Raw genomic sequence first — 113,546 nt, forward strand, 5'->3', positions numbered from 1 at the left:
ATGCCCACGCGGCAGATGGATCTGTTCGCGTGTGGCGGTCAGGTTCACGATCAGGTCGCCGGTGACCTGTCGGCCGTGGGAGCACTTCGCGACGATCTCGTACGTCCCCGGCTGGGCGCTCGGCGGCACCTTGAACTGGCCGATCGCGTCCTGTTCGTGGGCGCTGGCGGCGAGTATGAAGATGCCCGCGCCGACCGCGCTGGCGTCACCGGTGGCGGTGCCGTCCGCCCCGCACGCCGCCGTGTTGACGGTGACGTCGGCCCCCGGGACGACGGTGGAGGGGAACACCTCCAGACTCTCCGTGGACCCGCCGTACGCGGGCGCGGTGGCGAGGCCCACCGCGGCGACGGCGAGCGCGGTACCGGTCAGCAGACGGGCTGTGCGTCGCATGGCTGTGCTCCTCCGAGGGGGCGCGGCCGGCGGCACCCCCAAGTGCCGCTGTGTCGGTCGTGCCCCTGCCCTTCCGAGGTAAGTGGCAGTCGGCCGGGTCCGCTTCCTGACAGAGCGTCACAAATGTGGGGAAAGGGTGCCGGACGGGGGTGACCGAGGGGCCGGAACGATGGCGTTCCAGCAGGTCACCGGCGTACGGCTGGTGTGTCGCGGCAAAGAGCCCGAAGAGCGCAGGGAGGGGGTGCGAACGGGTGACGGGGGCGGGTGGGAGGCGCCTTGACCTCAAGGATGGTTGAGGTGACCGTCTGTGCGCCATGAAGGCAACCGCGAGGGCCGTTTCGGTCCCGTCGTCGCCGACCGGCCGCTGCGGGCACCGCACCCGGCGTCCCGGACCGCACAGCCACGCCGCCCCGGATGGCCCGGGGGGCCGCGAGCCGACCGCTCCGGCCGCCCCTGATGGCCCGGGGGGCCGCGAGCCGACCGTTACGGCCGCCCCGGCACGAGCGCGTGCCGTACGAGCCTGCCGCCCCGGCACGAGCGCGTGTCGCACGTGCCGGGGCGGCCGGTCGAGGCCCTGCCGGGCGCCTGACGTTCAGCTCACGGACACCGCGGACCAGGCCGCCGCCACCGCGTTGTACTCCGTGCTTCCGGCCCCGTACAGGTCCTTCGCCGCGTTCAGCGTGGCCGTCCGTGCGCCCGCGTAGTTCGTCGAGGACGTCATGTAGACCGTCAGCGCGCGGTACCAGATCGCGCCGAGCTTGTCCCGGCCGATGCCGGTGACCGTAGAGTTGTTGCAGGTGGGGGAGTTGTAGCTGACTCCGTTGATGGTCTTCGCGCCGCTGCCCTCGGCGAGCAGGTACGCGAAGTGGTTCGCGACGCCGGACGAGTAGTGGACGTCGAGATTGCCGACCGAGGAGCTCCAGCAGTTCGCCGAGTTGCCGTCCTTGGAGGGCTGGTCCATGAACCGCAGGGCCGCCTTGCCGAAACCGGAGCGGACGATCTTCTCGCCGATCAGATAGTCCCCGGGGTCGGTGGAGTTGTGCGCGTAGAACTCCACCAGCGTGCCGAAGATGTCGGAGGTCGCCTCGTTCAGGCCGCCGGACTCGCCCGAGTACGTCAGCGCCGCCGTCTTCGACGTGACACCGTGGGACATCTCGTGACCGGCCACGTCGAGCGCGACCAGCGGCCCGAGCGTCGTCCCGTCACCGTCCCCGTACGTCATGCAGAAGCAACTGTCGTCCCAGAAGGCGTTGTTGTAGTTGCTGCCGTAGTGGACGCGGTTGTACGAGCCCTTGCCGTCGCCCGCGATGCCGGTGCGGCCGTGGACGTTCTTGTAGTAGTCCCAGGTCTCGTTCGTGCCGTACTGGGCGTCGACCGCGGCCGAGGAACGGTCCGAAGCCGCCCCGGTTCCCCAGTGGTTGTCGGCGTCCGTGAAGAGGGTCGCAGGAGCGCGGCTGACGCAGATCCCGAAGACGCACAGGTCCGTCTTGTTCGCCGCGTCGCCCGTGTACGTGTTCCCGCGCGTCGGGTCCTTGAGCTGGTACGTCGATCCGGAGAGCGTGGTCTCCAGCGGGACCGTGCCGCTGTAGAGGGACTGGCCGTCACCCGTCGCCGTCTCGATGCTGTCCCATGCGTCGATCTGCCGTCCGGTGCGGGCGTCGGTCAGCACCGTGCGGGCGACCGGGTTGCCCAGCGAGTCCTGACCCACCACGTTGGTGCGCCAGGCGAGCCGGGACGCGCCGTGCAGGGCGTCCACGACGAGTTGGGGCTTGGCCGTCACCTTCTTCAGCGTCTCGCCGAGGTGCGCGGCGCGCAGCGCGGCGGTGGCCAGGTCGGAGGCCTCGGGGGCGGCGAGCGCGGGCGTGGTGGTGGGGACGGAGAGGTCGCGGGAGGTGGCCCGGTTCGCGCCGCGGTAGGAGCCGTCGGGGGCGAGGTGGACCACGAAGTCGCCGCCCAGGACCGGCAGTCCCCGGTACGTGCGGTCGTAGCGCACATGCTGGCCGCCGTTCGCGTCGACGACCACGTCACGGACGCTGGTGCCCTCGGCGGAGGTCAGGCCCAGCCGGGCGGCCTCCTTCACCAGGGCCGCGGCGGCGTTGTCGATCGCGGTGGCGCGGCTGGGCCGGTCGGCGGCCCCCGCGGTGGGGGTCAGTGCGGCCGCCAGCAGGGCGGTGGCTGCCGCGGCCACACCGGCCGCGGCCAGGCGGGAGCCTCGGGTGTGCGGTGGGGTACCTCGGGTCTGCCGTATCCGGATCCGACTCATCGGTCTCCTCGGGGAGGGGCGCTCAGACGCGTGGGGGCGCTGATGTCGACTCAGAGTTAAAGGTCCATGACATGTCATGTCCATAGCGCGTGCGTGATGTGCGCGAGGTGCGGCGAGAATCGTTTCTGCACCCTCACGAAAGGAGACGATCATGGAGATGGCCGCCGGGGCGGGCACCGGAACGGCCGCTGGGACGAGGGCCTGGCTGACCGTGCTGACCACGACCGACGACCCCGGGAAGGCGGAGACGCTCGCACGCGGCGCGGTCGAGGCGCGGGTCGCGGCCTGTGCCCAGATCACCGGGCCGGTGACGTCCGTCTATCGGTGGAAGGGGGCGGTGGAGACGGCGAGCGAGTGGCAGGTGTTGTTCAAGACGACGGGTGCGCGGTACGACGCGCTGGAGGCGTATCTCCTCGCGGCGCACGACTACGACACCCCCGAGATCATCGCGACGCCCGTCGTCCGGGGGAGCGCGGACTATCTGCGCTGGGTCGAGGAGGAGGCCGTGGAGGAGGAGAGCGTGGAGGAGGGGACCGCCGAGTGACCGTCCCCTTCTTCGTCTACGGCACCCTGCGCCCCGGCGGGCACAACCACGACCTGTTCCTCCGCGGCCGTACGGAGTCGGAGGAGCCCGGCCGGATGCGGGGAGCCGTGCTGTACGAAGGGCCCGGATATCCGTACGCCGTCGAGGAGCCCGGAGGTGTCGTGCGCGGGGAGTTGGTCACCGCGCTCCCGGAGGCGTACGGGCAGTTGCTCGGCGCGCTGGACCGGCTGGAGGAGTACGTGCCGGGCGACCCCCGCAACCTGTACGAGCGGGTGGCGCGGGAGGTGACCCGCGCGGACGGCACGGCCGTACGGGCCTGGGTGTACGTGGCCGCCCCCGCCGTCGCCGCGCGGCTGCGGGCCGGCGGCACGCTCGTCGAGGGCGGGGACTGGCACGTCCGTCGTTGAGGGCGCGGGCGCACCTGTCATCGAGGAGCCCACTCGTGCGGGTGGCGGGTCCGCGTGACTCCGCGCGCCCCCACGGCCGCGCCCCGGCCCGCCCCTAGGGTCCCGCCATGACCGACAGCGACATCACCCGGCGCCGTCTCCTCGCACTGGGCGGCGCGGGTGCGGGGGCCGCTCTGGGGCTCGGGATCAACTCGTGCTCGTCGAGTCCCTCGAACACCTCGAAACCCCCGAAGCCCTCGTCCCCGGTGAACCCCGACTCCTCGTCCGCCCCGCACGCGTCCCCGGAGGCAGGAGGAGCGCCCTCGCCCAGGTGACCGCTATACGGTGAGCCGCGTCAGCAGCACCGACGGAGCCTCCGGCAACGTCACCCGCAGCGCCGACCCGTCCCACACCAGCGGTCCCGCCGACCCGTGCAGTACGTCGACCCGCACCTCTCGCCCCGCCAAGTGCGCCACGGGCAGGGCGACTTCGGGATCATCGCCCGCCCTGCGCCACACCAGCACATACGTGGTGTCGAGGAACGGCACCCGCATCCCCAGCGCCACCCACGCGTCCCGCCACCCGGGCAGCCCCAGCGGCCAGAACGGCACCGACCGGCCCAGATCGCCCCGGACGGCCTTGTACGTCACCAACGCCTCCTGAACGAGGCCGAGTTGGTGAGGTGTCATGCGGTCCAGATGCCCGGAGAGATGAACCCGCCCCAGCAGCGCCGAGCCGAGGGTGAAGGCGATCTCCTCGTCCGTGAACCCCGGTTGCGGGTACGCCCACACGGCCCCCTGCTCGGGCGGCACCGCGGTCGGCGCGCTGGCCGCGATGGGCGGGTAGCGCAGAGGGTCCTGCTGGTCGGAGGTGGACTGGAGCTGGGCCACGGCCAGCGACGCGCCGTCCATGCGCAGCCCGCCCGAACCGCAGTTCTCGACGACCAGACCGGGGTGGCGGTCCAGGACGGCCGACAGCCAGGACAGCCAGGCGCGCGTGTGGTCGAGGAGACCGGGCGCGGAGGTGGTGATGTTGTAGTCGAGCTTGAGATAGCCCACGTCCCACTCGCCGACGAGCCGGTCGACCGTCCGGTCGAGGTGCGCGCGGGCGGCCGGATGCGTCAGGTCCAGCTGGTGGCGGCCCTGTTCGGTGACACGCACACCGCCTTCGTGGCGCAGGAAGGCCTCGTCCGGCAGCTCGGTGGCGAGCGGACTGCGGACGCCGACCACCTCCGGTTCCAGCCACAGCCCCGGCACCATGCCGCGCTCCCGGATCCGGCCGAGCACGGCGTGGAGGCCGCCAGGGCCGGGGAAGCGCCGCGCCGACGGCAGCCAGGCGCCGACACTGTCCCACCAGCCTCCGCCGCCGTCCCCGCCCCCGCCCGTGTCTCCATCCCCGTCCTCGTCCCCGCCCGTGTCCCCATCCGCATCCCCGCCCTCGTCGTCGTACCACCCGGCGTCGACGCAGAAGTACTCCGCGCCCGCCTCGGCCGCCGCGTCGATCAGCGGCAGCAGTTTCTCGGTGGTCGGGTCGCCCATGAGGGTGTTCATGTAGTCGTTGAAGACGACGGGGAGCCGGTCGTGGTCGGGGTGCGGGCGGCGGATCCGACGGCGGTAGTCGGTCAGCGCGGTGAGCGCCCCGTCGAAGCCGTCGCCGAGCGCGAGGGCCGCGTACTCGGAGACGAACTCCCCGCCGGGGGACAGGACCTGACGCCATTGGTGGTCGTCCGCGGTGGGACCGCTCAGGGAGAGGTACGTGTGGTGGTCCGCCTCGCCCGCCTCCCACAGCCAGCTCGCGGCGGACTCGATCTGCCAGAGCCAGCAGCGCCCGTCGGTGCGGTCGGTGAGGGCGCCCATCGCCAGATGCCCGTCGGTGGGCCAACTCCCGCGCCCGGCGAGCCGCACCCCGGCCCGCCCGTCGTGCCCGTGGAACGCCCGGCCGACGTCGGGCACGGACTCCCGCAACTCCTCGGTGTACCAACGGCATTCGGCGAGCCAGTCGTTGCGTGCCCGGTGCACGTCGAGCACGTCGGGTGAGGGCAGCGCGCCCAGCAGCAGACTGCTCACCGAGCGCAGCGTGACGGGTGTGTCGCCGTCGTTGCGGATCCGCACGCGGGCGCGCAGCACCGGTACCGCGTCCGGCGAGGAGTACTCGACGAAGACGGTCAGACCGCCCCGCCTGTCCTGGAGTTGGACGGTGAGGTGGTGCCAGCCGTCGCCGTACGCCGCGTGGTGGGCGCGGTGGGTCAGGCGCTGCCCGAGCGCCGTACCGGTGAAGCGCGGCCCGGACCAGCCGGTGCCCTGTCCGAGGAGGGTCACGTCGACGAGCGGCAGCGCGGCCCCAGCGGCGTTCTTGGGCTCCGGTTCACCGGGCACGGTCAGCCGGACCAGGCGGGGTGTGCGGCCGTCCAGATCGAAATCGGCGGTGAGTGCGGAATGGCCCCAGCGGTAGCTGAACTCCTGCGTCACGCGATCCCCCGCCGCCGAGTCGATCCCGCACCGGTCCCAAGCCCCGGCGCGGTATTGGCAGGGGCTCATGCTAGTGCCGGGGGCACCCGTCAACGGCCTATTCACGGGAGCCGTTCACCGCATGGAGGCCGGGCCGGAGACTACTGGCGGTTCAGGGAGCGGGTGACGCCCGCCGCGATCGTCGTGGCCAGGATCCAGCCGACGGCGATCAGCAGATACGAGAGCCACTGGTACCAGCCGCGCGGCGCGAAGGCCGTCTCCTGACCGAAGTCGACGAGGGGCAGCAGAAGGTCGAGGGTGTAGAAGACCGGGTTGAAGCCGGGCGCCTCGGCGGGCTTCAGGGCGGGCGGATGGTGCAGCGTGAAGGCGGTGGCACCGGTGCACAGCAGCAACAGCAGCCAGCCCGCCGCGCGCATCGGCCGGTAGCCGTAGCCGACGGCCACGTCCTGCAGCCGGCCCCAGAACCTGGCGTAGCGGGGGAGGGTGCGGCGGTGCCGGCGGAGTTTGGCCAGTTGGACGGTGCGCGCGGCGGCGTCGTCGCCCGCCGTGCGGTACGCGGCGGCCAACTGCTCGTAGGCGTAGGGAAGATAGCCGCCCTCCTCGCGTTCCAGCAGCGGCAGCCGCTGCTCGGCGGGCAGATGCGGGGCGAGGGTGCGGTAGCCGAGTCCGTCGATCCGGACGCGGTCGGGCCACACCCCCGGAGGCACGTGCAGAAGGTCCAGCTGGGAGCGGCGCAGGTTCACGGTGCCCACGATCGGCGCGGCCTCGCGCAGCCACAGCTCGCCGATGACACAGCTGCTGGCGCGCAGGGCCGGACCGCCGGGGTTGGACAGCCGGGCGTAGGCCAGATTCAGCTGGCGGGGAATCCTCGACCCGCTCAGGTTGACCCGGCCCCGCGCGCGCAGCCGCATGGCCCGCAGGTCAGTGCCGACCGACAGGGTCTCGGCGTGCAGGGCGGTCTCGCCCGCCGGTACGTGCAGATCGGCGTCGTCGAGGTTGACCTGACCGCCGACCGTGGCCCCGTTCAGCCGTACCTGGCCGTGCGCGAAGAGGCCGACGGCCCACAGGTCGGTGCCGATGGCCGCGTGGTTGAGCTGGAGAACCGGTTCCTCGGCCCCTTCCGGGTCCGGGGCGTCCGGGGTGTCCGGTGCCGCCGGGCGGCCCAGCCGCGCCCCGTTGACGAACACGGCGCCGGAGATCCTCGCGCCCTGGAGCCGTATCGGCCCGGTGACCCGGCAGCAGCTGAGCCGCAGCACCCCGTCGACCCGCAGGTTGCCCGCCTTGAGCCCGGGGAGCACCGAGTCGCTCAGCACCAGGGCGCGCAGCTGCGCCCCGTACAGCTTCAGAGGCTGCTCGAAGTGGCAGAACCGCAGCTGCACGGCCTGTTTGACCGTCCCGTACACGAGGTCCAGCTGTCCGGTGATGCGCGCGCCGGTGAGCTTCAGGCCGGCTATCTCGCCGTCGTGCGCCGGTCCGTCGATCAGCAGCGCCCGCAGCACCTCGGCGCGCACGGTCCGCTCGGGGCCCCAGGAGGCGCCGGCCGCGGGGTCGTCGGCGGGGTTCCCGCCGGAGTCGGCGGCGGAGGCGGGTTCCTCGCGGAAGTCGACGCCCTCGCCGAGCGGAGAGGCCTCCCAGACCCGGCGTTCCGCGGGCGTCAGACCGGCGGGATCGATGACCGTCCTCACTTCCGTGCCGCCGCGAGGGCTCGCGCCACCCCCGGCTCCTTCGGCCCCAGGAACTGCGGATCGGGCTTGAACACGGCGTCCAGCAGGGCCTTCCCCGCCGCGAACACCTCACGCGAGCCCCCGTAGTACCAGGTGACGTCGTGGGTGGCGTCGACCCCGATGCCGTACGACCGCACGCCCGCCGCCCGGCACAGCGCGACGGCCCGCCGGATGTGGAAGCTCTGGCTGATCAGCACGGCCTCGTGGACGCCGAAGATCTTCCGGGCCCGCACGCAGGAGTCCCAGGTGTCGAACCCGGCGTAGTCGCTGACGATCCGCCGGTCCGGCACCCCACGCTTCGTCAGATAGGCCCGCATCGCGTCCGGTTCGTCGTAGTCCTTGCGGCTGTTGTCCCCGGTGACGAGCACGGCCTCGATCCGCCCGGCCCGGTACAGCTTCGCCGCCGCGTCCAGCCGGTGCGCGAGGTACGGGGACGGCTCGCCGTTCCACAGTCCAGCCCCGAACACCACCGCGACCTCGGTGCGCGGCGCGTCGGCCGTCGTCCGCAGTCCGTCGGCCGTGCTCACGTACAGCCACGTCACCGGAAGCAGCGCCAGCACGCACAGCAGCATGACCGTCTGCACGGCCCGCCGCTGTCCGGCGCGGGTGCGCGGCAGCCGCGGTCTGAGGATCCTCGGGTGCGGCAGGCGCGGCATGGTTGTTCGTCCCCCCGGTGGCGTCCGATCGCGTCGGTATTCGACAGATGGGGACGCAGCGTAAGCCCGTTCGGTTCGCCCGGGTACCGTGACCGGGTTCACTCGGCGCCGCGGAAGCGCAGGTGGGAGGTGCTCACACCGCCACCGCACCGGGCCGTGAACCCCCGGAAAACACCTGACACGCCCGTGCAACCGCGCGGCAACCTCGTACCGTCACCATCGGTCCATGACGGCGTCGAACCCCTCTCACGACGAGTCCAGGACCCTCCCCCGCTCTCGGTTTCGCCCGAGTGGGGGGACCTCCATCGGCGGGCAGCCGCTCGGTGGCGCCCACCTCGACAGTACGGCGCAACTCATGAACGCGATCACCAGCCAGCTCGGCAGTCAGCTCAGCCTCGTGTCGCTGAACGGGGCCCGCCGCCCCGCGCCGCCGCCGCTCGTCCTCGTCGCGCACGGCAGCCGCGACCCGCGCGCGCTGAGCACCGTACGCACCCTGATCGAGCGCGTCCGCGAGCTGCGCCCGCACCTGTCCGTGCACCTCGGCCACATCGAGCTCAACGAACCGCTGCTGGCCGACACGCTCGCCTCCCTCGACGCCGAGGACGGCACCGACGGGGCCGTTCTCGTGCCGCTGCTGCTCAGCCGCGGCTACCACGTCAAGCGGGACATCCCCGAGGCCGCGGCCGCCGTACCGGGACTGCGGGCCCGTGTCGCCGCCCCGCTCGGCCCGCACCCCCTGCTCGTCGAGACGCTGTACGCGCGGCTCGTCGAGGCCGGCTGGCGGACCGGGATGAGCGACGCGGCCCGGCGCGCCAGCGGGGTCGTGCTCGCCGCCGCGGGCTCGCGCGACCCGGAGTCGATCATCGACACCCGCCGTACCGCCCAGCTGCTGGCCGAACGCCTCGGCGTGCCCGTCGTCCCCGCGTACGCCTCCGCCGCCGCGCCCACCGTCGCCGCCGCCGTGCGGGCCCTGGCCGCGCGTGGCCGCCACCGCATCGCCGTCGCCTCCTACTTCACCGCGCCCGGCCGCTTCGCCACCGAGTGCGCCGCGGCCGCCCCCTGGATCGCCGCCGCCCCGCTGGGCACCCACGCCGCGATGGCCCGCCTGGTCCTGCACCGCTACGACCAGGCCGTGGCGACCCCGGCCACCACGGAGCAGGAACTGGCGGCAGTCTGAAACGCAGGGCGACGGCAGCGAAAACAGCACTTGGCAGACGCGCAGGCGCCCCGCAACGCCCTGATTGTCACTGTCGCCGCTTACTGTCGAAGCATGGACGGCACCGCACCCCTCTCCGACGAGTACGACCCGACGTCAGTCGAGCGCTGGGCCGTAGAACCCGACAAACGTCCCGGCCGCACCGCCTTCCAGCGCGACCGCGCACGCGTGCTGCACTCCTCCGCGCTGCGCCGCCTCGCGGGCAAGACCCAGGTCGTCACCCCGGGGACCCGCAGTCAGGCCTGGGACGCCAGCGCCCGCACCCGCCTCACCCACTCCCTGGAGTGCGCCCAGGTCGGCCGCGAGCTCGGCGCCGCCCTCGGCTGCGACCCCGACCTCGTCGAGGCGGCCTGCCTCTCCCACGACCTCGGCCACCCACCCTTCGGACACAACGGCGAACAGGCGCTGAACGAGTTCGCGGAGGACTGCGGCGGCTTCGAGGGCAACGCGCAGTCGCTGCGCCTGCTGACCAGGATCGAACCCAAGCGCTTCGTCCACTCGGAAGAGACGGGCGAACTCGTCAGCGTGGGACTGAACCTCACCCGCGCCGCCCTCGACGCCGCAACCAAGTACCCCTGGCCGCGCGGCGCCCACCCCACCGACCCCGCCTCGCCGAAGTTCGGGGCCTACGAGGACGACCGGCCGGTCTTCGACTGGGTCCGCAAGGGCGCCCCCGGCACTCGTACGTGCTTCGAGGCCCAGGTCATGGACTGGTCCGACGACGTGGCGTACTCGGTGCACGACGTCGAGGACGGTCTGCACGCCGGCCACATCGACCCCAACTGCCTGCACGCCGAGCCGGAACGCGAGGAGATCTTCAAGGTCGCCATCGGCCGGTACGTGCCCGCCGACACCGACCCGGCCGAGCTCTCCGAGGCCCTCGACCGGCTCCTGGAACAGGAGTGGTGGCCGCACGGGTACGACGGATCGGCCGTCGCGCAGGCCCGGTTGAAGGACGCCACCAGTCAGCTCATCGGCCGCTTCTGCCTGGCCGCCGAGGGCGCCACCCGCGCGCGGTACGGCTCCGGCCGGCTCACTCGGTACGCGGCGGAGCTGGTCGTCCCGCGCGCCGCCCGCCACGAGTGCGCCGTCCTCAAGGCCGTCGCCGACCGGTACGTCATGCAGCGTGCCGAGCAGGAGCGGCTGCGCGCCGATCAGCGGATCGTCGTCGCCGAGCTGGCCGAGGCGCTCACCGCCCGCGCCCCGGACGGTCTTGACCCGCAGTTCCGGGCGCTGTTCGACGAGGCCGGGGACGATCGTGCGCGCAAGCGGGTGATCGTCGACCAGATTGCCTCGCTCACCGACGCCTCGGCACGTTCACTGCACCTCAGGCTCACCACCCGCCCCACAGGCGGCGGCGGAGTGTGACCCTGCGTGGCCTGATCGGGCCACACCCTCTTCCCGCATCACGCTGCGTGCGGGACGCTCGCCTGGCGACAACGTTACGAGGAGGCATCAAGTGGTCGACGCGGATCAGACATTCGTCATCGTCGGAGGAGGCCTGGCCGGCGCCAAGGCGGCCGAGACGCTCCGAGCGGAGGGTTTCACCGGCCGCGTGATACTGATCTGCGACGAACGTGACCACCCCTATGAGCGCCCGCCGCTCTCCAAGGGCTATCTGCTCGGCAAGGAGGAGCGGGACAGCGTCTTCGTGCACGAACCCGCCTGGTACGCGCAGAACGACGTGGAGCTGCACCTCGGCCAGACCGTCGACGCCATCGACCGCACGGCGAAGACCGTCCGCTTCGGCGACGACGGCACCCTCGTCCACTACGACAAGCTGCTCCTCGCGACCGGCGCCGAGCCGCGCCGCCTCGACATCCCCGGGACGGATCTCGCGGGCGTCCACCACCTGCGCCGCCTCGCCCACGCCGAACGCCTCAAGGGCGTCCTGGCCGCGCTCGGCCGTGACAACGGCCACATCGTGATCGCGGGCGCGGGCTGGATCGGCCTGGAGGTCGCGGCGGCGGCCCGCGAGTACGGCGCCGAGGTCACCGTCGTCGAGCACGGGCCGACCCCGCTGCACGCGGTCTTCGGCCCCGAGCTGGGCCAGCTCTTCGCCGAGCTGCACCGCGAGCACGGCGTCCGCTTCCGCTTCGGCGTCCGGCTCACCGAGATCGTCGGCCAGGACGGCATGGTGCTCGCCGCACGCACCGACGACGGTGAGGAGCACCCGGCCCACGACGTACTTGCGGCCATCGGGGCGGCGCCGCGCATCGGCCTCGCCGAGGCCGCGGGCCTGGAGATCGCCGACCGGGCGCACGGCGGCGGTATCGCGGTCGACGACCGCCTGCGCACCTCCGACCCCGACATCTACGCCGCCGGTGACGTCGCCTCCTTCCCGCACGCTCTCTTCGACACCCGGCTGCGCGTCGAACACTGGGCCAACGCCCTCAACGGCGGACCGGCGGCGGCCCGCGCGATGCTGGGCCGCGAGACGACGTACGACCGTGTGCCCTATTTCTTCTCCGACCAGTACGACGTCGGGCTCGAGTACTCGGGCTGGGCGCCCTCGGGGACGTACGACGAAGTGGTGATCCGGGGCGACGCCGGCAAGCGCCAGTTCATCGCCTTCTGGATGAAGGACGGGCGGGTGCTGGCCGGGATGAACGTGAATGTGTGGGACGTCACGGAACCCATCCAGCGGCTGATCCGGTCCCGGGCCCAGGTGGACACCGAGGCACTCGCCGACCCGCACGTCCCGCTGGACAGCCTGGTCCCCTGACACCGGGGCGTTCGCCTCGCCCCAGGAGTGTCAGTCCGGCCCCGTAGAATCACCTCGTGGCTGGAAGGATCAACGACGAGGACGTGAAGGCGGTTCGGGACGCGGTCCCGATCGACGCCGTCGTGTCCGAGTACCTCCAGCTGCGCAACGCGGGCGGCGGAAACCTCAAGGGCCTGTGCCCCTTCCACGACGAGAAGTCTCCGTCCTTCCAGGTCAGCCCGAGCAAGGGTCTCTTCCACTGCTTCGGCTGCCAGGAGGGCGGCGACACCATCACGTTCGTGATGAAGGTCGACCACCTCACCTTCTCCGAGGCCGTCGAGCGCCTCGCCGGGCAGGCCGGCATCACCCTGCGCTACGAGGAGGGCGGGTACAACCCCTCCCACCAGCGCGGCGAGCGGATCCGCCTGGTCGAGGCGCACAAGATCGCCGCGCAGTACTACGTGGAGCAGCTCGACATCAGCCCCGAGGCCGACGCGGGCCGCAAGTTCCTCGCCGAGCGCGGTTTCGACCAGGCCGCCGCCGCGCACTTCGGCGTCGGCTACAGCCCCCAGGGCTGGGACCACCTCACCCGCCACCTGCGCGGCAAGGGCTTCACCGACAAGGAGCTGCTCCTCTCCGGCCTCTCCCAGGAGGGCCGCCGGGGCCCCATCGACCGCTTCCGCGGGCGCCTGATGTGGCCGATCCGCGACATCGGGGGCGAGGTCGTCGGCTTCGGCGCGCGCAAGCTGTACGAGGCGGACAACGGCCCGAAGTACCTGAACACGCCCGACACCGCGATCTACCGGAAGTCCCAGGTCCTCTACGGCATCGACCTCGCCAAGAAGGACATCGCCAAGGCCAGCCGCGCGGTCGTCGTCGAGGGCTACACCGACGTCATGGCCTGCCACCTGGCCGGCATCACCACCGCGATCGCGACCTGCGGCACGGCGTTCGGCAGCGACCACATCAAGATCCTCAGACGCCTCCTGATGGACAACGGCTCGGCCCGCGTGATCTTCACCTTCGACGGCGACGCGGCGGGCCAGAAGGCCGCCCTGCGCGCCTTCGAGGACGACCAGAAGTTCGCCGCCGAGACGTACATCGCCATCGCGCCGGACGGCATGGACCCCTGCGACCTGCGCCTCGCCAAGGGCGACGAGGCGGTCGCCGACCTCGTCGAACCCCGGACGCCCCTCTTCGAGTTCGCCCTGCGCCAGATCATCCTGCGCTACGACCTGGAGACCCCGGCCGGGCGCGCGGCGGCCCTGGACGAGGCGGCGCCCATCGTCGCCCGCATCAAGAACAGCGGCGCCCAGCACGAGGTCGCCGTGCAGCTCGCCGGCATGCTCGGCATCCTCGACACCCAGTTCGTGGTCAAGCGGGTGGCCCAGCTGGCCCGTTGGGCCCGCGACCGCGGCGGGAAGGGCCCGGCCCCCGCGGGCGGCCAGCGCCCCCAGCAGACGTACGCCGCCGTCCGGACGCCCGCGGGCGGTCCGGCGCTCAACCTCCGCAACCCCGTCTACGCCACCGAGCGCGAGCTGCTCAAGCTCGCCCTCCAGCGGCCCGAGCTGGTCTCCCCGGCCTTCGACGCCTACGGGCTCGACGAGTTCACCGCCGCGCCCTACGCCGCCGTACGCCTGGCGATCATGGAGTCGGGCGGCGCCGAGTTCGGCACGCAGGACCCCCAGGAGTATCTGGTCCGGGTCCGCGAGGTCGCCCCGGACGACGTGGTCCGTGCCATGGTCACCGAGCTGGCCGTCGAGGCGATCATGCGCAAGACCGTCGACGAGACCTACGCGGGCGACCAGCTCGTCATGGTCCGCCGCCGCGCCGTCGAGCGCCGCATCGTGGACGTCCAGGGCGCCCTGTCCCGCGCGAGCGCCCACGGCGACCCGGCCCAGCTGGCGGCCGTGCAGAACGAGTTGTGGGTGCTCCAGCAGTACGGACAGGCGCTGCGCGAGCGGGGCGCGGAGGCGCTCTGAGGCCGCCCTGCCCGGTCCGAGGCCGGGGCTGCCCGGATGGGCCCGGCGCACATGCCAATCCCGTACGCCGTTCAATCGGTTTCGCGCGCGCTGAGCTGCGCACTCGGAGGGCACGGTAACCACCGGGTCACGGACCGGACGCAAAAAGTCACCGCACGCCCCTCGTGGCGGCGATGTGTCGTACTCCACACTGGGTTCCGGTGCCTGAGTCCTCGGAGCGCGGCCGACCCGCACGCGACGGGTTTCCGATTCCCGCGGTTCCGCCAAACGACTACGGGATGGACAGCGGCGAGGCCGTCGACCCCATCCCCGACGTACCGCTGCCGCACGCCTCAGCAGCGACATTCCTGGAGGTCGCCCCCGTGCAGACCCAGACCCTCACACAGACCGACAACCTCACGGACGCGGATACGGACGCCGAGCCCGACGTCGTCACGGCGGTGCCCCCGCAGCGGGGTGCCGCGCACCACCCCGAGACGGAGCCGGACGGGCCGGCGGCGGACGCCGTCGAGGCCGAGGCCGAGGCCGAGCCCGTGGAGGTCGAAACCGAGACCGAGGTCCCGGAGCCCGTCGAACTGCCCCGGGGACGCGCTACGGACACCGGAGGCCCCTCCTCGGACCTGTTCCGCCAGTACCTGCGCGAGATCGGCCGCATTCCGCTGCTCACCGCGGCGGAGGAGGTCGAACTCGCCCGCCGCGTAGAGGCCGGACTCTTCGCCGAGGAGAAGCTCCGCCTCACCCCCGACCTGGACAGTCAGCTCGCCCTCGACCTCGACAAACTCGTCGTCATGGGCCGCATGGCCAAGCGCCGCCTCATCGAGGCGAACCTGCGCCTCGTCGTCTCGGTCGCGAAACGCTATGTGGGCCGCGGGCTCACCATGCTCGACCTGGTCCAGGAGGGGAACCTCGGCCTGATCAGGGCGGTGGAGAAGTTCGACTACGCCCGTGGGTACAAGTTCTCGACGTACGCGACCTGGTGGATCCGGCAGGCCATGTCGCGGGCGCTGGCCGATCAGGCCCGTACCATCCGGGTCCCCGTCCACGTGGTCGAGTTGATCAACCGGGTCGTGCGGGTACAGCGGCGGATGCTGCAGGAGCGCGGCTACGAACCGACGCCGGACGAGGTCGCCGCCCACCTCGACCTTCCCGGTGAGCGGGTGAGTGAGGTGCTGCGTCTTGCCCAGGAGCCGGTGTCGTTGCACGCGCCGGTGGGGGAGGAGGACGACGTGGCGCTCGGCGACCTGATCGAGGACGGCGACGCGACGTCGCCGGTGGAGTCCGCCGCGTTCCTGCTCCTGCGGGAACACCTGGAAGCGGTGCTCTCCACGCTCGGCGAGCGGGAACGCAAGGTCGTCCAGCTCAGGTACGGGCTCGCCGACGGCCGCCCCCGCACGCTCGAGGAAATAGGCCGCATCTTCGGCGTCACCCGCGAACGCATCCGCCAGATCGAGTCCAAAACCCTCAACAAACTGAGGGACCACGCCTTCGCGGACCAACTCCGCGGCTACCTGGACTGACCGATCCGTGGGGTGGTCTTTCGGCTGCGGGTGGGTGGGGGCTGGTCGCGCAGTTCCCCGCGCCCCTAAAGGCCTTCAGCCCGTCCGGCGTTTGAGGACGAGGCCGTTCAGGCCGACGCGGGGGTCTGGGGGCGGCAGCCCCCAGGGATGGGACGGGTAGGGGCGGCGGGGGCGAGAAAACACCTCCCCGCACCCCCTACCCACCCACACCCGCTAGTCGACCTCCGCCACCGCCTGGGCGAACTGGGCCTTGTAGAGGCGCGCGTACGCCCCGTTCGCCGCCAACAGCTCCGCATGCGCGCCCTGCTCGACGATCGACCCGTTCTCCATCACGAGGATGGTGTCCGCGTCCCGGATCGTGGAGAGCCGGTGGGCGATCACGAACGACGTCCGCCCGTGCGCGAGCTTCGCCATCGCCTTCTGGATCAGCACCTCCGTACGGGTGTCGACGGAACTGGTCGCCTCGTCGAGGACGAGGATCACCGGGTCGGACAGGAACGCCCGCGCGATGGTGATCAGCTGCTTCTCGCCCGCGCTGACCCCCGTCCCCTCGTCGTCGATGACGGTGTCGTAGCCCTCCGGGAGCGTACGGATGAAACGGTCCGCGTGCGCGGCCCGCGCCGCCTCCTCGATCTCCCCGCGTGTGACCTCACGCGAGGCCCCGTACGCGATGTTCTCCGCGATCGTGCCGCCGAACAGCCAGGTGTCCTGGAGCACCATCCCGATCCCGGCCCGGAGTTCGTCCCGGGACATGGACGCGATGTCGACCCCGTCGAGGGTGATCCGGCCGCCGGTGACGTCGTAGAACCGCATCAGGAGGTTCACCAGCGTGGTCTTGCCGGCGCCGGTCGGGCCGACGATCGCCACCGTGTGGCCCGGCTCCACCTTCAGCGACAGGTCCTCGATGAGCGGCTTCTCGGGGTCGTAGCGGAAGGACACGTTCTCCAGCGCCACCCGCCCGCGCAGCTCGTCGGGGCGCGCCGCCGGCACCGGGTCGGCCTCCTGCTCCTCCGCGTCGAGGAGTTCGAAGATGCGCTCCGCCGACGCGACACCGGACTGCACGAGGTTCGCCATCGAGGCGACCTGCGTCAGCGGCATCGAGAACTGGCGGGAGTACTGGATGAAGGCCTGGACGTCGCCGATCGACAGCGAGCCGGACGCGACACGCAGACCGCCGACCACCGCCACCAGCACATAGTTCAGGTTCGACACGAACATCATCAGCGGCTGCATGACCCCGCTGTTGAACTGCGCCTTGAACCCGGCCTCGTACAACTTCTCGTTCTGCTCGGCGAACTGCGCCGCCGACTCCTCCTGCCGCCCGAACACCTTCACCAGCGTGTGCCCGGTGTACATCTCCTCGATGTGGGCGTTGAGCTTGCCGGTGGTGCGCCACTGCTGCACGAAGTGCGGCTGCGAGCGCTTGCCGATGCGCGTGGCGACGAAGAAGGAGAGCGGGACCGTGACGAGCGCGACCAGCGCGAGCAGCCACGACACCCAGAACATCATCGCGAGCACGCCGATGATGGTCAGCAGGGAGTTCACCAGCTGGCCCATCGACTGCTGCAGGGTCTGCTGGATGTTGTCGATGTCGTTCGTGGCGCGGCTGAGCACCTCACCGCGCTGGCGCTTGTCGAAGTACGACAGCGGCAGCCGCGAGAGCTTCGCCTGCAGGTCCTCGCGCATGTGGTAGACGGTCTTGTTGACGGCCCGGTTCACCAGGCGCGTCGCCACCGCCATCAGCAGGCCGGCCAGCAGGAACGTACAGAGCGCGAGCAGCAGTACGTTTCCGACGGCACCGAAGTCGATGCCCTTGCCGGGGGTGAAGTCCGTCCCGGCGAGCATGTCGGCCATGCCGCCCTCACCGCGCTTGCGCATCGAGGCGAGGACCTCGGCCTTGGTGGCGCCGGCCGGCATCTGCCGCCCGATGATGCCCGCGAAGACCAGGTCGGTGGCCTTGCCGAGGATCTTCGGTCCGACCACCGAGAGTCCCACGCTCAGGACGACGGCGACCAGCATCCCGTACATGGTGACGCGCTCGGGTTTGAACTGGGCCAGGAGCCTCTTCCCGGACACCTTGAAATCCATCGAGCGCTGATCGGGGCCGCCCCCGGCCATCATGCGTCCCATGGGCCCGGCCATCAGGCGGCCTCCGCTTCCGTCAGCTGGGAGAGAACGATCTCCCGATAGGTCTCGTTGTCGGCCATGAGCTCGTGGTGACGCCCCGTGCCCACCACCCGGCCCTCGTCGAGGACCACGATCCGGTCGGCGTCCCGAATGGTCGACACCCGCTGGGCGACGATCACCACGGTCGCCTCGGCGGTCTCCTGGGAGAGCGCCGCGCGCAGTGCCGCGTCGGTCGCGTAGTCGAGTGCGGAGAAGGAGTCGTCGAAGAGGTAGATCTCGGGGCGCTGGACGAGGGTGCGGGCGATGGCGAGGCGCTGGCGCTGACCGCCGGAGACGTTGGTGCCGCCCTGCGCGATCGGCGAGTCCAGGCCGTTCTCCAGCCGCTCCACGAAGCCCTTGGCCTGCGCCACCTCCAGCGCGTGCCACAGCTCCTCGTCGGTCGCGTCCGGATTGCCGTACCGGAGGTTGGTGGCGACCGTCCCCGCGAAGAGGTACGGCTTCTGGGGGACGAGCCCGACCGTCCTGGCAAGCAGCTGCGGCTCGACGGTCGACACGTCCACGCCGTCGACGAGGACTTCTCCGTCGGTGGCGTCGAAGAGCCGGGGCACGAGCCCGAGCAGCGTCGACTTGCCGCTGCCCGTCGACCCGATCACGGCGGTCGTCTCACCCGGCCGCGCCACCAGTTCGATGGACTTCAGGACGGGCTCCTCGGCACCCGGGTAGCGGAACCCGGCGCCGCGGATCTCCAGATGGCCGTGGCGCCGCAGTTCCACGACGGGCGCGCTCGGCGGCACGACGCTCGACGAGGTGTCCAGGACCTCTTCGATGCGCTCGGCACAGACCTCCGCGCGCGGCACCATCATGAACATGAAGGTGGCCATCATCACGGACATCACGATCTGCATGAGGTAGGCGAGGAACGCGGTCAGGTCGCCGATCTGCATGCCGCCGCTGGCGATGCGGTGGGCGCCGAACCAGACCACGGCGATCGACGAGAGGTTCACGACGGTCATGACCATCGGGAACATCAGGGCGAGCATCCGGCCGGTACCGAGGGACACCTCGGTGAGCTGGGCGTTGGCGGACTCGAAGCGGTCCTTCTCGTAGTCGTCGCGGACGAAGGCGCGGATGACGCGGTTGCCGGTGATCTGCTCGCGCAGCACCCGGTTCACGGTGTCCAGGCGCACCTGCATGGTCCTGAACAGCGGGCGCAGCCGGCGCACGATCAGGGTCACTCCGATGCCGAGCACCGGCACCACGGCGACCAGGACCGCGGAGAGCGGCACGTCCAGGCCGAGGGCTAGCACGATGCCGCCCACACACATGATCGGCGCCGACACCAGCAGGGTGAACGTCATCAGGGTGAGCATCTGCACCTGCTGGACGTCATTGGTGGTGCGGGTGATCAGGGAGGGCGCCCCGAAGTGGCCGACCTCGCGTGCGGAGAAGGACTGCACCCGGTCGAAGACGGCGGCCCGGATGTCCCGGCCGACGGAGGACGCCGTACGGGCGCCGTAGTAGACGGCGCCGATGTTGCAGACGACCTGGACCAGCGAGATCCCGATCATCAGGGCACCGAAGGAGAGGATGTAACCCGTGTCTCCCTTGACGACACCGTTGTCAATGATGTGTGCGTTCAGGGTCGGCAGGTACAGGGTGGCGCAGGTCTGCAGGAACTGCAGCAGCACGAGGAGAGCGATGGGTTTCTTGTACGGACTGAGGTAGGTCCGAAGCAGTCGTATGAGCACGCGGCTTCTCTCGGAGTCGTCGACGGCAGTGCGGTCGGTGGTGCACCACCCCCTATCGTCGAACACTCCACCCGTGTTACCTCAACCGATTAATCCAAGAGCGGACCAAGAGCGGACCGGAACCGGACCTTGAGACGTACGTCATAGGGTCCATGCCGGGCTCTACGTCCACCGGGACACCCGTCCGCACCTCCCACGCCCCCTATGACCGGAACGCCCCCGGATGCGTCTGTTCCCGTACGGACACGTACTGCTGCCGTACGGCCTGACCCACGGCCAGTTCCTCACCGGGCTCCAGAATCTGGGCGACCGCTCCCTGCCAGACGGGTGGCAGCTGGGGGTCGAGCGTGCCCTGCGAGACGCCGAGGGCCCAGGCCGCCTGACGGGCCGCGCCCAGCGCCGCGTAGTCCGCCGGCTGGGGCACGATGACCTGCGCGCCGAACAGGGCGGGCGCCGCGGCCTGCACGGCCGGCAGCTCGGCGGCCGCCCCGAGCAGGAACACCCGCCGTACGTCCACGCCGCGCCCGCGCAGCACGTCGAGCGCGTCCGCGAGCCCGCACAGCATGCCCTCGAAGGCGGCCCGCGCCAGGTGTTCGGGCCGCATCGACTCGCGCCGCAGCCCCGCGAGCGTCCCGGCGGTGTGCGGCAGGTTCGGGGTCCGCTCGCCCTCCAGGTACGGCAGCAGAACCAGCCCGTGGGAGCCCGGCGTGGACTTCATCGCCAGCTCGGACAGGCTCTCCAGGTCGGGCAGGCCGAGCAGTTCGACGACGCCGCGCAGGGTCCGTACGGCGTTGAGGGTGGTCACCACCGGCAGATGCATGCCGGTCGCGTCCGCCAGTGAGGTGATCATGCCGGAGGCGTCGACCAGCGCCTCGGGGTGTACGGCCATCACGGACCCGGAGGCGCCGAGGGACACGACCGCGTCCCCGAGCCCGATACCGAGCCCGAAGGCCGCGGCCATGGTCTCTCCGGTGCCCGCGGAGATCAGCAGTCCCTCGGGTGTCGTCCCCGCCGCCTCGGACGGGCCCAGCACGTCGGGCAGCGTGGCCTGGTGGCCGAGCGCGAGCTCGACGAGATCCGGCCGATAGCCGCCGGTCGCCGCCGACCAGTAGCCGGTCCCGGAGGCCCCGCCCCGGTCGGTGGTCCGCCGCATCGGCCGCCCGAGCAACTGCCACACCAGCCAGTCGTGCGCCTGCAGCAGCACGGCGGTGCGCAGCGCGGCGTCGGGCTCGGTCTTGTTCAGCCAGCGCAGCTTGGTCACCGGCTGGGCGGCCTGCGGTACGTGGCCCACGGCCTGCGCCCATGCCTCGCGCCCGCCGAGCGCGTCGACGAGATCGGCGGCGGCGACCTGCGCGCGCTTGTCACCGCCGACCATGGCCGGCCGCACGGTGTTGCCCTGCGTGTCCAGCGGAACGAGCGCGTTCTGTTGCGCGGAGACGCCGATGGCCTGCACGCCTTCGAGGAGCCCACCGCCTGCCGCCTCACCCAGGGACAGCAGCCAGGCCTGTGGATCGACATCGGAAGGACGGCCGCCGCCCTCGGTGGTTTCCACCGGATGCGGGGCATATCCCTGCCTGAGCACGGCTCCCGTGTCCGTGTCGCAGACGACGATACGAGTGAAATCGGGCGAACTGTCCAACCCGGCGACTATCCCCATGGCGGAAATTCTGCCGTACGGCGGGGGATGAGTGCGCCGGGCCGGGCGGTACCGGCCCGGCGACGGGACGCCCGCCGGGCCGGGGCGCAGGTCGGACAGGGTGGCGCGTTCACCGGCCCCGCCAGGGATCCCCCCACCCTGCCTGCCGGGAGTCGTGCGGCTTTCGGCCGGTGGGGGCTGATCGGGTGGTTCCCCGCGCCTCTCGCGGGGTTCTACGTGTTGCTGGTGCCCCAGTCGTCCTCGCGGGTGCCGTTGGTGTTGCGTTCGCGCAGCGAGCGGACGCGGGCGGTGACCGAGTCGGGGACGTGGTCGCCCACCTTCTCGCTGACCGTGTGGAACGCCTTGCCCGCGATCTCGCGCCCCTGCTGGGCGGCGGTCTCGGCGGTGTTGCGCACCGCGGGGTTCTGCGCGACCTGGCGCGCGGACTTCTTCAGCTGTTCGTAGCGCTCGCGCCCGGCGCGCGTGCCGAGCACGTAACCCAGAGCCAGTCCGGCGACGAATGTGAGCCGGTAGCGCATGGCGGCCACCCTTCCCTTGCGTCGGCATCGGTGCGGGGGGAACCGATTGGCGGAGCACCCCCCTGCTTGCGCTAATGTATGTGTCGCAGCGAGCGCACGCCCCCTGGCGAATACCCGGGAAGGTGCGTTCGACGCAACGAAGCAATCCTCCGTAGCTCAATTGGCAGAGCAGCCGGCTGTTAACCGGCAGGTTACTGGTTCGAGTCCAGTCGGGGGAGCTCGATCTCCTGTAGCTCAATTGGCAGAGCAGCCGGCTGTTAACCGGCAGGTTACTGGTTCGAGTCCAGTCGGGAGAGCAACGGAAGAGGACCCCTCAGGGGTCCTTTTTCATGTCCGGCGGAACCGCGCAGGCCACGCCGAAGTCCTCATGGTCGTGCGTTGCCGACCATCCGAAGCAGGAGATCGTATGAGCGGCTATGCTGCGGCAGACGGCGCGCACAAATGTGCGCGACGCGCCGTAAGGGGCGGTAGCTCAGCCGGTTAGAGCAGCGGACTCATAATCCGTCGGCCGTGGGTTCGAGTCCCACCCGCCCCACTGCGCGCTACGCGTGAAGAATCGATGCCGCCTGCGCACTCGTGGTTTGCCAGCAACAAGGTTGCGGCCCCCGGAGCTGATCCGGGGGCCGCAGTCGTGCGTTTCGCGTTCTTTGCACTCGTCCGGGGGAACGACCGGGGAGTCGCCGTCCCCTGGTGTGACGTCAGTTCGAGCCGGGAGCGGCCCGATCGTTTCCGGCGATGGGTGCCCGGGAGGCGGCGACAGGGCGGGTCCGAGTCGCCGTGGTTCTTGACGGCGTACTCGCAGACCACGAGGCGGGCGGCGGTCTCGGCGTTGCTCAGCCCTTCGCCGATGAGGGCGAGAACGTCGCGTTCGCGGTCGGTGACGGCGGCGAGGCGTCGAGGTCGGCGAGGTCGCTGTGGTCGGCTTGGCGGCGGGGCGCGGCCGCGTCCCAGCCACTGCTCACCGCCGCCAGAGCGTGAGCAGTGGCAGGCCCGGTCAGGCGGGGCAGCCGGAGTCGGCGATCACGTAGTAACCGGTGGCGGTCTCCTCGAGGGTGTGGGTGGTGAAGGTGTTGTACAGGCCCATGTTCTGGTTGGAGCCGTTCGCGTAGGCGTAGCCGCCACTCTGGTGGGCGCGGCCCGCGGCGACCTGGTTGTAGTTGTTCGCGGTGAAGCACTGGGGCTGAAAGCCGGTGGTGGTCGCCGTCACGGCCGCGCCGGCGGCGCCGGCCTTGCCCGATGAGTCGACGGCGGCGACGGTGTAGCTGTATCCGGTGCCGGAGGCCAGTCCGGTGTCCGTGTACGAAGGGGAGGTCGTCGAGCCCGTCTTCGTACCGCCGCGGTAGATGTTGTACGAAGCGGCGCCGCTGACGGCGTTCCAGGAAAGTGAGGCGCTGGTGTCCGTGGTGCCGGTCACCGTCAGCCCGGTGGGCGCGGGCAGGGCACCGGTGCCGCCGCCGGAGGTGCCGTCCAGGCCCCAGAACTTCGCCGTGTAGTAGCTGGAGCAGATGTAGTTGAGGTAGTACGTGCCGGTCGTGCCGCACTGGTCGGTCCCGGAGCCGGGGTTCACGGCGAGGCCATGTGCCATGCCGGAGACGGTGAAGGTCTCGACGGCAGGATCGCCGTCGGCATCGTTGTAGACGTCCTGGGTGGTGCCGCCGGTGAGCGTGGTGGTCGATGACGGGGCCTGGCTGATGCCCCGGACGTTCGTCCACTGGTCGCGGGACTCGGTGGCGTTGGCGGGGTTGACGGTCGAGTCGCCGGAACCCTGCCAGACGGCCACCCGCGGCCAGGGTCCGCTCCAGCCGCCCGATGCGCTGCGGACCAGGTCGCCCCACTGCTGCGGGGTCTTGCTGACCGGGTTGTACTCGCAGGTGAGGCCGCTGCTGAGATCGGTGGCGCAGCCCGCCGGGATGCCGGAGTCGATGGAGCCGCCCGCGAAGACATCGGGGTAGTCGGCGAGCATCACGGAGGTCATGGCGCCGCCGGCGGACAGCCCCGTCACGTACACGCGGCTGGGGTCGCTGCCGTACCGCGTCTTGGCGTAGTCGACCATCTGCTTGATGGACAGGGCTTCGCCCTGGCCCCGGGTGTAGTCCCCGGACTGGTACCAGTTGAAGCACGAGTTGGCGTTGTTGGCGCTGGAGGTCTGCGGGAAGACCAGCGCGAAGCCGTACAGGTCGGCGTACTTGGGCCAGCCGGAGTGGCTGTAGTAGTCGCTCGCGCTCTGGGTGCAGCCGTGCAGGGCCACGACCACCGGGGCGCCGGAGGGCAGGTTGTCGGGGACGTACGTGTACATCGACAGGCTGCCGGGGTTGGAGCCGAAGCCGGTCACCTGGGTGAGCGAGGCAGCCGACGCGCTCTGCGGCACGGTGAACAGGGCGAGCAGCAGGGCCAGTAGCGCGGCCCAGCAGGTTCTACGGGTGTGGTCACGAACCGACATGCAGTCCTCCCGTGGTGAGGGGGGGGTGAGTGGGCGAACCGCCGCGCCGGTGTCCCTCCGGAGCGGGCGGTCCGCCGCACCGTAGAACCGCGGCGGGCGCCCGACAGCGGAAGCGGACCACACTTCTCGATCAACTCGGATGTCGGCAGACTCCACTGCGTATGGCGTCGACGTCAGTGCAGTGCACAGGAGTTGACCAGGTCTCCCGAGGTGGGTCTGGGCACGGTGCCGCTCGCCGGCGGCGCGACCCGGTACTCGACCCAGCTGGTCAGAGCGTGGAAGGCCGAGCGATAGCAGGGCAGGATCGGCCGGAGCCGGTCCGGATAGGTGTCGTACAGGCCGTCCACGTGGGTGCCGCCCGCGATCGTGTAGTAGCGGTGCAAACGGCCGCGGCGGCTGTCGGAGACCATGCGCGCGTACGCGTCCGAGTCGGTGGCGATCGGCAGCAGTGCGTCGAGCGAGCCGTGCAGTGTGATCACGGGTTTGCCGATCCTGCCGGTGAGCGAGATCCGCTCGACCGCCCGGTGCACGGAGCTCGGCCGCGTCGCATAGTCGTACGAAGCATCCGACGCGCAGGGCGCGAGAATCTCCTCAAGCGCCGAACCGGCGGACTCACCCGGACACTCGGGGTCGTAGGAGGGGTCGACCTCGGCGCGGTACACCTTCTGCGTCAGGCCCCAGTAGGCAGCCTCGTGGTACGGCCACAGGAACTCGGTGCCGGGAGCGAATCCGGCGGCGAGCATGTCGTCGTGGGTGGCCCGGCCCGCCTGGTACGCGACCGCGGTCGGGAGATAGGTGAACAGGTTCGGCCCGTCCTCGGTCCACAGCGCGCCCTCCCAGTCCACTCCGCCGTCGTACAGCTCGGGGTGGTTCTCGAGCTGCCAGCGGGTCAGGTAGCCGCCGTTGGAGATGCCGGTCATGTAGGTGTGGCGTGGGGCGTGCCCGTACGCCTGCCGGACGACGGTCTTCGTGGCGAGGGTCAGCTCGGTGGTGCGCCGGTTCCATTCGGCGATCGCGTCGCCGGGCCGCTTGCCGTCGGTGTAGAAGTCGGGGCCGCTGTTGCCCTTGTCGATGGAGGCGAAGGCGTAGCCCTGGGCGATGACCCAGTCGGAGATCAGGGGGTCCAGCGAGTACTGCTTGCGCGTCCCGGGCGCGCCGGTCACCACGAGGCCGCCGTTCCAGCGCTCGGGCAGCCGGATGACGAACTGGGAGTCGTGGTTCCAGCCGTGGGTCTTGTTGAGGTGCGAGGAGTCGGGGAAGTAGCCGTCGATCTGGATGCCGGGGACGCCGGTGGGGTTCTTGGTCCCCTTGGCGGTGAGTGAGGCCCAGTCCGCGGAGTCGGTGTAGGCGGTACCGGCGGTCGCGGCCGTCGTCATGTCGGGCAGACAGGCCGTGGTCCGGAACGCCGCGCCGGGTACGGTGATCCGGCTCTGGCCGGCGCAGCGGGGTGCCGAACGAGCCGTGGCGCTCGCCGACACTCCCGCCGTCGACAGGAGTACGGCGGACAACAAGGTGACCGTGCGTCTCAGATGCATGGTTCGCCCTCCGGGCGGTGAAGGTGAGAGGGAGCGGTGAATCAGGAGTCGAAGCGGGCACGCAACGCCTTCTTGTCGAACTTGCCGACCCCGGTGCGCGGGATGGCCTCCACGACCTCGATACGGTCCGGGAGCTGCCAACGCGCGAAGCCTCCGGCCTCGAGGTGCGCCCGTACGCGTTCGAGGGTCACGGTGGAGCCCGGGCGTGGGGCGACGCAGATCAGCGGACGCTCCTGCCACTTGTCGTCGGGCACGGCGATGACCGCGGCCTCGGCGACCTCCGGCAGCGCCATGACGGCCGACTCCATGTCCACCGAGGAGATCCATTCGCCGCCGGACTTGATGAGATCTTTCGCACGGTCGGCGATGACGACATAGCCGTCCGGGGAGCCGATGGCGATGTCCCCGGTACGGAACCAGCCGTCCTCCGTGAACTGGGCGGCGCCCTCACCGCCGAGGTAGGAATCGGCGATCCATGGCCCGCGTACGAGCAGATCGCCCATCGACGTTCCGTCCCACGCAAGGGAATTGCCCGCCTCATCGCGAATGTCCATCTGTACCCCGGGCAGCGGAAGACCGGCCCGGGTGCGCACCGCGTCGGTGATCCGGTCCTCTTCCCAGTCGCGCATCCGCTCCTTCGGCCACGCCACACTGGCCAGCGGCGAGGTCTCGGTCATGCCCCACACCTGCACCAGAGGGATGCCGAAGTCGCGCCGGTAGCGTTCGATCAGGGCGCGCGGCGGACGGGCGCCGCCGCACAGCAGATGCCGTAGCGACGGCAAACCGCCGCGGGCGGTGATCTCGTCGGCGACCGCCATCCAGATGGTGGGCACGCCCGCGGCGACCGTGACCCGCTCGGCGGCCATCAGCTCGACCAGGGTCACGGGATCCAGCGAGCCACTGAGGAACACCTGCTTGGCGCCGTACGGAGTGGCGGTGTAGGGGACGCCCCAGGCGTTGGCGTGGAACATGGGCACGACCGGCAGTACGCAGTCACCGGGGCCGATGGCCATGGCGGACTGCGAGGACGCGGCGATGGCGTGCAGCACGGTCGAACGGTGTGTGTAGAGCACGCCCTTGGGGCGGCCGGTCGTGCCGGAGGTGTAACACAGACCGAGCGGCGACCGCTCGTCGATGTCGCGGGGGGCGTACGCATCCGGCAGGCCGGCGATCAGCTGTTCGTACGCCACCACCCCCGGCAGCGTGGTGTCGGGCACCTCGTCGCCGAGCACGATGACATGCCGCACGCCGGCGAGGCCGCCCCGCGCGTGCACCTTCTCCAGAAGTGGCAGCAGATCGGGATCGGCCAGGATGGCGCGGTCGTCCGCGTGGCCGATGATGTACGCCAGGTCCTCGGGGGAGAGCCGCAGGTTCAGGGTGTGCAGGACGCGCCCGGTGCAGGGCACGGCCCAGTAGGCCTCCAGGTGGCGGTATCCGTTCCAGGCGAGGGTGGCCACCCGGTCGTCCGGCGCCAGGCCGAGGGCGTCCAGGGCGTGCATCAACTGCTGGGCACGGCGGGCGAATGCGGCGTACGTGTAACGGTGCACACGGCCGTCGGGAAGTCGCGTGACCACCTCGGTGTCGGGAAAGTAGCGCGGGGCGTGTCCGAACAGCAGCCACGTGTTGAGCGGGGTCTCCATCATCGCCATGGCGCACATCGTCACCGCGGTGCGGGACCCGGGCGACGGAGGAAGACTCCAGAACGTCCTCCACCTCGGTGGAGCAAGTACCCACACCGGCGACGGGTGGAGCGGCGCGGGGAGGGAGAAGACCCACACCCGTGCGGGGGCGTCTTGTGGAGATTCTCTCCGTAGCCGCTGCTCATGGCCGAACTTAACGTCTGCCCCACATCGGCAACCGCCGCTGCATCCCCTGCGCATCCGAGGCGTCATGACACAACCGCGCGCCATCCTGGTCACGCAAGGCCTGTCCAAGGAGTTCCAGGGATTCCGCGCCGTCGGCGCGGTGGACCTGAGGGTCACCGAGGGCACGGTCCACGCGCTCGTAGGCCCCAACGGGGCAGGAAAGACAACGCTGTTCAACCTGCTGACCGGATTTCTCAGGCCGTCCAGCGGGCGTATCACCTTCGCCGGACACGACATCACCGGACAGCCGCCGGAGCGCATCGCCGGCCTCGGCGTCGCCCGCTCCTTCCAGGTCACCAGCCTCTTTCCGCAGATGACAGCCCGGGAGCACGTCGAGCTCGCCCTCCAGTCGGGCACCGGTCTCGGCCGCAGGTTCTGGCGCACGGACAAACTGATGCGCCGCTTCTCCGGCCGGGCCCTCGAACTCCTCGGCGACGTCGGACTCGAGCATCTCGCCGACCGGCCCGCCGGAAACCTTCCGTACGGGCAGAAGCGCGCGCTGGAACTGGCCCTCGCCCTCGCCCTGGACCCGGCGTTGCTGCTGCTCGACGAGCCGACAGCCGGCATGGGTCTGGAGGACGTCGACCGCACCGTGGCGCTCATCGACAGGATCCGCGAGGGACGCACCGTGGTGATGGTCGAGCACAACATGAGCGTCGTCGGCTCGCTCGCCGACACCGTCACGGTCCTGCAGCGCGGCGAAGTGCTCGTGGAGGGCCCCTACGACCGGGTCAGGACCGATCCACGGGTCGTCGAGGCGTACCTGGGGGCCGACGTTGCTTGAGATCAAGGGCGTCAGCGCCCGGTACGGCGAGGCCACGGCCCTGGACGAGGTGTCCCTGCGGGTCGGCGAGGGCGAGGTCGTCACCCTCGTCGGCCGCAACGGCGCGGGAAAGTCCACCCTGCTGCGCTGCGCCATGGGGCTGCACCGTGAGATGACCGGCCGGGTCGCGCTGGCGGGCAAGGACATCACCGCGGCACCGCCGCATCGCAGGGCCCGGCTCGGTCTCGGGTACGTTCCCGACGACCGCGGCATCTACGCGGGCCTGTCCGTCGAGGAGAACCTGACCCTGCCGCCGGCCTCGCCGGGCTCCGCGTGGCCGCTGCCCCGCATCTACGACGCCTTCCCGGTGCTCGCCGCGCGCCGCCGCTTCCCCGGCGGCAAGCTCTCCGGCGGTGAACAGCAGATGCTCGCCCTCGCCCGGGTCCTGCGCGCCGGCGCGCGCGTGCTGCTGTGCGACGAGCCGACCGAGGGCCTTGCCCCGGTCATCGTGCAGCAGATCGGCGAGATTCTGCGCGGGGCCAAGGAGCACGGAGTGTCGGTGCTGCTGGTGGAGCAGAATCTGCGCTTCGCCGCGACCATCGCCGACCGCCACTACCTCCTCGCGCAGGGCCGAATCGTGGAGGCGCTCGACAACGCCGACGTACGGCAGCGCGAGGGCGAACTCCTCGCCTATCTCGGACTGTGACATCCCGTCACCTCCGCTCATTCGGGACGTACGCATCAGGAGGAAGCAATGAAGCACAGGCTGTCGACGGTCGTGGCCACGGCCGCGGTGGGGGCACTGCTCGCGGGCTGCGGGGGCGGCGGACCGAGCTCGGGCGGCGGGAAGGTCAGCGACGACAAGATCGTGCTCGGTGTGCTCACCGACCTGTCCGGCGTCTACGCGGACATCGCGGGACCGAACTCGGTGCAGGCCGTGCAGATGGCCGTCGACGACTTCAAGAAGAAGTACGGCGACAAGGCGATCACCCGGAACATCGAGGTCATCAAGGCCGACCACCAGAACAAGCCGGAGATCGCCAACACCCAGGCTCGGGAGATGTACGACCGCAAGAAGGCCGACGCGCTCTTCGACGTGCCGACCTCGTCGGCGGCCCTCGCGGTGCAGACCGTCGCCGGCCAGGCCAAGAAGCTGTACTTCAACACCGGCGCCGCCACCACGGAACTCGCGGGCAAGACCTGCAACCCGTACACCTATGAATGGGCCTACGACACCTACATGCTGGCGCACGGCACCGGCGCCGCGGTCACCCGAGCGGGAGGCAAGAACTGGTACACGATCTACCCGGACTACGCCTTCGGGCAGGACATGCAGAAGAAGTTCGAGACGGCCGTCGAGGGCGCGGGCGGCAAGGTCGTCGCCAAGGACCCCACGCCGTTCCCCAGCGACAACTACTCCACCTTCCTGCTCAAGGCACCGGGCCTGAAGCCGAAGCCGCAGGTGCTCGGGGCCCTGCAGGCGGGGGGTGACCTGGCCAACGTCGTCAAGCAGTACCAGCAGTTCAAACTGAAGGACAAGGGCATCGAGCTGGCCATCGGCCTGCTCTTCGACACCGATATCAAGGCCATCGGCGCGGACAGGCTTGCCGGAACAATGTTCACCACGGCCTGGTTCTGGAACGTCGACGCCAAGGCCCAGGCCTGGGCCGACCGGTTCAAGGAGCGCACAGGACAGCGGCCCACCTTCGACCAGGCGGCCGACTACTCGGCGGCGACGCACTATCTGGAGGCCGCGCAGAAGGCGGGCAGCGACAAGGCGGCCGACGTCTCGAAGGAGCTGGACGGCACCAAGTTCAGCGACTTCTTCGCCCACAACGCCACCATTCGCGCCGAGGACCACCGGGTCGTCCACGACGCGTACCTGGCCAAGGTCAAGGACCCGGCCAAGGCGAGCGAGGCCGGTGACTACACCGAGCTGGTCAAGACCATCCCCGCCGCCGAGGCATTCGACCGGCCTTCGCCCGACTGCCATCTCAGCTGACCACCGGGGTCCGGCGGCCCGCACGACGGGCAGGCCGCCGGCCGACGACGGGACCCACTCATGACCTCGTTTCTCCAACAGGCCTTCAACGGGCTGGTCAGCGGCAGCTTCTACGCCTTGCTCGCCCTCGGCCTCGCCGTCATCTTCGGCATGCTGCGCGTGGTGAACTTCGCCCACGGCGCGCTCTACATGCTCGGCGCGTTCGGCGCGGTCGCCCTCGGCGACAGCGCGGGGCTCGGCTTCTGGTGGGCCCTGCTGCTCGTGCCTCTCGCACTCGCCGTCGCCGGCACCCTCCTCGAACGGTTGCTGATCCGCCGCCTGACGGCCCTCGACCCGCTCTACAACTTCCTGCTCACCTTCGGCATCGCGCTGGTCTGCCAGGACCTGCTGCGCATGAAGTACGGCGCGCAGTCCCAGCCCTACGAGCGTGGTCCCTTCCCCGGCTCCATGGATCTGGGCCTGTTCGACTTCCCGCGCTACCAGGTGTTCGTACTCGTCGTCTCGGTCGCCGTCTGCCTGGCCGTGTGGCTGCTGCTCACCCGCACCCGGATCGGGACCATCGTGCGCGCGGCCACCGAACGCCCGGAACTCACCAGGGCGTTCGGCATCGACACGGGACGCTGGGTCACGCCGGTCTTCGGCTTCGGCGTGGGGCTCGCGGCCCTGGCCGGCGTGCTCGCCGCACCCATGCGGGCGGTCAACTCCGGTATGGGCAGCGACCTGATCATCACGGTGTTCGCGGTCGTCGTCATCGGCGGCCTCGGCTCCGTCTTCGGCTCCGTGCTCGCCGGGTTCACCATCGGCATGATCCAGGCCCTCGGCAACCTCTACGTCCCCGTCCTGTCCCAGACCTCGGTCTACCTGCTGATGGCCGTCGTGCTGCTGGTCCGGCCCGCCGGACTGTTCGGCAAGGAGGAACACGCATGATCCTCGGCCTCCTCGAGAAGCTGCACGGCCGCCCCGCCCGGATCCGGTGGGGCCTGCTCACCGCCGGGCTGCTCGTGGCCTTCGGCCTGCCCTGGGGCCTGTATCCGCCGGTTGCCACGGACATCCTCTGCTGGGGCCTGTTCGCCGTCGCCTTCGATCTGCTGCTCGGTCACGCCGGGCTGCTGTCCTTCGGACACGCGGCGTTCTGGGGCAGCTCGGCGTACGTCACCGGGCTGATCGCCATCCACAGCGGACTGCCGTTCTACGTCGCCGTGCTGGGCGGGGCGGCGGCCGCCGCGCTGCTCGCCCTGCCCATCGGGTTCTTCGCGGTCCGGCGCAGCGGCATCTACTTCGCCATGGTCACCCTGGCCTTCGCGCAGATGGTGTACTTCATCGCCAACCAGTGGGGCGATGTCACGGGCGGCGAGAACGGTCTGCAGGGAATTCCCCGCGACCTGCCGGGCGTCGACCTGTCGGACTCGTTCGTCTTCTACTACGCGGCCCTGCCGGTGGTGCTGCTCGGCCTCGCCGCGGCCTGGCGGATCGTGCACTCCCCGTTCGGCCGGGTGATCGCCGCCGTGCGCGACAACTCCGCCCGTGCCCGTGCCCTGGGCTATGCCGCCGACCGTTACAAGCTCGTCGTCTTCACCGTGTCCGCGTTCCTGTCCGGCCTCGCGGGCGGACTGTACGCGGTCAACCACGGTTTCGCCTCTCTGCAGGAGGTGTACTGGACGACGTCGGGCAAGGTCGTCGTCATGACGGTCCTCGGCGGCATCGGCACCCTGTGGGGCAGCCTGCTGGGTGCCGGCGCCATCGTCCGCCTGGAGGACTGGCTGTCCACGTCCGGTTTCGAGGAGACCGGCCTGGTCACCGGCGGCGTCTTCATCGTCGTCGTCCTGCTCTTCCGCCGAGGAGTGTGGGGCACACTCACGCACACGCTGCGCTCCCGTACGCAGTCCTCGGCCCCCGACCCGGAACCACACCTGGAGCACGACCACGACGACTCGTCGCAACCGGTCTCGTCGTAGATCTGTGCAGACGGAGCCGGGGCGGTGAACATCGCAGGCGGGAACGCGTACCGGAACACTCAGGAGGCATCCGTGGACTCGACGACCACACACAGTCGGGCCGATGTGGAGCCTGCGGCGCGGCTGCTGCGCCTGCTGCGCGAAGACGCCGCGCAGAGTGAGTACGACGCCCTCCTCGACCGATGCCCTTCCGAGGACCGGCCCCGGCTCGCCCTGCTCGTCGACGACGCCCTGCAGGTACGGGCGCGCCTGGAGGAGCGTCGCCGTCGGGAGGCCGAGCTCGCCGCGCTCTACGAGACAGCGGGGGACCTGTCCTCACTGCGTGATCTGGAGGCCGTGCTCCAGGCCATCGTCCGCCGGGCTCGCAGCCTGCTCGGCACCGACGTGGCCTACCTGATGCTCAACGACGCCCAACGCGGCGACACCTATATGCGGGTGACCGACGGGATACGCACCGACGCGTTCAAGCAGGCACGGCTGGCCATGGGCGCGGGCCTCGGCGGTCTTGTGGCCAAGACGGCGGTTCCGTACAACACCTCCGACTACTTCGCCGACCTGCGCTTCGAGCACTGCATCGACGACGTCGTGGGCGGCGAGGGGCTGATCTCCATCGAGGGAGTGCCTCTCAAACTCGGCGAGAACGTCATTGGCGTCCTGTTCGCAGCCAACCGCCGGGTCCGCCCCTTCTCCGAGCACGAAGTGGCCCTGCTCGTCTCGCTCGCCAACCACGCCGCCATCGCCATCGAGAACGCGACCCTCTTCCAGGACGTACGCAGAGCAGTCGACGAACTCACCGAAGCCAACGGCGTCATCCGCGCCCACAGCGAATCCATCGAACGCGCCGCCGCCCTGCACGAGCGCCTCACCACCATCGTTCTCGACGGCGGCGGCATGGCCGACGTTGCGCAGACCCTCGCCGAAGTCCTCGGCGGGAGCATCCTCGTCCTGGACCCCCGCGGCCGCACCATGGCCGCCGCCGGTGACGACCCTCTCGTCGAACAGGCCCGCACCGAAGGAGCGCTCCCGGATCCGTGCCCTGCCGCCCATGCGGTCCGTGACGCCCGGGTGCTGAGCACGGACGCCCGCCGCACCCGCCGTATCCCGGCCGGCGCCGACGGATCCGCCGCCTGCGCCACTCCCATCGTGGCCGGCAGCGAACTCCTGGGCGTACTGCTGCTCGTCCGCGACCACCTGGACGCCTCAGGAGTACGTTCCCTCGAGCGTGCCGCGCTCGTCACCGCGCTGATGCTGCTCAGCGAACGCACCGTCGCCGAGGCCGAGCACCGGCTGCGCGGCGAGATCCTCGAGGACCTGCTCGGCTCCCCGCACCGGGATCCGGAGGGCCTGCGGCGCCGGGCCACCCTGGTGGGCCTCGATCTCCACCGCCCGCACACGGTGTTCGCCGCCCGCTGCCGTGACAGCGCCCATCGGCGACGCATCGCCGATGCCGCGGCTTCGTACGCCGCCCATGCCCGGGGTCTCGCGGGCGAATACCGGGGCGACACCGTCGTCCTCCTGCCGCAGGATCCGGACCCGGACGAGGCGGCCCGCACCCTGGCCGACCACTTGTCGCGGGTCGTGGACAACCTGGTCACCGTCGGCGCCGCGACGGCCGCGCCCGGCATCGACGCCATCGTCGAGGCACACCACGACGCGGTCCGCTGCCTGGACGTCCTGCTCGCGCTCGACCGCGACGGAGAAGGGGCGTCCCCCGGCGAACTGGGCGTCTACGGGCTGCTGTTCCATCAGGCGGGCCGCGAGGAGCTGCACCGCTTCGTGCGCCGCACCATCGGCCCCGTCCTCGACTACGACACCCAGCGCGGTGGCGAGCTCATCCGCACCCTGCTCGCCTTCTTCGCCTGCGACACCGGCCTGGGCCGCACCGCCGCCGAGCTCTACATCCACGTCAACACGCTCTACCAGCGCATCGACCGCATCACCTCGCTCCTCGGCCCGCAGTGGCGCCACGGGGACCAGGTGCTGCAGGTGCATCTCGCCCTCAAGGTCCACCTGGTCCTGTCCGCCGCGTGATCACCGGCCGACGCGCAGGCCGTCGAGCACATGGCGGACATGCGCGTCTCGTCCGGGCTCTTTCTTCGTGGACCGCCTTGGGCGACCTTGATGTCTGCCTCGCCCAGCAGCGCCGGTGTCGCGGGCCGGTGCCGTGTGCCGTGCAGGCGGATCGGGGGAAGCCCGGACAGCTGCGCACGCTGTGCTGCTTCCGTGCTTCGTCGTACCGCCGACAGGCGATCTCGACGATCCGCGCGGAGAGGCGGAACCACGAGCCGGACAGGCTCACCTCCGGCCAGGGCGGCGCGCACATCTCGCCACGCCCTACGGCGCCCTGACACGCTACGCGGTCACCGGGCCGCCCCCGCCCGCGAGGAGGTCGAGGCCCAGCGGGGTGCAGGAGTGCCGGACGGCCTTGCCGCTGCGCTCCGTGGTGATCAGTCGAGCGGCGCGGAGGGCCTTGGCGTGTTCGGACGCCGAGGACTTGGCGATGGACAGTTCCGTCGCGAGGTCCGTCGTGGTGCGCTGCCGGGTGAGCAGTGTGAGGGCGGCGGCGCGGGTGGAGCCCAGAAGGGCGGCGAGGGGGGCAGTGCCGACCGGTTCGTCCAGCAGCGGGAGCGGGCTCACCGCCGGGTAGACCAGGATGGCGGCCGCCTCGGGACGTACGGCGAGCATGGGCCAGCGGCTCCACACCATCGACGGCAACAGGACCAGGCCTCGCCCGTCGAGGGCGAACTCTGCCTCCTCGGGCCAGTTGAACTCCAGCGTCGTACCCCGCCACCGTGCTCCCGGGACCAGTCCGGCCAGGGTGGTGCGGATGCCCTGGTCGGCCAGGAGCCGGGTGCGCCAGGCGCGTTCGGCGTCGAAAGCGGACTGGACGCCGCTCCAGGACGACGCCAACAGGCTGTCGTACGCGGTACACAAAGCCTCGGTGAGGACCCGCCAGGCATCCCGGTCCTGGCCCGCCAGGCCATGGACCCACCCGGTCACCGGGTGGCGGTACGCCGCGCGCACCCGGACCAGCTCCGACCGGACGAAACCGGCCGGTGCGGACAACACCTGGTCGAGCCCGTCGTCCAGTCCCCGGCTGAGCGGATCCAGGAACAGGGGCCCGCGCCCCGAGGGCGGCACCAGCTCCAACAGCGGCCGGGCACCGCGCGGAAAGGTGCGCCGGAGCGCCTGCTGCCATCTTCCGAAGACCGGGGGCAGGTCGCTCCGCTGCAGCGCGGCCAGCGCCAGCCCTAGTTCCATCAGCGGCGCCGGCTCGCGGGCGAACGTCACCCGCAGGAGGTCCTCGGTCGTGAACCGCACACGTAACATCTCGCCGCCCCCTCAGCCCCTGCTCCCCCGGTTCCGTGTTCGCGAGGGCCACGGTTCGGTCAGGACCGAAACCATCGCGGGCCCGGGGGATCGCCCCGATTGTTGGCGGTGTGACCGGTGACGCGTAAGGAGCGAACCGGACAAGCCACAGGAAAGGTAAGGCCCGTGACGCACGCAACCACCCGAACCCGCCTCCGCCGCACCGCCCTCTTGGCAGGCGCCTTCATCGCCCTTGCCACCGCCACCAGCACCGCCCAGGCCGCCGTCTCCGCCACCGCCGCCCGACCCGCCTCCGGCCCCCGCATCGCGGCTGCGCCGTCCGACTGTCCGAAGTACTACTTCTGCGGCTACAAGTACGCGAACTACAACACGCTGGCGTTCAAGTTCAAGGACTGCTACCTGCAGGAAATCCCGGACGGCCTGAACAGTGGCGGCTCCTGGTACAACAACCAGTCCAACGGCACCAAGGCGAAGATGTACGACAAGAACAAGCACCTCATCTACACCACCCCCGGCGCGCCCTACGGCGACCCCAACGGCGACTGGGCCCCTGTCTGGTACGTCGACGCCTGCTGATCGGCCGGCGACCATGAAGGGCGGCCCTGCCGTGGCCGCCCTTCATGGTCGCCAGGCGTCCTTGAACTCCTGGCGCCGGCGGCCCAGCCCGTCGATCTCCAGCTCGACCGTGACCACCTGACGCGCCAGGCCGCCCTGGGCAGGCGGGTCGAGACCAGTTGTACGACGCTTTGCCGGCCGGGAAACTCAACGACGACAGGCGCGCTGGAGGCGTGGTGTCTCCATGGACCCGCCCGCTGAAGTGCCCGGTGAAGGTGACCCGTCTGCGACGGTTCGGCTGCCCGAAGAGCGGCTCACCCAGGCTCATCAAGAAACGATGCCGCCTGCGCGTTCGTGGTTCGCCCGTAGCGAGGTTGCGGCCCCCGGAGCTGTTCCAGGGGCCGCGGTTGTGCGTTTCGCGCGCTTTGCGCTCGTCCGGGGTGATCGCCAGGGAACGGTGGTTCCTTGGCGAAGTCAGTTCGAACGAGGAGCGGCTCCAGCTGGCCCGCGCGCGAGGGCCGGGCCGGGGGGGGCCGGGTCAGGGCTGGACGGGCTTTCCGCGGCCCCAGGCCCAGGCGAGGCGGTCGGCGCCGGACTGGTTGGTGGTGGCGAGCCACGGGCGGGCGGGGTCGCCGGTCAGGGTCTGCAGGGAGTACGTGTCGTCGGTGCGCAGGCCGGGCCAGTAGACGGAGCCCATCTTGAGCTCGCGGAAGGTGTCGGTGACGGCCTGGACGTAGTTGACGTAGTTGTTGGAGGCGTCCGGCTTGTTGTAGTCGAGGCCGGTGGTCATCGGGGCACCGAACTCGTCGGCGACGGTACGGCCCGCGCAGTCACCGATGCGCTCCTTGAGGTCGGACACCCACTGGTCGTACGTGGCGTAGTCCTTCCAGAAGCCGTAGTGGTGCAGGGAGAGGTAGGTGCCCTTCAGTCGCGGGTCGGCGCAGACGGAGGTGACGTGGTCGTTGTAGCCGGCGCCGCTGACGAACACCCGGTCGCGCGGGACGGAGGGGTAGGTGGCCAGCCACTTCGCGGCGATGTCGGCCCACTCGGTGTCGGTGTAGCCGTGGGGCTCGTTCATCGGCTCGAAGTAGACCTGCTTGTCGTTCCTGTAGGTCTTGACCACCGTGTTCCACATGGGCCAGAAGGTGGCGGGGTCGTCGATGAAACCGTCCTTGCGGGCGCCCGTGCCCTCCCAGTAGGAGACGATGACCTTGAAACCCTTGTCCGACGCGGCGTCGATGACCCCGCGGTAGGACTTCCAGTACGAGCCGTTGACCGTGTACGGGTTGATGGGCAGCCGGACGGTGTTGGCGCCGAGGTTCGCGCGGAACGCCGAGATGATCCGGCTCGCCTTGGCGTAGGTCCGGGCGTAGCCGTCGGAGGTCGACAGGCCGGACAGTACGACCGGGTCGTCGGCGAAGTTGTCACGCGGGTCGGCCCAGTTCACGCCCTTGAACTGGGTCGTGTCCTTGCTCGGCGCGGCGTGGGCGGGGCCGCCGGCGACGGCCGTGCCGCTGGTCGCGGCGACGGCGGTGCCGCTGGTGCCGGCGATCAGGAGCGCCACGAAGGCGGCGCGCAGACGGGGCGTGAGGCGGGTTCTGGCGGGGGTAGTGCGCATCGACTTGCCCTTTCAGGTGACTGCGGCTCAGCGCCCGGCGGAGCCTGCGCGGGGCTGGGCGGCCGTCGGAGGGTTCGCCGGGCCGGACGGGACGCGGGGTGCGTCGGCTCGCCGTCATGGGCCCGGTGACGACCGGTGCTGTATCGGTGGTGCGGTGGTGTTTCACCGGTGGTGCTTGACCGGTGGTGCTTCACCGGTGTGGGGGGAATGGGGTGGGGGCGTGCGGGGCGGTCCTGTCGCCCGCGCGGGTGGGCCTCGGCCTACTCAAGGCAGGTGCGAGGCCTGGTTCTTGTGCCGTCTCGACCTCGACGGCCTCCAGGCGCCGTGAACCCTCGCCCGTGGCGTTGAGCCCATCCGTCCGCTCCTCCCTGATCCACCGACCGGAACGCTGTGTTTACGTAAACATCGGCCGGCACGGCGAGGCCTGAACTCATGGCCGGAGCTGGGTCGGTGGTGATGTTTACGTAAACATGGCGGCGCCGGAATCGTGGCACCCGGGACAGTGATCGTCAAGGTTTCCCGCACGTAACGTCGTTGGGCTCCTGCGGTGGATTCCCGGCACCGGGGTGAGAGGGGTGAGAGGTGGTGACGTGACGGAACTGGACGTCAGTCCTGGTCGTCGGGTGTGTGGAGGTGGGCGAGGACCTTCTCCAGGGGGAGGTCGAAGCGGTCCTTGTCGGCGGTCCAGTGGCGCAGAACCGTGGCGCCGGCCTCGGCCAGGTCGGGCGGGAGGCCGGTGGAGCGGAGGGTGGCGGCGATCTCCTCCATCTCGGGGGCCCAACGCCAGGCGCGGGCCGCGACGCTGGGCAGGTAGTCCACCTCGGCGAGAATCCCGGAGGTGATCGACTCGGCCTCCAGGGTCAGTTCGGCATCCACGCCGTGACGCGTGGCGAGGGCGTGCGAGACGGCGGCCAGGACGCGGGCGGACTTCTGGAAGGAGGCGAAGGCCATTTTCAGTGCCGACGCGGCACCGACCCCGGCGTCGAGCGGTCGGGCGAGTACGGCGGTGCCCTCGAACACCGCGGCCACCCGGCCGACAGCCTCCTGGTCGCCGCTCAGGTAGAGCCGCGGGGCGCTGTCCGGTCCGGGGGGAGCGCCGATGATCGAGCCGTCGACCATGACGACGCCGCGTTCGCGGCAGGCTGCGTCGATACGGAGGGCCCGATCGGGGCTGATGGCGTTCGCCTCCACGTAGACACCGGTGAAGGCGTGCTCGAGGACCTCGCGCGCGACGTCCTCCGCCGCGTGCGGTGGACAGATCGACAGGACCAGGTCGCTGACGGCCAAGGCGGACCCGAGTGACTCGGCCGCCTCCAGGCCGGCCTTCCGGGCCCGCTCGACGCTGGCGGAACCACGGCCGGTGGGGACGTGGAGCACCCGGGTCCCGGCCAGGTGTGCCTGGGCGCCGACCTCCGCGCCCATGGCGCCGGGGTGCAGGAGTGTCACGGTCGTCATGAACGGTCCTCGTGGAGTCGGGGGAGATGGACGACGGGAGAGAGCTCTACGTTACGAGGAAGATCCACCGGCGCGGGCTGTCGCGACCCGACCCCGCTCCGTGACCCCCGCTCCCTCCTGACCCGTCATTCAGCTGGTGGCGCGCCACATGTCGACGCACGTAACCCTCCCGTGGCCCAAGCATCATTCACACGTTCCCTTTTGGGGGGCCGGTGTTCGCTGTGATTTATCTGTGGGACGTTTACGCTTTACCGTCCTTTGGGCGTTGGATCCCCACTGCGCAGCCGGTCGTCATCAGGGTGTGCGCACCTTCTGTCCCCCCGCGTACGCAGCACTTCTCCTATACCTGCGAGGGTCAAAGAGCCATGCGAGCGTTACTCACCACCAAGACCGCCAGGCGCGCCCTGCGTCCGATCGCCGACCTCATCGATCAGCGCATCGAACGCCAGATCCGCCGCGCCATCGGGGACGGATCCGGAGGCGGACTCCAGCGCGAGCTGGCGACACTGCGCAATCGTCAGCGTCCCCTCGAACTGCTGATCGACGGGACGGGGCGCGGCGTATCGCGCATGCCGGCCCAGATCCATCTCGATCGCGCCATCGAGGAGTTGGCGCAGGTGAGCGGAGACAAGGGCGGGGCGGAGCGGAACATCTCCCAGGCGTTCCGGCTGCTCATCGCTCTGGAGGCGCTCGGGGTCGGCCGGATCGCCGGCGGCACCATGAACATCTGCGGCAAGCTCTCCGCCGTCCCGCTGCTCGACCCGCCGAACGACGAGATCCTCGAGATCGGCACCCTGTACGGGATGTTCGGCGCGGCCCTGATCCGGATGATGGAGCGCGCGGGACGCGACCCGCGTCTGACGATCGTCGACCCGCTCGCGGGCCTCCAGTTGCAGCCCGGCACCACCGAGGGGGCCGACCCGACGGGCACTCCCGTGCGTGGCGCCGCGGTGCGCGCCAATCTGGCGCTGGTCGGCGCGGCCGGTGCAGCGGCCCGTGTCCAGCAGGGCTTCTCCGAGGACCCCGAGGTGCGCGCCCTGGTCTCCGACCGTTCCTACGGGGTGATCATCGTCGACGGTGACCACTCCGCCTCCGGTGTCGCCGCGGACCTGGAGTGGGCCGAGCAGATCGTCGCGCCCGGCGGGATCGTCGTACTCGACGACTTCGGGCACCCCAAGTGGCCGGGTATCAAGGAGGCCTTCGACAAGCACATGGCGACCGACACCCGACTGACGTTCCTCGGGCAGGTGGCGAACTCGGGGTATCTGCGCGCGAGTGCGTAGAGAGGCGTTGCAGGGGGTCTGCCCATCGGCCCCGACTCGTGATAGAAGCGGCGGAAGGGGATTGTCGGATACTGAGAATGAGGTTCTGGCATGAAGGCTGTCGTGGTCGGGGCGTCGAGTGGACTGGGCCGGTGCATCGGGGTCGACCTGGGGCGCCGCGGCGACCGGGTCGCCCTGCTGGCACGCCGGCGCGACCGGCTGGTCGACGCGGCGAAGGAGGCGGGCCCGGACGCGCTCGCCGTCGCCTGTGACGTGACCGACGAGTCGTCCTGCCGGGCGGCGGTCGAGGAGGCCGCCGCCGGGCTGGGCGGCATCGACGCCCTCGTCTACGCCACCGGCATCGGCCCCCTCGCCCCGGTCGAGAATCTCGACGCCGACGCCTGGCGCCGCGCCATGGACACCAATGTGATCGGCGCGGCGCTGGTCACGAGCGCCGCGCTCCCACATCTGACGAAGTCGGGCGGGGTCGCCGCCTACCTGTCCTCCATCGGCGGCTCGCTCACGCCGTCCTGGCCGGGGTTCGCGGCCTACCACGTGAGCAAGGCGGCCCTGGAGAAGCTCGTCGAGGCCTTCCGCGTCGAGCACCCGAGCGTGGGCTTCACCCGGTTCGTGGTCGGGGACTGCGCGGGCGGGGAAGGGGACTCCAGGACCGGGTTCAACGACGGCTGGGACCGGGAGTACGCGGCCCAGGTCTACCCGGTCTGGCGGCAGCGCGGCTATCTGACGGGTTCCCTGCTCGACGTGGAGGAGTTCCTCCGTGTCCTGGACGTCGTACTGCGCTGCGGCGGCACCATCCCGGAGGTGACCGTGACGCCGCGCCCGCCGGTCCGGGCGGCCCAGGCCTGATCCAGAAGACAGGCCCTAACGGCCCAGCGCCGCACCCCCGTTGATGTGCAGCAACTGCCCCGTCAGGTACGCCGCCTCCGGTGACGCCACGTACCGGACGGCGGCGGCGATCTCGGAGGGGTGACCCGGCTTGCCGGTCAGGGTCTGGCCGACCCGGGAGGCGATGAACTCCGGTGTCGCGCGGGCGCCGAAGAACTCCGTGTCGCCGACGAAACCGGGGGCGACCGCGTTCACGGTGATGCCCTCGGGGCCGACGCGCTGCGCGAGGGCGTAGGTGTACGTGTTGACCCAGGCCTTGGAGCCGCCGTACGAGCCGGGCCCGCGCAGTGAGGCGATGGAGGAGAGCTGCACGATACGGCCGCCGGGGCGGCGCATGTGGGGGAGCAGGGCCTCGGTGAGCAGGACCGCGGTCAGCACATTGGCGTCGAAGTTGTCGCGGTAGCTGTCCGCGATGGAGGCGAGCGTGCCGTCGGGTTCACGGGCCACGTTGCCGCCCGCGTTGGCCACCAGCACGTCCACCGGGGTCTCGTCCGCCGTGATGAAATCCCTTGCCCGACCCACCTGTTCGGGGTCGGCGAGGTCCGCCGCGCACCAACTCGCCGTCGACTCGCCGTACTGGCCGTTCAAGGTGTCGGCCGCCTTGCGCAACACGTCCTCGCGGCGGCCGAGGAGCACCACCCGGTCCCCGTCCGCGGCGAACGCCTCCGCCGTCGCCAGGCCGATCCCGGTACCGCCGCCGGACACCACCACACGTCGCTGAGCCATGGCCATCCCGTCCTCGGATGTGAATATCGGTCATGTGGGCGTACGAACTGCGACGCTACGGAGACCCTGAGGGGACGTCAAGTGAGTTGCGGACGCGGCTCACAGGGGCGACTGCCAGGTGACCGTCGTACCCGCGCCGCCCTCCGCGCCGCCGCCCTCCGCATGGCCGTTCCCCGCGCCGCCGTCGTCGAAGACCGTCAGGCGGACCCCGGGGCGTCCGTCGGGGAGGGGCGCCGTCACGTCGACCGCGATCTCGACGCGGGAGACACCGGCGCGGCGGGAGGCGGCGGCCAGGGCGCGGCGCAGTGCGGTGAGCAGCCGGCCGGCGACGGGCTCCGCGAGACGGTTCTCCACCGCGCCGGTGAACCGGGTGGACGGCTGGAAACCCAGCACCGCGCCCGCGCCCGCCGCCTCGCGCAGAACCTTGCCGCGGAAGGTGGTGGGGGCGTCGGCCGGCGGCTGCTGGAGCGCGAAGATCGCCGTGCGGACCTCCTGGACGGTGGACTGGAGTTCGTCGACGGCACGGCCGAGCGTCGCGTGCACATCCTTGTCCGTATCGCCCGTTCCGGCGCTCCTGCGCTGTGTGGACTCCAGCATCATGCCGGTCGCGAACAGCCGTTGGACGACGAGGTCGTGCAGGTCGCGGGCGATCCGGTCGCGGTCCTCGTAGACCGCGAGCCGCTCCCTGCTGTGCTGGGCCTCGGCGTGGACCAGCGCCAGCGCGGCCTGTGAGGCGAACTGGGTGGCGAGCAGCCGCTCCACCGCGGTGTACGGACGGCCGCCGCGCCGGCGGGGGAGGGCGAGCGTGCCGAGGAGACGCCCGCCCGCCTGGAGCGGCAGCATCATGTTCGGCCCGAACCGGTGCCGTACGTGCGTGGTCATCCGGGGGTCGGTCGCCGAGTCGTCGATGAACACCGGTTCACCGCCGAGGAGTTGATCGAGGACGGGGCTGCCCGGCTCGATCACGACGCCGACGATGTCACCGGGGTCGTCGAGCGTGGAGGCGGTCACGATCTCCATGCCGCCGCCCTCGGTGGGCTGCAGGATGACACCGGCCGAGGCCTCGGCCAGGCGCCGGGCCCGTTCGGCGACCGTCATCAGCGCGTCGGCGGCGCTCTCGCCGCTGAGCAGCGCGGTGGTGACGGCCGCCGCGCCCTCGATCCAGCGCTCGCGCTGCCGCGCCGTCTCGTACAGCCGGGCGTTGCCGATCGCGATGCCGGCCTGGGTCGCCAGGACCCGTACGAGTTGCTCGTCCTCGTCCGTGAACGGGCCGTCGCGCTTCCCGGCGAGGCGCAGGTCGCCGAAGACCTCGTCGTCGACGTGGATCGGCACGACCAGTTCCGGCGGCTTCGGCGACTCCGTCGATTCCGGTGGCTTCGACGGCTCGGGCGGCTCGGGCGGCTCGGGCGGCTCCGGCGGTTCGGGCCGTTCGGGCCGTTCCGCCGTACGGATCCCCGTGAGCCCGTCCCGTCCCGGATCGGTCATGTCCAGCGCCGCGTACCGGGCCTCCGTGAGCTCGGCGGCGGCGTCCACGATGTGCTGGAGCGTGGCCCGCAGTTCGAGGTCGGTGCCGACGCTGAGGACGGCTTCCAGGAGCGACGGCAGGCGGGGGACCGGATCGTGCATACCGGGGCCTTGTTCCGGGGCCCGGCCGTCAGAGCGCCAGCGGGTCCAGCATCAGCGGCGCGATCTTGCCCTCCAGCATGTAGCCCAGGCCCTGCACCGCGCACACGTCGGGACGTTCGGCGATGTGCACCGGCATGCCCGTCGCCTGCCGAAGCATCTGGTCGAGGCCCGGCAGCAGCGCGCTGCCGCCGACCATCATGATGCCGCGGTCGGCGAGGTCGGCCACCAGGTCGGGCGGGCAGGCCCGCAGCACCTTCCCGATCCCGTCCAGTACGGCGGTCAGCGGGGTCTGGATGGCGTCGCGTACGGCGGCGGTGTCGACCTGTACGGACCGGGCGAGGCCGGTCGCCACGTCCCGCCCGTGGATCTCCGTGGACGCCGGGCCGTGCGAGGTGAGCCCGTTGCCGGAGAGGGCGAGCTGCAGGGGCCGTACCGACTGCGAAGGAAGCATCAGCTCGTGCTGGTGGCGCAGGTGCTGCACGATCGCGCGGTCGACGGCCTCGCCGCCCACCGGAATGCGCTCCGCGGTCACGATGGACCCCAGGCACAGCACGGCGACCTGGGTGGCGGCCGCCCCGCACACCATGATCATGGTGGCTTCCGGCTGTTCGACGGGCAGCCCGCACCCGACGGCGGCGGCGATCAGCGTGTCGACCAGTTCGACCCGCCGCGCCCCCAGCCCGACCAGCGTCTCGATCGCGGCGCGCTGTGCCAGAGGGTCCGCGTCGTGCGGGGTGCAGGCCGCGGCGCGCAGCCGGGGCTTGCGGCGCAGGGCGCGGCGGACCTTGTCGCCGAGCAGCTGGCGCAGCATGCGCTGGGCCATCTCGATGTCGACGACCGTGCCGCCGGACACCGGCCGCATGACCCGGATGTAGTCGGGGGTACGGCCCGTCATCTTCTCCGCGAACTCGCCGACCGCGATCAGCGCGCCGTTCCTGGTGTTGATCGCGGCGACACTAGGCTGATCGACGACCAGCCCCGCGCCCTTCACGTACACCCGGGTCCGGGCCGCGCCCAGGTCGACGGCGAAGTGACAGCGGCGCAACCGCTCGAGACTGGCGGTCATGGCAGGTCCTCCCGAGAGCAGACCGTGGGGGCTCCGCCGGGTGGCGGTCCTTCCTCGCATCGTGGACGGGCGCCGGACCAGGCGCCTTCTGTGGGGGGCCGGGCGGGGTGCCGCTGGATGGGTGGTCCTGTCCGGATGCTGGTTGGGCCGTCTTGTCCGGATGAGTGATCCCGGTGCCCTGGCGGAAACCCGCCAGGGCAGTTTCTCGCCAGGTTCCGTCAACTCCCGCGCACCACCGGCCCCCCGAAACTCTTCGCAGCACCGGAGCCACCACGTGCCGACGAGGAGAGGTCATCCATGACCAGAGGACCAGTCAGACGGGGGGCGGCTCTGCTGTCCGCCGGGCTCGTGCTCGCCGTACTGCCCACGGGGCCGGCGGGCGCGGCCGAGGCAGCCGCCCCGGCCCCGACGCGAACCGCCTCCGCCACCCACACCGTCACTCTCGTCACCGGCGACAAGGTGACCGTCACCGACCTCGGCGCCGGCAAGAAGACGGTCACGGTCGAGCGGCCCCGGGGGGCCACGGGGGCGGTCCGCACCCAGGTGACGAACGGCGCCGTGACCGTCGTACCGGACGAGGCACTGCCCTATCTGCGGGCGGGCACCCTCGACCGGCGGCTGTTCGACGTGAGCGAGCTGATACGTCAGGGGCTCACCGACCGGAAGACGGCCGAGCTGCCGCTGATCGTGACGTACGGGAAGGGAGCGCGCGCGGCCACCCTGCGCGGGGCCGAGCAGAAGCGCGCGCTGCCCAGCATCCGGGGCGCCGCCGTCGCCGCCGACAAGGGGCGCACCTTCTGGCAGTCCCTCACCCGGCAGGGCGGTACGGTCGACAAGGTCTGGCTCGACGGGCGCGTGCGCGCCGACCTGGCCGAGAGCAACGCCCAGATCGGGACGCCGCAGGCCTGGGAGGCCGGCCTCACCGGGAAGGGTGTCACGGTCGCGGTGCTCGACACGGGGGTGGACGCCGACCATCCCGACCTGGCCGGACGGGTCTCCGTCAGCAAGAGCTTCATCGACGGGCAGGAGGTCGCCGACCGCAACGGGCACGGTACGCACACGACGTCCACGGTCGGCGGCAGCGGTGCCGCCTCCGACGGCAAGGAGCGGGGTGTCGCGCCCGACGCGACGCTCGCCGTCGGCAAGGTACTCAGCGACGAGGGCTCGGGCAGCGACTCGGAGATCATCGCGGGCATGGAGTGGGCCGCGCGGGACGTGCACGCCAAGGTGATCTCCATGAGCCTCGGCTCGACCGAGGCGAGCGACGGTACGGATCCCATGGCGCAGGCGGTGAACACGCTGTCCAAGGAGACCGGCGCCCTCTTCGTCGTCGCCGCGGGCAACACCGGCGCCCCCTCCTCCATCGGCTCGCCCGGCGCCGCCGACGCCGCGCTGACCGTCGGCGCGGTGGACTCCGCCGACCAGGCCGCCTACTTCACCAGCGCAGGACCGCGCTACGGCGACAACGCCCTCAAGCCCGACCTGTCCGCACCCGGCGTCGACATCCTGGCGGCCCGCTCCCAGCTCGTCGCCGGCAGCGGCTACTACACCTCCATGAGCGGTACGTCGATGGCGACGCCGCATGTCGCCGGCGTGGCCGCCCTGCTCGCCGAGAAGCACCCCGACTGGACCGGTGCCCAGCTCAAGGACGCCCTGATGTCGACGTCGAAGCAACTCGGCGTGTCCGCCTATGTGCTGGGCTCGGGCCGGGTGAGCGTGCCGGACGCGATCGACGCGAAGGTCACCGCCACCGGAAGCGCCGATCTCGGCTTCTACGGCTGGCCGTACGAGGCGAACCAGCCCGTCACGAAGACCGTGACCTACACCAACTCCTCGGACTCCTCCATGGAGTTGAGCCTCGCCGTGCGGGGCGCCGCCGACGGAGTGGCCACCCTCGCGGACTCCACGCTCACCGTGCCCGCGCACGGCAGCGCGTCGACGACCGTGACGGGCGACGGCTCGAAGGCGCCCGTGGGCGACACCTCCGGGCAGATCGTCGCGTCCGTCGGCGGCACGCCCGTCGCGCACACCGTGTTCGGGCTGGTGAAGGAGGAGGAGCGGTACACGCTCACCGTCCACGTCAAGGACCGCGCGGGCGAGCCGACCGCCGCCTACCTCGCGGTGCAGCAACTCGCGGCCGGCGTGGACCCGTTCCCGGCCTCGGTCGACGACTCCGGCACCCTGAAACTCCGGCTCAGGCCGGGGACGTACAGCCTCACCTCCTTCCTCGACGTGCACGGCAGTCACGGCGCCGACTCGCTCGGGCTCGGCTTCCTCGCAGCGCCCGAGATCACCCTCGACCGGGACCGCGAGGTCACCCTCGACGGACGGCAGCTCCGGGAGATCCGGGCCGAGGTGAAGCGGCGGACCGAGACCCGGCAGCTGCTCATGGAGTACGACCGGAACGCGGGCGGCTCCGACCAGTTCGGCGCCGTCCAGGTGCCCGTGAAGTACGACAGCGTCTTCGCCGCGCCGACCGCGAAGGTCACCCAGGGCACCTTCGAGTACCGGACCGTGTGGCGGCTGGGGAAGCCGTCGCTGGAGGTGAAGGGCGTCGGCGAGGCCGTCGCCCAGCCGGGCGGGACCTTGATCGAGGGCCGGAGCAAGCTGCCGCTGGTGGACGTCGGGACCGGACCGTTCACCGGGGTGAGCGGCAAGGCCGTGCTCGCGACACTCGCCGACGGTGTCGAGCCCGCCGCCGTCGCCCAGGCGGCCCAGGACGCGGGCGCCAAGGCGCTGTTCGTCACCGACGGCGCGGCCGGGCGGCTCAACGCCTGGTTCGGCACGGACGACGGCGCGGACCGGTCGCTGCAGATCGCCACGGTGAACGCGGCGGACGCGGCACGGCTGCGGGCCGCTGGGCAGGTCGACATGACCGGGACGCGCAACACGCCGTACGTCTACGACCTCTCGGAAGGGCACGAGGGGGCCATTCCGCGCGGCGACCTGACGTACGAACCGGGCGCGCGTGAACTCGCCGTGCTGGGCACCAGGTTCCACGCGGTCAAGCCCGTCTCCGGTAGCGAGTTCCGCTACTCGGTCACCGACGCCTTCCCCATCGGGATCGGCTTCCAGGAGCGGATCGACTACCCCGCCGAGCGGACCGACTACGTCTCCACGGGCACCGGACAGACGTGGATGGAGTCCGTGAACCTCGGGGCGGGCGCGCTGGAGGAGCGCAGTGGGCTCGTCCACTACCGCGGGGGCTCGCACGCGACGCTGAACTGGTTCAAGCCGGTCTGGCACGCGTGGCTCGGCACCGGGCTCGGCTGGGGACAGCAGCGCGCGGGCAACCAGATCCAGTTCAACACGCCCGGCTGGGGCGACTCCGGGCCCGACCACACGGGCTTCGGCGACGTGTGGAGCGACGACACCGGGATGACCCAGTTCACGTCCGTGTACCAGGACGGCACCCTGGTCGACCGGCGCAAGAGCTCCGGCGCGTACGTGTGGGACGCGCCCGCCGACGAACACACCTACAAGGTCATCACGGACACCACCCTCGACCCCGACCGCTGGACGCTGTCCACCCAGGGGCACTCCGAGTGGACCCTCCGCTCGGCGGCCACGCCCGCGGACCGCTGGACGTTCCTGCCGCTCATCAACCTCGGCTACGACATCGACACCGACCTCGCGGGCGCGGTGCGCGGCGGCGGCCGGGTGCCGGTGGGGATCCACGCCGAGTACGTGAAGGGCGCGCCCGGCACCGGAACCATCGGGGGCGGGAAGCTGGAGGTGTCCTACGACGACGGGAAGTCGTGGCAGGCGGTCCCGCTGTCGGGCGGTGGCGGCGCGGCGTCCTGGAAGGGGACGTTGAGCGTGCCGCGCGGCGCGGAGTTCATCTCCCTGCGGGCCTCCGCACGGGACGACCGGGGCGGCTCGGTGAGCCAGGAGGTCATCCGGGCGGTGGGGGTGCGGTAGCCCGCCCCGTTCCCTCTGGCGGAGGTGCGGTGGCCCGTCCCCGTCCCCTCTGAACGGGCGGCGCCGGTTCCCCTTGGGAGGGGGGAGCCGGCGCCGCCGCAGCGGCACTGCCCGGGTGGCACGCTCAGCGCCCCGCGTGCTCCACGATGCCCCGGATCACACCCAGCTCCACCAAGTCCTGCGGCCGGATGCGGAGTTGGTCCGCCGTGTCGTGCACCTCGCTCGCCGGGCGCTTGAGGATCGCGGCCGCGAGCTCCGGCGCGATGACGGAGAAGTAACTGTCCGGCGTGGCCCAGGTGTTGCCGGGCGCGGCCAGCGCGAGCGCGCCGCCCGAGCCGCCCTCGCCGATCACCAGGGTGGTGACGGGCGTACGGGCGGTGGCCACCGCGGCGAACAGGTCCGCGATCGCCGAGCCCGCGCCCTGCCGCTCGGCCTGCGCGTCGTTGGCGGCGCCCGGGGTGTCCACCAGCGTCAGTACGGGGAAGCCGAGCCGGCCGGCGAGCCGGATCAGCCGCGCGGCGGTGCGGTATCCGGCGGGGCGGGTCGCGGTCCCGCACTGGGCGGCGTACGCCACGGTCCGCCCCGCGGGTCCGGAACCGAACCCGCACAGCATGCCGTCGTCACTGCCGCCGCAACGGTCGCCGCTGATCGCGGCGCGGCGAGAGAAGTAGGCGTCCAGGTAGGCGGCGGCCCGGGGGCGCTCGGGTGAGCGGGCGTGCCGGACGGCATCCCAGCCGGTGGCGGGGAGGCCGGGGGCGCCGAGGGCGGCCGGGGGAGGGACGGGCTCGACCTCGCCTCCGGACTCTTGCTCGGTCTCGGCCTCGCCTCTGGACTCGGTCTCGGCCTCGCCTCTGGACTTGGGCTCGGACCCGGATTCAGCCTCGCCCTCGGCTTCGGCTTCGGCCGCGGGAGCGGTCAGCAGGGCCAGCCACAGCGCCAGTGTCTCCCGCAGGTCCTCCTCCCGTACGACGGCGTCCACCGCGCCCGCCGTCACCTGGGCCTCGGCCGTGTACGCCGTCGGGTCCGCGTCGGGCGGGCGGACCCGGGAGCCGGCGAAGCCGACCTGGGCGCCGGGCAGCGCCAGGGTCACGTCGGCGCCCGCACCCAGCGTCGCCCAGCCGCCGCCCGTCGTCGGATCCCGCAGCACGGCGATCTGCGGCAGCCCCGCCTCCCGGGCGAGCGCCGACTGCCGTGCCACACGCTGGAGTTGGGTGAGCGCGAGCATGCCCTCCTGCATCCGGCTGCCGCCGGTCGCGACGAGTGAGACGACGGGCAGGCGGTGCGCACGCGCGTGGGTGTAGGCCGCTTCGACGCGGTCGCCGGTGCGTTCGCCGAGCGAGCCGCCGAGGTAGCCGAACTCGAAGGCGATCAGTACGGCGCGGGTGCCACCGATGACCGCGGTGCCGCAGACGACGGACTCGTCCTCGCCGGTACGGGTGACGGCGCGGCGGCGCGAGTCGTCGTACCCCTGCCAGGACAAGGGACCGTCCGGCTTGAACACCCGCATGGGTACGGGCAGTTCACGAAAGTCATCGCCGGCCAGGGCGATGGCCTCGCGGGCGGAGAAGCGCTCAGTCATGCTCAGGGGCCTTTGCGACGGCGTCGGGGAGGGCTCGCTTGAGAATCTTGCCCATGTCGTTGCGCGGGAGCGACGTGAGGAAGCGCACGGTCCGCGGGCGTTTGTGCGGGGCGAGGCGGCGGGCCACGTGGTCGGCCAACTCCTCGGCGGCGGGCGGGTCCTCGGTGTCGGCGGGGACGATCCAGGCCACGATCCGCTCGCCCAGGTCCTCGTCGGGCTCACCGGTGACGGCGGCCTCGCGCACCGACGGATGCTCGAGCAGCGCGTTCTCGATCTCCCCGGCGCCGATCTTGTAGCCGCCGCTCTTGATCAGGTCGGTGGCCTTGCGGCCGACGATGCGTACCGAGCCGTCGGGGTCGACGACCGCCATGTCGCCGGTGCGGAACCAGCCGTCCTCGGTGAACGCGGCGGCGGTCGCGTCGGGCCGGTTCAGGTACTCGGTGAAGAGGTTCGGCCCCCGGACCTGGATCTCGCCGACGGTCTCGCCGTCGGGCGTACCGGTGGGAGTGCCGTCGGCGTCGTACGAGGCGATCGTCGTCCCGTCCTCCTCGACGAGCCGTACGTCGACGCCGGGCAGCGGCACTCCGACGGTGCCGGGCCGGGGTTCCCCGTCCACCCGCACGCTGGTGTTCATGAGGGTCTCTGTCATGCCGTACCGCTCGACGACCCGGCGTCCGGTCGCGGCCGTGATCCGCTCGTGGTCGTGCACCGGCAGCGCGGCGGAACCGGACACGAGCAGCCGCGCCCCGCCGAGCGCCTTGGCCAGTTCGGTGTCCTCGACCAGCGCCTCGGCGAGCCGGTGGTACATCGTCGGCACCCCGAACAGCATCGTCGCGCCCGCGCCCAGCTCGCGCGCCACGCCCTGTGCGCTGAACCTGCCCAGATGCCGCACCGCCGCGCCGCGCCGCAGCGGGCCGAGGATGCCCAGGATCAGCCCGTGCACATGGAAGAGCGGCAGCCCGTGCACGAGCACGTCGTCGCCGGTCCACTGCCAGGCGTCGGCCAGCGCGTCCAGGGTCGAGGCGATGGCGCGCCGCGGGATGACGGCACCCTTGGGCGGACCGGTGGTGCCGGAGGTGTAGACGATGAGGGCGGGGGCGGCGGGGTCGTCCGGTTCGACGTCGGGGCGTGCGGGGGTGCCGGGGCTTGGGCGGGTGTCCTGACCGGCGACTCCCACCCGGACGTCGACGCGCTCCAAGTCGCTTACGGGTGAGGGAAGTTCGACGCCCGGCTCGACCAGTACCAGCGACGGCGCGCTGTCGCCCAGAATGTGCCCCAGTTCGCCCTCCCCCGACTTGGGGTTGAGCGGCACGGCGGGCACCCCGGCGAGCAGCGCGGCGACGACCCCGACGGCGGTCTCCAGGGACGGCGTCGCCCACACGGCGACCCTCTCCCGGCCGTCGAGCCGCGCGGCCAGCTCACCCGCCGAGGCGGCGAGCTCCGCGTACGTCAGTGACCGGTCGCCGAAACGCAGGGCGGGCCGCCGTGCGGTCGAACCGCTGACCAGGGCGGGAAAGAGGGAGGACACGCGGGGTACTCCTTGCCGTAGGGACCTGCTGGCGGACGTGCTGCCGATGACAGTCACCACCGTTCCTACACCAGCGCGAGGGAAACCCGCCGCCGCGCTCACTCCGATGACGAGCTCGGCCCCGTCGGGGCGAGCCGTCGCCGCGTGCCCACCAGCGTGGCGAGGTCCTCGGCGAGGCGGAGTTCGACCGTGTGCAGGGCGACATGCTTCAGCCAGTGCAGCCGGGCCCGGTCGGGGGCACCTTTGTGCAGGGGCGGCCATCCGGTGGCCGGGGTGAAGTCGTCGACCACCACGGTGCCGCCCGGAGTCAGGAGCCGGGCGGGGTCGGCCGGGTCGTCGTCGGGCGTCTTGCCGGTGCCGCCGCCGTCCAGGACCAGCAGGTCGTACGGGCCGTGCTCCTCGATCCGCCGCCAGTCGCCGTGGATCACCTCGACCTCGGGCCGGTCGGCGAAGACCTCGGCCGCGACCCGGGCCCGCTCGGCGTCGCGCTCCACGCTGAACAGCCGTACGCCCTCCCGTGCCCCGGACGCCAGCCATGAGAGCCCCACCCCGCACCCCGTACCCGTCTCACCGATCCGCGCCCGCGCACCGCCCGCCAACGCGTGCAGCAGACGGCCCTGCTCCGGACGGCACGCGTGCGCGAATCCGTGACGACGCGCGGCAACGAGGGCCCGCCGGACGAGCGGGGGGAGGGTGGTGGGGTCCGTGGCGGCGTGGGCGTCCGTTCCTGAGATCGACATGGAGGAGATCGTGCCCGGTCTTGGGGCCCCGGATGGTGGGGAGAAGGTCACATTGCGACGCTTCGGTAGTGGGTGGTCAACCGTCGCTCCTCGTCCAGGACGTGGAACGCGAGCGCGGGCGGCAGGTCCAGGTGGACGTGGTCGTGCGGGTGGGCGCGGTGTTCCCACGGGAGGCGGCTGGTGGAGACGACGCCGGGGGCGACCAGGAGCGGACGGCCGGCGAAGGTGGTGGCCGCCGGGGTGTGGGCGTGGCCGGTCAGGAAGGCGGTGAGGTGGGGGTGGCGGGCGGCCAGTTCGGCGAGGCGGTGCTCGTCGAAGAGACGGATGCCGTCCACGTACGGCATGTTGAGCGTGGCCGGGGGGTGGTGGAAGGCGACCAGGACCGGAGCCGTGGTGTCCGTCAGTACGTCGTCCAGCCAGGCCAGGGTCTCGTCGTCCAGATGACCGTGGTCCTTGCCCGGCACCGAGGAGTCGCACAGCGCGAGCACGAGACCGGGCGCGTGGTGGACCTGGTTGACGGGGCCCGGCGCGGACGGCAGCCCGAGGAGGTGCGTTCGGAACGCGGCGCGTTCGTCATGGTTGCCCGGGCAGACCAGGACCGGATGCCGGGAGGCGAGGAGCCGGCCGACCTGCTCGTACTCGGAGGGCAGCCCGTGGTCGGCGATGTCCCCCGTGACGAGAACGGCGTCCAGGTCGTAGGGCAGGTCTTCCAGATACGTCATGACGGCACGGGCCCGCTCGACGCTGCGCTGCCCGCTGTCGATGTGGAGGTCGCTGACGTGCGCGATCACGATCAAGATGAGGTCCTTTCGGGGGGTCGTGTTTCCGGTCCGGGACCGACCCTAGAAACCCTCCGGACCAGAATTAAGATCCAGTCCCATGCCCGAAAACTGGACCAGTTGGCGGCTGGACGGACACGTCGACCTGCATCTCGACCTCGGTGCGGAGGGCGGTCGCCGCAGCCGCCTCGAAGCCGCGCTGCGCGAGGCGATCCGATCCGGCCGGCTGACCGCCAGGACCCCGTTGCCGTCGACGCGGGGCCTCGCGCGGGAGCTGGGCCTCTCGCGCGGCACCGTGACCGCCGCCTACGACCAACTCGCGGAGCAGGGGTATGTGGCCACCAGGCCGGGAGCGGCCACGAGGGTCGCGGACGTACCGCCCGACCTGCCGGCACAGACACCACCTGTCGCCACCTGTACCCGTACCCCTTCCCCGGCACACGACCTGCGCCCTGGCCGCCCCGACCTCGGCGCGTTCCCGACCCGGGTCTGGCTCGCCGCGACGCGCCGCGTCCTCGACCGGGCCCGCCCCGAGGCGTTCGGCCCCGGCGACCCCCAGGGCCGTATCGAACTGCGCACCGCACTCGCCGACTACCTGGGCCGCACCCGCGGCGTGCTCACCACCCCGGACCGCATTGTGATCACCTCCGGCTACTACCAGGCAGTGCGGCTCCTCTGCCGGGTCCTGTCGGCACAGGGCCGAGCCGTCGCCGCCGTGGAGGACCCCGGCCACGACTTCTACCGCGAGACCGTCCGCCGCTCGGGCCTCGCCCCCTACCCGCTGCCGGTCGACGCGCACGGCGCGGATGTCGCCGCCCTGGCCGCGCCCACCCACACGGTCTTCCTCACCCCCTCGCACCACTACCCGACCGGCGTGCCCCTGCACCCCGGCCGCCGCCAGGCCGTCTCCGCCTGGGCGCGCGCGACCGGCGGACTGATCGTCGAGGACGACTACGACGGCGAGTTCCGCTACGACCGCCACCCGGTGAGCGCGCTCCAGAGCCTGGCCCCCGACCACGTCGTGTACTGCGGTACGACGTCTAAGACGCTCGGCCCCGCCCTCCGCCTCGCCTGGTCGGTCCTGCCGCCGGACCTCGTGGCGCCGTTCGTCCGGGCCAAGGAGGAGGCCGACCAGTACTCCGAGACACTGGGTCAGCTGGTCCTGGCGGACGTGATCGCCACGCACGCGTACGACCGCCACATCCGCGCCGCCCGTCTTCGCTACCGCCGACGCCGCGAACTCCTGATCGACAGGATCTCCGCCTTCCTCGGCCTCACCGTCCACGGCGTCCCCGCCGGCCTGCACACCCTGGTCACCCTGCCACCCGACGGCCCCACCGAGGCCGCCCTGCTGGCCACCTGCTCCACCCGCGGCCTGGCCCTGCGCGGTCTCACGGAACTCCACCACACCCCCACCGCCGACCGTCCGGGCGGCCTTCTGATCGGGTTCGCCGCCCCGCCGGAACGCGGATACCCGGCGGCGCTCGACGCGCTGTGCGGTGTCCTGGCGGAATCGTTCACCGGCCCGGGTACTACGGGCCAGGGGGTGCCGCGACTTTGAAGACGGCCCGAACGGTTTTGCCCAAGCTGTGGTCGATGACGCCGAACTCGTCGGCCAACTCCCGGACCAGCTAGAGCCCTCGGCCGCCGCACCCTTCCACGTCAGGCTCGCGGACTTCGGGATCACCGTCTCCGCTGTCCAGTACCTCGACCTTGAGCAGGTTGGAGTCCAGGGAGAGACGGAGTAAGTACTGCCTGCCGGGCGGCACTCCGTGGAGCACCGCGTTGGTGGCGAGTTCCGAGACACACAGCCTTAGGTCGTCATGGCGGTCGGTGATTCCCCATTCCGTGAGCGTGGCGAGGGCGAACTCGCGTGCCGCGCGGACAGAGGCGCGTGCGCGCGGGAACCGTCGGTGCCGTAGCAGGGACACGGTGAACCACCACCTTGATCCTGAGCTGTACGATCCTGAGAAACGTACCGCTATTCACGAAAAGCAGCAAGGTTGGTACTTGGGGGACTCGCGCCACCAACTCGCTTACTGTGTAAAGCGGCAAGGTTGGGCGGGCGCACGGACACGAGGAAGGGGACGCCATGAGTCCCGGCGAGTGGACCAGTACCTCGGTGCCGTATCTGACCCCGCGTGAGCACGGGCAGTCGGACGCCTGGAGCGCGGAGCTCGAAGCGCGGGGGCAGCGGGGCAGCCAGCGAGTCGTGCACGCGGGCGAGGTGTCAGCGCCTCCCGGGATCGCGGAGCTGCTCGGGCTGCCCGAGGCGGAGCCGGTCGTCGTACGCCGACGCGTCATCTACCTCGCCGACGAGCCGAGCGAGTTGACGGACACGTACTACCCCCTCGACATCGCTCGAGGCACCCGGCTCGAATCTACGGCCAAGATCCGTGGAGGGGCGGTCACGCTGCTCGCCGAGCTCGGGCATACGGGAGCTCGGGTGCGGGAGGACGTCGTGGCCCGTATGCCGACCGCGGACGAGCGGGGAGTGCTGCGGACCGCGGACGGCGAACCCGTCCTGCAGCTGACCCGGGTCACCCTGGATCGGAACGACCGCCCGATCCAGGTCGACCGCATGGTCATGCCCGCGCACCGCCAGCAACTCCGCTATGAGATCAGGATCGGTGACCGTGCCCAGATCTGAGGAGGACGACTTCGACCGCCGCTCTCTCCACGAGCGGATCGCGGCCGATCTGCGCGACGACATCATGAGCGGAGATCTGTCACCTGGGGCCAATCTGCCGTCCACCGTTCAGCTCAAGGCCCGCTTCGACGCGTCGAACGCCACTGTCCAGAAGGCGCTGCAACTCCTCAAAGACGAAAGGCTGGTCGTCGGGCGGGCAGGCGCCGCCGTCACCGTACGAGAGCATCGGCAGCGGACGGTCCGGCCCGCCGCGTACATGGCTCCCGCCGAGCCGGGTGAGCCCTACCGGTGGGTCACGGAGTCCTCCAAGGGCGGGGCTGGGGCGCGCAGCGAACTGCTCGAGGTGGCGGAGGTCGTGCCTCCAGCGGATGTGGCGGAGGCCCTGTGGCTGGCGCCGGGCGGCACCGCCCTGCTTCGGGGGCAACTTCTGCTGATCGACGACGAACCGGTCGAACTGGTCAAGTCTTACTACCCGTTGGACATCGCCCAGGACACCGCGATCGCCACGCGTCGCCGAATCAAGGGCGGGACGCCGGCGCTCCTCGCGGACCTCGGGCACCCGCCGCGGCTCACCGTGGACAAGGTGTCCGCCCGTGTGCCCACCCAGGAGCAGTACCGGGCACTGCAACTCCCAAGCGATCTACCGGTGCTGCGCACACTGCGCGTGGTCTACAGCGATGGCGAAAGGCCCATCGAAGCGTCGGTCCTGGTCAAGGCGGGGCACTTGTACGAGCTGCGATACGAGTTCACCGCCGACTGAGGTGCACTCCGGACGCGAGACCGCGTCCGCCGGACGAGACCGGGTGCGCGCATCCACTCTGGGACTGCTGGTCCTTCCGGTACGAGACGATGCTCGACACGGGTGTCACTCCGCGCCTGGGACTGGCCGAGGCCGTCGACGGGCTGAAGGCCGCAGGCACGGCCAGGGTCTACCTGGCGGTCATCGCCGGCTCGCAGCGGCGGTTCACCGTCCTCCTCGCGGAGCGTGGCGGGATCACGGTGGCCTGGGCGCGGCTCGGTGCTACTCCGGACGGGCCGGTGGAGAATGTGCGGATCTCGGCCCTCACCGGGATGTCAGCCCCGCCGGAAGGTGATTCCAGGGAATCATGACTGCAGGACAGGTCAAGGGAGTTGGGTCGCATCACGCCCCGTTGATCCCTAGTGTGGTGGGCATGGCGGGGGAGGAGTACACGGGGGTTCCTCGGGTGTCCGGGGACGTGCCCGACGTCGTGGTGGTGGACGGGCGGGCGCAGGCGTACAGCGGAAACGTGCACGAGGAGTTGAAGGTCGTCCTCGTGAGCGGGTCCGGGTTCAGCGTGCGTCGGCGCGGGACGACCTTCCGGGCCGTTCCTGGGCAGTTGGTCGCGCTGCACCCGGACGACGCGCACTCCGGGGCGCCGGACGATCCCGGCTCGGCGCGCTGGCTCATCATGTGTGTGTCGACCTCCCTGATCGCCGAGGTCACGCCACCGGAGGCCGTGCGGTTCGGGGATCCGGTGATCCAGGACAGCACACTGGCCCGCCGATTCCGCGCCGTGCACCGGGCCTTGTACGTGCCCTCGGAACCCGCGGGGTCGTCGGAGTCCGCCGGGTCCGCGCTGCGGCGGGAGACCGGGGTGCTGGACCTCGTCTCCCTGCTGGCGCGGCACTCGTACGAGGAGGAGCGCGGGCGGGTCACGGCGGGGCGCGTGCCCGGGATCGTACGCGAGTATCTGCGCGAGAACCTGGCCCGCAATGTGACGCTGGACGAGCTGAGCGTGGTGGCGGGGCTCAGCAAGTACCGGCTCGTGCGCGCGTGTACGGCGTGGTTCGGGCTCGCGCCGCACAAGCTGCATCTGCGGCTCCGGCTGGACCGGGCCAGGGAGTTGCTGCGGCGGGGTACGGGGATCGCCGAGGTGGCGTACGCGACGGGGTTCCACGACCAGTCGCATCTGACCCGGGTGTTCGCCCGGACGTACGGGGCGACCCCCGCCGTGTACCAGTCGACGTACAGGGGCACGGCATGGACGGGTTGGGCTCCGGGCTGACCCGCTGACCTCCAGGGGCAAGAACGTGCAATACGGCGGGCAGTCGTCGGGGCTAATTTCCTCTGCGTCGACAGCGGTCGCGGTAGCGATGTCGGCAAGGTACGTCAACTCAGTTCACACGTAAGGGGAAGCGCGATGACGACGGTCGAGAAGATCGAGTTCAGCAGTGACGGATACCGGCTCGTCGGGAACCTCCATCTGCCCGAGCCCGGCACCGAGCAGCGTGGCGCGGTGGTGCTGACCGGGCCGTTCTCCGGGGTGAAGGAACAGGTCACCGGCTACTACGCCGAGCGGTTCGCGGCCCGCGGGTACGTGGCCCTCGCCTTCGACCACCGCAACTGGGGCGACAGTGAAGGACAGCCGCGCCAGCACGAGGACGCCACCGCGAAGGTGTCCGACCTGCGAGCCGCGATCGGCTTCCTCGCCGCCCGGCCGGAGGTCGACCCCGAGAGGATCGCGCTCGCCGGGGTGTGCCTCGGCGGGATCTACGCGACCCAGCTCGCCGCGTTCGACCCCCGGGTCAAGGCCGTGGCTCTGATCGCGGCCGCCTACAACAACCCCGAGCTGATCCGCGACCGGTTCGGCACCGAGAACTTCGCCGCTCTGACCGCCGAGTTCGCGCGGATCGCACAGCGGCAGTCCGACACCGGCGAGGTCGAGTACTGGCCCGCCGTCAACCCCGAGGGCATGCCCGCGGGAAACCCCGGCCCCGAGCCGTACGCGTACTACGGCACCGAGCGCGGGGCCACCCCCGGATGGGAGAACCGCTGCACCGCGCTCTCCGTGCTCCAGGAACTGACGCTGGACGTCGACGCCTTCCTGCCGCTCGTCACCGCCCCGCTGCTGATCGTGCACGGCAGCGGCGACCAGGCCATCCCGGTGGCCGACGCGGAAGCCGCCTTCGCGGCGGCCCCCGAGCCCAAGGAACTCCTCCTGCTCGACACCAGCGACCACATCGGGCTGTACGACGACGACACCTACGTCCTGCCTGCCATCGACCGGGCCGTGTCCTTCTTCGACCGCTCCCTCGACCGCTCCCTGGACCCGGTCTTCGCCCCGGCCTTCGACGCCTCTCCCCACAGGAGCGATCGTTCTTGAACTGGGAACGATCGTTCGGAAAGCATGGCGCGGGCCCCGTCGGGGACCGTAGTCTCGGCCCACAGGGTGAGAATTTGACGGGTCAACTTCCGGGAGTGCATGGGTGAGTGCGTCGCCGGCTCCTCTTCGCGAGACACTCGCGCGTCTCGACGCGCACCTCGCCGAGAAGGGCCTCGATCGCGGGGAGGTCCTCGACGTAGGGGAGTTGTCGAGAAGAACGGCCCTGGCCGAGGGGGAGGTCCGGGCGCTCCTCGACGGGTCGGGGGCCCTCGACGACAAGGTCGACGACCGCATCCGCGGACGCGTCCGCGCGCTGTACGAGGCGTATCTCGACGAGAGCGGGAAGCGGCCCGCCGATGTGTGCCGGGACGTCGCCGGGCGGCTCGGGATCAGTGACAAGTGGGCCCGCAGTCTGCTCAACGGCGACAAGATGCCGAACGTGCCCGACCTCACCCGGCTCGCGGAGTTCTTCCGCATCGAGGAGGGCACGAAGTTCTTCACCGATCCGGCCCCCGTCGTCCTGAACGGCGCACTGCAGCGCGTCGTCGGTGAGCTGGACGGCGGAGCCGAGGACGGACCGCTGCTCAGGTTCACGCTCAAGCACGGAGTCGTCACGCTCGCCCTGCGGGGCCGACGGCTGACACCCCGCAAGCAGGAGGCGCTCACGCTCATGCTCGAGGGTCTGCTGAGCAGCGAGAGCGAGGAGGCGGAACGGTGAAGCCCTTCCTCAAGATGCGGCCGGTCCGTCGCGCGTGGAAGCGCGCCACCGTTCTCCTCTCCCGCCGGGCCGACTCCGAGATGCGTGGCCTCGCCGTCGAGCTCACCCGCGCGCTGAAGAGACGACTCGACGCGCCCGTGGACGTACGGGAGTTGGCCGAGGCCCTCTGCCAGGAGATGAGCCGGCGCCGCGACGGCCGCCCCATCCAGCTCCGCTTCGAGCGCTTCCCGGACGAGATCGAAGTCACCGGGCTGTGGATGGAGTTCCACGACTTCGACCTCGTCATCGTCGAGGAACGCGCCGAGACCGTGCAGCAACTCGTCATACTCGGCCACGAGTTGTGGCACATGATGGCGGGGCACTCCCACTCCCCCCACCACTACGCCGGTGCGGCCGCCGCCAGCGCGCTGTCCGACGACCCCGGCTGGCAGGAGATCGCGCTCACCGTCGCCGCCCGCAACGGCTCGCACGAGGCCGACGAGGCCGAGGCGGAGGACTTCGGCCTGCACCTCGCCAGTGCCTTCCGCTCCTGGGTGACCGGCCCGCGTACGAAGGGCCCCGTCGACCCGGTCGGACAGGCCATCCAGGCCTCCCTCGGCTACCGCGGACCCGAGGACTGACCGGCGATGAATCCTTCCCGCTTCTTCGCCGGGCTCTACATCTCCTTCTGGATCCCGACGGCGGTCCTCACCGCCGCGCTGGCGATCAAACTGCCCAGCATCGTCAAGCTGTGGAAGGACCCGCTGCTGCGTGCCGTCGGCGGCCTGCTCGTGCTCGCCTGCGGCGTCTTCGTCTTCGCGGCACCGGCGACCATCACCTGGACCAACCGCGTCACCGGCGTACCGAACATCGCGGCCCCCCTGGTCTACAGCCTCATCACCGCGTTCTGCGGCGCCTGCCTGCTCCTGATCACCGCATGGCGCAACGGCATCTCCGACCGCTCCGGCGTCACCCGCCGCGCCACCCGCTGGGTGGTCACCGTCTACGCGAGCGTGATCGTCGCACTGTGGGTGCTGTTCGCGCTCGCCGACGTCCCCGTCGAGCGGATACGGGACCTCGACACGTACTACGCCAACACCCCCTTCATGCGCGAAGAGATCGTGCTCTACCTGCTCGCGCACACCGTGGCCGCCCTGATCACGTCCAAGCTGATCTGGAACTGGATCCGCGCCGGCGGACTCGACGTCTGGCTGCGCGGCGGTCTGAAGTTCCTCGGCGTCGGCTATGTGATGAACCTGCTCTACGACGGTTCCAAGTTCTGCGCCGTCGTCGCCCGCTGGACCGGACACGACCTCGACTGGCTGAGCACCGGGCTCGCCCCGCCGGTCGCCTGCCTCTCCGCCATCCTCATCGCGGTCGGCTTCATCCTTCCGCACACCGGCCAGTATCTGCATCGCCGCGTTCGCACCCGGCTCGGCCACTGGCACCTGCGCCCCCTGTACCGCCTGATGGGGACCGTCACCGGCGGCGGACGCGTCCCCTTCAGACTCCGTGCCACCCCCGAACTGCGCCTGACACGCCGCGAGACGTTCATCCGGGACGCGCTGCTGCACCTGTCCCGCTTCATCGACGAGGACCTCCGGCGGAAGGCGTACGACGCCGCCCTCGGCCTCGGCTTCGGGGCCGGCCGGGCGGGGGCCCTCGCCCACGCCGTGACCATCCAGGACGCCATCGAGACCAGGAAGCGCACCCGCCAGGACGACACCGCCGTGCCCCTCAACACCCCGGACACGGAGAACCTGCTGGCGGAGATCGACGCAGTGTCCCGGGCCCTGCGCCACCCCGCCGACATCAGGGCGGTACGCGAGGCCGCGGCCACCTCGGGGGAGAGCGTGCCGGGCCCCACCCTGAGTCAGCCGAGCCGTTGACCCCTGTCGGCCTCCGCCACCTCCACCACCTCCGCCACCACACAGCTCACGTTGTCGGGCCCGCCGCCGTCGATCGCGGCTTCGACGAGGGACCGTACCGCCGCGTCGGGAGCCGGGGCCGAGCCCAATAGCCGCCGGAGCTCCTCGTCCGCCACGACGGTGGAGAGCCCGTCCGAGCAGAGCAGGTAGCGATCCCCGGGCAGGGCGTCGCACAACCGCAGATCGGGTACGACGGAGTCGGCGCCGCCGGTGAGTGCCTTCAGGAGCAGGGCACGTTGGGGATGGACGACGGCCTCCTCCGGCGTGAGCCGGCCCTCGTCGATCATCGACTGGACCATGGTGTGGTCGTGCGTGATCCGGAACAGCTCGCCGTCGCGCAGCAGATAGGCGCGGGAGTCGCCGATGTGGACCAGCCCGAGCTGGGATCCGGTCCACACCATGGCGGTGAGGGTGGTGCCGTCGTCCTTGCCCGGTGCGGCGTCCCGGACGGCCCGGGCGGCCTCCTGCACCGCGTCCTCCAGCAGGTTGAGGACGCTCCCGCCCGGAAGGGGTTCGCCGTCCAGGGACTTCAGGGCCTCCACGGCCGCCGTACTGGCGGGCGCGCCGCCCGTGCCGAAGCCGTCGGCCACGGCGAGGACGCGGGCGCCCGCGTGGGCCGTGTCCTGATTGGCCGGTCGGACCAGACCGGAGTCGGAGAGTGCGGAGTAGCGGAGTTCGAGCATGGTGGTGTCCTTCCTCGACGTGTACGAGAGGTGATCCACGAGAAACGCCACGAGCTCCCGCCGACCGACGGTCTCGGCCTCGACGTCGGTCGAGTGCGCCTGCAGCTCCCGCCTGGCCGGATCCGGGGACGGGGCCGTGCGCCTTCGCGAGCGCCCCGGTCGTCGGCCTCTGCGCGCCCGAGATCAATCGCAAGCTGGGGTTGGTTCGCCCCCGCCGCCCCTACCCTTCCCGTCCCTGGGGGCTTCGCCCCCAGACCCCCGCTCGCCCGAAGGGCTCGTCCTCAAACGCCGGACGGGCTGGGTTGCTCCGCCGTCGACCCCGTGGCTTCACCGAAGGTGAAGGTCAAATGGGTTGCCGGAGTTCCCTCCCCGGTTGTTAGCCTCCCCGGGGATCAGCTGTTACCAGGATGGAGTCCGTCGTGGCCCGCACCGCCGCCGCCCGCGCACGTATCGCGCTCGCCACCTACCGGCCCGAGGAGGGCGCGGAGAGTCTGGACCGGGATCTGCCGGTGCTGAGGGCGGCGCTGGAGGGCGCCGGGGCGGAGGCCGTCGTCGGGTACTGGGACGATCCGGACGTCGACTGGGCGGCCTTCGACCTCGTGGTGATCCGGTCCACCTGGGACTACAGCTGGCGGGTGGCGGAGTTCGTGGCGTGGGCCGAGCGGTGCGGGAAGCTGACGCGGCTCGCGAACCCGGCGGCGGTGGTGCGGTGGAACACCGACAAGCGGTACATCGGCGATCTCGCGGAGGCGGGGGTGCCCACCGTGCCGACCCGGTACCTCCCGCCGGGTGCGCCCGCGGAGTTCCCCGACGACCGCGAGTACGTCGTGAAGCCCACCTCCGGCGCGGGTGCGCGGCTCGCCGCCCGGTACCGGCCCGAGGAGCGGGAGACGGCCCTGCGACAGCTGGAGCGGATGCACGACCGGGGGCTGACCGCCATGGTCCAGCCGTATCTGACCAGCATCGACACGGCCGGTGAACGCGCCCTCCAGTTCTACGGCGGCCGCTTCCTGCACGCCAGCCGCAAGGGCGCCGTCCTCGAACCCGGCACGGCCTACGACGCGGACAAGGTCGCGCACCCCCGCCTGGAGCCCTGGCAGCCGACCCCGGCCGAACTCGCCGTCGCTGAGCGCGCGTTGACGGCCGTGCCGCGGAGGACGGACGGTTCGGAGCTGCTCTACGCCCGTGTCGACCTCGTCGACGGCGACGACGGGAACCCGTGTGTCATGGAGCTGGAGCTCGTCGAGCCGAACCTGTTTCTGTGGCTGCACCCGGAGTCGGTGCCCGTGGTCGCGGAGGCCGTCGTCAAGGCCGCTCTCCGCTGACGGCGACGCGCTGCAGCAACCCCCACGTGAACTCCGCCGCGCACTCCCGCGGCACTCCGGACGCGTCCGGGGCCGTGAACGCCAGGCCCCAGCGGGTCGGGGCCGTGCCCTCCAGGGGGCGGGCGGGGGCGAAGGCGCGGCCGACCTCGTCGACCGTGCAGGACCAGGGGCGGAGGTCGTCCAGGCTGCGGGGTTCGGGACCTGTGTGCCCCGGGGCGCGGACCAGCCACTCGTTCCAGGCGACGCCGTTCGGGGCGACGAGGACCTCGAAGCGGAGGTCGGGCCAGAGGGGGACGGGCCAGAGCAGGGCCTCGCAGGACAGGTCGCCGATCTGTCGAGGGGTGACGGACTCGGGGGCGCCGAGGATCGAGCGGTAGCGGGAGGTCGCCGCCCGCGAGCGCGGGGCGTGCAGCATCGCCTGCCAGCGGCGGTTCGCCTCGCGCATGTCGGCGATGGAGACGCCCAGCTCGTGGCGGGCGTCCTCGACGAGGTCGGGGTTGTGGTCGGCCATGCGGCGCAGCAGGACCAGTTGGAAGTCGAGCGGGGTGAAGGGGCTAGCGGGTCGCTTGGCGGGCATGGGGTCCATGGTCGCGCATCGGGAGGGAGCCCGGTCGGCGGCCGTCCGGGAGGAACAGGACCGAGTTGACGTAACGGGGGCCGCGCGGGGGCAGGACGCGGCGCAGCAGGCCCTGGGCGGCCACGTGGGAGGTGCGTGCCTGGTGGGCCTCCAGGGGGAAGGACGCCAGGGGCAGCCAGGTGGTCGCGGGCAGGACCCAGCCCGTGTAGCCGCGCTCGGTGAGGTGGTCGACCACCGGGGCGATCGGCTGGATTCGGGACTCCAGTTCGATGAAGAGGGCCGGGCGGTCGCGGGTCAGGAGGGCCTTCGCGCCGCGCAGGACCGCGAGTTCGTTGCCGTCCACGTCGATCTTGACGAAGTCGACGTCGTGGAGGCCCAGGCTGTCGAGGGTCACGCACGGGACCTCGACCGCGTGGGCGTGGATGTCCCGGCGGATCAACGACGACACGCCCCGGTCGCCCGCGTCGTCCGGCGGGAACCAGAGCCGCGCGGTGCCCGGACGGTCGGAGGCGGCGGCGCGGATCACGCGGACGTTGGAGGGGGCGGTGGCGGAGAGGAGTCCGGCCAGGTGGGGGACCGGTTCGACGGTCACCACGCGCTGGGCCAGGCCTGAAAGGCGGTGGGTCCAGGGGCCGTACCAGCCGCCCACGTCCACCGCCGTGCCGCAGCCCGGCGGGCAGAGGTCCGCGAGGCGGCCCAGTTCGGGTTCGAAGCGCGGGTAGACCAGCCGGGCGCTCGCCGCGACGAGGCGGGTGGGGAGGTGGGGAGCGAGCCGGGCGGCCCAGGTCCTCGTCGTCCTCATTGTCCTCGTCGTCCTCGTCACGGGACCATCCGCTTGAGGAGTTCCTCGTGCTCGTCGTCCGTGACCTGCTCGCCGGAGGACGGCAGCAGCTGCGGGATGCCGTCGACGATCGGGTAGCGGCGGCGCAGGCGCGGGTTGTACAGCGCCTCCCCGGCGCTCGGCTCCGCCCCGGAGTCCGGCGCCGCCTCGTCGCTCAGGGCCTCGTCCGAGGTGAGCAGGTGCAGTGGGCCCTTGTCCAGCGGGCAGGCCAGGATCTTCAACAGCGGGTCGTCGGGGTTCATGGTGGCGTCAGCTCCTTGGCCACGATGGGGGGTTGGGGTGCCGCGTCGTGCTTGGGCATGACCAGCAGCACGGACACCGCGAGGGCGGTGCCCGCCAGGCGCAGCGTCAGCCGCACCGGGTCGTGCGGCAGCGCCTCGCCGAACGCGAGCGTGCCGAGCACCGCCGTGAACAGGCTGGTCACCGTCGTACAGACCGGCACGATCAGCGAGGCCCGACAGCGCTGCAGCGCCGCCTGGGACATGACCAGGCCGAACGCGCCGGTGAAGAGCAGGAGATAGGGGTACGGGGAGCGGAGCACGTCGACCACCGCCCCCGCCAGGTCACTCGTCGTCAGATAGCTCGACACGCCCTTGATGGCCAGCGAGCTCACCCCGTACAGCAGGCCCACCGCCACGCCGTACTCGACGCCCGTCGTCGGCATCCGGTGCCGGTGCCGCGCACGGCGCTCGGCGGCCCCGTACAGCCACAGGCCCGCCGCCAGCGAGGGCAGACAGACGGTCAGGATCAGCGGCGCGGGGGCACTGCGGCTGACCCGGTCCGAGCCCTCGCGCAGGGAGAGGACCACCATCAGCAGGGCCAGCAGGATCGCGCCGAGCGCGTACCGCTCGCGGCCCGACGTCTCCTCGCCGAGCAGCCGGGCGGAGAGCAGCACCAGCAGCACGAGCCCGGAGACGAAGATGCCCTGGGCGGCGGCGATCGGCAGGGTGCGGTAGACGGCGAGCTGGGCGCCGAAACCGGAGGCCAGCGCCAGTGAACCGCCGATCCACAGCGGGCTGCCGAGCACCAGCCGCAGCAGCCGGGCGGGGCGGCGGATGTCGACCTCGGGCAGTGCGGCGAGCGCGCGCTTCTCCAGGACGAATCCGGTGCTGTACAGGACGTTCGCCAGCAGGGCCGCGGCCACTCCCCACCACATGGGCTACGTCCTTCGGGCGTGCAGGAGCAGGATGGAGGAGAGGGCGGGCGCCGCGCAGGCCAGTCGGTCCAGGGGGCGCAGCGGACGCGGTACGCCGTGGAAGGGCGCCCCGCTCAGCCGTACGACCTCGAAGCCCGCCGCGGTCACGAACTCCCGCAGCGCGCGGGCCGTGTAGAGCCGCAGATGGCCCACGACCTCCCGCCCCGGGCGGCCGTGGATCGCACGCAGGCTCACCTCCGAGAAGACGGGCTGGACACCGGCGAGCAGCAGGGCGCGGTTGTACCAGGCGGCGAGGTTCGGGGTGGAGAGCATCAGGTGGCCGCCGGGGCGCAGGACCCTGCGGATCTCGTCCAGGGCACCGTCCGGGTCCACGAGGTGCTCGATCACCTCGCTGAACAGGACGGCGTCGGCCGAGGCGTCGGCGAACGGCAGCCCGCCGTCGGTGAGTTCGCCGCGGATCGCGTACGGCAGCCGGGCGTGGGCGCGTCTGAGGGCGTCCTGCGACCAGTCGACGCCGACGAGACGGTGTCCGGCGAGCAGGGGTGCGGCGGTCGCGGCGGCGGTGCCGTCGCCGCAGCCGATGTCCAGCACGGTCCGCGCGCCGGCTGTGGCGGGGCCGAGCGCGGCGGCGAGTATCCGGGCCTGGCGGAGGCTGCGGGGGGTGCCGGAGGCGACGGGGACGCTCGGATCCTCGTAGAAGTCGCGAAGTCCCCGGCGAGCGGGGGCCGTTGCCGAGACAGCGGAAGGGGTGGGGGTAGGGGTCGAGGTCGTGGGCGTCATCGGCTGCCGTCCTCCTCCGTCGCGTGCAGATAGTGCTCGAAGAGGTCGCGGAGGTGGGCGCCGTCGCCGTGGCTGAGCAGGGTGCGCGACCAGCGCAGGGCGACGTGCAGACGGCCCGCGGTGGACGCCGTGGTGACGGTCAGGCCGCGGGGCGTCCGGGCGGGCGCCGAGAACCACACCGCGTGCGCGCGGCCCGCCTCCGCGCCGAAGTCCAGCGCGTACGGGATGCGGCCGATGTTGCTCAGCAGTGTGGTCGACGTCCAGGGCCCGGCCGCGCGGCGCAGGCCCCGGGTGAGGGCGGCGCGCCAGGCGACCGGGACCACGGGGGCGGTCAGGAGGGCGGCGCCGTGGCCGAGTTGGGGCCGGGGCAGCGACTTGAGCGCGCGGGTGCGTTCCGCCGTACGGCGCAACAGCTCGCCCATCCGCCCGGCGTCCAACTCCTCTACCGTGAAGGGGACTTCGACGAGTCGTGTCCCGTTGCCGATGGGCATGTCCGTGCCGCGGGGGCGGTCGTCGACCGGCATCGTGATGCGCAGGGGGCGCGGGCGGGCGCCGTGTTCCCTGTTCCAGTGCGTGATCATCAGGGCGGTGGCCGCCATGAGTTGGTCGTTCACGGTGTACGGGGAGCCCTTGGGGCGGTGCGGGACGCCGAGTTCGGTGACGAGGAGGCCGTTTCCGGGCGAGGGCTCCGGGGTGCCGCGGGCCACGCGGGCGGGCGGGGTCCAGGTGGACGGGGTGTCGACCTGGACGGCCTTCGCCTCGGCCTCGGGCGGTCGTACGGGGGGTGCGGTCGGGGAGTTGTCCTTGCCTCCGTACAGCTCCGCGGCGGTGGCGAGGACGCGGAGGCAGGCGGGGCCGTCGAGGGCGGTGTGGTTGACGGTGAGGAAGAGGACGGTGCCCTTGGGGCGGGGGCCGGTACGGGTACGTGGCGCGGTGTGGGTACGTGGCGCGGCGCTTCGGCGCGGCGCCGTGCCCACCGCGTCCGTCGCCTCGCTGCCGACCGGCGGGCCCGCGCCGTCGACCACCTCCAGGCGGATGGGCGGCGAGGCGGTCAGCGGCGGGGCGGTCAGCAGGGCGCGGGTCCGTGCGTGCTGGAGGGCGCCTGGGCCCGGTGGCGGGAAGGAGACGACCTCCACGTCCGGATCGGGGGTGAGTTCCCACTCGTAGCGGCGGCGGTACCAGGGGCCCGCGGCCTCGCGCATCAGGATGCGGGGGTGACGGCGCAGGGCCTCGGTGAACGCCGTGGTGAGGCGGGCGGGGTCCAGTCGGCCGGGGAGGTGGACCTCGATGTGGACGGTCTCGGGTTCCTCCTCCTGGAGACAGTGCCGGGAGACCTCGTCCACGACGGGGAACGGCACGCGGGCGGGGGGCCGGGACGGTCCGTCGGTACCGTCCCGTGCCGGGTGCTCCAGCGCGGTCATCGGGGTTCGCCCCTTCCCGTGTCGTCGTCCGCCGGGTTCCCCGCCTTGCGGAAGGCGATCCGTGCGGTGGGCGGATCGGCCTCGCCCGCGCCTGCCTCGCCCGCACCCGTGTCACCCGCACCCGTGTCACCCGCGCCCGCCTCGCGCGGGGCGGAACCCGGGCCGCGTGCGGAGATGGTCGGGCTGGAGGCACGGTCGGGCCCGGGGGCCGGGGCGGGGGACTCGGCTCCGGTCGGCTCGGACGGCCCGGGTTCGCCGCCCGGTGCCTCCCCGACCGATCTGGCCCCCGTACCCGGTGCGGCCCCGGGGCCGCCGTTCTTGCCGCGGCGGCGTCGGGGGAGTGGTGCCGTCGGGGCCTGGGAGTCCGGGACCGGGACCGGGCCGGACGCCCGGGGTGCCGGCCGGGTCCCGGGCTCCTGGACGCTCACCAGGCCCGCGAACAACCCGATCAACGCCAGCAACTGCGCCGCGGGCCCGAACGCGCCCTCGCTCGCGCCCGGTGGCGACCCGGCGCCCGTGGCGGCGGCGATCCCCGCCCCGGTGAGCGCGAGGAACGCGATCGGTACGAGGAGCGCGTGCCGTTTCCGGGCGAGCAGCGCCAGCGCGGGGACCAGCAGCGCGAACGGTCCCGCGATGACCACGCCCACCAGGGTGAGCGCCACCGTGCCGAGCCAGAGCCCGGCGTCCGGCGCTATCGGCTGCGGCTCGTCGGGGTTGGCCTCGCGACGACGCCACAGCACGAGCCCCGCGAGAGCCGCCACGCCGACCCCGCCGCCGATCAGCCCGGCCTCGTACGTCGTCGAGGGCTCGTACGACAACTTGACCGTGCCGCCCGCGCCGGCCGGGATCCGCCAGCCCTGCTGCCAGCCGTCGAGCCGTACGGGCGTCAGTTTCTTGCCGCCCAGCGTGGCCTGCCAGCCGTCGTTGTAGTTCTCGTACGTCGTGAGGTACGAGGCGGCGCCGGAGCCGACCTTCACCTCGCGGCGGTCGCCCAGCCAGTCCACGATGCGCAGGGAGCGCCCGGCACCGGCGACGGCCTCGACGGTCCCGCGGGTGAGGGTGACGTCCGTGACCGCGAGGGGCCCGGCGTCGCCCGCCTCGACCCGGTGCGAGCCGGATCCGAGGTCCAACGCGGTGTTCGAGGAGCCCTCTTGGCACAACGTCAGCTGGACCGGCCGCCGTTCGGTGAGATCCCCCACCGTGCCCTTCGCGCTCGTCGCGTACAGCTTCCCGTCGACCGCGAGCGTCGGTCCTTTCCCGCAGGGCAGCGAGAACTCCTGTGTCTCCACGGGCTGCGTGGTGCGGTACTCGGCGAGGGCCGGGAGGTACACCTCCGTCAGCCCGACCGGCAGTTGCAGGTCGGCGCCCGCGACGGGGTTGTGGAGCGTCAGGGGCGCGGTCTCGGTGACGGTGATGTCGAGGTGGTTCGTGGTGATCGGGTCGAAGCGGGCCCAGCCGTTCTCGTCGACGTCGGCCACCGTGTCCCCGTCCGGGGAGCGGATCTCGATCTTCGTCGGACGGGTGGAGAGGCCTCCGGCCGCGGCCAGGACCATGGACGAGACGGGCTTCTTGTCGGGCCAGCTCAGATGGATCGTCGGCCTGTCCCCGGCGATCCAGGCCGTGGTCAGGTTGCCGTCCGTGAGATTGCGCGCGTCGAGGCCGGGGCCGAGGTCCGTCGTGGAGTCGGCCGTCGCGACGATGCGGTTCGGCTGTTGGGGCGAGACGTCGTACAGCAGCTTGTCGAGTGCGTCGCCGGTGATCGCGACGGCGCTCGCCCGCACCTCGTACGATCCCGCCGTCGAGGTGGAGAAGGTGCGGTGCAGGCCCGCCTCCGTGCCCGTGGGGGTGAGGCCGGTGGGGTCGGTGGTGCGGTGCAGGGAGACGATCTCGGCGGCGGCGTCCGAGCCGGCGGCGTCGGTCGGCAGCTTCAGCAGGCGGGTGACCTGGACGTCCGGGAGGGCGATCTCGGAGAAGCCCGCGCCGGTCAGGCCGGCGCGCTGCGCGGTGGAGCCGACGATCGTCAGCTTCACCCAACTCGTCGATCCGGCGGGCGCCTTGACGGACTGGGTCATGCCGTTGGGTTCGAGATAGCTGGTGGCGGAGCCCTTCTCTGTCTCCACCCGGACCCGGGTCGCCGCGGACCGCATGCCGTCCTGCGGCAGCGGGGTGACCTTGAAGGACTTCGGCATGTCCAGGGACCCCTCGAAGCGGATCCGCAGCCACTGTCCGTTCGCGGAACCGGACGCGCCCTCCGCCCACGCGGTGTCGGGGTTCCCGTCGAAGGCGTTCACGGGGTCGTACTGGGGAAGGTAGAACAGCCAGTTGCCGGTGGAGGAGGCGGTCACCGAGCGGGCGCCGCGCAGCTCGGCCACCGTCTGGTGCTGGATGCCCTTGGTCGGCAGGATCTGGTGCGGTTTCTTGCCGGCGTCCTGGGCGCTGTCGCTGTCGTTGCGCTGGTCGGGCGTGTACGTGTACGAGGTGTTGGAGTTGACCAGGCCGAAGCGGGTGTCGGCGCGCCGTAGCCCGTCGCCGACCACCTGGACCGCGGCGGTGCCGAGGCCGGGATGGTTGTCGCCGGTCAGGACGGCGGGGCGGCCGCGCATCGAGGGGTCGGCGGCCAGCGGCAGCAGCGCCTCGGGGCCGCCGGAGACGACGGCGGTGTCCGCGATGGCGCTCAGCCCGGCCTGCCCGGGGCGCGGTGCGCCGTTGCTCGCCGGTTCGTAGATCTCGACGGCGCGCTCGCGCGGGTAGAGGCCCTCGACCTGGAGCGGGGCGTGGTGGGCGATCCGGCCGCCGGTCACGACCGGTCCGAAGCCGGTGACCCGCTCGTAGCCCGACTGTTCCAGGGTCCGCTTCACGGTCTGGGTCGGGACGTATCCGACCTGGTCCGGGTCGAGGTCGTTGCGGACGACGACGTAGTAGAGCCCGGCGCGGCTCAGGTAGTCCCCGAGGCCGGGGACGTCACTGCCGGTCATGAGCGCCTGCTCGACGGCGTCCATGGCGCGCCGGTTGCCGGGGGTGCCGAAGGGGACGTAGTCCCGCTCGGCCCAGCGGGAGTCGGCGAGCACGTCGAGGGGCTCGTCGATGGGGGAGCCCCAGGTGTAGAGGCCGTGCGCGGTGGCGGGGACGACGAGGGCACGGGAGTCGGGGGAGTACTTCTTCAGCCAGTCGGCGGTGGACTGCCAGTACTTGGGGAGCTGCTGGAAGGAACCCGGGTTGAGGATCGACCCGTTGAGGTACGGCCAGGCGAGGCCGGGCAGGATCAGCAGGGCCGCGACGAGGGGTGCGTAGCGGCGGCCGCGTACGGGACGGGCTCCGCGTGGCTCGGCGGCGACCCCGACGAGATGCGCGAGGCCGAACACCAGCGCCAGGGCGAGGCCCGTCTGGAACTTGTAGATGTTGCGGAAGGGGACCAGCCAGCCGTTCAGCCAGTCCTGGACGACGCCGTGGAAGGGCGCGCCGAACGCACCGCCGTACCCCGCGAGGGTGAGGAGCGCGACCGACAGCACGGTCAGGACCAGCCAGCGGCGCTCGGGCATGTCACGCCGGGCGAGCCCGGCGAGACCCAGCCCCGCCGCGAGCGCCGAGCAGACGATCACGATCACCGAGGCGGCGACGGTCCAGCCGGCCGGCAGCCACGCCTCGCCGAAGTGGAGGTACGCGACCCAGTTCCCGGCGCCGCGCAGGGACTCCGTGGCCGACATGGTGGCGGTCGTGGTCCCCGAGGTCTCCACGTACGGGAGGAAGTTCTCGCCGTAGATGCCGAGCATCAGCAGCGGGATCACCCACCAGGCCGTCGCCAGGATCACGCCCGGTAGCCACCAGGTGATCAGTCTGCGCTGTCGGGGTCCACGTGGACGGGACAGCAGATACAGCCCGACGGGGAGCAGCGAGGCGAGGGTCGCCGCCGCGTTCACACCGCCCATGAAGGGGACGACGAGCGCCGAGCGGAGGGCGGCGACGCGGGCGCTGTAGCGCTCGTCGGTGAGGGGGAGCAGGACCCAGGGGAGGAGGGCGCCGGGGAGCGCGGCGGCGGAGGTCGAGCCGACGACGATCGTGAAGACCGGCCAGAGCGCGTACGCGACGGCGGCGAGTAGCCGGGAGGAACCGTTCCCGATCCGCAGTCGTTCGGCCAGCCGCAGGGCGCCCCAGAAGGCGACGGACACGACGATCGACAGCCACAGCCGTTCCGCCAGCCACACCGGGAGGTGGATCAGCTTGCACAGGCCGTAGAACGGCAGCATCGGCCAGACGTAACCCACGTACTGGTCCTGGATGCCGCCGAAGCCGCCCCGGTCGTGCCACAACTGGCCCAGGTCGGACAGGAACTGCCATGGGTCGAGCGCGACGCCGAGCTTGGTGTCGAACGTCATGCGTCCGGGGTGCACGGCCAGGAACAGCACGAACACCACGGCCCAGAACCCCAGCAGCCAGCGCCTGGACCGTGGCCCGTGCGGGGGGCCGGACGTGGTCGAGACGGGGCGGACGGCCGCCGGGGGAGGAGCCTGGACCGTGGTCGTCATGGTGGACACCGCCGGAGGATGAGGAGGAGGTTCCAGGTGGCGAACTCCCGCAGCCCCGGCGCCCTGGTGACGGCGGAGGCGAGGATGGGCCAGTAGCGGGAGCGCGCCGAGACGACCGTGACGTCGTCGCGGGCGCGCACCTGCCGCAGGGTGGGGCCGATGTGCACGGCGAACAGGTTCTCGCCGAGGGTGTGCTTGGCGGGCTTTCCGGTACGGCGGTGGTAGCGGGCCCGCGCCCGCTCCGCGCCGAGGTAGTGCCAGGGCGCCCACTCGTGACCGCCCCAGGGGGAGAGCCAGTTGGTGAACGAGACGTAGATCAGCCCGTCGGGCCGGGTGACGCGGACCAGTTCGCTCAGGAACGTCTGCGGATCGGCCACGTGCTCGAGGACGTTGGAGGAGAAGGTGACGTCGGCGACCCCGTCCGCGAGCGGCAGCAGATACCCGTCCGCGACGACCGCCGAGCCGTCGGGCTTCGCCCCCAACTCCCTTACGTCCGGCTCGAAGAGATACGCCTGTGCCCCGCGCCGCCGGAACTCCGCGGTGAAGTACCCGCCGCCGCCCCCGACGTCCACGACGGTGCGTCCCTCGACGCCGCCGTACGCCTCGACCTGGTCGGCGGCGTCACGGGCCAGCAACGAGTAGCAGCCCTCGGGGTCGTCCTGCTCCCGCATGAAGGCCCGAAACAGTGCGAACGAACGCCGGAAGGAGGGGTCCTTCCAGACGGGCGCGCCTCCGGCGGGGGTGGGGAGCGAGGGGGCGGGGCTGTGCGGGGCGGCCGGGTCGCCAAGGGCACGGGAGCGGTCCGGGGCCGGGGCGGTGCCCCCGGCGGGCCGCACCGCCCCGTCGGCCGTGGCCCTTCCGCCGACGGGTGGGCCCTTCACGGCACTGGGCGTGCTCGCGGCGTCGGTGTCGGGCGTGTCCGGGGGGCGGCCGGTGGCGGGGGCTCGGCGGGGTATTTCGGGGTCGCCGTCCATGGGCGTCACCTCCGCCAGGAGGTGGCCGCCTCCGTGGCCACCGCCCTGAACTGGCGCACCGTGTTGTTCCAGCGGTACTGGGCCGCGCGGTCGCGGGCGGACTTGCCCATGAGGGTGCGGCGGTGGGTGGACAGGGCGAGGGTGCACCAGGCCGCCGCGAAGGAGGACTCACCGCGCGCCAGCACACCCGTCTCGCCGTCGACCACGGAGTCGCGCAGACCGGGCACGTCGAAGGCGATCGCGGGGGTCTCGCGCGCCGCCGCCTCCGTGACCACCAGGCCCCAGCCCTCCACGGCGGAGGGATGCAGCAGCAGCCACGCGGCGCACAGCAGCCGGTGCTTCTCGGCCTCCGAGACACGCCCGGCGAACTCCACGCCGGGGCCTGCCAGTTGGTGGAGCCTCTCCCGCTCGGGACCGTCGCCGACGATCACCAGCCGGCCGCCGGTGACCGGACGGACCCGTTCCCACAGCCGCAGCAGCAGATCGATCCGCTTGTACTCGACCAGCCGTCCCATCGCCACGAACAGCGGCTCCGGCGAGCGCTCGGCGCGTGGGCCCGGCTCCTCGACCCCGTTGTGCACGACCCGGATGCGCTCCCGCTGCACCCCGATCGCGCGCAGCGCGTGGGCCGTCGACGGCGAGACGGCGACCAGCAGATTGCCGCGCTGTGCGCCCGCCAGTGCCCAGTGTTCGAGTCTTCGGCCGATCCGGGCGGCGGGCGCCAGCGGACCGCCGAACCGCATCCGCCACAGGTCCGTGTGGACGTGGTTGACCAGGCACAGGGTGGGGCCGTGGTGCCAGAGCGGCGCCAGGTAGGGCATGCCGTTGCAGACCTCGACCAGCAGGTCGCAGCCGCCGACCTGACGGTGGAAGGCGGAGCGGGCGCGCAGGAAGTGGCCCAGGTCGCCGCCCGCCGAGACGACCCGGTAGTCGTGGTAGGCGGCGGGCCCGCCGCACACCAGGGTGACCTGGTGGCCGAGCGAGGTCAGTCCCTCGGCGAGCCGGTCGACGAGGATCTCGGATCCGCCCGCGGACCGGTTTCCCAGGTCCCGGTGGGCGAGGAAGACGATGCGGCGCGGCGGTGGGGGAAGCGCCGGGAGGGACTGCGCGTCGCGCGGGACCGCGGCGCGCAGCGGGGAGGGCACGTGCTGGGGCATGGGTGCTCCAACTCGTCTCAGGGTGCGGAACTCAGCGTGGGGGGTAGGGCGTAGGGCGGGTCGGTCTCTTCGAGGGTGAATCCGCCGATCTGTGGGGGATGCGGGTTCCGGCTGTCACGGGAGTGTGGGCGGGCTGTGCTCGGGTGGGGGTGGATAGTTTTCGCCCGGCGCTGGGAAGCTGCTACTCACCGAGGTGACAAATTCCGGGCTTTGTGGAGCTGACAGGCCATCACATCGTGAGTGGTGAAGGGGAGTTAACGGGCGAACCGGGACCCCGTCGCCCTCGTACCACCAAAGCGCCCCCCACAGCGGCGAGGACGAACCCGAGCACACCGGCACCTATCGGCAACGTCTGCCCCAGCAGGCGCAGTTGACCGCTCTCCTTCTTCGCCTGCTTCACCTGGTCCTTCTGGGTGGCGGTGGTGAAGGCCAGCTTGTCGGCGTCCAGGAGCAGCGTCGAGTCGTACGTGGAACCCGGGGCGCGCAGCGTCCTGCGCGGACCGACCTGGGCGTAGAGCACCCGGCCGGTGCGCTGGTCGACGACCAGTTCGATGCCGTGGTTGGAGTACCACTCCTCGGCCAGCACCTGGGGGCGGCCGGGCTGGTCGACGATGCTGCCGGGCACCAGCCGGGTGCCGATCTTCGTCGGGGGGACCGTGCCGGTGAAGCGGTAACCCGTGTAGCCCTGGATCTTCTTGGTGCCCCGGTAGGCCAGCGTGATGGGTGCGCCGAGGGAGTTGTCCCACCAGCGGTACGCGTGTTTCTGCACGTCGAAGGGGAACTTGAGGTAGGCGTCGCCCTCGAAGCGCGGGTTCTCCTGGCAGCAGTGCACCGGCTGGTTGGTCTTCCGGTCGGTGACCCAGCGGTTCGGGAAGAACTCCAGCGCGTCGTACGGGTCGGCCGCGGGCAGCGACTTGTCCGTGTCGACCGTCGTCGTCACGTCCCAGACGGCGCGCCCGCTGTGCTCACTGTCGGCGACATCGCCTCTGACCTGCTGGGTGATGGTGATCCGCTTGTCGAACAGGGTCTGGATCTGCGCGGTGTCGAAATAGGCGCCCGTGCCGGTGTAGACGGCGGTCGTGTCGATGTCGACGGGGTTCACGGCGGCCCGCGGTTCCACGTACCACGCGAGCATCGGGGCCAGTACGAGCAGAAACGTGCCGAGGCCGAGCAGGACCAGTGCGAAGGGTGAGGGTTTCCGGCGCATCCGGGCACTCCAGGGGCGTGAGGAGGCTCGACACACGGGTCACCACTGCTGATCACGGCCGGTCACGGGTGATGCGGGTGATACGGGTGGAACACGGTGATACGGGTGCGTCGACACCAGGAGGGAAAGTGCACGTGCGGTATGGGCCGGGAACCGTACGGGCACCCTTGACGGAGTGTCAATGCATTGTCGAGACTGAGGACTTGCCGGACGGGACCGGCGAAACGGGCTGCGCGGATCACGGGAACGGGTGGGGACGACCTCCGACAGAGAGGCTCACCCTGCGATGTCCAGACTGTTGGCCGCCGTACTCACCGTCGCTGCCGCCGCCGCGCTCGCCGTGGGTGCCGCACTCGGCATCGTCGCGCTGCTCGACGCGACCCCCGATCAGCCGAACACCCCCCTGATCACGTACGAACATGCCGACCAGGAGCACTGACCGTGCCGCGGGGCGCGCCGGAGGCGGACCGGAAGGCGCAGGCCGGCCACGGGACCGTCGCCACACGCTCGGCCTGGCATGACGTCCCCCGTGCCCAGGTGCGGCAGTTCGCGGCGATCGCCCTCGCCGAGGCGCCGGATCTCGCCGAGGAGATCCTCCGGGAGATCCGCCACGAGTACCCGAACCTGCCCCTCGTCCTCGACGACTCCGGCGAGCCGATGGCCCTCGTCGGCATCCGCCGGGCCATCGAGGTCTTCGTGCAGCACCTGGAGACGGCGGAGGGCAGACCCCGCGTCCACCCCGAGGTGTTCCAGGAGTTCGGCCGCGGCGAGGGACTGCACGGCCGCAGCCTCGACTCACTGCAGGCGATCTACCGGCTGGGCGTCCGCCTCGCCTGGCGCCGGTTCGCGGAGATCGGGCAGCGGGTCGAGATCCCGCCACCGGCGATGTACGAGCTCGTCGACGCGGGATACGAGTACCTGGACGGTCTGGTGGACCAGTCCGTACGGGGTTACGCCGAGGCCGCGGCCCGGCAGGCGGGGGAGCGCCTCCGCCTCCAGCGGCGTCTGATGGAGCTGCTGCTCGCCGAGCACCACCATCGGGGCGACCCCGCCGAGGCCCTCGTCGAGCGGGCCGCGCGGATCGGCTGGCCACTGCCGGACAAGGTCGCCGTCGGGGTGCTGCTGCGGCCGGCGCGGGAGGCCGTGGCGCCCGCCGTCGGGCAGGGGGTGCTGCTCGACATGGAGTACGAGCAGCCGCGGATGGTGGTGCCCGAGCCGGATGCCGCCGGGCGGCCGGAGCTGCTGCACCGGGCGCTGGCCGGGTGGTCCGGGGCGATCGGGCCGCCGGTGCCGCTGGCCGACGCGGCGAAGTCGCTGCGCTGGGCCGATGCGGCGGTACGGCTGATGGAGCGGCGGCTGCTGCCCGCCGGGGAGGTGCTGCACTGCACCGAGCACACCGAGGCCCTGGTGCTCCTCCAGCCCGAGGAACTGATCGACGACCTCGCCCTGCGCTGCCTGGCGCCGCTCGCGCACTGCGGGCCGACGCACGGGCGGCGTCTCGCGGAGACGTTGCTGGCATGGCTGGAGACGCGCGGAGGCGCGCCGGAGGTGGCCGCGCGGCTTGGTGTCCACCCCCAGACCGTCCGCTACCGCCTCCGCCAGATCAGAGAGCTGTGGGGTGACGAGATCGACGATCCGGACCGTCGGTTCGAGCTGGAGCTGGTACTCCGCGCGCAGCGTCTCCGCGGCGAGCTGGGTGATCCCCACCCCCGCCGCTGACCTCCCGCCGCGCGCGGCCGGCTCTGCCTGTGCGTCAGTGCACTGTCACCCCCTGCACCTCACCGTTACCCACCCATTGCCCGTGCAAGAGCACTATGAGTAGCCTGTGTTCGTCATGCCGATCGGCTGTTGAAATTTCGAACATAGGGAGGGGGCCGGTTGTGGGACGCCTCGTACCTGCCGTGACCCGAGCTCTCGACATACTCGAGCTCTTCCTCGACGGGGACGGGACGCTCTCCGCCCCCGACATCGTGCGCAAGCTCCAGCTTCCCCGGACGACGGTGCACGAGCTGGTCACCACGCTCGCCGCCCGCTCGTACATCGTGCAGGTTCCCGGCCAGCCGGGACGCTACCGCCTCGGGGTGCGCCCGTACCAGCTCGGGAGCCGGTACGCCGAGCAGCTGGACCTCGCCGCCGAGGGCCAGCAGGTCGCCCGGTCCGTCGCCGAGACCTGCGACGAGACCGTCCACGTGGCGATCCTGGAGGGCACGGACGTCATCTACATCGCGAAGGTCGACTCCACGCACGCCGTGCGCATGGTGTCCGCGGCGGGCCGGCGCCTGCCCGCCCACTGCACCTCCGTCGGCAAGATGCTGCTCGCCTCGCTCCCCGACGTCGAGCTGACCTCCCGTATCCCGGACAACGCGGACCTGGTCGCGATGACGCCGAACAGCATCACCGAGCCGGGCGCCCTGCGCGAGGCCCTCGCCGAGATCCGCCGCCGCGGCGTCGCCGTGGAGAGCCGCGAGTCGAACCCGGACGTCAGCTGCGTCGCCGCCCCGGTGCGCGACCGCACGGGCCAGGTCGTCGCCGCGCTCTCCATCTCCGTACCGATGATCCGCTGGAGCGACGAGCGCCGCGTGGAGCTGGAGCAGCTCGCCGCGAAGGGCGCCGTCGAGCTGTCCGAGCGGCTCGGCCACCGGAGCGTGGTGGGATGACCGGGGCGAGCGGGACGGCCGGGACGACCGGCACCACGGGCAGCACGGCCTTCGACGTCGCGATCCGCGCCGAGGCGGCCCTCGGTGAGGGCCCGACCTGGGATCCGGACGCGCAGCGGCTCATCTGGGTGGACATCCTCGGTTCCCGGGTCCATACGTACGACCCCGTCTCCGGGCGCCGCACGGTCATGGTCACCGAGCAGCACGTGGGCGCCGCCAAGCCCCGCGCGGGCGGCGGCCTGGTCGTCAATCTCCGGGACGGCGTGGCGACGTACGGCGGCGCCGAGGGCTTCCGGTGGCTGCACCGCGACCCCGTTCCCGGCCGCCGCGCGAACGACGCCGCGGTCGCCTCGGACGGCTCGCTGCTCTTCGGCACCATGCGCTACGACGAGGCCCCGGGCGGTGGCACCCTGTCCCGGATCACCGCCGACGGCACGGTCACCCCGCTCCTCGACGACGTCGCCGTCAGCAACGGAACGGGCTGGAGCCCGGACGGCCGGCTGATGTACTACGTCGACTCCCCGACCCGCCGCGTCGACGTCTTCGACGTGGGTGACGGCCGACTGCCTCTCAACCGGCGTCCGTTGGCCGTGATCGAAGAAGGCGCGGGCTGGCCCGACGGGCTCACCGTCGACGCCGAGGGCTGTGTGTGGGTGGCCCTCTGGGACGGTGGAGCGGTCCGCCGCTACACACCCGACGGCGAGCTCGACCGGGTCGTGGAACTTCCCGTTCCGCGCCCCACCGCCTGCGCCTTCGGCGGCGCGGACCTGACCGACCTGTACATCACCACGGCGCGTACGGGCCTGGAGGCGCCGCATCCGCTCTCCGGCTCGGTGCTCGTCGTCCCCGGCGCGGGGAAGGGCCTGCCGCAGCCGCCGTTCGCCGGCTGACGGCCCCCTTCAGGATCAAACCCGGGTCCCCCTCGTAGGTCCCCGTCCGGTCGTCGACCACCGGACGGGGACCTTCGATTTTTGTGCAAACCATTGACGAGAAAGCGCTTCCTATCTACGGTCCCGTTCGAAGTTACGAGCGATCACCGAAATTTCGAACAGTGAATCTCGAACAGCGAATCTCGAACAGTGAGGGCAGGGCATGGGACGACCTGACCTGAACGACGGGTATCCGAACCGTGGAAACCTGAACCGCAGGAACGTTTTGGCCGCGCTGGGCGGCCTGACCGTCGCCGGCAGTCTCGGCTTCGCCGCGCTCGGCACCGGCGCGGACGCGCTCGCCTCCAGCGCGCGCACCCGGGTCCGTTACTGGAACCTCTTCCAGGGCGGCGACGGCACCAACCAGGTCGCGATGGTGGACGCCTTCCGCAAGGAACATCCGGACATCGCGGTCAAGGACTCCACCCTGACCTGGGGCGGCCCCTACTACACCAAGCTCGCCATGGCCGCGGCCGGCAACCGCGCACCGGACCTCGCCGTCATGCACCAGGGCCGCGTCCCCGGGTTCGCGCCCGGCCGCCTCCTGGACCCCTGGGACCTCGGCCTTCTGGCCAAGTACGGCGTGCGGGAGGCCGACTTCAACCCCGTGCTGTGGAAGCGCGGCATCGTCGGCGGCAAGCTCTACGCCCTGCCCCTCGACATCCACGTCCAGCTCTGCTTCTACCGCAAGGACGTCTGCAAGAAGGCCGGGCTGCTCGACGCCGACGGCCGGCTGCCGGCCGCGGGCTCCCCCGACGAGTGGTTCGGCATCCTCAAGGCGGCCAAGAAGCAGCTGAAGAACGGGCAGCAGACCCTCGGCCTGCACGCCAACGACCAGAACTTCGCCTGGTGGTTCTTCGTCGCCTTCTACCAGCAGCTCGGCGGCGGCTACTTCAACGACGACCAGACCGACGTCACCTTCGACACCGACAAGGCCACCGAGGTCCTGGAGTTCTTCCGCAAGCACGTGACCGACGGCTACGTCACCGTCGGCGAGGCCGACGGCGAGGCCTTCCTCGCCGGGTCACCGTTCACCTGGGAGGGCAACTGGTCGGTGCCGTACTTCAACGGCGAGAAGCTCGACTTCGGCGCCCAGCCGCTGCCCCCGGTGTTCGGGAGACCGGCCACCCACGCCGAGTCGCACTCCTTCATCCTGCCCCACCAGTCCGGCCGCGGCGGCGCCGCCGACGAGGGCGCCTACCAGCTCGCCGCCTACATGGTCACCCACGCCACCACCTGGGCCATCGGCGGCCATGTCCCCGCCTATCTGCCCACCTTCGAGGACCCCGCCTACCTCAAGCTCAGCCCGCAGAGCGAGTACTCCAGGCCCGCCATGGAGCACCCGGCCACCGAACCGCACATCTGGTTCGCCGGCTCCACCGGCGTCCTCGCGCAGCGCGTCGGCCCGGTCGTCGCCTCCTCCAACCTCGGCTCCGCGAAGCCGGCCGCGGCGGCCCGCCGTATGAAGTCCGTCCTGGAGCAACTGCTCGCCATGAAGAACCCCATGGACGGCAGGACGGCCGCCCAGGAGCTGAAGGGAGCAGGCGCATGAGCAGCGCCACGAGCACGGTCGCCGCCACCACCCTGCGCCCCCGCGCGACCACCGCAGCCGACTCCGCCCGCGTGCGCTGGGGCCGTCGCTTCCAGCACGGCGGCTGGTTCGTCGCCCCGTTCTTCGTCCTGTACGGGCTCTTCGTGCTGCTGCCGGTCGTCCGCGGCCTCTACCTCAGTTTCACCGACGCCAACATCTCCGGCGACCACACCAATTTCGTCGGCCTCGACAACTACCGCGAGGCCCTCAAGGACGACCTGGTGTGGAACTCGCTGTGGCACAGCGTCCAGTTCACCCTGTACGTCGTCCCGTGCATCGTCGTCGTGGCCCTGCTGATGGCGCTGATCGCCCACCACACCGTGCACTTCAAGTGGCTGTGGCGGCTGTGCTTCTTCGCGCCGTTCCTGCTGCCCTCGGCCGTCATCGGCAACCTGTGGTGGTGGCTGTTCCAGCCCACCAACGGCATGGTCAACCACGTCCTCGGCCTCACCACCCCCTGGCTCACCCAGAAGTCCACGGCCCTGCTCGCCGTCGTCGTCGCGACCCTGTGGTGGACGGTCGGATTCTCCTTCCTGCTCTTCCTCGCCGCCCTCCAGAACATCCCCCAACACCTCTACGAGGCGGCGGAGTTGGACGGCGCGAACGCCTTCCAACGCATGCTCCACATCACCGTGCCCAACCTGCGCAACATCACCGGCCTCGTCATCGCGCTGCAGATCCTGGCCTCGCTCCAGGTCTTCGACCAGGCAGTGGTCATGTACCAGTTCGGCCCGGGGCCGGAGGAATCGACCCGCACCTTCGTCCAGTACACCCTCGAACAGGGCTTCACCAGCTACCGCGTGGGCTACGCCTCCGCGATCTCCTTCGTCCTGTTCCTCATCATCGCGGCCGTCGCTCTCGGGCGGATGTGGCTGCTCCGCAGCCGAGAGGAGGGCATCTCCCGATGACCACGCCGTCTCCCACCCTCCGCAAACCCCGCAGTACCTGGACGCCCGCGCAGATCGCCCTGACGGTCGTCGCCCTCGCCCTGTCCGTGATCTGGATGGCGCCGCTGGCGTGGGCCCTGTCCACGTCCCTCAAGACCCCGGCCGAATCGGTGGCCTCGCCGCACTGGATCCCCAAGGACTTCACCCTCGACTCCTGGCGGAAGGTCTTCGAGGCCGGCAACATCCCCAACTGGTTCGTCAACTCGCTGGTCGTGTCGGTCTGCGTCACCTTCATCGTGCTGCTGGTCGCCTCCCTCGCCGGATACGGCTTCGCCCGCACCGAGTTCCGCGGCAAGTCCGTCCTGATGGCCGTGACGATGGCGGGCCTGATGTTCTCCCCGGCGATCCTCGGCGTCCCGCTCTTCACCACCGTGCAGTCGCTCGGCATGGTCGACACCTACTGGGGCATGATCCTGCCGCAGTGCGCCCCCGCCGCGATGGTCTACATCCTCTACAAGTTCTTCCAGTCGCTGCCCCGCGAACTGGAGGAAGCCGCGTTCATCGACGGCGCGGGCCGCTGGCGGATCTTCTTCACCCTCGTCCTGCCGCTCTCGAAGCCCTCGCTGTCGGCCGTCGGGATCTTCACCTTCATCGCCTCGTGGAACAACTTCCTGTGGCCCTACATGGTGACCAACAACCCCGACCTGATGACCATGCCGAACGGCATCGCCACCGTGCAGAACGCCTTCGGCATCGTCTGGCCGCAGCTCATGGCGGGCGGCCTGATCGCGGGACTCCCGCTGATCGTCGTGTTCGTCTTCTTCCAGAGCCAGATCGTGCGGGGTGTGGCCCACACGGGTCTGGCCGGTCAGTAACAGGCATGACAGGCACAACAGCCATGAGGAGAGTGTGAGTTGAAGCGCTTCAGACTCGCCGCACTGCTCGCCGCGGCCACCATCGCCCTGCTCCCGCCCACCGCGTCGGCCGACGTCACCTACCCGGACCCCCTCCCGCTCACCGGCCAGCAGATCATCCACGACCCCACGGTCACCCACCTCAGGAACGGCCGCTACGTCGCCTACTCCACCGGCGGCGTCATCGGCGCCCGCCTCTCCACCGACCTCCACCACTGGGACGACGCGGGCAACGCCTTCATCACGCCTCCGGCCTGGTGGTACGACTACAACTCCACCGCCGACCCCTGGGCCCCCGACCTCTCCTACCGAGACGGCCGCTACTGGCTCTACTACGCGGTCTCCTCCTGGGGCACCAACCACTCGGCGATCGGCGTGGCCACGTCGAAGACGGGCATGCCCGGCACCTGGACCGACCAGGGTCCGGCCTTCACCTCCCGGACCACCGACGCCTGGAACGCCATCGACCCAGCGGTGATCCGGGCCGACGGCAAGCTGTGGATGGCGTTCGGCTCGTACTGGACGGGCATCCGCATGGTCGAACTGGACCCGAGCACCGGCAAGGCGCTGCCCGAAGCCACGGTCCACCACCTGGCCACCCGCCCGGACGCCCCGTACGCGGTAGAGGGCCCGTACATCGTCAAACACGGCCGCTACTACTACCTCTTCGCCTCCTACGACGCCTGCTGCGCGGGCGTGAACTCCACCTACAAGATCCGGGTGGGCAGATCGACGACGGTGACCGGCCCCTACGCGGACAGCACGGGCAAGCCGCTGCTGGAGGGCGGCGGCGACCTGTTCCTGGCCGGACACGGCAGGTACATCGGCACCGGTGGTGAGTCGGTCTTCCACGACCGAGGCCAGGACTGGCTTGCGTACCACTACTACGACGCCGATGACTCGGGCACGCCCAAGCTGGGGCTGAACAGGCTGAACTGGAAAGAGAACGGCTGGCCAGTCGCCGGTTAGGGGCGCGGGGAACTGCGCGACCAGCCCAGAACAACCCGCACTCGCCCGCAAAACACAAGCCACCCCCCACCAATGGCGCACTCGAAAGGAAAACATGCGTACCGCCCGCTTCGCCCTAGACCCCGCCTTCACCATCGGCGAGGTCAACCCCCGCCTCTTCGGCTCCTTCGTCGAACACCTCGGCCGCTGCGTCTACACCGGCATCTACGAACCCGACCACCCCTCCGCCGACGCCGAAGGCCTCCGCACCGACGTACTGGAACTGGTCCGCGAACTGGGCGTCACCACCATCCGCTACCCCGGCGGCAACTTCGTCTCCGCCTACAACTGGGAGGACGGCGTGGGCCCCGCGGAGGAACGGCCCCGCCGCCTCGACCTCGCCTGGCGCTCCACCGAGACCAACCGCTTCGGCCTGTCCGAGTACATCGCCTTCCTGAGGAAGATCGGCCCCCAGGCCGAGCCGATGATGGCGATCAACCTCGGCACGCGCGGGGTCGCCGAGGCCCTGGAGCTCCAGGAGTACGCCAACCACCCCGGCGGGACGGCCCGTTCGGACCTGCGGGTGGCGCACGGCGACAAGGAGCCGTTCGGCATCGGCCTGTGGTGTCTGGGCAACGAGATGGACGGGCCCTGGCAGACCGGCCACAAGACGGCGGAGGAGTACGGCCGTCTCGCCGCCGAGACCGCCCGCGCGATGCGCCAGATCGAGCCGGACCTCGAACTCGTCGCGTGCGGATCGTCGGGGCAGAACATGGAGACGTTCGCCGCGTGGGAGGCGACCGTGCTGGCGGAGACGTACGGCCTCGTCGACTACATCTCCCTGCACGCCTACTACGAGGAGACCGACGGCGACCGCGACTCCTTCCTCGCCTCCGCCGTCGACACCGAGTCCTTCATCGAGAACGTGGTGGCGACCTGCGACCACGTGGGCGCCCGGCTGAAGTCCAAGAAGAAGATCAACCTCTCCTTCGACGAGTGGAACGTCTGGTACCAGAGCCGGCCGAACCCGCATCCGGTCGAGGACTGGCAGGAGGCCCCACGCATCCTGGAGGACGTCTACAGCGTCACGGACGCGGTCGTCTTCGGCTCCCTGCTGATCGCGCTGCTGCGGCACGCGGACCGGGTGACCGTCGCCTGTCTCGCCCAGCTCGTCAACGTCATCGCGCCGATCATGACGGAGCCGGGCGGCGCGGCCTGGCGGCAGACGACGTTCTTCCCGTTCGCGCAGGCGGCGAAGTACGGGCGCGGGGAGGTCCTCGACGTCCGCGCGGTGTCGCCGACGTACGAGACGAAGAAGTACGGGGAGGTCGACCTGCTGCACGCCACCGCCGTGCGCGCCGAGGACGGCTCGGTCACCGTCTTCGCGGTCAACCGCAGCCAGACCGAGCCGCTGCCGCTCGAAGTCGCCCTGAACCGGCTGGGGTTGACGACGGTCGTCGAGCACAGCGCGATCGCCGACGCGGACCCCGACGCCCGCAACACCCTTCAGGACCAGGAACGGGTCACCCCGCACCCCGTCGAGGGCACCACCCTCCAGGACGACGGCACCCTGACCGCCGTCCTGGAGCCGCTGTCCTGGAACGTGATCCGGCTCGGCTAACGGGCGGGCGCGCGGCCGGGGGAGTCCACCGGTGTCACCGGTACCCCTCCGGCCGCGCTGCCCATCAGCGTCAGCTTCACCTCGCCGGGACCGGCCGGGGTGGTGCCGTCGGACAGTACGGCGAGGGCCAGGGTGTTGGCGCCCCGGGTGCGCAGGACGCCGTTGGGCAGGACGAAGGTGTGCTGGGGGCCGACGTCGTTGATGTACTGCCCCATGTTCCAGCCGTTCAGGAAGATCTGGACGCGGTAGGCGCGGGCCGGGTCGTCGGTGAGGGTGAGCCCGATCGAGGCGTCCACGCCCGGGTCGATGGCGAGCCGGAACCCGGTGCGGTACCAGGCGACTCCCTGTCCACGCGCCGCCCGCGGGAAGTCCACGACCTTCCAGCCGCTGTCGGCGAACTCCGGCAGATGCCAGCCCTGCCGCTCCCCGTACAGCCCGCCGTGGTTGAGCGGTCCCCGTACCGGGTCGGGTGCCGCCTCGCCCTGGATCCGCCAGGTGACGGCCGGGCTCGCCCCCGCGAACGTCACCGCCGTGAGGCCCCGTGCGGCCTTGTGCGTGTCCTTCGCCGCGCCGTCCATGTCGTGCTGCATCCGGCGTACGAGGACGGAGAGGACGTGCGGTCCACTCGTGTACCGCACGGGGAAGGTGGCCGTGGCGGACCACGTTCCCTTCCGCACCGTCGACTTGTCCGGCACCGGCATCCGGTGCGTGCCGAGCGGTTTCCCGTCCAGCCACGCCATCAGCAGCCCCTGTGTGCCCGTGACGTACGAGAGGGACACCGACTCGGCGGCGCGCACGGCCCCCGCGGCCCCCGCTTCCTCGAAGCGCCCCCGGTACCAGACGTCTCCGTAGTGGAAGCCGTAGTCGTCGGCGAAGAGGACGGGCTGCCCGGCCGGTACGGGTGTGGTGCTGTACGAGGAGGTCCTGCCGGCGATCTTCCAGGCGGAGTCGTCGAACTCGGCGTCCGACTCGGGGTTCTCGGCGTGGAAGCGCCAGTTGCCCAGCGCGGGCAGGTGGACGGCCGTGACCCCCGGCAGCCGCTGCTCGGCCCGCAGACTCCCGGAGGTGGTCGCCCAGGCCTTCAACGTGCCCTGGTTCCACACCACTTCACTCATCCCGCGCGGCCCCCACACCTCCAGGTCGGCCGCCTCGACGGTGTCCCCGGTGAGATGGACGGTCGTGTCGCGCAGGGCGGCGGTGCGCAGGAGCGCCGGGCCGTACGCGAGCACGGGCCCCGACGGGGTGTCGTGGCGCCACAGTCGTACGGACGTCTCGTCGTCGGCGAGCAGCAGGAGGAAGGGGGCGTCCGTGCCGCCGCCCTCCACCAACACCCGGGTCAGACCGCCGAGTTCGGCGTCGACGCGCAGCGCGCCGGACGTGTACACGTGGTCGGCCTTCCCCTCCAGCACGGTGACCGCGGGCTCGCTCGCGCACTCGACGGCCGTCCGCGTCGCCTCCCCCTTGCGCCCCGTGAACACGGCGATGTCCTGCCGTCCGGCGGTGAGCCACAGCATCGGCTGGGCGCTGGAGTACCTCAACGTCCGCCGCCCGAGCGGGAGACCGGTGGCGAGCAGCCGGGCGTCGAGGCCGGGGACCGGCACCTGTAGCGGAACGTTCACTCCGGCGAGGGGGACGGCGGCGAGGACGTCGTCGGCCCGGTCGTTGCGCAGGATGTGGAAGTGCGCCTCGGTGTCCGGGTTGACCAGGTGGTACGCCGTGATCCCGGCGTCCGCCCCCGACCCGCCGTCTTTTGCGCCGACCTGGATGTCGGCCGCCCGGTCCAGCTTGGCGAGGTCGGGCACGGAGTGCAGGAGCTGCCCGAGCTGGTGCATGGGGACCAGCTTGGGGGTGGGTCTGCGGGCCTCGTCGAGGGCGGCGCCGTAGTCGTACGAGGTGTAGACGACGGGCGCCGGCAGCCAGCCCCAGGAGGTCCCCCCGAACGTCATGTAGACGTTGTGGACCTTGATGCCGTTGGCGAGGTTGGTGAGGTAGAAACGCCGCTCGTACGCCGCGTCACGCGTCCGCGCCGACTCCGCGTAGCCCTTCCCGTCGAACTCCACCCCGCCCCACGGGTCGAACCAGCCGCCCCCGAACTCGGCCAGCAGCCCCGGGGTCTCGGGACTCGCCGTCGAGCCGCCCTTCGTACCGCCGATGCCGTAGTAGCCCCAGTCGGGCGGCGGCGCGAGGGGTGAGGGGTAGCCGTCGAAGCCGTACAGATAGCGGCCGCTCTCGCCGCCCGTGTCGAACGTTCCCGGCGCCCAGTACCCGTTGCGCCCCTTGTCGTTGTGGAAGAGCGGCACGTCGATGCCGTCGGCGCGGACCTTGGCGTAGAGGTGGGCCATGTAGTCGAGCCCGCGGGGGCTGGTGACGTGGTTCGCGTACTCGTTCTCCAGCTGGTAGAGGACGATCGTGCCGCCGCCGTGGGTGTAGAGGTGCCGGACCGCGATCCGGTTCACGGCGGTCAGCCACTCGTCGACGTACGACAGATAGGTCGGGTCGGAGGTGCGGGCGGTGCCCCGGGTGGCGGTCAGCCAGCCGGGGAAGCCGCCCGCGTCGACCTCGGCGTTGATGTACGGGCCGGGCCGCAGGATCACGTACAGGCCGGTCTCGGCGGCCGTGCGCAGGAACAGGTCGAGGTCGCGGACGCCGGTGAAGTCGTACTGTCCGGGCGCGGGGGAGTGGTAGTTCCAGGAGACGTAGACGCTGATGGTGTTGTAGCCGTGGGCGCGCAGCTTCTCCAGGACGTCCCGCCAGAGGGAGGGGCTCGGCAGCCGGAAGGGGTGGACCTCGCCGGACCACAGGACGACGCGCCTGCCGTCGACCAGCATCGAGTACTTGTCGAAGCCCACGGTGTGGCGGGTGCCGTCGGCGCCGGGCGGCTGCGGTGCCGGGCCGGTGGGGGCGGTCGCGCGGGCGAAGGCGCCGTCGCTCCCGCTGAGTGTGAGGCCGAGCGCGGTGGTGCCGGCGAGTGCGCTGAAGGTACGTCTGCTCAACACCATGCGGGGCCTTTCGAGGACAGCGATGGGGGTCCCCCTGTTCGAGCGAAGCCGAGAACTTGGGGAGGGTGCGGCCATTGTCCACAGCGGTGCGTCTCCTCCTGGCCGTATGAGGGGCTCGGCGCGGGCGGATTACGCGGTACGGCCGGTACGGGCGGTACGGGGGCCGCGTCGGCGGAGATCGCGTTCCTCATCCCGCCCTCAGGCTCTCCTCAGTTTCGACGCCTACCGTCACCTCCCGTCATGGCCACCGAACCGGTGGGAAAGCAGGGACGACGGAACGGACCCCATGCGCACGCTGATACTGCTCGCCCTCGCGGGCCTGGGCGCCCAGCTGGTCGACGGCAGCCTGGGCATGGCCTACGGCGTCACCTCGACCACGCTGCTGCTCGCCATGGGCACCAACCCGGCCGCCGCGTCGGCCACGGTCCACCTCTCCGAGATCGGCACCACGCTGATGTCCGGCGCCTCCCACTGGCGCTTCGGGAACGTGGACTGGAAGGTGGTCGCGAAGATCGGCGTGCCGGGCGCGGTCGGGTCCTTCCTCGGCGCGACGGCCTTGTCGAACCTCTCGACGGAGGTCGCGGAGCCGGTCATGTCCCTGATCCTGCTCGCCCTCGGCCTGTATGTGATGTCCCGCTTCACCTTCCGCGGCATGCCCAAGGGCCAACTGGGCAAGCCCCTGCGCAAGCGGTTCCTGGCCCCGCTGGGCCTGGTCGCCGGGTTCCTCGACGCGACCGGCGGGGGCGGCTGGGGCCCGGTCGGCACACCCGCTCTGCTGGCCAGCGGCCGGATGGAGCCGCGCAAGGTGATCGGCTCCATCGACACGAGCGAGTTCCTGGTGGCGATCGCCGCCAGTCTCGGCTTCCTCTTCTCCCTGGGCTCCCAGGGGCTGAACTGGACCTGGGTCCTCGCCTTCCTCCTCGGCGGCCTGGTCGCCGCGCCCGTCGCCGCCTGGCTGGTCCGCCTGGTCCCGCCGCGCGTGCTGGGCTCCGCGGTCGGCGGCGTCATCATCGTCACCAACGTCCGTACGCTCCTGAAGAGCGACTGGGTCGACGCGTCGGGGACCGTCGGCGCCCTCGTCTACGCCCTCCTGTACGCGCTGTGGGCCGGGGCCCTGACGTACTCGATCCGCGCGTACCGGAGGGAGAGGACGGAGGAGGCCGTGGCGGAGGACCGGCAGCCGGTGGCGGTCTGAGGAACAGGCGGGGCGGGTGGGTCAGGAGGGCTTGGCCGCCGAGAGGGCGGTGACCGTCACCTTGTCGTCGCACTCGGCGATGACACCGTCCGTCAGCGCGATCTGGTGCGCCCCGGCACCCGGGACACCCACCACCAGGGTCGGGTAGCTCGCGGGCGTGGCTCCGGACTTGCAGTAGCCGTCGGCCTCACCCTGGACCTGCACGAAGGTCAGCTTCGTCCACGCCTTCCCGCCCGCCGCGACCTTCACCGTGGACGCGCCCCCGGTCGTGGTCACCTTGAGCGGACGGTTCTTCTCGGGGGAACCGTTGCCCGCCCCCGCCACGGTCGGATACCCCTGGACGGTGCACGCCTTGCCGGACACGTTGGTGAACTCGACGATCGCCGCGCCGGTCCCGGTGCCGTCCGGCCGCACCGCGGCCTGGTACATGGACGCCTTGAGATCCGACAGACCGCAGGCCTTCGCACCGGTGGACGGCGTCGCGGTGTGCGTCGGGGAGCCGGACGTGGCGGATGCGGCGGGGGTGGAGGGTGTGGAGGGGGAAGCGGAGCTGGAGGTGGAGGTGGACGCCGCCGGCTTGACCGGAGCGCCCGACGGCGAAGAGCCGGCCCCCGCCGGACTCCCGCCCGGCTGACACGCTGTCATGAGCAGGGTGGCCGCCGACGCGGTCACCATGGCCGTCGCGACTCTGCGGATACCGATGCCGTACATGAAGTCCCCCGAAGTGGTTCAGGCGCCGGTCTCTCACCGACACTCGTCGCTTCAGAGCGCGTCATCGGCTTCCGGGGTTCACCTGCCGGGCTGTCTGTGACATGACGGTGACACAGCAGGCCGCACTGTGCATTTCGGGACAGCTCGATCGCCGACGGCCCGCACGTTCGATCAATCGAGCGGCGGTCGGGGAGCCGCCCACAGGAGGTCGCGGGTCAGTTCGAGCACGCTCGGTGTGCCGGTCAGGCTCATCGCCTCGACGAGTTCGTCGGTGAGGTCGTCGATCAGGCGGGTCACACCGGCGGCGCCGCGGACGGTCAGCGCCCACAGGACGGGCCGGCCGATGAACACGGCACGGGCACCGAGGGCGAGGGCGGCGAGGATGTGGGTGCCGCGGCGCAGCCCGCCGTCGGCGTAGACCTCGGCACCGGTGCCCGCCACCGCGTCGACGACCTCCGGCAGGGCCCAGGCGGTGGGCACCAGCCCGTCCAGTTGCCGTCCGCCGTGGTTCGAGACGATGAGGCCGGACGCCCCCGCGGCCACCAGTTCCCGGGCGTCGTCGCCGCGCAGCACGCCCTTGACGACGATGGGGAGGCCGCGGGCCCGTTCACGTAGCCAGCCGATGACGTCGAGGGTCAGATCGGGTGCGCGCTCGGCCGCCTCGGGGGAGGGAATCCCGGTGACGTTGCCGTACAGGTCCTCCGGTCCGATGAAGTCGTCGACCTGTGTGCCACGTTTGCCCCGCGACCCATTGACCGGCGGCGTGTCGGCGGTCAGTACGACCGCCCGCGCCCCGGCGGCGAGGGCCCGCTCCAGCGTCTCGATGGTCAGTACGGGGTCCCGGGCCACGTACACCTGCACCCACCACGGCGCCCCGCTCGGCACCAGGTCCGCGAACGGCACCGCGGTGTTCGAGGTCACCGCCAGCAGTGATCCCGCCGCCGCGACGCCCCGCGCGGTGGCGGCCTCCCCGTCCGGGTGGGCCTTGCGCTGCAGGGTGCTGGGCGCGACGAGTACGGGGGTACGAACGGGCGTGCCGAGTACGGTCGTAGAGGCGTCGCACGTCGAGACGTCCCGCAACAGCCGTGCCCGGAAACGGAACTGGTCCCAGGCCGAGGTCGCCTCCGCGACGCTCATGCCGCGACCGGCGCCGCGCCGGAAGTACGCGTAGACGTCCTCCGGCAGCACCTCGGCGGCCCGCTCCTGAAGACCGTCCATCCAGCGACCGATGTCTGTCACCTGACATCCCTTCGTCGTACGGTACGACGAAGCAAGGGTGCCCCAGGCACCCGCCTCGGCGGTCTAATTCGCTCGACACCGAGGGGCGGGACGGTGATGCTGCACCCCTATGACGCGAACCGATACGCCCACCGCCTGGGACGAACGCACCCAGCTGACCACCTTCCTCGACTACGCCCGTGCCACCGCCCGCGCCAAGTGCGAGGGGGTCTCGCCGGAGGGGGCGCGGCAGGCCCCGCTCCCCGGATCCCCGCTGATGACGCTGTGCGGGCTGATCAGCCACCTGCGCTGGGTCGAGCACTACTGGTTCCATGTGATGTTCCTCGGTGAGGAGGACGACGGGCCGATCGCGGCCGCGACGGAGGAGGATCCCGATCCGGAGATGCGGATCGCCGTCGACGTGCCGTTGCCCCGACTCCTCGACGAGTACGAGGAGCAGAGCGCCCGGTACCGTCTTCTGGTCGCCGAGCACGACCTGGACACCAGGGCCAAGCGTCCGTTCCGCGACGGCCGGTACATGGACCTCCGCTGGATCGTGCTCCATCTGATCGAGGAGACCGCTCGGCACAACGGCCACCTGGACATCGTCCGGGAACTGGTCGACGGCGAGAAGGGAGCCTGAAGCCATGGGCGAGTCGGCGGGGCTGAACCCGACCATCCGCACCCTCACCTTCGACTGCACCGGTGATCCGTACGATCTCGGCCTGTTCTGGAGCGAGTTGCTCGGCCGCCCGCTGGACGAGGACGACAAGCCGGGCGACCCGGAGGCGGTGTTGCGCGACCCGTCCGGCGGCCCGATGCTGCTTTTCGTGCGCGTCCCCGAGGGCAAGTCGGCCAAGAACCGCATCCACTTCGACCTTCAGCCGCAGGGCCGCACCCGCGCCCAGGAGGTCGCCCGCGCCCTCTCCCTCGGCGCCCGCCAGATCGCCGACCACACCCGCCCGGACGGCGGGGGCTGGGTCACCCTCGCCGACCCCGAGGGCAACGAATTCTGCGTGGAGCGCGGGAAGTTGGGCTGAGCGCGCGATAGTGCTACGCGCCCGTCACCCCGTTCAACGGCACCCGCCGCGCCTCCACCGCCCGCCGCGCGATGCGCCACCCCCCGTCATGCCGCACCACGACGTCCTCGTACGACACCGATCCGCACCGGCCGTCCGCCATCACCCCCAGTCCTTTGGACCGCACCCGCGCGCGGCCGTCTCCGAGGTCGTCGGTGATGACGACGTTGGTGACGTGATGGGCGACGGCGTTCCCGGCGCCGAGGGCGAGTGCCGCGTCCCGGATCGCCTCGATCCCGACCAACTCGCCCTGTCCGAAGGCGGACACGTCGTAGACGACGTCCTCGGTGAACAGTTCCGTCAGTTCGTCGAGGCGTCCGTCGTCGAAGAGATGGCCGTGCAGGGAGACCAACTCGGCGATGGCCAGGCGGTCTTCGGTGGCGAGTGTCATGGCGGGGCCTTCCATGTGCGTACGGTCGCGTGCGGCATTGGGATGTGACGGGCGTCACACTCCCGGGTTCGAACTTTCGCGCTTGCCGTGCATCCAGTCGGTGTCGGGTCACCGGGTGGCTTCGGAACAGCACATCTCCGCAGCCGTCCATTCCATTTCACCGAGGAACTTTCATGGGTTATCTGCGCGGATTCATCCCCTGGATCGTCGCCGGCGTCGTCTCGTCCTTCGACTGGCGCTGGGGCGCGATCGCGGGCCTTGTGTCGGGGCTGCTGCTCCTGCTGCAGGACCGCTTTCGCGGGGTCGGCCTCGACGCGCTGATCCTGGAGATCAGCACCGTCGCCTACTTCGTCGTGGTCGGCGCCGTGGCCGTCGCCGACCCGGGCTCGGCGCTGGCGGACCACACGGACGTCGTCTCGTTCGGCTGGCTGGCCGCCACCGCCTGGGGGACCCTGGCGATCCGGCGCCCCTTCACGCTGGGCATCGCCAAGCGCCAGACACCCCCCGAGTACTGGGACATGCCGGAGTTCGTCCGGGTCAACAACCACATCACCAGTGCCTGGGGCGCCGGCTTCACCTTCATCGGCATCAGCCTGGCCGTCTGCGGCGCGGTGGACGCCCCGGCCTGGGTGGGCATCGCCGCCCATGTCGCCGGTCTCGTCGGCCCCGCCGTCTTCACGAAGGTCTATCCCGCCCGGGCCCAGGCGCGCCTGCTGGCCGCGCAGGCGCCGGTCACGGCCGTACCCCGATAGACCGTCCCCTCCGTACGAGCGCGGACTTCACCGTCGACCTGGCCGCGACGCCCGCCAACACGCACGTGATCCGGCACGCCGACACCGTGCTGGCCCTGTGCGAGGTCGGTCTTCCCTACTGGGTCACCCCCGAGCTGGAGACCGTGGGACCGTACGACTTCGGCGGGCGGCTGACCACCGCGATGACGGCCCATCCCAAGGAGGACCCGGTCACGGGTGAACTGCACCTGTTCGGGGCCGGGTTCGCCCCGCCGTACCTCACCTATCACCGGGTCACCGCGGACGGACTGCTGCTCGACAGCCGGCCGGTCGAGGTGCCGGGCCCGACGATGATGCACGACTTCGCCATCACCGAGCACCACATCGTGTGGATGGACCTGCCGGTCGTCTTCGACCCCGCCCTGGCTGGCTCCGGCGGCGGCAATGCTCGTCCTCGACGCCGCGGAGATGACCGTCCAGGCAGTGGTGGAACTGCCCCACCCCGTCCCGGCGGGATTCCACGGAAGCTGGCTGCCGGAGCCCGTCCGGCGGTCCTGAACGGCTAGGGCTCCAACGACCCCAAGTGCCAGGTCTATCCTGCGCGCATCGCCATCGCGACGGAGGCGTTCGGACATGATGCCCCTCACCTCACCCACGGACGAGGAACTCACCCGCCGGGCGCAAGCCGGCGAGACCGGAGCCCTCGGGCTGCTGCTGGCTCGCCACCAGGCGCCGATGCGCGCGGTGGCGATGAGCCTGCTCGGCTACGGCCCCGACGCGGAGGACGTGGTGCAGGACGCCGCACTGACCGCGCTGCGCCGCATCGGGGACGTACGGGATCCCGCGGCCGTGGGAGCCTGGCTGCGGGCGGTCGTGCGCAACGCCGCCCGCATGCGGCTGCGTGTCACCCGCGAGACGCCAGGACTGGACGGCCTCGACCACCTGCCCCCGTGTGATCACGAGCCGTCGCACCCGGAGCGGGTCGTCGAGCAGCACGCGATGCGGGACTGGATCTGGGACGCGGTGGAGGAACTGCCCGAGCAGCTGCGGCTGGTGCTGATGCTGCGGCACTTCAGCGGCATCACCTCGTACCAGGAGATCGCCGCCGCCTGTGAGATACCGGTCGGCACCGTGCGCAGCCGACTCAACCAGGCCAGGGCGAAGCTGGCCCAGGTGCTGTTGTCGACCGCCGCACAGGCGCACGACGACGCTTCCGCTCTCACCGAGGAGAGCAGGCAGGAGGCCCTGGAAACCCTGCACGGTGCCGCGCGTGGCAATCTGCCCCGGGAGATAGCCGAGCTGTGGCCGGCCGAGACCGAACTGGTCGGTGCGCTCAGCCGAACAGGAGAACGCACCCACCCCTTCCCGGCCATGCGGCAGAACCGGGAATCCGGGGTGCGCCAGCACCTGCGCCATGTGGTGGCCGGCCGGGACATCACCATCTGGGAGATGGACGTCATCAACCCCGTCGGCGCCGTCAGCCCCTGCCCGCCGACCCTCGCCTGGCTCATGTTCCGGCGGGACAGAAGAGTTCAACGACTACGGGTGGTCTTCCCCGAACCTCCGCGGTGAGCGTTGTTCCGGCGGGGACGGCCGGTGACGATCAAGGTCTTGGCTGCTTGGGCCGCCTCAGGGTCTGGCAGGCGTGCCGAGGTCCGTGGTGGGGCGAGATCTGGCCGACGAGTTCCCGGAAGCAGATCAGGGCGGTGATGGGTGGGATTCCGACGACGACCATCGCCAGCAGGGAGCGCGGGGACTGGCCGACGCAGAGGGCGACCGCCGTGGCGGAGGCGATCAGCATCACGGACCAGGACCGTCTGGCGCTCCGGTGCTGAACGGATGCCCGAAGAATGGACAGACCCGCCACGAGCCACGGTCCGTACACCATCAGCGGCCACCATCGCGCCAACTTTGCCGAAACGACCAGTAGTGAAATGCCACGCAGTTGGTTGTATGAATAAGAGACGGACCATCCCAGCATCATCACTGCGGATACAATGATCATTACGACCAGGAAAACAACCGTGATGATCCTGTGTTTAGCGGCAATGGCGTGAAATCCCGCCCGGGGCCTGCGCCGGTTGACCGGGCGGCGCGGCAGGGCGTGGCTGTGCGGCGGGGCCGGAGCGGCGGGCGTCACGCTCGACGTCGTGTACAGCATCTGCGCCAGCTCTTCGTCCGGATCCCACGCGTCCGGCTCGATCGCGGGCTCGGGGACGCGCCAGAAGTGTTGCGTCCCGAGCGGATCGGCGCCGGTGAACGGGGGGTTCAGTGGATCGTAGGCGGTGGCTCGCGGATCGAGCTGAATGTCGCGGAGGGTGGGATCGTCCTGAGTCCAGTCCATCTGTCTGCGGCTCCTTTGCGCCCTGGCTCAGCGGGATCCATCTGCGGTGTGTCCGTCCCACGTGGCCCGCAGGTATTCGCTTTCCATGCGGGTCATGGCCTTGAGGAACTCCTCGAGCAGGTCCGCGCAGTGCTCCAGGCGTGCCCTCCCGTCGGCGGTATCGAGCCAGTCGTTTGCGTGCATATCTTTTGTCGTCACGGCTGAATAACGAGCACCATAGGGCGTAAGGCATTCGGTCATTCAGGGGAATGTACGTCCATAGATCCACAGATCAATTGAGATGATCGTGGTGTTATCGAGGCGAGGGCCCCGCCGGCTTCCGGCGGGGCCCGTTGTGAGGATCGGGGCGGACGTCAGCTCGTTTCGACGCCGACCGTCAGCGTGCCCGTGTAGCCCGACGCGGCCGTGCTGCCCAGGGCCGTCAGGGTGAGGAGGCCGGACGCGGCGCCTCCGTCGTCGTAGATCGAGTCCTGGGCGAGGGTGGTGCGGGTGACCGTGTTCGTGGAGTACGGGGAGATCCTGGCCACCGCCGTGGTGATCGTTTCGTCGAAGAAGAGCTGGCCGGTGTGGAGTTCCCGGCCGCCGGTGAAGCTGCCGTCCGAGGTGAGCGTGACTCCCGTGTGCACCTTGAGGTGGATGTGGATGCAGCGGCCCCGGTACCAGCCGGGGTAGATCGTGGTGAGGTTGGCGACGCCGCCGGTGTTGGTGAGGACGCCGCCGCGCAGGAACGAACCGTCGTCCGGTTCGCTGTGGCCGTTGTTGCCGACGAAGCCGGAGTACTCGCCCAGCGCGTCGCAGTGCCAGATCTCCACGAGGGCGCCGGAGAGCGGGGCGCAGGTGTCGTCGTCGACGACGGTGAGCGCGAGCTTGAGCGGGACGCCCGGCTTGCTCTCGGTGATGTCGGCGCGGACCAGGGCACCGTCCAGGTAGTAGGGGCCTTCGGTCATCTCCTTGGTGAGGGTGCAGACGGCCGCCGCGGCGACGGGGGCCGATTCCACCGTCTTGGCCGTGTCGGTTGTGGGGGCTTCCGGTGCGGCGGCGCCCACGGCCAGGGTGGCGGCCGTGGCGCCGGTGGCGATCAGCACCGTACGGCGCCCGATCGGGTGGGCTGCTCCTGAAGTGTCTGTCATGAACACGGCAGATTAGGAACGGATGCTGTTGGTCAGCTGTCAGTACGGCAAAGTGATGAGCCGTCAAGTTCGTTGTAAGACACGTGAACCGGGTCTGGGTCGGGTTGGCTCAGACGGTCGCTTCGAGGGTCACGTCGATGTTCCCCCGGGTGGCGTTGGAGTAGGGGCAGACCTGGTGCGTGGTCTGCACGAGCTGGTCGGCGGTCGCCTGCTCCACGCCGGGCAGGTGGACCGACAGCTTCACGGCCAGGGTGAAGCCCCCGTCCTCCTTGCTGAGCAGGCTCACGGTCGACGTGACGGTGGAACCGGGCACCTTCACATCCTGCTGGGCCGCGATCAGCCGCAGTCCGTTGTGGAAGCAGGCCGCGTAGCCCGCGGCGAAGAGCTGCTCGGGGTTGGTCCTGTCGCCGCCGGGGCCGCCCATCTCCTTCGGTACGGCGAGGACCTCGTCGAGGACTCCGTCGAGGCTACGGACCTCCCCGTTGCGGCCGTCGCCGGTCGAGAGGGCCTCGGTGGTGTAGAGCGTGGTGGTGGGCATGGTGTCTCCTTCTGGTTGGACTTGGGCAGGTTTGAGTAGGCGTGCGTGGGCATGCCGAAGAGAGGGGTGAGGGTCACCCCGGCTACTGGACGGAAACGGAATCCGTGTCGACGGCGGTCCGCGTGCGCGGGGCGGTGACCTGGGCGAGCAGCGTCAGCGCGGCCTGCGAGGAGGAACCCGCCGCCGCGGTGACCGCGACGATGCGCTGCCCGGGCTCGTTCGGGACCGGCATCGCCTGCTGGGCGACGTCCATCGGGCCGACCAGCGGATGCCGCATCCGGTGCGTCGCGATGTCCCACGCACGAACGCGGTGTTCGGACCACAAAGACGTGAACTCGGGGCTCTTCATCGTCAGTTGACCGATCAGCTCGGCCAGCTCCGGATCGTCGGGGTGTTCGCCGACCGCGAGCCGCAGCTTGCCCACCGCGTCCCGGGCCTTGCGCTGCCAGTCCTCGTACAGATCACGCGTGTGCGGATCCAGGAAGACCAGCCGTGCGGTGTTGGGGCGCCGGGCCGGCTGCTCGGGACTGTCCGGATCGAGATGCCCGGCGAACAGCGCGTGCCCGGTGCGGTTCCATGCCAGGACGTCGCTCCGGCGGCCGAGCACGATCACCGGGGTGTCCCCGAAGGCGGCGATCAGCTGCCTCGTCGCCTCGGAGACGCGCTCGGGTGCGGCGCGGCGCGGCCGACTCCTGCCGCTCTTGCGCACCACCCCGGCGAGGTCGTGCAGGTGGCGGTGTTCGGTCTCGTCCAGGCGGAGCGCCCGGGCGATCGCGTCCAGTACCTCCACGGAGGCGTTGAGGGACAGTCCCTGCTCCAGCCGCGTGTAGTAGGACTGGCTGACCCCCGCCAGCTGGGCCAGCTCGTCGCGCCGCAGTCCGGGCACGCGTCGGCGCTCCCCGAACGTCGAGAGCCCGACGTCGGCGGGCCGCAGCTGCGCGCGACGCGTACGGAGGAATCGACCGAGCTGGTCCTTGCCGTTCATGGACTTGAGTATGGGCGGGTCCGACGTGGGTAGCCTGGCCCTCCCAGTGACACGTTGTGACTCCGTCGGTTCAGCGGTGGGTGGTCGAGGCGTAGTTGAGGAAGTCGGCCCAGGTGGTGGGGGAGAGGGTGAGGTGGGGGCCGTCCGTGTTCTTGGAGTCGCGGACGTGGATGGTGGAGGGGCAGGTGGCGACCTCCACGCAATCTCCGTCGCCACCGCTGCTGTAGCTCGACTTGACCCACGTCAGTTCGCTGGTGCTCATAACGCTCCTCGCATCCGCTGCAACAGGCTCACGGAGTCCGGGATGGTGAGAGCCTGTGAACGCATCCTGGCATAGCGCCGTTGGAGGACGCTGATCTCCTTCGGATCGGGGATGAGTAAGCCGCCTCGCTGGCCCTCGCAGTAGGCGAACCAGGTGTTGTCCGGCGTCTCCAGCAACTGCATGGGGCCATCCAGTCCCGCGTGCGTCTCCTGTACCTGCGGCATGACCTGGATCTCGACGTTGCGCAGCTCGGCGATCTCCAAGAGGTGATCGATGAGTTCCCGCGTGACTTCCATCCCACCCGTGCTCCGCAGGATCAGCCCCTCCTCCAGGATGAAGCTGAACGCCGTGTTCGGCCGCTCCCGCAGCAGTCGTTGCCGCTCGCCTCGCGCCACCCACTGCGCCTCGACTTGCTCGTCGTCCATTGGAGGCAGCTGGTTCCTGAACAACGTCCGCGCATACGCCTCCGTCTGCAACAGACCCGGAATCAACCGGCACTCATAGGTATAGAGAGTGATCGCGGTCGTCTCCAACCGCGCCCACTGCCGAAACCACGCCGCCAACCCCGGCTGCCTCGCCAGATGCCCCGCCGCCTTCCGTAACGCCCCGGTGTTGCCCAACACCTCCTCCGCCCGCTCGACGAACGTCGGATCCGGCATCCTTCGCCCCAGCTCCACCGACGCCACCGTGTGTTTGGAGAACCGCACCCGTTCCCCGAACTCCTCCCGGCTCAGCCCCGCATGCTCCCGCAGGGCCTGTACGACCGCCCCGAACGTCCGCAGACTGTCCGACGACTCGGGCTCTCCACCCGTCCCCACCGCACCATCGACCACCATGGGTCACCTCCCACACCCCATGGTCACGCCCAGTGACCGGTACTGTCCAGTCCGTCACCGCGTACGCTCCCGCAGCGTACGCGGCGCCGACCTGGTGAAGCGTGTGCGATCACCGCCAGATTGGGCCCATGACCGCACCACCCACCCCCCAACACCCGGTTACCGTACGTGTGTTCACGCAGCGGCTCAGCGCCACCCCGCGCGGCGCCCGCCTCGCACGTCACCTCGCCCTGCACCAGCTGCACGCCTGGGGCATCCCGCACGGCACGGACGCCTCCGACACCGTCGCCGTGATCGTCGCCGAGCTGGCCGCCAACGCGGTCACGCACGGGCGCGTACCCGGCCGGGACTTCGAGCTGCGGCTGTCGCTCGTCACGGGCAGCGTCCGCGTCGAGGTCACCGACACGCGCAGTGGGCCGCGTCCGCCGGGACCCGGTGACGTACCGGCCGCCCGTCCCTTCGACGAAGGCGGTCGGGGCCTCGTACTCGTCGAGGCACTCGCCGACCGGTGGGAGGTGCTGGACCGGGAGCCGCCCGGCAAGACCGTCCGCGCCGAGGTCGACCTGCCGGGGTGGCTGTCCCTGGTCAGGAGGTCGAGCGTGTCGCCTTCCCGATCGACGACAGCACCGCCTCCGGATCCCCGCCCGGAGCCACCGACCTGCCGATCTGTGCCCTGATCGAGGCCACCACCTGGGACCAGTTGGTCTCGGAGAGGGGGTAGAGCTCCATGTTGTCCAGGGCGTCCAGGCCGTTCCAGAGCTTGCTGTACTGCTTGTCCTCGCGCATGGCGGCGCTCGCCGCGGTGGTGACGGGCAGGAGCTGGTACTCGGCGGCCTGCTGGGTGACGTACTTGTCGCCGTAGAGGAAGTCGAGGAACTCGCCCGTCTGCTCGCGGTGGCCGGCCGAGCGGAAGGCGATCGTCCAGTCGGCCGTGCCCATGGTCGGCACGGCCCGGCCGGTACGGCTCGGGAGCGCGACGGTGCCGTAGGGGACGCTCAGGGTCGAGTCCTCGATCTGGCGCATCAGCGAGAGTGGGGCGTTGACCATGCCCGCCTTGCCGTCCATGAAGGCCTGGAGGGCGGCGCCGCGGTTGAGCTTGCCGGGGAGGGTCGGGCCCGTGAGACCTTCGGCGACGAGGGAGGAGCGCAGCCACTCCAGCGTGGAGACGTTCTCCTTGGAGGTGAGGGCGTAGCTGCCGCTGTTGTCGGTGTAGCCGCCGCCCCCGGCCAGCAGCCAGGTCAGGGTCTCCGCCTCCGCCTCCTCCGGGCCGAGGGGCAGCGCGATCGGGTACGTCACGCCCATGGCCTTCAACACGCGGGCGTCGACGAGGAGTTGCTGCCAGGTGGTGGGGGGCTTCAGGCCCGCCCGGGAGAAGAGGTCCTTGTTGTAGTACAGAAGGCGGGTGCTCGCCGTGAACGGCAGGCCGTACTGGACGCGACGCACCTGCCCGGCCTCCGCGAGGCTCGGTACGAAGCTGCCCTGGGCGGAGATCGACAGCAGCTCGTCCGCGCGGTAGAGCATGCCCTTGGCCGCGTACTCGGCGTAGCTGTCGGTCTGCACGACGTCCGGCGCCCTGCCCTGCTTGACGAGTGCGGCGACCTTCGCGTCGACCTCGTCGGCCGGGTAGACCTTCGTCTCCACCCGGATGTCGGGATGGGCGGCCTGGAAGGCGAGACCGACGCGGTCCCAGAAGCCGACGGAGTTCTTGTGGACGCTGTCGCCGTAGTTCGTGGCGACGACGGTGAGGGTCGTGGTCTTCGCCCCCGACCCGGAGTCCGTGCCGCAGCCGCTCACGCCCACCGTGAGGCCCAGCGCGGCCGTCATCGTCATCATGATCCGGGCTCTGCGACGCACGGCTCCCACCCCTCCTGGACGAAGAGCGTTGATCGTAGGCCGGGAGGGGCGCTGGCCACAGGGCCGCCGCCGTTGCGTTTTGGTTCCGGTGGTGTGACGGGACAGGTGATCTCATGGGCGCCGTCAACGACTCACAAGGAGATCGACCGTTGGTTGCCAGCAATCTTGTTCTCATCTCCAACGCCGGTGACGTGGGCCGCAGGGTCCTCGACCAGCTGCGCGCGCGGGACGTGCCCGCGCGGGTGATGGTCCGCCGCGACGACGATCGCGCTGCCGAGTTGCGTGTGCTCGGCGCGGAGGTCGTCATCGGAGACCTGACCCGGCCCGAGACCGTCGCCGCCGCGCTGGAGGGTGTCGGGCGGATGTACTTCGCGATGCCCGTGTCGCCGGACCAACTCCTCGCGGCGACCGTGGTGGCCAGCGTGGCGCGCGAGCACGGGGAGCTGGACGGCCTGGTCGACATGTCCCAGATGACGGTGTCGCAGATGACCGCCACCAGCACCGGGGAGTCGGACCAGCAACGGCTGCACTGGCTGTCTGAGCAGGTGTTCGACTGGTCGGGCCTGCCGGTGGTGCACGTCCGGCCGACGGCGTTCCTGGACAATCCGCTGTTCACCACACTGGCGGCGCGATCGATCCGGGACAACGGCACGCTCGCGCTGCCGTTCGGCACCGGACGCACCTCGCCGATCGCCGTGGACGACGTCGCCCGCGTCGTCGCCACCGTGCTCAGCGACCCGGCCCCGCACATCGGCCACGTCTACGAGCTGACCGGGCCACGCACGGTCGACATGACCGAGATGGCCGAGGAGTTCTCACGGGCGCTTGGGCGTCCGGTGACCTATGTCGACGTGCCGCTGGACCGGTGGCGGAGCGAGGTGCTCGCCAAGGCGGGCCTGCCGCCGCACACCGAACAGCACATCGCCACCATGGCCCGACTGCACCGGGAAAACCGCTACGACCGCGCATCCGACGACGTCGAACGCGTCACGGGCGTGCCTGCCCAGACGATCGAGGCGTTCGTGGCCGCGCGCAGGCGCTTCTACCTGGGCTGATTCCCGCGCACGCCACGTCTCCGCCGTGATCGGCCGGGCAGGTCCTAGCCGACCTGGTTGTACATCGCGCCCGCCGCCGGCCAGCCCGTGGGCTGGGGCGCGGGCGTGGGTTCCGGCTCGGTGCGGCCCCGTACCTGGGCGGCGGTCAGGCCCCGGTTGCGCAGGCCCGGCATGCCGGTCTGGCCCAGCCCGGCGGCCGGGGCGGGGGCCATGGCGGGCATCGCCGGTGCCTGCTGCGGCGGCTGCATCGACCGTGCCTGCGCCTGGGCCGCCGGTGACGGGGCCTGGGCGACGCCGGGGATCGGCGCCTGCTGTCGTTGTGCCTGAGCCTGTGCGGTCTGGGCCATCTGCGCCATCTGAGCGACCGCGGACATCGGCGGCGCCTGCGGCATCATCTGGGCGGCCGGTTGCATCTGAGGGGCGGGCTGCATCTGGGCCACCCCGGGCATCTGCGCGACGTTGGGCATCTGGGCGACCGCGGGCATGGGCTGCTGCTGCGGCGGGGCAGGTGCGGGCATGCGTGCCGCGGGCTGCTGCTGCGGCGGCATCATCGCGGCGGCCGGAGCCGGGGCGGGGACCAGGCCCGGCATCCCGGTGGGGGCCTGCGCCGGGGCCGGGCCCGGCCAGGTCTGGGCGGGCGGCAGGCTCGGCATCGCGGCGGCCTGCGCGGCCAGCGGCATGCCGACCCCGTTCGTCTCGCTGATCAGACGGTCCACCGCCGCCGTACCCGAGCTGTAGCTGGTCCCTGTGCCCAGCTCGGGTACGGCGGCTCCCCTCCTGGACCCGTAGAGCACCTGTTCCATGCCGGACACCAGGCGACGCACGTCCGTCTCGGGGCGCACTACGAGTCTCAGGAAGCGACTGGACGAGCCGATCTTGTTGCCGCACTCACGGACCAGGATCCGGTGCTCGCTCAGCAGTCGGTCGCGCACGACGGTGCCCTCGGCGCCCACGGGAAGCCGTACGAAGAGGAAGTTGCCCTGCGAGGGGTAGACCGTCAGACCGGGGAGCGCCGAGAGCTGGCGGGCCATGTCGAGGCGGTCGCGGCGCACCAGGTGCAGGCTCTCCATGTACTCGGCGCCGTGCTCCTTGAGCATGAACACCACGGTCTCCGCGAAGGAGTTGAGGTTCCACTTCGGCAGCATGGAGCGGATCTTGCCCGCGAGCGCGGGGTTGGCCACGAGGTAGCCGAAGCGGATGCCGTGCAGGCCGAAGTTCTTGCCGAGGCTGCGCAGGACGATGACGTTGGGCCGCAGGACGGCCTCTTCCACGACGCTCGGGTCGTTCTCGGCGTCGGCGAATTCCAGGAACGACTCGTCGATGACGATCAGGTCCAGGTCCTGGAGCTGGTCCATGAAGTTGACGACCGCACGGCGGCTGAGGAAGCCGCCGTCGGGGTTGTTCGGGTTGCAGATGACGGCGACACGGGTGCCGCGGGCGCGGATGAACTCGATGTACTGGGCCGGATCCAGAGCGAAGCCGTTGGACTCCATGAGCGGGAACATGTCGACCCGCTTGCCGGTCTCCATGGGCTGGTCGGTCCAGCGGCCGAAGGTGGGGACGGGGATGGCGAGGGACTCGCGCACGAGCAGGTGGTCGATCCAGGTGATCAGTTCCGTGGAACCGTTGCCCATCGCGACGCAGCTCGGCGGGAGTTGGAGCAGCGCGCACAGCTCGGCCGTGATCGTGTCGGCGCTGCTCGGGTAGTACGTGATGATCTCGCGCAACCGCCCGGCCAGTTCGTCGAACATGCCGGGGGTGGGGAAGTACGGGTTGCACGGGATGCAGAAGTCGATCGGGCCGACTCCATCGCTCTCGCGGGCCAGCGCAGCCATCGAGGGGCTGTGCGCCGCAGTACCGCGGAACAGCGAGGCGACGTTGTCGGCCATGGAACCTCCGGTCTCTGGGTGGCCCGTGCGGGGGAGCACGGGCCGCCCTTTCATACGGAGGCGGAGGGGGCGCCGTTCAACTCGTGGGGATCGAGTAAGGGTTGACTTTTCCAGGCAACCGAAAGGGCCCCGGTGGCGTCACCCACCGGGGCCCCGATGTCACACGGACGTCAGGCGGACGTCAGGCGCACGTCACGCGCTGAACGAGTGGACCGTCGTCGTGCGGTACGTCTGCCCAGGTCGCAGCACCGTCGAGGGGAACGACGGGTGGTTTGGCGAGTCCGGGAAGTGCTGGGTCTCCAGGCACATGCCGTCGCCCTGCCGGTAGGTGTGACCGGAGGGGCCGACCAGGGTGCCGTCCAGGAAGTTGCCCGAGTAGAACTGCACGCCCGGCTGGTCCGTCGCGATCTTCAGGGTGCGGCCGGACTTCGGGTCGCGCAGGGTCGCGATGTGCTCGGGCCTGGCGGTGACGCCCTTGTCGAGGACCCAGTTGTGGTCGAAGCCCTTGGCGGTGACCAGCTGCGGGTGACCGACGCGGATGTCCCGGCCGATCGGCTTGGCCTTGCGGAAGTCGAAGGGGGTGCCCGCGACCTTGGCCAGCTCACCGGTGGGGATCAGCCCCGAGTCGGTGGGCGTGAAGCGGCCCGCGGCCAGGTGCAGCTCGTGGTCGTAGATGCCGCCGCTGCCCTCACCGGCGAGGTTGTAGTACGTGTGGTTGGTGAGGTTGACGACCGTGGCCTTGTCGGTGGTGGCCCGGTAGTCGATGCGCCAGTCGCCGTGCCTGGTGAGGGTGTACGTCACCTTCACCTTCAGCGTGCCCGGGTAGCCCATCTCGCCGTCGACGCTGGTGTAGTGGAGGTGCAGGCCGACGTCGGAGCCCGAGGTGAAGCCCTCGATGTCCCACACCTTGGTGTTGAAACCCTTGGCGCCGCCGTGCAGGCTGTTCACGCCGTCGTTGACGGAGAGCTGGTAGGCCTTGCCATCCAGGGTGAACTGTCCCTTGGCGATGCGGTTGCCGTAGCGGCCGATCGTCGCCCCGAAGAACGTCGTCCCTGCGACGTACGAGGCGAGGTTGTCGTAGCCGAGGGAGACGTTGGCGTAGCGGCCGTGCCGGTCGGGGATCTCCAGGGACTGGACGATGCCGCCGTAGGAGATGACCTTCAGGCGCGTGCCGCCGTTCTCCAGCGACCAGCGGTAGACCTTGGTGCCGTCGGCGAGCTTGCCGAAGAGCTCCTTCACCGGCTTCCTGCCTCCTGTGCTGGCGTGGGCGGTGCCGACCGTGCCGGCGGCGAGTCCCGCGGCCGCGGCCGCGGCGATGACCGTACGTCTGCTCGTTTCCATTGCGGCTCCTGGTAAATGGGGGAATCGCTTCCCCGGCCTGTGCGGTGCGTAGTTGTGCGGTATCTTTCTGTTGTTCCTTCGGGGACAGGTTCGGGCTGGACCGCAGCCTTCGGGCTGGAAGCCCGCCGCCTTCGGGCTGGTGGGCGGAGTCACGTGCGGCTCCTGCAGTGAAGGAAGCCGAGTCCTGCAAGGACATTGGGCCCCGCCTGTCGGCGGGGCCCCTGTCGTTTACGAACCGACCTTGCGCTTGTTCCACACGTCGAAGCCGACCGCGGCCAGCAGTACCAGTCCCTTGATGACCTGCTGCCAGTCGGAGCCGATGCCGACGAGGTTCATACCGTTGTTCAGCACGCCCAGGACGAGACCACCGATGATCGCGCCGAGGACCGTGCCCACGCCGCCGCTCATCGACGCGCCGCCGATGAACGAGGCCGCGATCGCCTCCAGTTCGAAGTTCAGACCGGCCTTGGGCGAGGCCGCGTTGAAGCGGGCGGCGAAGACCAGACCCGCCAGGGCCGCGAGCATGCCCATGTTCAGGAAGACCAGGAAGGTGACCTTCTTGTCCTTCACACCCGACAGCTTGGCCGCCGGGAGGTTGCCGCCGATCGCGTAGATGTGCCGGCCGATGACCGCGTTGCGCATCAGGTAGCCGAAGCCGGCGACCAGGACGCCGAGGATCAGCAGGACCACCGGGGCGCCCTTGTAGCTGGCGAGCAGCATGGTGACGGTGGCGACGGCGGCGATCAGCGCGACGAGCTTGAGGAGGAAGAGGTTCCGCGGCAGGATGTCGAGCGAGAACTCCTGCTGACGCTTGCGGTCGCGGACCTCCTTGACCACCACGAACGCGATCAGCCCGATGCCCAGGAGCAGGGTCAGGTTGTGGTAGTTCGTGTGGGGGCCGACCTCGGGCAGGAAGCTGTTGGCGACCTTCTGCAGACCCTCGGGGAACGGGCCGATCGTCTGGCCCTTGAGGAAGATCTCGGTGAGACCGCGGAAGGTCAGCATGCCCGCCAGGGTCACGATGAACGACGGTATGCCGAGATACGCGATGAGGAACCCTTGCGCGGCGCCCGCGGCGGCGCCCATGGCCAGACACAGCACCAGGGCGATGGGCCAGGAGATGTCGTGGTTGACCATCAGCACGGCTCCCACCGCGCCCACGAACGCCGTCAACGAGCCGACCGACAGGTCGATGTGGCCCGCGATGATGACGAGCATCATGCCGATCGCGAGGATCAGGATGTAGCTGTTCTGCAGCACCAGGTTGGAGACGTTGCGCGGCAGCAGCAGGTCGCCGTTGGTCCACACGGCGAACAGCACCACGATCAGGCCGAGGGCGAACAGCATGCCGTACTGCCGCATGTTGCGGCGCATGCCGTCCATCATCAGCTGAAGCAGGCTCTCGCCCGTGGCCGAGCCGCTCTTGCCGGGCGGCGCCGGGGCCGGCGTCTTGGCGGTCACATCCGTGCTCATCGGGTTACCTCTTTGTCCTTCGTCATCTGGCGCATCAGCGTTTCCTGCGAGGCCTCCGCCCGCGAGAACTCACCCGTCAGCCGTCCTGCGGCCATCGTGTAGATGCGGTCGCACATTCCGAGCAGCTCCGGGAGCTCGGAGGAGATGAAGACGACCGCCTTGCCCTCGGCCGCCAGCTTGTCGATGACCGTGTAGATCTCGAACTTGGCGCCCACGTCGATCCCGCGGGTCGGCTCGTCGAGGATCAGCACCTCGGGGCCCGCGAAGATCCACTTGCTGAGGACGACCTTCTGCTGGTTGCCGCCCGACAGCTTGCCCACCGGCTCGAAGACGGTCGGCGCCTTGATGTTCATGGACTTGCGGTAGCCCTCGGAGACCTGCCGCTCCTCGTGCTCGTCGACGATCCCGCGCTTCGACACCTTGCCCAGGGCACTGAGCGTGATGTTGCGGTTGATGGTGTCGATGAGGTTGAGGCCGTAGTGCTTGCGGTCCTCGGTGACGTACGCGATGCCGTGTCCGACCGCTTCGGAGACCGTCTTGGTACGGATCTCCTTGCCGTCCCGGAGTACCGTGCCGCCCGCGTACCGGCCGTAGGTGCGTCCGAAGACGTTCATCGCCAGTTCGGTGCGTCCGGCGCCCATGAGCCCCGCGATGCCGACGATCTCGCCGCGCCGCACGGAGATCGACACGTCGTCGACCACCTTGCGCTGCTGGTCGATCGGGTGGAACACGGTCCAGTCGCGGATCTCCAGGGCGGGCGCGGCGCCCTCCTCCGGGTGGTGCGGCGTCCGCTCCGGGAAGCGGTGTTCGAGGTCGCGGCCCACCATGCCGCTGATGATCCGGTCCTCGGTGGTCTCCGGGGCCTTCACGTCGAGGGTCTCGATGGTCCGCCCGTCGCGCAGGATGGTCACCGAGTCCGCGACCCGCTCGATCTCGTTCAGCTTGTGGGAAATGATGATCGAGGTGATGCCCTGGTTCTTCAACTCCAGGATGAGATCCAGGAGTTTGCCGCTGTCCTCGTCGTTCAGGGCGGCCGTCGGCTCATCCAGGATGAGCAGCTTCACCTGCTTCGACAGCGCCTTCGCGATCTCCACGAGCTGCTGCTTGCCCACGCCGATGTCGGCGACGCGGGTCTGCGGGTTCTCGTCGAGCCCGACCCGCCGCAGCAGCTCGGAGGCGTGCCGCAGCGTCTCGGTCCAGCTGATGAGCCCGCGGGTGGCGTGCTCGTTGCCGAGGAAGATGTTCTCCGCGATGGAGAGGTAGGGCACCAGGGCCAGCTCCTGGTGGATGATCACGATGCCGCGGTGCTCACTGGCCCTGATGTCCTTGAACGAGCAGACCTCCCCCTCGAAGAGGATGTCCCCCTCATAACTCCCGTGCGGGTGAACGCCGGAGAGGACCTTCATCAAGGTCGACTTGCCGGCGCCGTTCTCCCCGCAGATGGCATGGACCTCGCCCTGCTGGACGGTCAGAGTGACGTCCGACAGCGCCTTGACGCCGGGAAAGGTCTTGACGATCGAGCGCATTTCCAGGACGGGTCCCGCCATGGTCGTGCCTTCCAATCACTAGGGGGTGGCGGTTACTTGAGGTCGCTGTCCTTGTAGTAGCCGGTGCCGACCAGTTCCTTCTCGTAGTTGGTCTTGTCGACGCTGACCGGCTGGAGCAGGTAGGCGGGGACGACCTTGGTGCCGTTGTCGTAGGTCTTGGTGTCGTTCAGCTCGGGCTTCTTGCCCTTGAGGGCGGCATCGACCATGCCCGAGGCCACCGTCGCCAGCTTGCGGGTGTCCTTGTAGACGGTCTGCGTCTGCTCGCCCGCGATGATCGACTTCACCGAGGCCAGCTCGGCGTCCTGGCCGGTGACGACCGGCAGCGGCTTGCTCTTGGAGCCGTAGTCGTCCGACTTCAGCGAGGAGAGGATGCCGATGGAGATGCCGTCGTAGGGCGAGAGCACCGCGTCGACCCGGGCGCTCTTGTACGACGAGGTCAGGATGTCGTCCATGCGCTTCTGGGCGGTGCCGCCGTCCCAGCGCAGGGTGGTGACCTGGTTCAGCGCGGTCTGGCCGGACTTGACGACGAGCTGCTTCTTGTCGATGTACGGCTGCAGGACCTTCATCGCGCCGCCGAAGAAGTACTTCGTGTTGTTGTCGTCGTTCGAGCCGGCGAAGAGCTCGATGTTGAACGGGCCCTTCTTGGAGCCGTCCGCGAGACCGAGCTTCTGCAGGATGTAGTTGCCCTGGAGCTCGCCGACCTTCGAGTTGTCGAAGGACGCGTAGTAGTCGACGTTCTTGGTGCCGAGGATCAGTCGGTCGTAGGAGATCACCGGGATCTTGGCGTCGGCGGCCTGCTGGAGCACGTTGTTCATCGACTTGTTGTCGATGGCCGCGATGATCAGGGCCTTCACGCCCTGCGTGATCATGTTCTCGATCTGCGAGACCTGGGTGTCGGGGTCGTCCTCGCCGAAGGCCAGCTTGGTCTTGTAGCCCTTCGACTCGAGGTCCTTGACCACGTTGTTTCCGTCGCCGATCCAGCGCTCGGAGGACTTGGTCGGCATCGAGATGCCGATCGTGGCGCCCTTGGTGCTCCCCGAGGAGTCCTTGCTGCCGCCGTCGCTGTTCTGGCCACAGGCGGTCAGGGTGAGGGCGAGGGAGGCCGCGCCGGCGATGGCGGTGAGAGCGGCTCTGCGGTTGCGCATGATCATCATCCTTGATGTCTTGGACCGGCTCGGTCTCGCGTTACGGGGATGCTCCGAGAGCGTTGCGAGGGAAGACCGAGTAGAGGTGTGTGGGATTGTGCGCGGCTGTGTCGTCTTGTGTGAAGGGGGTTTGTGCGAACGTTATGAGGTGGTGTTGAAGCGCGTGAGAGTTCCGGGCAGCCGGGATCCGAGCGGCGCCATGTCGCCGTCCGCTCCGTGCCGCGCGAGCAGGTCCAGGGCGAGTCGGCCGCGACGCACCCGTTCCTTGGCGGTGTTCAGGGTCAGGTCTCTCAAGTGGTGCCCGTACGGGTAGATTCCGGGTGCTTTGGACAGGCCGAACTTGAGGTACAGCGGTGCGCCGCGCCGGATCAGCTCGGCGACCTCGTACATCCGTACATAGCCGCCGAGGTCGTCGGGAGCCTCGATGTACATGTCCATCGGAGCGGCCGAAACTCGCCGTATCTCGGTGAGATGATCGAGCGTCAGATCGCTCGGCACGTTGATGGAGTCCGCGCCGAGGTTCTCGTACACCGCGTACGAGGCCGGGTTGACCGGACCCACGAGTGCCGAGAGCTTGAGGGTGGTGTCGGCCGGGATGATCCCCGCCGTGCGCGCCCGGTGCAGGGTCCACAAGACGCCCTCGTCGGCGACGAGGAGGCACTTGACGCCCAACTCCGTTGCGCGGAGGGCGTCTTCGACACAGCCGGCCACGGCGTCGTGGCCACGGGCCCGCAGGCCGCCGCCGCGCGAGTCCGAGCGCACCGAACCGCCGATGTCCCAGGTGCCGCGTGGCCCGGTGAACAGACAGAGCTCGATGTCGCGTTCACCGGTGGCCTCGACCATCTCGGTGATCTCGGCGTCGGTCAGCATCCAGACACCGCTGCCCTGGCTGATCCGGTGGATCGGTACGTCGAGCCGCGAGGACTCCTTGAGGACCACGGCCAGGGCCTCGGGCCCCTCCACGGAGGGAACCTCGGTGCGCCAGCGGCCGCCCCCCGGGAAGGTGTGCGGCGAGGCGTCGGCGGGGGAGAGAGCGGGCGCGCCCAGGCCGAGCGCGGCGAGCGCCTGCTCACCGGGTCGACGGGCTGCCGTAGGGGCGGCGTCGGTCACTGGCTGTCCTTCGTGTTCGAGGGTGGCGCGTACAGATGTGGTGCGGGTGCAGATGTGGTGCGCGTGCAGAGGGGTGGTGCGTGTAAGGGCGCATGGTGCGCGCACCGATAGGTTCGATATTTCGAACGAGGTTCGCGGCCTTGGGTGTGCGGGGCCTGGGTGGTACGCCGGTACGGAGCCGTCAGGTAACTCCGTACCGGCGTACGGCTCGGGGGACTACGGCTTCAGCAGGACCTTTCCGACCTTGGGATCGCCGGACCCCACCAACTCGATGGCCTGCGGGAACTCGGCGAGCGGCAACTCGTGCGTGACCAGCGGCAACGGGCTGAGCAGCCCGGCCCCGAAGACCCGCACGGTGTGCGCCCACGCCGCCGGCGGCGCACCGAACACGGTGTGCACCTCCAGCTGCCGTACGACGAGATCGGTGGGGTCGAGCCCCTCGGCGCCCGGCGCCGGGATCCCCGTGAGGACCAGGCGTCCGCCGCGCCTCAGCAGGGAGGCGGCGGTGCGCGCGGCGGACGCGGACCCGGCGGTCTCGATGACGACGTCGAAGTCGTCGGGGAGTTCCTGGTCCCTCGTACGGAAGTCGGTGGCGCCGAAGTCCCTGGACAGTGCCGCCCGGTCCGGCCGGGTCCCGACCACGAGCAGCTCCGCCGGAGAGTTCGCCTTCAGGAACTGGATCGCGAACATCCCGAGCGTGCCGGTCCCGACCACCGCGACCCGCTCACCGGGCAGGGCGTTCGCCTTCAGCGCGGCGGCCGCGATGCAGGCGGCGGGCTCCAGGAGGGCCGCCGCCGTCAGGTCGGCGTCGTCCGGCAGCACGTGCAGCAGCCGCGCCGGGAGGGTCAGTGTGGTCGCCATCGCGCCCGGCTGGGTGAACCCGGTCTCCTCGTACCCCGCCGTGCACAACGTTGTCTCGCCCGCGTGGCAGCGGTCGCAGACCTGGCAGTTGCGGAAGCCCTCGCCGACGACCTTGCGTCCGACGATCGACTCCGGGACCCCGGCCCCGACCGCCTCGACGGTCCCCGACCACTCGTGGCCGGGCGTGAGCGGATAGCGGACGTACCCGTCGGGACGGTTGCCCTGATAGACCTCGCGGTCGCTGCCGCAAATCCCCACGGCGTGCACCCGCACCAGGGCCTCACCGGCGCCCGGCCGCACCGGCTCGTGCTCGATCAGCCGGTGCTCGCCCGGCGCCTCGATGACGACCGCGGTGCTCACTGCGACCCCTTGGGCTTGCGCTGCTCCCAGCCGTCGGCCCACAGGTCGAAACGGGCCTGCTGCTGCGGGAACTCGGCCGCCGCGTCGACGTCCAGCTCGACGCCGAGACCGGGCTCGTGGGACAGCTCGAAATAGCCGTCGACGACCTGCGGGGCGCCCTTCACGACCTTCTTGATCTCCGCGTCCGCGAAGTCGTTGAAGTGTTCGAGGATCTTGAAGTTGGGGGAGGTGAAGCCGACCTGGAGGGAGGCGGCGGTGAGGACGGGGCCACCGACGTTGTGGGGCGCGACGAGGACGTAGTGCGCCTCGGCGGTGGCGGCCAGCTTCCGCGTCTCCCAGATGCCGCCGAT

100 protein-coding genes, 3 tRNA genes and 2 pseudogenes (2 of these 105 running past the window's edge) are annotated in these 113,546 nt (G+C 70.9%); 50 read left to right on the forward strand and 55 right to left on the reverse strand.

Features of this window, described 5'->3' with window-relative positions; translation table 11 throughout:
• A protein-coding gene (locus KVT44_RS01015; protein ID WP_054232490.1) for a hypothetical protein crosses the window boundary here: on the reverse strand, positions 1-390 show its 5' portion. The gene continues 132 nt to the left of window position 1, outside the view; only the first 390 of its 522 coding nucleotides appear in the window; its start codon is at positions 388-390; its stop codon lies beyond the left edge, outside the window.
• Positions 391-982: 592 nt separating this feature from the next.
• Positions 983-2,653, reverse strand: coding sequence for a M4 family metallopeptidase (locus KVT44_RS01020; protein WP_217565725.1), 1,671 nt, complete (start codon positions 2,651-2,653; stop codon positions 983-985).
• Between the two features lie 151 nt (positions 2,654-2,804).
• Between KVT44_RS01020 and cutA the strand changes: the two genes are divergently transcribed.
• The 3 genes from cutA (at position 2,805) to KVT44_RS01035 (ending at position 3,918) form a co-directional block, all read left to right on the forward strand.
• Positions 2,805-3,197 carry a divalent-cation tolerance protein CutA gene (gene cutA, locus KVT44_RS01025; protein WP_229888778.1) on the forward strand — a complete coding sequence of 131 codons (393 nt, stop codon included), beginning with the start codon at positions 2,805-2,807 and terminating at the stop codon, positions 3,195-3,197.
• Entirely contained in the window at positions 3,194-3,604 is a 411-nt protein-coding gene (locus KVT44_RS01030) for a gamma-glutamylcyclotransferase family protein (RefSeq protein ID WP_067369716.1), read from the forward strand. Before cutA ends, KVT44_RS01030 begins: the two co-directional genes overlap by 4 nt.
• 107 nt (positions 3,605-3,711) lie before the next feature.
• Entirely contained in the window at positions 3,712-3,918 is a 207-nt protein-coding gene (locus tag KVT44_RS01035) for a hypothetical protein (RefSeq protein ID WP_143687835.1), read from the forward strand.
• A gap of 3 nt (positions 3,919-3,921) precedes the next feature.
• On the opposite strand, the gene KVT44_RS01040 is transcribed toward KVT44_RS01035, so the two are convergent.
• From KVT44_RS01040 to KVT44_RS01050, 3 genes are all read right to left on the reverse strand, one after another.
• Positions 3,922-6,051: an alpha-galactosidase gene (locus tag KVT44_RS01040; protein WP_308313884.1), complete on the reverse strand. Its 2,130-nt coding sequence runs from the start codon at positions 6,049-6,051 to the stop codon at positions 3,922-3,924.
• Between the two features lie 140 nt (positions 6,052-6,191).
• On the reverse strand, positions 6,192-7,724 hold the full coding sequence (locus tag KVT44_RS01045; RefSeq protein WP_217565948.1) for a membrane-associated oxidoreductase: 1,533 nt from the start codon (positions 7,722-7,724) through the stop codon (positions 6,192-6,194).
• Between the two features lie 8 nt (positions 7,725-7,732).
• A complete protein-coding gene (locus KVT44_RS01050; RefSeq protein ID WP_099922780.1) occupies positions 7,733-8,431 on the reverse strand; it encodes a vancomycin high temperature exclusion protein in 699 nt (232 codons plus the stop codon).
• A gap of 355 nt (positions 8,432-8,786) precedes the next feature.
• Between KVT44_RS01050 and KVT44_RS01055 the strand changes: the two genes are divergently transcribed.
• The 5 genes from KVT44_RS01055 (at position 8,787) to KVT44_RS01075 (ending at position 15,850) form a co-directional block, all read left to right on the forward strand.
• Complete coding sequence (locus tag KVT44_RS01055) at positions 8,787-9,608, forward strand: sirohydrochlorin chelatase (protein ID WP_254648792.1); 822 nt, start codon at positions 8,787-8,789, stop codon at positions 9,606-9,608.
• A 93-nt stretch (positions 9,609-9,701) separates the two neighbouring features.
• Complete coding sequence (locus tag KVT44_RS01060) at positions 9,702-11,015, forward strand: deoxyguanosinetriphosphate triphosphohydrolase (RefSeq protein ID WP_190168760.1); 1,314 nt, start codon at positions 9,702-9,704, stop codon at positions 11,013-11,015.
• A 91-nt stretch (positions 11,016-11,106) separates the two neighbouring features.
• Complete coding sequence (locus KVT44_RS01065; RefSeq protein WP_190168759.1) at positions 11,107-12,372, forward strand: NAD(P)/FAD-dependent oxidoreductase; 1,266 nt, start codon at positions 11,107-11,109, stop codon at positions 12,370-12,372.
• 56 nt (positions 12,373-12,428) lie between these two features.
• Positions 12,429-14,333 carry a DNA primase gene (gene dnaG, locus KVT44_RS01070; RefSeq protein WP_217565728.1) on the forward strand — a complete coding sequence of 635 codons (1,905 nt, stop codon included), beginning with the start codon at positions 12,429-12,431 and terminating at the stop codon, positions 14,331-14,333.
• Between the two features lie 200 nt (positions 14,334-14,533).
• On the forward strand, positions 14,534-15,850 hold the full coding sequence (locus tag KVT44_RS01075; protein ID WP_190168757.1) for an RNA polymerase sigma factor: 1,317 nt from the start codon (positions 14,534-14,536) through the stop codon (positions 15,848-15,850).
• A 213-nt stretch (positions 15,851-16,063) separates the two neighbouring features.
• Here KVT44_RS01075 and KVT44_RS01080 read toward each other — a convergent pair whose 3' ends face one another.
• From KVT44_RS01080 to KVT44_RS01095, 4 genes are all read right to left on the reverse strand, one after another.
• Positions 16,064-17,992 carry an ABC transporter ATP-binding protein gene (locus KVT44_RS01080; RefSeq protein ID WP_099922787.1) on the reverse strand — a complete coding sequence of 643 codons (1,929 nt, stop codon included), beginning with the start codon at positions 17,990-17,992 and terminating at the stop codon, positions 16,064-16,066.
• Positions 17,992-19,725: an ABC transporter ATP-binding protein gene (locus KVT44_RS01085; protein ID WP_190168756.1), complete on the reverse strand. Its 1,734-nt coding sequence runs from the start codon at positions 19,723-19,725 to the stop codon at positions 17,992-17,994. Before KVT44_RS01085 ends, KVT44_RS01080 begins: the two co-directional genes overlap by 1 nt.
• A gap of 202 nt (positions 19,726-19,927) precedes the next feature.
• Positions 19,928-21,382, reverse strand: a complete 1,455-nt coding sequence (locus tag KVT44_RS01090) for an FGGY family carbohydrate kinase (protein WP_217565729.1) — start codon at positions 21,380-21,382, stop codon at positions 19,928-19,930.
• Positions 21,383-21,594: 212 nt separating this feature from the next.
• Positions 21,595-21,900 (reverse strand): YtxH domain-containing protein, encoded by a 306-nt coding sequence (locus KVT44_RS01095; protein ID WP_217565730.1) that lies wholly within the window; start codon positions 21,898-21,900, stop codon positions 21,595-21,597.
• A gap of 145 nt (positions 21,901-22,045) precedes the next feature.
• Here KVT44_RS01095 and KVT44_RS01100 point away from each other — a divergent pair.
• The 3 genes from KVT44_RS01100 (at position 22,046) to KVT44_RS01110 (ending at position 22,435) form a co-directional block, all read left to right on the forward strand.
• Positions 22,046-22,118: transfer RNA gene (locus KVT44_RS01100), tRNA-Asn, on the forward strand.
• Positions 22,119-22,123: 5 nt separating this feature from the next.
• Positions 22,124-22,196: transfer RNA gene (locus tag KVT44_RS01105), tRNA-Asn, on the forward strand.
• Positions 22,197-22,361: 165 nt separating this feature from the next.
• Positions 22,362-22,435, forward strand: a tRNA-Ile gene (locus KVT44_RS01110).
• A 298-nt stretch (positions 22,436-22,733) separates the two neighbouring features.
• On the opposite strand, the gene KVT44_RS59940 is transcribed toward KVT44_RS01110, so the two are convergent.
• The 4 genes from KVT44_RS59940 to KVT44_RS01125 form a co-directional block, all read right to left on the reverse strand.
• Complete coding sequence (locus tag KVT44_RS59940) at positions 22,734-22,862, reverse strand: hypothetical protein (RefSeq protein WP_302832020.1); 129 nt, start codon at positions 22,860-22,862, stop codon at positions 22,734-22,736.
• A 32-nt stretch (positions 22,863-22,894) separates the two neighbouring features.
• Positions 22,895-24,340 (reverse strand): PHB depolymerase family esterase, encoded by a 1,446-nt coding sequence (locus KVT44_RS01115; protein WP_217565731.1) that lies wholly within the window; start codon positions 24,338-24,340, stop codon positions 22,895-22,897.
• A 173-nt stretch (positions 24,341-24,513) separates the two neighbouring features.
• Complete coding sequence (locus tag KVT44_RS01120) at positions 24,514-25,875, reverse strand: tannase/feruloyl esterase family alpha/beta hydrolase (RefSeq protein WP_217565732.1); 1,362 nt, start codon at positions 25,873-25,875, stop codon at positions 24,514-24,516.
• 41 nt (positions 25,876-25,916) lie between these two features.
• A complete protein-coding gene (locus KVT44_RS01125; RefSeq protein ID WP_190168753.1) occupies positions 25,917-27,524 on the reverse strand; it encodes a long-chain fatty acid--CoA ligase in 1,608 nt (535 codons plus the stop codon).
• Positions 27,525-27,765: 241 nt separating this feature from the next.
• Here KVT44_RS01125 and KVT44_RS01130 point away from each other — a divergent pair, with 241 nt between their 5' ends.
• From KVT44_RS01130 to KVT44_RS01155, 6 genes are all read left to right on the forward strand, one after another.
• Entirely contained in the window at positions 27,766-28,524 is a 759-nt protein-coding gene (locus tag KVT44_RS01130) for an ABC transporter ATP-binding protein (RefSeq protein WP_217565733.1), read from the forward strand.
• Positions 28,517-29,209: an ABC transporter ATP-binding protein gene (locus KVT44_RS01135; RefSeq protein WP_054233554.1), complete on the forward strand. Its 693-nt coding sequence runs from the start codon at positions 28,517-28,519 to the stop codon at positions 29,207-29,209. The genes KVT44_RS01130 and KVT44_RS01135 overlap by 8 nt, the downstream gene beginning before the upstream one ends.
• Before the next feature lie 48 nt (positions 29,210-29,257).
• Positions 29,258-30,505, forward strand: coding sequence for an ABC transporter substrate-binding protein (locus KVT44_RS01140; RefSeq protein WP_099922793.1), 1,248 nt, complete (start codon positions 29,258-29,260; stop codon positions 30,503-30,505).
• Between the two features lie 60 nt (positions 30,506-30,565).
• Positions 30,566-31,432 (forward strand): branched-chain amino acid ABC transporter permease, encoded by an 867-nt coding sequence (locus tag KVT44_RS01145; protein ID WP_217565734.1) that lies wholly within the window; start codon positions 30,566-30,568, stop codon positions 31,430-31,432.
• Complete coding sequence (locus KVT44_RS01150; protein ID WP_217565735.1) at positions 31,429-32,460, forward strand: branched-chain amino acid ABC transporter permease; 1,032 nt, start codon at positions 31,429-31,431, stop codon at positions 32,458-32,460. The genes KVT44_RS01145 and KVT44_RS01150 overlap by 4 nt, the downstream gene beginning before the upstream one ends.
• A gap of 72 nt (positions 32,461-32,532) precedes the next feature.
• Positions 32,533-34,491: a GAF domain-containing protein gene (locus KVT44_RS01155; RefSeq protein WP_217565736.1), complete on the forward strand. Its 1,959-nt coding sequence runs from the start codon at positions 32,533-32,535 to the stop codon at positions 34,489-34,491.
• A 321-nt stretch (positions 34,492-34,812) separates the two neighbouring features.
• Here KVT44_RS01155 and KVT44_RS60500 read toward each other — a convergent pair whose 3' ends face one another.
• On the reverse strand, positions 34,813-35,781 hold the full coding sequence (locus tag KVT44_RS60500) for a helix-turn-helix domain-containing protein (RefSeq protein ID WP_143687836.1): 969 nt from the start codon (positions 35,779-35,781) through the stop codon (positions 34,813-34,815).
• A 174-nt stretch (positions 35,782-35,955) separates the two neighbouring features.
• Between KVT44_RS60500 and KVT44_RS01165 the strand changes: the two genes are divergently transcribed.
• Positions 35,956-36,366 carry a hypothetical protein gene (locus KVT44_RS01165; RefSeq protein ID WP_217565737.1) on the forward strand — a complete coding sequence of 137 codons (411 nt, stop codon included), beginning with the start codon at positions 35,956-35,958 and terminating at the stop codon, positions 36,364-36,366.
• Positions 36,367-36,883: 517 nt separating this feature from the next.
• Here the strand turns inward: KVT44_RS01165 and KVT44_RS01170 are convergent.
• Together KVT44_RS01170 and KVT44_RS01175 are read right to left on the reverse strand one after the other, a co-directional pair.
• Positions 36,884-37,963, reverse strand: a complete 1,080-nt coding sequence (locus KVT44_RS01170) for a glycoside hydrolase family 5 protein (protein WP_217565738.1) — start codon at positions 37,961-37,963, stop codon at positions 36,884-36,886.
• A 606-nt stretch (positions 37,964-38,569) separates the two neighbouring features.
• Positions 38,570-39,418 (reverse strand): NAD(P)-dependent oxidoreductase, encoded by an 849-nt coding sequence (locus KVT44_RS01175; protein WP_217565739.1) that lies wholly within the window; start codon positions 39,416-39,418, stop codon positions 38,570-38,572.
• A 365-nt stretch (positions 39,419-39,783) separates the two neighbouring features.
• Between KVT44_RS01175 and KVT44_RS01180 the strand changes: the two genes are divergently transcribed.
• Both KVT44_RS01180 and KVT44_RS01185 read left to right on the forward strand, forming a co-directional pair.
• Positions 39,784-40,701, forward strand: a complete 918-nt coding sequence (locus KVT44_RS01180) for a class I SAM-dependent methyltransferase (RefSeq protein ID WP_190168746.1) — start codon at positions 39,784-39,786, stop codon at positions 40,699-40,701.
• 90 nt (positions 40,702-40,791) lie between these two features.
• Positions 40,792-41,547 carry an SDR family oxidoreductase gene (locus tag KVT44_RS01185; RefSeq protein WP_217565740.1) on the forward strand — a complete coding sequence of 252 codons (756 nt, stop codon included), beginning with the start codon at positions 40,792-40,794 and terminating at the stop codon, positions 41,545-41,547.
• Between the two features lie 15 nt (positions 41,548-41,562).
• Here the strand turns inward: KVT44_RS01185 and KVT44_RS01190 are convergent, their stop codons facing one another.
• The 3 genes from KVT44_RS01190 to KVT44_RS01200 form a co-directional block, all read right to left on the reverse strand.
• A complete protein-coding gene (locus tag KVT44_RS01190) occupies positions 41,563-42,312 on the reverse strand; it encodes an SDR family NAD(P)-dependent oxidoreductase (protein ID WP_217565741.1) in 750 nt (249 codons plus the stop codon).
• 99 nt (positions 42,313-42,411) lie between these two features.
• Positions 42,412-43,938, reverse strand: a complete 1,527-nt coding sequence (locus KVT44_RS01195) for a GAF domain-containing protein (protein WP_217565742.1) — start codon at positions 43,936-43,938, stop codon at positions 42,412-42,414.
• Between the two features lie 28 nt (positions 43,939-43,966).
• On the reverse strand, positions 43,967-45,004 hold the full coding sequence (locus tag KVT44_RS01200; RefSeq protein WP_190168743.1) for a rod shape-determining protein: 1,038 nt from the start codon (positions 45,002-45,004) through the stop codon (positions 43,967-43,969).
• Positions 45,005-45,301: 297 nt separating this feature from the next.
• Here KVT44_RS01200 and KVT44_RS01205 point away from each other — a divergent pair, with 297 nt between their 5' ends.
• On the forward strand, positions 45,302-48,925 hold the full coding sequence (locus KVT44_RS01205; protein WP_217565743.1) for a S8 family serine peptidase: 3,624 nt from the start codon (positions 45,302-45,304) through the stop codon (positions 48,923-48,925).
• Between the two features lie 124 nt (positions 48,926-49,049).
• Here KVT44_RS01205 and KVT44_RS01210 read toward each other — a convergent pair whose 3' ends face one another.
• The 4 genes from KVT44_RS01210 to KVT44_RS01225 all read right to left on the reverse strand — a co-directional run bounded on the left by KVT44_RS01210 (position 49,050) and on the right by KVT44_RS01225 (position 53,569).
• Entirely contained in the window at positions 49,050-50,504 is a 1,455-nt protein-coding gene (locus tag KVT44_RS01210; protein WP_217565744.1) for a carboxyl transferase domain-containing protein, read from the reverse strand.
• Positions 50,497-52,032 carry an acyl-CoA synthetase gene (locus tag KVT44_RS01215; protein ID WP_217565745.1) on the reverse strand — a complete coding sequence of 512 codons (1,536 nt, stop codon included), beginning with the start codon at positions 52,030-52,032 and terminating at the stop codon, positions 50,497-50,499. Before KVT44_RS01215 ends, KVT44_RS01210 begins: the two co-directional genes overlap by 8 nt.
• A gap of 98 nt (positions 52,033-52,130) precedes the next feature.
• Complete coding sequence (locus KVT44_RS01220; RefSeq protein WP_217565746.1) at positions 52,131-52,772, reverse strand: O-methyltransferase; 642 nt, start codon at positions 52,770-52,772, stop codon at positions 52,131-52,133.
• Between the two features lie 47 nt (positions 52,773-52,819).
• On the reverse strand, positions 52,820-53,569 hold the full coding sequence (locus KVT44_RS01225; protein WP_217565747.1) for a metallophosphoesterase: 750 nt from the start codon (positions 53,567-53,569) through the stop codon (positions 52,820-52,822).
• Positions 53,570-53,651: 82 nt separating this feature from the next.
• Here KVT44_RS01225 and KVT44_RS01230 point away from each other — a divergent pair, with 82 nt between their 5' ends.
• A complete protein-coding gene (locus KVT44_RS01230; RefSeq protein ID WP_217565748.1) occupies positions 53,652-55,112 on the forward strand; it encodes a PLP-dependent aminotransferase family protein in 1,461 nt (486 codons plus the stop codon).
• Between the two features lie 70 nt (positions 55,113-55,182).
• Here the strand turns inward: KVT44_RS01230 and KVT44_RS01235 are convergent, their stop codons facing one another.
• Positions 55,183-55,482: an ATP-binding protein gene (locus KVT44_RS01235; protein ID WP_308313885.1), complete on the reverse strand. Its 300-nt coding sequence runs from the start codon at positions 55,480-55,482 to the stop codon at positions 55,183-55,185.
• A 161-nt stretch (positions 55,483-55,643) separates the two neighbouring features.
• Here KVT44_RS01235 and KVT44_RS01240 point away from each other — a divergent pair, with 161 nt between their 5' ends.
• The 8 genes from KVT44_RS01240 to KVT44_RS01275 all read left to right on the forward strand — a co-directional run bounded on the left by KVT44_RS01240 (position 55,644) and on the right by KVT44_RS01275 (position 61,912).
• Entirely contained in the window at positions 55,644-56,201 is a 558-nt protein-coding gene (locus tag KVT44_RS01240) for a GntR family transcriptional regulator (protein WP_217565749.1), read from the forward strand.
• Complete coding sequence (locus KVT44_RS01245; RefSeq protein ID WP_099922811.1) at positions 56,182-56,961, forward strand: GntR family transcriptional regulator; 780 nt, start codon at positions 56,182-56,184, stop codon at positions 56,959-56,961. Before KVT44_RS01240 ends, KVT44_RS01245 begins: the two co-directional genes overlap by 20 nt.
• A gap of 89 nt (positions 56,962-57,050) precedes the next feature.
• A complete protein-coding gene (locus tag KVT44_RS01250; protein ID WP_217565750.1) occupies positions 57,051-57,311 on the forward strand; it encodes a hypothetical protein in 261 nt (86 codons plus the stop codon).
• Positions 57,312-57,373: 62 nt separating this feature from the next.
• Entirely contained in the window at positions 57,374-58,228 is an 855-nt protein-coding gene (locus KVT44_RS01255) for an AraC family transcriptional regulator (protein ID WP_217565751.1), read from the forward strand.
• 135 nt (positions 58,229-58,363) lie between these two features.
• Positions 58,364-59,326 (forward strand): alpha/beta hydrolase, encoded by a 963-nt coding sequence (locus KVT44_RS01260; protein WP_217565752.1) that lies wholly within the window; start codon positions 58,364-58,366, stop codon positions 59,324-59,326.
• Positions 59,327-59,429: 103 nt separating this feature from the next.
• On the forward strand, positions 59,430-60,044 hold the full coding sequence (locus tag KVT44_RS01265) for a transcriptional regulator (protein WP_217565753.1): 615 nt from the start codon (positions 59,430-59,432) through the stop codon (positions 60,042-60,044).
• Between the two features lie 14 nt (positions 60,045-60,058).
• Positions 60,059-60,664 (forward strand): toxin-antitoxin system, toxin component family protein, encoded by a 606-nt coding sequence (locus KVT44_RS01270; RefSeq protein WP_217565949.1) that lies wholly within the window; start codon positions 60,059-60,061, stop codon positions 60,662-60,664.
• A gap of 6 nt (positions 60,665-60,670) precedes the next feature.
• The gene (locus KVT44_RS01275; RefSeq protein WP_217565754.1) at positions 60,671-61,912 is read left to right on the forward strand and encodes an MAB_1171c family putative transporter; all 1,242 of its coding nucleotides are present in this window, start codon (positions 60,671-60,673) and stop codon (positions 61,910-61,912) included.
• On the opposite strand, the pseudogene KVT44_RS01280 reads toward KVT44_RS01275, so the two are convergent.
• Positions 61,897-62,751: pseudogene (locus KVT44_RS01280) on the reverse strand (PP2C family serine/threonine-protein phosphatase); the annotation flags it as partial. The gene KVT44_RS01275 and the pseudogene KVT44_RS01280 overlap by 16 nt on opposite strands.
• Before the next feature lie 290 nt (positions 62,752-63,041).
• Here KVT44_RS01280 and KVT44_RS01285 point away from each other — a divergent pair.
• On the forward strand, positions 63,042-63,959 hold the full coding sequence (locus tag KVT44_RS01285) for a RimK family alpha-L-glutamate ligase (protein WP_217565755.1): 918 nt from the start codon (positions 63,042-63,044) through the stop codon (positions 63,957-63,959).
• Here KVT44_RS01285 and KVT44_RS01290 read toward each other — a convergent pair.
• The 10 genes from KVT44_RS01290 to KVT44_RS01335 form a co-directional block, all read right to left on the reverse strand.
• Positions 63,940-64,545: a hypothetical protein gene (locus tag KVT44_RS01290; protein WP_217565756.1), complete on the reverse strand. Its 606-nt coding sequence runs from the start codon at positions 64,543-64,545 to the stop codon at positions 63,940-63,942. The genes KVT44_RS01285 and KVT44_RS01290 overlap by 20 nt on opposite strands.
• Positions 64,514-65,338 carry an FkbM family methyltransferase gene (locus tag KVT44_RS01295; protein ID WP_217565757.1) on the reverse strand — a complete coding sequence of 275 codons (825 nt, stop codon included), beginning with the start codon at positions 65,336-65,338 and terminating at the stop codon, positions 64,514-64,516. Before KVT44_RS01295 ends, KVT44_RS01290 begins: the two co-directional genes overlap by 32 nt.
• Positions 65,339-65,355: 17 nt before the next feature.
• Positions 65,356-65,619, reverse strand: a complete 264-nt coding sequence (locus KVT44_RS01300) for a Trm112 family protein (protein ID WP_217565758.1) — start codon at positions 65,617-65,619, stop codon at positions 65,356-65,358.
• Positions 65,616-66,521: a hypothetical protein gene (locus KVT44_RS01305; RefSeq protein WP_075026885.1), complete on the reverse strand. Its 906-nt coding sequence runs from the start codon at positions 66,519-66,521 to the stop codon at positions 65,616-65,618. Before KVT44_RS01305 ends, KVT44_RS01300 begins: the two co-directional genes overlap by 4 nt.
• 15 nt (positions 66,522-66,536) lie before the next feature.
• Entirely contained in the window at positions 66,537-67,313 is a 777-nt protein-coding gene (locus KVT44_RS01310) for a bifunctional 2-polyprenyl-6-hydroxyphenol methylase/3-demethylubiquinol 3-O-methyltransferase UbiG (RefSeq protein ID WP_099922820.1), read from the reverse strand.
• A complete protein-coding gene (locus KVT44_RS01315; protein WP_217565759.1) occupies positions 67,310-68,734 on the reverse strand; it encodes a condensation protein in 1,425 nt (474 codons plus the stop codon). Before KVT44_RS01315 ends, KVT44_RS01310 begins: the two co-directional genes overlap by 4 nt.
• Complete coding sequence (locus KVT44_RS01320) at positions 68,731-73,257, reverse strand: alpha-(1->3)-arabinofuranosyltransferase (RefSeq protein WP_217565951.1); 4,527 nt, start codon at positions 73,255-73,257, stop codon at positions 68,731-68,733. Before KVT44_RS01320 ends, KVT44_RS01315 begins: the two co-directional genes overlap by 4 nt.
• A complete protein-coding gene (locus KVT44_RS01325) occupies positions 73,254-73,928 on the reverse strand; it encodes a class I SAM-dependent methyltransferase (RefSeq protein WP_075026884.1) in 675 nt (224 codons plus the stop codon). The genes KVT44_RS01320 and KVT44_RS01325 overlap by 4 nt, the downstream gene beginning before the upstream one ends.
• 308 nt (positions 73,929-74,236) lie before the next feature.
• Positions 74,237-75,388 (reverse strand): glycosyltransferase family 4 protein, encoded by a 1,152-nt coding sequence (locus KVT44_RS01330; RefSeq protein ID WP_099922823.1) that lies wholly within the window; start codon positions 75,386-75,388, stop codon positions 74,237-74,239.
• A gap of 229 nt (positions 75,389-75,617) precedes the next feature.
• Positions 75,618-76,595, reverse strand: coding sequence for a DUF3068 domain-containing protein (locus KVT44_RS01335; protein ID WP_217565760.1), 978 nt, complete (start codon positions 76,593-76,595; stop codon positions 75,618-75,620).
• A 286-nt stretch (positions 76,596-76,881) separates the two neighbouring features.
• Between KVT44_RS01335 and KVT44_RS01340 the strand changes: the two genes are divergently transcribed.
• The 9 genes from KVT44_RS01340 to KVT44_RS01380 all read left to right on the forward strand — a co-directional run bounded on the left by KVT44_RS01340 (position 76,882) and on the right by KVT44_RS01380 (position 86,142).
• Positions 76,882-77,034: a hypothetical protein gene (locus KVT44_RS01340; RefSeq protein ID WP_167552120.1), complete on the forward strand. Its 153-nt coding sequence runs from the start codon at positions 76,882-76,884 to the stop codon at positions 77,032-77,034.
• 2 nt (positions 77,035-77,036) lie between these two features.
• Positions 77,037-78,314, forward strand: coding sequence for a helix-turn-helix domain-containing protein (locus KVT44_RS01345; protein WP_217565761.1), 1,278 nt, complete (start codon positions 77,037-77,039; stop codon positions 78,312-78,314).
• Between the two features lie 161 nt (positions 78,315-78,475).
• Positions 78,476-79,252: an IclR family transcriptional regulator gene (locus KVT44_RS01350; protein WP_075026703.1), complete on the forward strand. Its 777-nt coding sequence runs from the start codon at positions 78,476-78,478 to the stop codon at positions 79,250-79,252.
• A complete protein-coding gene (locus tag KVT44_RS01355) occupies positions 79,249-80,142 on the forward strand; it encodes an SMP-30/gluconolactonase/LRE family protein (RefSeq protein ID WP_217565762.1) in 894 nt (297 codons plus the stop codon). Before KVT44_RS01350 ends, KVT44_RS01355 begins: the two co-directional genes overlap by 4 nt.
• A gap of 202 nt (positions 80,143-80,344) precedes the next feature.
• Positions 80,345-81,733 carry an extracellular solute-binding protein gene (locus KVT44_RS01360; RefSeq protein ID WP_099922827.1) on the forward strand — a complete coding sequence of 463 codons (1,389 nt, stop codon included), beginning with the start codon at positions 80,345-80,347 and terminating at the stop codon, positions 81,731-81,733.
• On the forward strand, positions 81,730-82,680 hold the full coding sequence (locus tag KVT44_RS01365) for a carbohydrate ABC transporter permease (protein ID WP_075026701.1): 951 nt from the start codon (positions 81,730-81,732) through the stop codon (positions 82,678-82,680). The genes KVT44_RS01360 and KVT44_RS01365 overlap by 4 nt, the downstream gene beginning before the upstream one ends.
• Positions 82,677-83,534: a carbohydrate ABC transporter permease gene (locus KVT44_RS01370; RefSeq protein WP_054233582.1), complete on the forward strand. Its 858-nt coding sequence runs from the start codon at positions 82,677-82,679 to the stop codon at positions 83,532-83,534. Before KVT44_RS01365 ends, KVT44_RS01370 begins: the two co-directional genes overlap by 4 nt.
• A gap of 39 nt (positions 83,535-83,573) precedes the next feature.
• Positions 83,574-84,542: an arabinan endo-1,5-alpha-L-arabinosidase gene (locus KVT44_RS01375; RefSeq protein WP_217565763.1), complete on the forward strand. Its 969-nt coding sequence runs from the start codon at positions 83,574-83,576 to the stop codon at positions 84,540-84,542.
• A 94-nt stretch (positions 84,543-84,636) separates the two neighbouring features.
• On the forward strand, positions 84,637-86,142 hold the full coding sequence (locus KVT44_RS01380; protein WP_217565764.1) for an alpha-N-arabinofuranosidase: 1,506 nt from the start codon (positions 84,637-84,639) through the stop codon (positions 86,140-86,142).
• Here the strand turns inward: KVT44_RS01380 and KVT44_RS01385 are convergent.
• On the reverse strand, positions 86,139-89,141 hold the full coding sequence (locus KVT44_RS01385; RefSeq protein WP_217565765.1) for a beta-galactosidase: 3,003 nt from the start codon (positions 89,139-89,141) through the stop codon (positions 86,139-86,141). The genes KVT44_RS01380 and KVT44_RS01385 overlap by 4 nt on opposite strands.
• A 286-nt stretch (positions 89,142-89,427) precedes the next feature.
• Here KVT44_RS01385 and KVT44_RS01390 point away from each other — a divergent pair, with 286 nt between their 5' ends.
• Positions 89,428-90,336 carry a sulfite exporter TauE/SafE family protein gene (locus tag KVT44_RS01390; protein ID WP_190168717.1) on the forward strand — a complete coding sequence of 303 codons (909 nt, stop codon included), beginning with the start codon at positions 89,428-89,430 and terminating at the stop codon, positions 90,334-90,336.
• A 21-nt stretch (positions 90,337-90,357) separates the two neighbouring features.
• Here the strand turns inward: KVT44_RS01390 and KVT44_RS60505 are convergent, their stop codons facing one another.
• A complete protein-coding gene (locus KVT44_RS60505; protein WP_308313886.1) occupies positions 90,358-90,765 on the reverse strand; it encodes a DUF4232 domain-containing protein in 408 nt (135 codons plus the stop codon).
• Between the two features lie 7 nt (positions 90,766-90,772).
• On the opposite strand from KVT44_RS60505, the gene KVT44_RS60510 reads away from it, so the two are divergent.
• Positions 90,773-90,970, forward strand: coding sequence for a hypothetical protein (locus tag KVT44_RS60510; protein WP_308313887.1), 198 nt, complete (start codon positions 90,773-90,775; stop codon positions 90,968-90,970).
• 248 nt (positions 90,971-91,218) lie between these two features.
• Here KVT44_RS60510 and KVT44_RS01400 read toward each other — a convergent pair whose 3' ends face one another.
• Entirely contained in the window at positions 91,219-92,286 is a 1,068-nt protein-coding gene (locus KVT44_RS01400; RefSeq protein ID WP_217565766.1) for an alpha-hydroxy acid oxidase, read from the reverse strand.
• A gap of 109 nt (positions 92,287-92,395) precedes the next feature.
• Between KVT44_RS01400 and KVT44_RS01405 the strand changes: the two genes are divergently transcribed.
• Together KVT44_RS01405 and KVT44_RS01410 are read left to right on the forward strand one after the other, a co-directional pair.
• Positions 92,396-92,908, forward strand: coding sequence for a DinB family protein (locus tag KVT44_RS01405; protein WP_217565767.1), 513 nt, complete (start codon positions 92,396-92,398; stop codon positions 92,906-92,908).
• A 4-nt stretch (positions 92,909-92,912) separates the two neighbouring features.
• Positions 92,913-93,305, forward strand: coding sequence for a VOC family protein (locus tag KVT44_RS01410; protein WP_217565768.1), 393 nt, complete (start codon positions 92,913-92,915; stop codon positions 93,303-93,305).
• Between the two features lie 13 nt (positions 93,306-93,318).
• Here the strand turns inward: KVT44_RS01410 and KVT44_RS01415 are convergent, their stop codons facing one another.
• Positions 93,319-93,750, reverse strand: coding sequence for a nuclear transport factor 2 family protein (locus tag KVT44_RS01415; protein WP_254648796.1), 432 nt, complete (start codon positions 93,748-93,750; stop codon positions 93,319-93,321).
• Between the two features lie 158 nt (positions 93,751-93,908).
• On the opposite strand from KVT44_RS01415, the gene KVT44_RS01420 reads away from it, so the two are divergent.
• The 4 genes and pseudogenes from KVT44_RS01420 to KVT44_RS01435 all read left to right on the forward strand — a co-directional run bounded on the left by KVT44_RS01420 (position 93,909) and on the right by KVT44_RS01435 (position 96,038).
• Positions 93,909-94,487: a hypothetical protein gene (locus KVT44_RS01420; protein WP_217565769.1), complete on the forward strand. Its 579-nt coding sequence runs from the start codon at positions 93,909-93,911 to the stop codon at positions 94,485-94,487.
• A gap of 23 nt (positions 94,488-94,510) precedes the next feature.
• Positions 94,511-94,903, forward strand: a pseudogene (locus KVT44_RS01425) (carotenoid oxygenase family protein); the annotation flags it as partial.
• Between the two features lie 31 nt (positions 94,904-94,934).
• On the forward strand, positions 94,935-95,024 hold the full coding sequence (locus KVT44_RS60990) for a hypothetical protein (protein ID WP_368857583.1): 90 nt from the start codon (positions 94,935-94,937) through the stop codon (positions 95,022-95,024).
• Between the two features lie 75 nt (positions 95,025-95,099).
• A complete protein-coding gene (locus tag KVT44_RS01435; RefSeq protein WP_217565771.1) occupies positions 95,100-96,038 on the forward strand; it encodes an RNA polymerase sigma factor in 939 nt (312 codons plus the stop codon).
• 31 nt (positions 96,039-96,069) lie between these two features.
• Here the strand turns inward: KVT44_RS01435 and KVT44_RS01440 are convergent, their stop codons facing one another.
• The 7 genes from KVT44_RS01440 to KVT44_RS01470 all read right to left on the reverse strand — a co-directional run bounded on the left by KVT44_RS01440 (position 96,070) and on the right by KVT44_RS01470 (position 100,561).
• Entirely contained in the window at positions 96,070-96,810 is a 741-nt protein-coding gene (locus tag KVT44_RS01440) for a DUF2637 domain-containing protein (protein WP_217565772.1), read from the reverse strand.
• 27 nt (positions 96,811-96,837) lie between these two features.
• Positions 96,838-97,050 (reverse strand): hypothetical protein, encoded by a 213-nt coding sequence (locus KVT44_RS01445; protein ID WP_143601534.1) that lies wholly within the window; start codon positions 97,048-97,050, stop codon positions 96,838-96,840.
• A 113-nt stretch (positions 97,051-97,163) separates the two neighbouring features.
• Positions 97,164-97,940, reverse strand: a complete 777-nt coding sequence (locus tag KVT44_RS01450; RefSeq protein WP_099925697.1) for an intradiol ring-cleavage dioxygenase — start codon at positions 97,938-97,940, stop codon at positions 97,164-97,166.
• A gap of 109 nt (positions 97,941-98,049) precedes the next feature.
• Positions 98,050-98,478, reverse strand: coding sequence for an organic hydroperoxide resistance protein (locus KVT44_RS01455; protein ID WP_217565773.1), 429 nt, complete (start codon positions 98,476-98,478; stop codon positions 98,050-98,052).
• 82 nt (positions 98,479-98,560) lie between these two features.
• Positions 98,561-99,463 (reverse strand): helix-turn-helix domain-containing protein, encoded by a 903-nt coding sequence (locus tag KVT44_RS01460; protein WP_217565774.1) that lies wholly within the window; start codon positions 99,461-99,463, stop codon positions 98,561-98,563.
• Between the two features lie 70 nt (positions 99,464-99,533).
• Positions 99,534-99,725 carry a DUF397 domain-containing protein gene (locus tag KVT44_RS01465; RefSeq protein WP_217565775.1) on the reverse strand — a complete coding sequence of 64 codons (192 nt, stop codon included), beginning with the start codon at positions 99,723-99,725 and terminating at the stop codon, positions 99,534-99,536.
• The gene (locus KVT44_RS01470) at positions 99,722-100,561 is read right to left on the reverse strand and encodes a helix-turn-helix transcriptional regulator (protein ID WP_217565776.1); all 840 of its coding nucleotides are present in this window, start codon (positions 100,559-100,561) and stop codon (positions 99,722-99,724) included. The genes KVT44_RS01465 and KVT44_RS01470 overlap by 4 nt, the downstream gene beginning before the upstream one ends.
• Positions 100,562-100,689: 128 nt before the next feature.
• On the opposite strand from KVT44_RS01470, the gene KVT44_RS01475 reads away from it, so the two are divergent.
• A complete protein-coding gene (locus tag KVT44_RS01475; protein WP_217565777.1) occupies positions 100,690-101,238 on the forward strand; it encodes an ATP-binding protein in 549 nt (182 codons plus the stop codon).
• On the opposite strand, the gene KVT44_RS01480 is transcribed toward KVT44_RS01475, so the two are convergent.
• Positions 101,147-102,415: an extracellular solute-binding protein gene (locus KVT44_RS01480; RefSeq protein ID WP_308313888.1), complete on the reverse strand. Its 1,269-nt coding sequence runs from the start codon at positions 102,413-102,415 to the stop codon at positions 101,147-101,149. The two genes, KVT44_RS01475 and KVT44_RS01480, sit on opposite strands and share 92 nt — an antisense overlap.
• Before the next feature lie 149 nt (positions 102,416-102,564).
• Here KVT44_RS01480 and KVT44_RS01485 point away from each other — a divergent pair, with 149 nt between their 5' ends.
• Positions 102,565-103,470 carry an NmrA family NAD(P)-binding protein gene (locus KVT44_RS01485; protein WP_254648797.1) on the forward strand — a complete coding sequence of 302 codons (906 nt, stop codon included), beginning with the start codon at positions 102,565-102,567 and terminating at the stop codon, positions 103,468-103,470.
• Positions 103,471-103,514: 44 nt separating this feature from the next.
• On the opposite strand, the gene KVT44_RS01490 is transcribed toward KVT44_RS01485, so the two are convergent.
• From KVT44_RS01490 to KVT44_RS01525, 8 genes are all read right to left on the reverse strand, one after another.
• A complete protein-coding gene (locus tag KVT44_RS01490) occupies positions 103,515-105,359 on the reverse strand; it encodes a histidinol-phosphate transaminase (RefSeq protein WP_217565779.1) in 1,845 nt (614 codons plus the stop codon).
• A 192-nt stretch (positions 105,360-105,551) separates the two neighbouring features.
• Positions 105,552-106,700 (reverse strand): aldose epimerase family protein, encoded by a 1,149-nt coding sequence (locus tag KVT44_RS01495; RefSeq protein WP_099922846.1) that lies wholly within the window; start codon positions 106,698-106,700, stop codon positions 105,552-105,554.
• Between the two features lie 228 nt (positions 106,701-106,928).
• Positions 106,929-108,173, reverse strand: coding sequence for a multiple monosaccharide ABC transporter permease (gene mmsB / locus KVT44_RS01500; RefSeq protein WP_099922847.1), 1,245 nt, complete (start codon positions 108,171-108,173; stop codon positions 106,929-106,931).
• The gene (gene mmsA, locus KVT44_RS01505; RefSeq protein ID WP_095858101.1) at positions 108,170-109,720 is read right to left on the reverse strand and encodes a multiple monosaccharide ABC transporter ATP-binding protein; all 1,551 of its coding nucleotides are present in this window, start codon (positions 109,718-109,720) and stop codon (positions 108,170-108,172) included. Before mmsA ends, mmsB begins: the two co-directional genes overlap by 4 nt.
• Positions 109,721-109,752: 32 nt before the next feature.
• Complete coding sequence (gene chvE, locus KVT44_RS01510) at positions 109,753-110,865, reverse strand: multiple monosaccharide ABC transporter substrate-binding protein (protein WP_364556627.1); 1,113 nt, start codon at positions 110,863-110,865, stop codon at positions 109,753-109,755.
• A 141-nt stretch (positions 110,866-111,006) separates the two neighbouring features.
• Positions 111,007-111,975 carry a hypothetical protein gene (locus tag KVT44_RS01515; RefSeq protein WP_190168699.1) on the reverse strand — a complete coding sequence of 323 codons (969 nt, stop codon included), beginning with the start codon at positions 111,973-111,975 and terminating at the stop codon, positions 111,007-111,009.
• A gap of 216 nt (positions 111,976-112,191) precedes the next feature.
• Positions 112,192-113,196, reverse strand: a complete 1,005-nt coding sequence (locus tag KVT44_RS01520) for a zinc-binding dehydrogenase (RefSeq protein WP_190168698.1) — start codon at positions 113,194-113,196, stop codon at positions 112,192-112,194.
• Positions 113,193-113,546, reverse strand: partial view of a mandelate racemase/muconate lactonizing enzyme family protein gene (locus KVT44_RS01525; RefSeq protein WP_054233607.1) — the 3' end only. 804 nt of this gene lie beyond the right edge of the window; the window shows 354 of its 1,158 coding nt (coding positions 805-1,158); its start codon lies beyond the right edge, outside the window; the stop codon is at positions 113,193-113,195. The genes KVT44_RS01520 and KVT44_RS01525 overlap by 4 nt, the downstream gene beginning before the upstream one ends.

The sequence above is a fragment of the Streptomyces sp. GbtcB7 genome, assembly GCF_019091445.1.
GTDB classification, from domain to species: Bacteria; Actinomycetota; Actinomycetes; order Streptomycetales; family Streptomycetaceae; genus Streptomyces; species Streptomyces mirabilis.

Bases quoted from the DNA above. Each gene is read 5' to 3' on its own strand.
- KVT44_RS01020 (WP_217565725.1), bottom strand. From the start codon at position 2,653: ATGAGTCGGATCCGGATACGGCAGACCCGAGGTACCCCACCGCACACC.
- cutA (WP_229888778.1), top strand. From the start codon at position 2,805: ATGGAGATGGCCGCCGGGGCGGGCACCGGAACGGCCGCTGGGACGAGG.
- KVT44_RS01035 (WP_143687835.1), top strand. From the start codon at position 3,712: ATGACCGACAGCGACATCACCCGGCGCCGTCTCCTCGCACTGGGCGGC.
- KVT44_RS01050 (WP_099922780.1), bottom strand. From the start codon at position 8,431: ATGCCGCGCCTGCCGCACCCGAGGATCCTCAGACCGCGGCTGCCGCGC.
- KVT44_RS01055 (WP_254648792.1), top strand. From the start codon at position 8,787: ATGAACGCGATCACCAGCCAGCTCGGCAGTCAGCTCAGCCTCGTGTCG.
- KVT44_RS01060 (WP_190168760.1), top strand. From the start codon at position 9,702: ATGGACGGCACCGCACCCCTCTCCGACGAGTACGACCCGACGTCAGTC.
- KVT44_RS01080 (WP_099922787.1), bottom strand. From the start codon at position 17,992: ATGGCCGGGCCCATGGGACGCATGATGGCCGGGGGCGGCCCCGATCAG.
- KVT44_RS01090 (WP_217565729.1), bottom strand. From the start codon at position 21,382: ATGGGGATAGTCGCCGGGTTGGACAGTTCGCCCGATTTCACTCGTATC.
- KVT44_RS01095 (WP_217565730.1), bottom strand. From the start codon at position 21,900: ATGCGCTACCGGCTCACATTCGTCGCCGGACTGGCTCTGGGTTACGTG.
- KVT44_RS01115 (WP_217565731.1), bottom strand. From the start codon at position 24,340: ATGTCGGTTCGTGACCACACCCGTAGAACCTGCTGGGCCGCGCTACTG.
- KVT44_RS01120 (WP_217565732.1), bottom strand. From the start codon at position 25,875: ATGCATCTGAGACGCACGGTCACCTTGTTGTCCGCCGTACTCCTGTCG.
- KVT44_RS01125 (WP_190168753.1), bottom strand. From the start codon at position 27,524: ATGGCGATGATGGAGACCCCGCTCAACACGTGGCTGCTGTTCGGACAC.
- KVT44_RS01130 (WP_217565733.1), top strand. From the start codon at position 27,766: ATGACACAACCGCGCGCCATCCTGGTCACGCAAGGCCTGTCCAAGGAG.
- KVT44_RS01140 (WP_099922793.1), top strand. From the start codon at position 29,258: ATGAAGCACAGGCTGTCGACGGTCGTGGCCACGGCCGCGGTGGGGGCA.
- KVT44_RS01145 (WP_217565734.1), top strand. From the start codon at position 30,566: ATGACCTCGTTTCTCCAACAGGCCTTCAACGGGCTGGTCAGCGGCAGC.
- KVT44_RS01150 (WP_217565735.1), top strand. From the start codon at position 31,429: ATGATCCTCGGCCTCCTCGAGAAGCTGCACGGCCGCCCCGCCCGGATC.
- KVT44_RS01170 (WP_217565738.1), bottom strand. From the start codon at position 37,963: ATGCGCACTACCCCCGCCAGAACCCGCCTCACGCCCCGTCTGCGCGCC.
- KVT44_RS01175 (WP_217565739.1), bottom strand. From the start codon at position 39,418: ATGACGACCGTGACACTCCTGCACCCCGGCGCCATGGGCGCGGAGGTC.
- KVT44_RS01180 (WP_190168746.1), top strand. From the start codon at position 39,784: ATGCGAGCGTTACTCACCACCAAGACCGCCAGGCGCGCCCTGCGTCCG.
- KVT44_RS01185 (WP_217565740.1), top strand. From the start codon at position 40,792: ATGAAGGCTGTCGTGGTCGGGGCGTCGAGTGGACTGGGCCGGTGCATC.
- KVT44_RS01190 (WP_217565741.1), bottom strand. From the start codon at position 42,312: ATGGCTCAGCGACGTGTGGTGGTGTCCGGCGGCGGTACCGGGATCGGC.
- KVT44_RS01195 (WP_217565742.1), bottom strand. From the start codon at position 43,938: ATGCACGATCCGGTCCCCCGCCTGCCGTCGCTCCTGGAAGCCGTCCTC.
- KVT44_RS01200 (WP_190168743.1), bottom strand. From the start codon at position 45,004: ATGACCGCCAGTCTCGAGCGGTTGCGCCGCTGTCACTTCGCCGTCGAC.
- KVT44_RS01205 (WP_217565743.1), top strand. From the start codon at position 45,302: ATGACCAGAGGACCAGTCAGACGGGGGGCGGCTCTGCTGTCCGCCGGG.
- KVT44_RS01210 (WP_217565744.1), bottom strand. From the start codon at position 50,504: ATGACTGAGCGCTTCTCCGCCCGCGAGGCCATCGCCCTGGCCGGCGAT.
- KVT44_RS01220 (WP_217565746.1), bottom strand. From the start codon at position 52,772: ATGTCGATCTCAGGAACGGACGCCCACGCCGCCACGGACCCCACCACC.
- KVT44_RS01230 (WP_217565748.1), top strand. From the start codon at position 53,652: ATGCCCGAAAACTGGACCAGTTGGCGGCTGGACGGACACGTCGACCTG.
- KVT44_RS01240 (WP_217565749.1), top strand. From the start codon at position 55,644: ATGAGTCCCGGCGAGTGGACCAGTACCTCGGTGCCGTATCTGACCCCG.
- KVT44_RS01250 (WP_217565750.1), top strand. From the start codon at position 57,051: ATGCTCGACACGGGTGTCACTCCGCGCCTGGGACTGGCCGAGGCCGTC.
- KVT44_RS01255 (WP_217565751.1), top strand. From the start codon at position 57,374: ATGGCGGGGGAGGAGTACACGGGGGTTCCTCGGGTGTCCGGGGACGTG.
- KVT44_RS01260 (WP_217565752.1), top strand. From the start codon at position 58,364: ATGACGACGGTCGAGAAGATCGAGTTCAGCAGTGACGGATACCGGCTC.
- KVT44_RS01270 (WP_217565949.1), top strand. From the start codon at position 60,059: ATGCGGCCGGTCCGTCGCGCGTGGAAGCGCGCCACCGTTCTCCTCTCC.
- KVT44_RS01275 (WP_217565754.1), top strand. From the start codon at position 60,671: ATGAATCCTTCCCGCTTCTTCGCCGGGCTCTACATCTCCTTCTGGATC.
- KVT44_RS01285 (WP_217565755.1), top strand. From the start codon at position 63,042: ATGGAGTCCGTCGTGGCCCGCACCGCCGCCGCCCGCGCACGTATCGCG.
- KVT44_RS01290 (WP_217565756.1), bottom strand. From the start codon at position 64,545: ATGGACCCCATGCCCGCCAAGCGACCCGCTAGCCCCTTCACCCCGCTC.
- KVT44_RS01295 (WP_217565757.1), bottom strand. From the start codon at position 65,338: ATGAGGACGACGAGGACCTGGGCCGCCCGGCTCGCTCCCCACCTCCCC.
- KVT44_RS01300 (WP_217565758.1), bottom strand. From the start codon at position 65,619: ATGAACCCCGACGACCCGCTGTTGAAGATCCTGGCCTGCCCGCTGGAC.
- KVT44_RS01310 (WP_099922820.1), bottom strand. From the start codon at position 67,313: ATGACGCCCACGACCTCGACCCCTACCCCCACCCCTTCCGCTGTCTCG.
- KVT44_RS01315 (WP_217565759.1), bottom strand. From the start codon at position 68,734: ATGACCGCGCTGGAGCACCCGGCACGGGACGGTACCGACGGACCGTCC.
- KVT44_RS01320 (WP_217565951.1), bottom strand. From the start codon at position 73,257: ATGACGACCACGGTCCAGGCTCCTCCCCCGGCGGCCGTCCGCCCCGTC.
- KVT44_RS01325 (WP_075026884.1), bottom strand. From the start codon at position 73,928: ATGCGGGAGCAGGACGACCCCGAGGGCTGCTACTCGTTGCTGGCCCGT.
- KVT44_RS01330 (WP_099922823.1), bottom strand. From the start codon at position 75,388: ATGCCCCAGCACGTGCCCTCCCCGCTGCGCGCCGCGGTCCCGCGCGAC.
- KVT44_RS01335 (WP_217565760.1), bottom strand. From the start codon at position 76,595: ATGCGCCGGAAACCCTCACCCTTCGCACTGGTCCTGCTCGGCCTCGGC.
- KVT44_RS01340 (WP_167552120.1), top strand. From the start codon at position 76,882: ATGTCCAGACTGTTGGCCGCCGTACTCACCGTCGCTGCCGCCGCCGCG.
- KVT44_RS01355 (WP_217565762.1), top strand. From the start codon at position 79,249: ATGACCGGGGCGAGCGGGACGGCCGGGACGACCGGCACCACGGGCAGC.
- KVT44_RS01360 (WP_099922827.1), top strand. From the start codon at position 80,345: ATGGGACGACCTGACCTGAACGACGGGTATCCGAACCGTGGAAACCTG.
- KVT44_RS01365 (WP_075026701.1), top strand. From the start codon at position 81,730: ATGAGCAGCGCCACGAGCACGGTCGCCGCCACCACCCTGCGCCCCCGC.
- KVT44_RS01370 (WP_054233582.1), top strand. From the start codon at position 82,677: ATGACCACGCCGTCTCCCACCCTCCGCAAACCCCGCAGTACCTGGACG.
- KVT44_RS01380 (WP_217565764.1), top strand. From the start codon at position 84,637: ATGCGTACCGCCCGCTTCGCCCTAGACCCCGCCTTCACCATCGGCGAG.
- KVT44_RS01385 (WP_217565765.1), bottom strand. From the start codon at position 89,141: ATGGTGTTGAGCAGACGTACCTTCAGCGCACTCGCCGGCACCACCGCG.
- KVT44_RS01390 (WP_190168717.1), top strand. From the start codon at position 89,428: ATGCGCACGCTGATACTGCTCGCCCTCGCGGGCCTGGGCGCCCAGCTG.
- KVT44_RS60505 (WP_308313886.1), bottom strand. From the start codon at position 90,765: ATGTACCAGGCCGCGGTGCGGCCGGACGGCACCGGGACCGGCGCGGCG.
- KVT44_RS01405 (WP_217565767.1), top strand. From the start codon at position 92,396: ATGACGCGAACCGATACGCCCACCGCCTGGGACGAACGCACCCAGCTG.
- KVT44_RS01410 (WP_217565768.1), top strand. From the start codon at position 92,913: ATGGGCGAGTCGGCGGGGCTGAACCCGACCATCCGCACCCTCACCTTC.
- KVT44_RS01415 (WP_254648796.1), bottom strand. From the start codon at position 93,750: ATGGAAGGCCCCGCCATGACACTCGCCACCGAAGACCGCCTGGCCATC.
- KVT44_RS01420 (WP_217565769.1), top strand. From the start codon at position 93,909: ATGGGTTATCTGCGCGGATTCATCCCCTGGATCGTCGCCGGCGTCGTC.
- KVT44_RS60990 (WP_368857583.1), top strand. From the start codon at position 94,935: ATGACCGTCCAGGCAGTGGTGGAACTGCCCCACCCCGTCCCGGCGGGA.
- KVT44_RS01435 (WP_217565771.1), top strand. From the start codon at position 95,100: ATGATGCCCCTCACCTCACCCACGGACGAGGAACTCACCCGCCGGGCG.
- KVT44_RS01440 (WP_217565772.1), bottom strand. From the start codon at position 96,810: ATGGACTGGACTCAGGACGATCCCACCCTCCGCGACATTCAGCTCGAT.
- KVT44_RS01445 (WP_143601534.1), bottom strand. From the start codon at position 97,050: ATGACCGAATGCCTTACGCCCTATGGTGCTCGTTATTCAGCCGTGACG.
- KVT44_RS01450 (WP_099925697.1), bottom strand. From the start codon at position 97,940: ATGACAGACACTTCAGGAGCAGCCCACCCGATCGGGCGCCGTACGGTG.
- KVT44_RS01455 (WP_217565773.1), bottom strand. From the start codon at position 98,478: ATGCCCACCACCACGCTCTACACCACCGAGGCCCTCTCGACCGGCGAC.
- KVT44_RS01460 (WP_217565774.1), bottom strand. From the start codon at position 99,463: ATGAACGGCAAGGACCAGCTCGGTCGATTCCTCCGTACGCGTCGCGCG.
- KVT44_RS01465 (WP_217565775.1), bottom strand. From the start codon at position 99,725: ATGAGCACCAGCGAACTGACGTGGGTCAAGTCGAGCTACAGCAGCGGT.
- KVT44_RS01470 (WP_217565776.1), bottom strand. From the start codon at position 100,561: ATGGTGGTCGATGGTGCGGTGGGGACGGGTGGAGAGCCCGAGTCGTCG.
- KVT44_RS01475 (WP_217565777.1), top strand. From the start codon at position 100,690: ATGACCGCACCACCCACCCCCCAACACCCGGTTACCGTACGTGTGTTC.
- KVT44_RS01490 (WP_217565779.1), bottom strand. From the start codon at position 105,359: ATGGCCGACAACGTCGCCTCGCTGTTCCGCGGTACTGCGGCGCACAGC.
- KVT44_RS01495 (WP_099922846.1), bottom strand. From the start codon at position 106,700: ATGGAAACGAGCAGACGTACGGTCATCGCCGCGGCCGCGGCCGCGGGA.
- mmsB (WP_099922847.1), bottom strand. From the start codon at position 108,173: ATGAGCACGGATGTGACCGCCAAGACGCCGGCCCCGGCGCCGCCCGGC.
- mmsA (WP_095858101.1), bottom strand. From the start codon at position 109,720: ATGGCGGGACCCGTCCTGGAAATGCGCTCGATCGTCAAGACCTTTCCC.
- chvE (WP_364556627.1), bottom strand. From the start codon at position 110,865: ATGCGCAACCGCAGAGCCGCTCTCACCGCCATCGCCGGCGCGGCCTCC.